Annotated in this window: 93 protein-coding genes, 1 tRNA gene, 1 pseudogene and 3 riboswitches; of the genes and pseudogenes, 39 read left to right on the top strand and 56 right to left on the bottom strand. The window is 62.9% G+C overall.

The window, feature by feature from the left end:
* Positions 1–65: 65 nt before the first annotated feature.
* Together rpsU and BGRAMDRAFT_RS21270 are read right to left on the bottom strand one after the other, a co-directional pair.
* A complete protein-coding gene (gene rpsU / locus BGRAMDRAFT_RS21275; protein ID WP_006050883.1) occupies positions 66–278 on the bottom strand; it encodes a 30S ribosomal protein S21 in 213 nt (70 codons plus the stop codon).
* 361 nt (positions 279–639) lie between these two features.
* Entirely contained in the window at positions 640–1,581 is a 942-nt protein-coding gene (locus BGRAMDRAFT_RS21270; RefSeq protein ID WP_006050882.1) for an aldo/keto reductase, read from the bottom strand.
* A gap of 265 nt (positions 1,582–1,846) precedes the next feature.
* Between BGRAMDRAFT_RS21270 and BGRAMDRAFT_RS21265 the strand changes: the two genes are divergently transcribed.
* The 5 genes from BGRAMDRAFT_RS21265 (at position 1,847) to BGRAMDRAFT_RS21245 (ending at position 8,776) form a co-directional block, all read left to right on the top strand.
* The gene (locus BGRAMDRAFT_RS21265) at positions 1,847–3,019 is read left to right on the top strand and encodes a flagellin (protein WP_006050881.1); all 1,173 of its coding nucleotides are present in this window, start codon (positions 1,847–1,849) and stop codon (positions 3,017–3,019) included.
* A gap of 137 nt (positions 3,020–3,156) precedes the next feature.
* Positions 3,157–4,683, top strand: coding sequence for a flagellar filament capping protein FliD (gene fliD / locus BGRAMDRAFT_RS21260; RefSeq protein WP_006050880.1), 1,527 nt, complete (start codon positions 3,157–3,159; stop codon positions 4,681–4,683).
* Positions 4,684–4,700: 17 nt separating this feature from the next.
* The gene (locus BGRAMDRAFT_RS21255) at positions 4,701–5,000 is read left to right on the top strand and encodes a flagellar protein FliT (RefSeq protein WP_006050879.1); all 300 of its coding nucleotides are present in this window, start codon (positions 4,701–4,703) and stop codon (positions 4,998–5,000) included.
* A gap of 216 nt (positions 5,001–5,216) precedes the next feature.
* Positions 5,217–7,592 (top strand): tetratricopeptide repeat protein, encoded by a 2,376-nt coding sequence (locus BGRAMDRAFT_RS21250; RefSeq protein ID WP_006050878.1) that lies wholly within the window; start codon positions 5,217–5,219, stop codon positions 7,590–7,592.
* Positions 7,593–7,630: 38 nt separating this feature from the next.
* Entirely contained in the window at positions 7,631–8,776 is a 1,146-nt protein-coding gene (locus BGRAMDRAFT_RS21245; RefSeq protein WP_006050877.1) for a DegT/DnrJ/EryC1/StrS family aminotransferase, read from the top strand.
* Between the two features lie 102 nt (positions 8,777–8,878).
* Here BGRAMDRAFT_RS21245 and BGRAMDRAFT_RS21240 read toward each other — a convergent pair whose 3' ends face one another.
* The 4 genes from BGRAMDRAFT_RS21240 to BGRAMDRAFT_RS21225 form a co-directional block, all read right to left on the bottom strand.
* Positions 8,879–9,616 (bottom strand): LbetaH domain-containing protein, encoded by a 738-nt coding sequence (locus BGRAMDRAFT_RS21240; protein ID WP_006050876.1) that lies wholly within the window; start codon positions 9,614–9,616, stop codon positions 8,879–8,881.
* Positions 9,617–9,713: 97 nt separating this feature from the next.
* Positions 9,714–10,376 carry an acetyltransferase gene (locus BGRAMDRAFT_RS21235; RefSeq protein WP_006050875.1) on the bottom strand — a complete coding sequence of 221 codons (663 nt, stop codon included), beginning with the start codon at positions 10,374–10,376 and terminating at the stop codon, positions 9,714–9,716.
* 253 nt (positions 10,377–10,629) lie between these two features.
* Positions 10,630–11,640: a sodium:calcium antiporter gene (locus tag BGRAMDRAFT_RS21230; RefSeq protein WP_006050874.1), complete on the bottom strand. Its 1,011-nt coding sequence runs from the start codon at positions 11,638–11,640 to the stop codon at positions 10,630–10,632.
* A 136-nt stretch (positions 11,641–11,776) separates the two neighbouring features.
* Positions 11,777–11,969: riboswitch (yybP-ykoY riboswitch) on the bottom strand.
* Between the two features lie 154 nt (positions 11,970–12,123).
* On the bottom strand, positions 12,124–12,606 hold the full coding sequence (locus BGRAMDRAFT_RS21225) for an outer membrane protein (protein WP_232292318.1): 483 nt from the start codon (positions 12,604–12,606) through the stop codon (positions 12,124–12,126).
* A 713-nt stretch (positions 12,607–13,319) separates the two neighbouring features.
* Between BGRAMDRAFT_RS21225 and waaC the strand changes: the two genes are divergently transcribed.
* From waaC to BGRAMDRAFT_RS21205, 4 genes are all read left to right on the top strand, one after another.
* The gene (waaC, locus tag BGRAMDRAFT_RS21220) at positions 13,320–14,288 is read left to right on the top strand and encodes a lipopolysaccharide heptosyltransferase I (protein WP_006050872.1); all 969 of its coding nucleotides are present in this window, start codon (positions 13,320–13,322) and stop codon (positions 14,286–14,288) included.
* Positions 14,285–15,409, top strand: a complete 1,125-nt coding sequence (locus BGRAMDRAFT_RS21215) for a glycosyltransferase family 4 protein (protein ID WP_006050871.1) — start codon at positions 14,285–14,287, stop codon at positions 15,407–15,409. The genes waaC and BGRAMDRAFT_RS21215 overlap by 4 nt, the downstream gene beginning before the upstream one ends.
* Positions 15,410–15,486: 77 nt before the next feature.
* Positions 15,487–16,476 carry a glycosyltransferase family 4 protein gene (locus BGRAMDRAFT_RS21210; protein ID WP_006050870.1) on the top strand — a complete coding sequence of 330 codons (990 nt, stop codon included), beginning with the start codon at positions 15,487–15,489 and terminating at the stop codon, positions 16,474–16,476.
* A 181-nt stretch (positions 16,477–16,657) separates the two neighbouring features.
* Positions 16,658–17,968, top strand: coding sequence for an O-antigen ligase family protein (locus tag BGRAMDRAFT_RS21205; protein WP_232292317.1), 1,311 nt, complete (start codon positions 16,658–16,660; stop codon positions 17,966–17,968).
* Between the two features lie 222 nt (positions 17,969–18,190).
* Here BGRAMDRAFT_RS21205 and BGRAMDRAFT_RS21200 read toward each other — a convergent pair.
* Positions 18,191–18,266, bottom strand: a tRNA-Arg gene (locus tag BGRAMDRAFT_RS21200).
* A gap of 310 nt (positions 18,267–18,576) precedes the next feature.
* On the opposite strand from BGRAMDRAFT_RS21200, the gene BGRAMDRAFT_RS21195 reads away from it, so the two are divergent.
* The gene (locus tag BGRAMDRAFT_RS21195) at positions 18,577–19,494 is read left to right on the top strand and encodes a c-type cytochrome (RefSeq protein ID WP_006050868.1); all 918 of its coding nucleotides are present in this window, start codon (positions 18,577–18,579) and stop codon (positions 19,492–19,494) included.
* A 109-nt stretch (positions 19,495–19,603) separates the two neighbouring features.
* Here BGRAMDRAFT_RS21195 and BGRAMDRAFT_RS21190 read toward each other — a convergent pair whose 3' ends face one another.
* Together BGRAMDRAFT_RS21190 and BGRAMDRAFT_RS21185 are read right to left on the bottom strand one after the other, a co-directional pair.
* The gene (locus BGRAMDRAFT_RS21190; protein ID WP_006050867.1) at positions 19,604–20,179 is read right to left on the bottom strand and encodes a hypothetical protein; all 576 of its coding nucleotides are present in this window, start codon (positions 20,177–20,179) and stop codon (positions 19,604–19,606) included.
* A 158-nt stretch (positions 20,180–20,337) separates the two neighbouring features.
* On the bottom strand, positions 20,338–22,443 hold the full coding sequence (locus tag BGRAMDRAFT_RS21185) for a UvrD-helicase domain-containing protein (protein ID WP_006050866.1): 2,106 nt from the start codon (positions 22,441–22,443) through the stop codon (positions 20,338–20,340).
* A 419-nt stretch (positions 22,444–22,862) separates the two neighbouring features.
* Between BGRAMDRAFT_RS21185 and BGRAMDRAFT_RS21175 the strand changes: the two genes are divergently transcribed.
* From BGRAMDRAFT_RS21175 to BGRAMDRAFT_RS21140, 8 genes are all read left to right on the top strand, one after another.
* Positions 22,863–23,912: an oxidoreductase gene (locus BGRAMDRAFT_RS21175; RefSeq protein WP_006050865.1), complete on the top strand. Its 1,050-nt coding sequence runs from the start codon at positions 22,863–22,865 to the stop codon at positions 23,910–23,912.
* A 207-nt stretch (positions 23,913–24,119) separates the two neighbouring features.
* Complete coding sequence (locus tag BGRAMDRAFT_RS21170; RefSeq protein ID WP_006050864.1) at positions 24,120–24,470, top strand: hypothetical protein; 351 nt, start codon at positions 24,120–24,122, stop codon at positions 24,468–24,470.
* Positions 24,471–24,580: 110 nt separating this feature from the next.
* A riboswitch (glycine riboswitch) is annotated at positions 24,581–24,680 on the top strand.
* Positions 24,681–24,736: 56 nt separating this feature from the next.
* Positions 24,737–24,889, top strand: a riboswitch (glycine riboswitch).
* Positions 24,890–24,967: 78 nt separating this feature from the next.
* Complete coding sequence (gene gcvT, locus BGRAMDRAFT_RS21165; protein ID WP_006050863.1) at positions 24,968–26,086, top strand: glycine cleavage system aminomethyltransferase GcvT; 1,119 nt, start codon at positions 24,968–24,970, stop codon at positions 26,084–26,086.
* Positions 26,087–26,157: 71 nt separating this feature from the next.
* Entirely contained in the window at positions 26,158–26,538 is a 381-nt protein-coding gene (gcvH, locus tag BGRAMDRAFT_RS21160; protein ID WP_006050862.1) for a glycine cleavage system protein GcvH, read from the top strand.
* A gap of 70 nt (positions 26,539–26,608) precedes the next feature.
* The gene (gene gcvP, locus BGRAMDRAFT_RS21155) at positions 26,609–29,545 is read left to right on the top strand and encodes an aminomethyl-transferring glycine dehydrogenase (RefSeq protein WP_006050861.1); all 2,937 of its coding nucleotides are present in this window, start codon (positions 26,609–26,611) and stop codon (positions 29,543–29,545) included.
* A gap of 115 nt (positions 29,546–29,660) precedes the next feature.
* Complete coding sequence (locus BGRAMDRAFT_RS21150; protein WP_006050860.1) at positions 29,661–30,791, top strand: alginate lyase family protein; 1,131 nt, start codon at positions 29,661–29,663, stop codon at positions 30,789–30,791.
* Positions 30,792–30,820: 29 nt separating this feature from the next.
* The gene (locus BGRAMDRAFT_RS21145; protein WP_006050859.1) at positions 30,821–32,209 is read left to right on the top strand and encodes an L-serine ammonia-lyase; all 1,389 of its coding nucleotides are present in this window, start codon (positions 30,821–30,823) and stop codon (positions 32,207–32,209) included.
* A gap of 200 nt (positions 32,210–32,409) precedes the next feature.
* Entirely contained in the window at positions 32,410–34,128 is a 1,719-nt protein-coding gene (locus BGRAMDRAFT_RS21140; RefSeq protein ID WP_006050858.1) for a thiamine pyrophosphate-binding protein, read from the top strand.
* An 81-nt stretch (positions 34,129–34,209) separates the two neighbouring features.
* Here the strand turns inward: BGRAMDRAFT_RS21140 and BGRAMDRAFT_RS21135 are convergent, their stop codons facing one another.
* Together BGRAMDRAFT_RS21135 and putA are read right to left on the bottom strand one after the other, a co-directional pair.
* The gene (locus BGRAMDRAFT_RS21135) at positions 34,210–35,358 is read right to left on the bottom strand and encodes a branched-chain amino acid ABC transporter substrate-binding protein (RefSeq protein ID WP_006050857.1); all 1,149 of its coding nucleotides are present in this window, start codon (positions 35,356–35,358) and stop codon (positions 34,210–34,212) included.
* Between the two features lie 168 nt (positions 35,359–35,526).
* Complete coding sequence (gene putA, locus BGRAMDRAFT_RS21130) at positions 35,527–39,474, bottom strand: trifunctional transcriptional regulator/proline dehydrogenase/L-glutamate gamma-semialdehyde dehydrogenase (RefSeq protein ID WP_006050856.1); 3,948 nt, start codon at positions 39,472–39,474, stop codon at positions 35,527–35,529.
* 265 nt (positions 39,475–39,739) lie between these two features.
* On the opposite strand from putA, the gene BGRAMDRAFT_RS35035 reads away from it, so the two are divergent.
* Positions 39,740–39,934, top strand: coding sequence for a hypothetical protein (locus BGRAMDRAFT_RS35035; RefSeq protein ID WP_167450641.1), 195 nt, complete (start codon positions 39,740–39,742; stop codon positions 39,932–39,934).
* Between the two features lie 322 nt (positions 39,935–40,256).
* Here the strand turns inward: BGRAMDRAFT_RS35035 and BGRAMDRAFT_RS21125 are convergent, their stop codons facing one another.
* On the bottom strand, positions 40,257–42,506 hold the full coding sequence (locus tag BGRAMDRAFT_RS21125) for a primosomal protein N' (RefSeq protein WP_006050854.1): 2,250 nt from the start codon (positions 42,504–42,506) through the stop codon (positions 40,257–40,259).
* Between the two features lie 475 nt (positions 42,507–42,981).
* Entirely contained in the window at positions 42,982–44,082 is a 1,101-nt protein-coding gene (hemE, locus tag BGRAMDRAFT_RS21120; protein ID WP_006050853.1) for a uroporphyrinogen decarboxylase, read from the bottom strand.
* 208 nt (positions 44,083–44,290) lie between these two features.
* On the opposite strand from hemE, the gene BGRAMDRAFT_RS21115 reads away from it, so the two are divergent.
* Positions 44,291–45,088 carry a transporter substrate-binding domain-containing protein gene (locus tag BGRAMDRAFT_RS21115; RefSeq protein WP_006050852.1) on the top strand — a complete coding sequence of 266 codons (798 nt, stop codon included), beginning with the start codon at positions 44,291–44,293 and terminating at the stop codon, positions 45,086–45,088.
* Between the two features lie 928 nt (positions 45,089–46,016).
* Here BGRAMDRAFT_RS21115 and BGRAMDRAFT_RS21110 read toward each other — a convergent pair.
* From BGRAMDRAFT_RS21110 to BGRAMDRAFT_RS20985, 26 genes are all read right to left on the bottom strand, one after another.
* The gene (locus BGRAMDRAFT_RS21110) at positions 46,017–47,747 is read right to left on the bottom strand and encodes an AMP-binding protein (RefSeq protein ID WP_006050851.1); all 1,731 of its coding nucleotides are present in this window, start codon (positions 47,745–47,747) and stop codon (positions 46,017–46,019) included.
* A 250-nt stretch (positions 47,748–47,997) separates the two neighbouring features.
* Positions 47,998–48,423: a F0F1 ATP synthase subunit epsilon gene (locus BGRAMDRAFT_RS21105; protein WP_006050850.1), complete on the bottom strand. Its 426-nt coding sequence runs from the start codon at positions 48,421–48,423 to the stop codon at positions 47,998–48,000.
* A 112-nt stretch (positions 48,424–48,535) separates the two neighbouring features.
* On the bottom strand, positions 48,536–49,930 hold the full coding sequence (gene atpD / locus BGRAMDRAFT_RS21100) for a F0F1 ATP synthase subunit beta (RefSeq protein WP_006050849.1): 1,395 nt from the start codon (positions 49,928–49,930) through the stop codon (positions 48,536–48,538).
* Between the two features lie 125 nt (positions 49,931–50,055).
* Positions 50,056–50,940 carry a F0F1 ATP synthase subunit gamma gene (gene atpG, locus BGRAMDRAFT_RS21095; RefSeq protein WP_006050848.1) on the bottom strand — a complete coding sequence of 295 codons (885 nt, stop codon included), beginning with the start codon at positions 50,938–50,940 and terminating at the stop codon, positions 50,056–50,058.
* 139 nt (positions 50,941–51,079) lie between these two features.
* Complete coding sequence (gene atpA, locus BGRAMDRAFT_RS21090; RefSeq protein ID WP_006050847.1) at positions 51,080–52,621, bottom strand: F0F1 ATP synthase subunit alpha; 1,542 nt, start codon at positions 52,619–52,621, stop codon at positions 51,080–51,082.
* 58 nt (positions 52,622–52,679) lie between these two features.
* Positions 52,680–53,219, bottom strand: a complete 540-nt coding sequence (locus BGRAMDRAFT_RS21085) for a F0F1 ATP synthase subunit delta (protein WP_006050846.1) — start codon at positions 53,217–53,219, stop codon at positions 52,680–52,682.
* Between the two features lie 2 nt (positions 53,220–53,221).
* Positions 53,222–53,692, bottom strand: coding sequence for a F0F1 ATP synthase subunit B (locus tag BGRAMDRAFT_RS21080; RefSeq protein WP_006050845.1), 471 nt, complete (start codon positions 53,690–53,692; stop codon positions 53,222–53,224).
* Between the two features lie 135 nt (positions 53,693–53,827).
* Entirely contained in the window at positions 53,828–54,097 is a 270-nt protein-coding gene (gene atpE / locus BGRAMDRAFT_RS21075) for a F0F1 ATP synthase subunit C (RefSeq protein WP_006050844.1), read from the bottom strand.
* Positions 54,098–54,178: 81 nt separating this feature from the next.
* Positions 54,179–55,030, bottom strand: a complete 852-nt coding sequence (atpB, locus tag BGRAMDRAFT_RS21070; RefSeq protein WP_029971217.1) for a F0F1 ATP synthase subunit A — start codon at positions 55,028–55,030, stop codon at positions 54,179–54,181.
* 157 nt (positions 55,031–55,187) lie between these two features.
* Positions 55,188–55,742, bottom strand: a complete 555-nt coding sequence (locus BGRAMDRAFT_RS21065) for an ATP synthase subunit I (RefSeq protein WP_006050842.1) — start codon at positions 55,740–55,742, stop codon at positions 55,188–55,190.
* 485 nt (positions 55,743–56,227) lie between these two features.
* The gene (locus BGRAMDRAFT_RS21060; protein ID WP_006050841.1) at positions 56,228–57,115 is read right to left on the bottom strand and encodes a ParB/RepB/Spo0J family partition protein; all 888 of its coding nucleotides are present in this window, start codon (positions 57,113–57,115) and stop codon (positions 56,228–56,230) included.
* An 18-nt stretch (positions 57,116–57,133) separates the two neighbouring features.
* The gene (locus BGRAMDRAFT_RS21055) at positions 57,134–57,925 is read right to left on the bottom strand and encodes a ParA family protein (RefSeq protein ID WP_006050840.1); all 792 of its coding nucleotides are present in this window, start codon (positions 57,923–57,925) and stop codon (positions 57,134–57,136) included.
* Between the two features lie 65 nt (positions 57,926–57,990).
* Entirely contained in the window at positions 57,991–58,689 is a 699-nt protein-coding gene (gene rsmG / locus BGRAMDRAFT_RS21050; RefSeq protein ID WP_006050839.1) for a 16S rRNA (guanine(527)-N(7))-methyltransferase RsmG, read from the bottom strand.
* Positions 58,686–60,644, bottom strand: coding sequence for a tRNA uridine-5-carboxymethylaminomethyl(34) synthesis enzyme MnmG (mnmG, locus tag BGRAMDRAFT_RS21045; RefSeq protein WP_006050838.1), 1,959 nt, complete (start codon positions 60,642–60,644; stop codon positions 58,686–58,688). Before mnmG ends, rsmG begins: the two co-directional genes overlap by 4 nt.
* Positions 60,645–60,807: 163 nt before the next feature.
* The gene (locus BGRAMDRAFT_RS21040) at positions 60,808–61,560 is read right to left on the bottom strand and encodes an ABC transporter ATP-binding protein (protein WP_006050837.1); all 753 of its coding nucleotides are present in this window, start codon (positions 61,558–61,560) and stop codon (positions 60,808–60,810) included.
* Positions 61,561–61,571: 11 nt separating this feature from the next.
* Complete coding sequence (locus BGRAMDRAFT_RS21035) at positions 61,572–63,356, bottom strand: branched-chain amino acid ABC transporter ATP-binding protein/permease (protein WP_006050836.1); 1,785 nt, start codon at positions 63,354–63,356, stop codon at positions 61,572–61,574.
* Between the two features lie 4 nt (positions 63,357–63,360).
* Entirely contained in the window at positions 63,361–64,416 is a 1,056-nt protein-coding gene (locus BGRAMDRAFT_RS21030) for a branched-chain amino acid ABC transporter permease (RefSeq protein WP_006050835.1), read from the bottom strand.
* A gap of 164 nt (positions 64,417–64,580) precedes the next feature.
* The gene (locus BGRAMDRAFT_RS21025; protein WP_006050834.1) at positions 64,581–65,753 is read right to left on the bottom strand and encodes an ABC transporter substrate-binding protein; all 1,173 of its coding nucleotides are present in this window, start codon (positions 65,751–65,753) and stop codon (positions 64,581–64,583) included.
* Between the two features lie 387 nt (positions 65,754–66,140).
* On the bottom strand, positions 66,141–67,307 hold the full coding sequence (locus BGRAMDRAFT_RS21020) for an ABC transporter substrate-binding protein (protein ID WP_006050833.1): 1,167 nt from the start codon (positions 67,305–67,307) through the stop codon (positions 66,141–66,143).
* A 523-nt stretch (positions 67,308–67,830) separates the two neighbouring features.
* A complete protein-coding gene (locus BGRAMDRAFT_RS21015; protein WP_006050832.1) occupies positions 67,831–68,802 on the bottom strand; it encodes a branched-chain amino acid ABC transporter permease in 972 nt (323 codons plus the stop codon).
* Complete coding sequence (locus tag BGRAMDRAFT_RS21010; RefSeq protein ID WP_006050831.1) at positions 68,802–69,686, bottom strand: branched-chain amino acid ABC transporter permease; 885 nt, start codon at positions 69,684–69,686, stop codon at positions 68,802–68,804. Before BGRAMDRAFT_RS21010 ends, BGRAMDRAFT_RS21015 begins: the two co-directional genes overlap by 1 nt.
* 164 nt (positions 69,687–69,850) lie before the next feature.
* Positions 69,851–71,065: an ABC transporter substrate-binding protein gene (locus BGRAMDRAFT_RS21005; RefSeq protein WP_006050830.1), complete on the bottom strand. Its 1,215-nt coding sequence runs from the start codon at positions 71,063–71,065 to the stop codon at positions 69,851–69,853.
* Positions 71,066–71,118: 53 nt separating this feature from the next.
* A complete protein-coding gene (locus BGRAMDRAFT_RS21000; protein WP_006050829.1) occupies positions 71,119–71,877 on the bottom strand; it encodes an ABC transporter ATP-binding protein in 759 nt (252 codons plus the stop codon).
* The gene (locus BGRAMDRAFT_RS20995) at positions 71,874–72,653 is read right to left on the bottom strand and encodes an ABC transporter ATP-binding protein (protein WP_006050828.1); all 780 of its coding nucleotides are present in this window, start codon (positions 72,651–72,653) and stop codon (positions 71,874–71,876) included. Before BGRAMDRAFT_RS20995 ends, BGRAMDRAFT_RS21000 begins: the two co-directional genes overlap by 4 nt.
* 322 nt (positions 72,654–72,975) lie before the next feature.
* Positions 72,976–74,688 carry a GMC family oxidoreductase gene (locus BGRAMDRAFT_RS20990; protein ID WP_006050827.1) on the bottom strand — a complete coding sequence of 571 codons (1,713 nt, stop codon included), beginning with the start codon at positions 74,686–74,688 and terminating at the stop codon, positions 72,976–72,978.
* A 133-nt stretch (positions 74,689–74,821) separates the two neighbouring features.
* Positions 74,822–76,360: a CoA-acylating methylmalonate-semialdehyde dehydrogenase gene (locus BGRAMDRAFT_RS20985; protein WP_006050826.1), complete on the bottom strand. Its 1,539-nt coding sequence runs from the start codon at positions 76,358–76,360 to the stop codon at positions 74,822–74,824.
* Positions 76,361–76,516: 156 nt separating this feature from the next.
* On the opposite strand from BGRAMDRAFT_RS20985, the gene BGRAMDRAFT_RS20980 reads away from it, so the two are divergent.
* Positions 76,517–77,416, top strand: coding sequence for a LysR family transcriptional regulator (locus BGRAMDRAFT_RS20980; RefSeq protein WP_006050825.1), 900 nt, complete (start codon positions 76,517–76,519; stop codon positions 77,414–77,416).
* Between the two features lie 259 nt (positions 77,417–77,675).
* Positions 77,676–78,215 carry a class IV adenylate cyclase gene (locus BGRAMDRAFT_RS20975; protein ID WP_006050824.1) on the top strand — a complete coding sequence of 180 codons (540 nt, stop codon included), beginning with the start codon at positions 77,676–77,678 and terminating at the stop codon, positions 78,213–78,215.
* Between the two features lie 28 nt (positions 78,216–78,243).
* Here BGRAMDRAFT_RS20975 and BGRAMDRAFT_RS20970 read toward each other — a convergent pair whose 3' ends face one another.
* Entirely contained in the window at positions 78,244–78,735 is a 492-nt protein-coding gene (locus BGRAMDRAFT_RS20970; RefSeq protein WP_006050823.1) for an Lrp/AsnC family transcriptional regulator, read from the bottom strand.
* Positions 78,736–78,927: 192 nt separating this feature from the next.
* Between BGRAMDRAFT_RS20970 and BGRAMDRAFT_RS20965 the strand changes: the two genes are divergently transcribed.
* The gene (locus tag BGRAMDRAFT_RS20965; protein WP_006050822.1) at positions 78,928–79,257 is read left to right on the top strand and encodes a 4a-hydroxytetrahydrobiopterin dehydratase; all 330 of its coding nucleotides are present in this window, start codon (positions 78,928–78,930) and stop codon (positions 79,255–79,257) included.
* A gap of 39 nt (positions 79,258–79,296) precedes the next feature.
* On the opposite strand, the gene BGRAMDRAFT_RS20960 is transcribed toward BGRAMDRAFT_RS20965, so the two are convergent.
* Entirely contained in the window at positions 79,297–79,521 is a 225-nt protein-coding gene (locus BGRAMDRAFT_RS20960; RefSeq protein ID WP_006050821.1) for a DUF3717 domain-containing protein, read from the bottom strand.
* Positions 79,522–79,700: 179 nt separating this feature from the next.
* On the opposite strand from BGRAMDRAFT_RS20960, the gene BGRAMDRAFT_RS20955 reads away from it, so the two are divergent.
* Both BGRAMDRAFT_RS20955 and BGRAMDRAFT_RS20950 read left to right on the top strand, forming a co-directional pair.
* Complete coding sequence (locus BGRAMDRAFT_RS20955; RefSeq protein ID WP_006050820.1) at positions 79,701–80,387, top strand: response regulator; 687 nt, start codon at positions 79,701–79,703, stop codon at positions 80,385–80,387.
* 132 nt (positions 80,388–80,519) lie between these two features.
* Positions 80,520–82,022 carry a sensor histidine kinase gene (locus tag BGRAMDRAFT_RS20950; protein ID WP_006050819.1) on the top strand — a complete coding sequence of 501 codons (1,503 nt, stop codon included), beginning with the start codon at positions 80,520–80,522 and terminating at the stop codon, positions 82,020–82,022.
* 75 nt (positions 82,023–82,097) lie between these two features.
* Here the strand turns inward: BGRAMDRAFT_RS20950 and BGRAMDRAFT_RS20945 are convergent, their stop codons facing one another.
* From BGRAMDRAFT_RS20945 to mnmC, 7 genes are all read right to left on the bottom strand, one after another.
* A complete protein-coding gene (locus BGRAMDRAFT_RS20945) occupies positions 82,098–82,655 on the bottom strand; it encodes an SET domain-containing protein (RefSeq protein WP_006050818.1) in 558 nt (185 codons plus the stop codon).
* Positions 82,656–82,884: 229 nt separating this feature from the next.
* Positions 82,885–83,997, bottom strand: coding sequence for an NADH:flavin oxidoreductase/NADH oxidase (locus BGRAMDRAFT_RS20940; RefSeq protein WP_006050817.1), 1,113 nt, complete (start codon positions 83,995–83,997; stop codon positions 82,885–82,887).
* 97 nt (positions 83,998–84,094) lie between these two features.
* Complete coding sequence (locus BGRAMDRAFT_RS20935; RefSeq protein WP_006050816.1) at positions 84,095–84,808, bottom strand: glutamine amidotransferase; 714 nt, start codon at positions 84,806–84,808, stop codon at positions 84,095–84,097.
* Positions 84,809–84,931: 123 nt separating this feature from the next.
* Complete coding sequence (locus BGRAMDRAFT_RS20930) at positions 84,932–85,570, bottom strand: MarR family winged helix-turn-helix transcriptional regulator (protein WP_006050815.1); 639 nt, start codon at positions 85,568–85,570, stop codon at positions 84,932–84,934.
* Positions 85,571–86,109: 539 nt separating this feature from the next.
* Complete coding sequence (locus BGRAMDRAFT_RS20925) at positions 86,110–87,225, bottom strand: YbdK family carboxylate-amine ligase (protein ID WP_006050814.1); 1,116 nt, start codon at positions 87,223–87,225, stop codon at positions 86,110–86,112.
* A 127-nt stretch (positions 87,226–87,352) separates the two neighbouring features.
* Positions 87,353–88,558, bottom strand: coding sequence for a cation:proton antiporter (locus BGRAMDRAFT_RS20920; RefSeq protein ID WP_006050813.1), 1,206 nt, complete (start codon positions 88,556–88,558; stop codon positions 87,353–87,355).
* A gap of 860 nt (positions 88,559–89,418) precedes the next feature.
* Positions 89,419–91,437, bottom strand: coding sequence for a bifunctional tRNA (5-methylaminomethyl-2-thiouridine)(34)-methyltransferase MnmC2/FAD-dependent 5-carboxymethylaminomethyl-2-thiouridine(34) oxidoreductase MnmC1 (mnmC, locus tag BGRAMDRAFT_RS20915; protein ID WP_006050812.1), 2,019 nt, complete (start codon positions 91,435–91,437; stop codon positions 89,419–89,421).
* A gap of 414 nt (positions 91,438–91,851) precedes the next feature.
* Between mnmC and BGRAMDRAFT_RS20910 the strand changes: the two genes are divergently transcribed.
* The gene (locus BGRAMDRAFT_RS20910) at positions 91,852–92,130 is read left to right on the top strand and encodes an HU family DNA-binding protein (RefSeq protein ID WP_006050811.1); all 279 of its coding nucleotides are present in this window, start codon (positions 91,852–91,854) and stop codon (positions 92,128–92,130) included.
* A gap of 133 nt (positions 92,131–92,263) precedes the next feature.
* Here BGRAMDRAFT_RS20910 and BGRAMDRAFT_RS20905 read toward each other — a convergent pair whose 3' ends face one another.
* The gene (locus BGRAMDRAFT_RS20905; protein ID WP_006050810.1) at positions 92,264–93,628 is read right to left on the bottom strand and encodes a GTP-binding protein; all 1,365 of its coding nucleotides are present in this window, start codon (positions 93,626–93,628) and stop codon (positions 92,264–92,266) included.
* Between the two features lie 143 nt (positions 93,629–93,771).
* The gene (locus BGRAMDRAFT_RS20900; protein ID WP_006050809.1) at positions 93,772–94,218 is read right to left on the bottom strand and encodes a lytic transglycosylase domain-containing protein; all 447 of its coding nucleotides are present in this window, start codon (positions 94,216–94,218) and stop codon (positions 93,772–93,774) included.
* 515 nt (positions 94,219–94,733) lie between these two features.
* Between BGRAMDRAFT_RS20900 and gspD the strand changes: the two genes are divergently transcribed.
* The 3 genes from gspD to gspF are packed head-to-tail and all read left to right on the top strand — an operon-like array spanning position 94,734 to position 99,857.
* The gene (gspD, locus tag BGRAMDRAFT_RS20895; RefSeq protein WP_006050808.1) at positions 94,734–97,079 is read left to right on the top strand and encodes a type II secretion system secretin GspD; all 2,346 of its coding nucleotides are present in this window, start codon (positions 94,734–94,736) and stop codon (positions 97,077–97,079) included.
* On the top strand, positions 97,076–98,635 hold the full coding sequence (gene gspE, locus BGRAMDRAFT_RS20890) for a type II secretion system ATPase GspE (protein ID WP_006050807.1): 1,560 nt from the start codon (positions 97,076–97,078) through the stop codon (positions 98,633–98,635). Before gspD ends, gspE begins: the two co-directional genes overlap by 4 nt.
* Positions 98,636–98,639: 4 nt before the next feature.
* Positions 98,640–99,857, top strand: a complete 1,218-nt coding sequence (gene gspF / locus BGRAMDRAFT_RS20885) for a type II secretion system inner membrane protein GspF (RefSeq protein WP_006050806.1) — start codon at positions 98,640–98,642, stop codon at positions 99,855–99,857.
* Between the two features lie 60 nt (positions 99,858–99,917).
* On the opposite strand, the gene BGRAMDRAFT_RS20880 is transcribed toward gspF, so the two are convergent.
* Entirely contained in the window at positions 99,918–100,331 is a 414-nt protein-coding gene (locus BGRAMDRAFT_RS20880) for a type II secretion system protein N (RefSeq protein WP_006050805.1), read from the bottom strand.
* Positions 100,332–100,488: 157 nt separating this feature from the next.
* On the opposite strand from BGRAMDRAFT_RS20880, the gene gspG reads away from it, so the two are divergent.
* From gspG to BGRAMDRAFT_RS20840, 8 genes are read left to right on the top strand one after another with little or no spacing between them, the layout of a single operon-like run.
* A complete protein-coding gene (gene gspG / locus BGRAMDRAFT_RS20875) occupies positions 100,489–100,953 on the top strand; it encodes a type II secretion system major pseudopilin GspG (RefSeq protein WP_006050804.1) in 465 nt (154 codons plus the stop codon).
* The gene (locus tag BGRAMDRAFT_RS20870; protein ID WP_006050803.1) at positions 100,944–101,483 is read left to right on the top strand and encodes a GspH/FimT family pseudopilin; all 540 of its coding nucleotides are present in this window, start codon (positions 100,944–100,946) and stop codon (positions 101,481–101,483) included. Before gspG ends, BGRAMDRAFT_RS20870 begins: the two co-directional genes overlap by 10 nt.
* A 1-nt stretch (position 101,484) precedes the next feature.
* Entirely contained in the window at positions 101,485–101,925 is a 441-nt protein-coding gene (gene gspI / locus BGRAMDRAFT_RS20865; protein WP_006050802.1) for a type II secretion system minor pseudopilin GspI, read from the top strand.
* On the top strand, positions 101,903–102,604 hold the full coding sequence (locus BGRAMDRAFT_RS20860) for a PulJ/GspJ family protein (RefSeq protein WP_006050801.1): 702 nt from the start codon (positions 101,903–101,905) through the stop codon (positions 102,602–102,604). The genes gspI and BGRAMDRAFT_RS20860 overlap by 23 nt, the downstream gene beginning before the upstream one ends.
* Before the next feature lies 1 nt (position 102,605).
* A complete protein-coding gene (gene gspK, locus BGRAMDRAFT_RS20855; RefSeq protein ID WP_006050800.1) occupies positions 102,606–103,766 on the top strand; it encodes a type II secretion system minor pseudopilin GspK in 1,161 nt (386 codons plus the stop codon).
* Between the two features lie 28 nt (positions 103,767–103,794).
* On the top strand, positions 103,795–105,216 hold the full coding sequence (gene gspL, locus BGRAMDRAFT_RS20850) for a type II secretion system protein GspL (RefSeq protein WP_006050799.1): 1,422 nt from the start codon (positions 103,795–103,797) through the stop codon (positions 105,214–105,216).
* Positions 105,213–105,716, top strand: coding sequence for a type II secretion system protein M (locus BGRAMDRAFT_RS20845; protein WP_006050798.1), 504 nt, complete (start codon positions 105,213–105,215; stop codon positions 105,714–105,716). Before gspL ends, BGRAMDRAFT_RS20845 begins: the two co-directional genes overlap by 4 nt.
* Positions 105,717–105,738: 22 nt before the next feature.
* Positions 105,739–106,518: a type II secretion system protein N gene (locus BGRAMDRAFT_RS20840; protein ID WP_006050797.1), complete on the top strand. Its 780-nt coding sequence runs from the start codon at positions 105,739–105,741 to the stop codon at positions 106,516–106,518.
* Positions 106,519–107,020: 502 nt separating this feature from the next.
* On the opposite strand, the gene BGRAMDRAFT_RS20830 is transcribed toward BGRAMDRAFT_RS20840, so the two are convergent.
* Positions 107,021–108,604, bottom strand: a complete 1,584-nt coding sequence (locus BGRAMDRAFT_RS20830; RefSeq protein ID WP_006050796.1) for an efflux transporter outer membrane subunit — start codon at positions 108,602–108,604, stop codon at positions 107,021–107,023.
* Positions 108,605–108,782: 178 nt separating this feature from the next.
* On the bottom strand, positions 108,783–109,208 hold the full coding sequence (locus BGRAMDRAFT_RS20825) for a hypothetical protein (RefSeq protein ID WP_006050795.1): 426 nt from the start codon (positions 109,206–109,208) through the stop codon (positions 108,783–108,785).
* 217 nt (positions 109,209–109,425) lie between these two features.
* On the opposite strand from BGRAMDRAFT_RS20825, the gene BGRAMDRAFT_RS20820 reads away from it, so the two are divergent.
* Together BGRAMDRAFT_RS20820 and BGRAMDRAFT_RS20815 are read left to right on the top strand one after the other, a co-directional pair.
* Positions 109,426–109,971: a MarR family winged helix-turn-helix transcriptional regulator gene (locus BGRAMDRAFT_RS20820; protein WP_006050794.1), complete on the top strand. Its 546-nt coding sequence runs from the start codon at positions 109,426–109,428 to the stop codon at positions 109,969–109,971.
* Between the two features lie 131 nt (positions 109,972–110,102).
* Positions 110,103–111,701 (top strand): DHA2 family efflux MFS transporter permease subunit, encoded by a 1,599-nt coding sequence (locus tag BGRAMDRAFT_RS20815; protein ID WP_006050793.1) that lies wholly within the window; start codon positions 110,103–110,105, stop codon positions 111,699–111,701.
* Between the two features lie 19 nt (positions 111,702–111,720).
* Here the strand turns inward: BGRAMDRAFT_RS20815 and BGRAMDRAFT_RS20810 are convergent, their stop codons facing one another.
* From BGRAMDRAFT_RS20810 to BGRAMDRAFT_RS20800, 3 genes and pseudogenes are all read right to left on the bottom strand, one after another.
* The gene (locus tag BGRAMDRAFT_RS20810; RefSeq protein WP_006050792.1) at positions 111,721–112,248 is read right to left on the bottom strand and encodes a hypothetical protein; all 528 of its coding nucleotides are present in this window, start codon (positions 112,246–112,248) and stop codon (positions 111,721–111,723) included.
* A 136-nt stretch (positions 112,249–112,384) separates the two neighbouring features.
* Positions 112,385–114,000, bottom strand: a pseudogene (gene gshA / locus BGRAMDRAFT_RS20805) (glutamate--cysteine ligase).
* A 318-nt stretch (positions 114,001–114,318) separates the two neighbouring features.
* A complete protein-coding gene (locus tag BGRAMDRAFT_RS20800; RefSeq protein ID WP_006050789.1) occupies positions 114,319–115,236 on the bottom strand; it encodes a DNA-3-methyladenine glycosylase family protein in 918 nt (305 codons plus the stop codon).
* Positions 115,237–115,343 lie beyond the last annotated feature (107 nt).

Below are 115,343 nucleotides of genomic sequence, written 5' to 3'. Positions count from 1 at the left end.
CAAAACGGCGATGTGGCTTCTTTCGAAGCTCACACCGCCGTTCTGACCGTGCTGAAAAAGCGTGCTTAGTGCAGCTTCTTCGGCAGCATCTGGCTGCGCAGGCGCTTGTGCAGGCGCTTCACAGCAGCAGCCTTCTTGCGCTTACGTGCCGTGGTCGGCTTTTCGTACGATTGGCGCTCACGCAGTTCTGCGATCAGGCCGTTCTTTTCGATTGCGCGACGAAAGCGGCGAATCGCCACTTCGAACGGCTCGTTTTCTTTCAGAAGAATCGTCGTCATGTAATTCCTAACTCAATCACTTGATAGGGGTTAATTGCGTGGCGGGGAAACCGCTCACGCGCCGGCCCTCCGGTCGTTTCGATTCATGGCCAGTAACAGGCAAACGCGGGAAGAACCCGGCCAAACCACGAATGAAACGAGAGGCAAAGCGGCCACGGAGGCCGGAAAAGAGAGGTGTGGAGCTCACCGCGGAACGCGGACAGACGTATTGCAAAGCCGCGCCTGCTGCCGTTTCGCCAAACCTTCCATCAACGAAAAGACGATGACGAAACAGGCAAAGATCTCAATTCACTCCCGATGATATCAGGAAACTGTCCATCGTACCAGGGGTTTAGGGATTACGCCAGGCCGCCGCAACCGTTCAGGCGCTCGCATCGTCCAGTTCCCGGATATCGCTGCCCGTCAGCGTCAGATGAACAGCAGCGACGAGGCTCTCCAGCTGCTGCAGCGACGTCGCGCTCGCAATCGGCGCGGTCACGCTCGGCCGGGCGATCAGCCACGCCAGCGCGACGCTGGCCGGCGTACTGGCGTGCCGCGCCGCGACCCGGTCGAGCGCCCCGAGGATTCGCAGGCCGCGCTCGTTCAGATACTTCTCGACGCGGCTTCCGCGCGCCTTGTCGGCAAGATCTTCCTTCGAACGATATTTCCCGGAGAAAAATCCGCTCGCGAGACTCCAGTACACGACCACGCCGAGCTGATAGGCGAGCGCCACCGGCTCCAGATCGGTCTCATATCCGGCGCGATCGTACAGGTTGTACTCCGGCTGCAACACCTGATATTCCGGCAGCCCATGCTGACGGGACAGCGCCAGCGCCTCCTCCACGCGCGCGCCGCTGTAGTTCGACGCGCCGATCACCCGCACCTTGCCCGCCTCGATCAGCCGCTGATACGCGCCGAGCGTCTCGGCAAGCGGCGTCGCGGTGTCGTCGTCGTGGGAAAAATAGATGTCGATGTAATCGGTCTGCAAGCGCCGCAGCGAATCTTCGACGGCTGCCTGAATGTTCGCGGCCGAGAGCCCCTTGCGTTGCGGATGCTTCGACACTTTGGTCGCGAGCACGATCCTGTCGCGCTTGCCGCTACGCTGAAACCACTTGCCGATGATCGCCTCCGACTCGCCGCCGTGGTTGCCGGGCACCCACGCGGAATACACGTCGGCCGTGTCGATGAAGTCCAGCCCGGCGTCGACGAACGCGTCGAGAATCGAAAACGAAGTCGCTTCGTCGGCGGTCCAGCCGAATACATTGCCGCCGAACATAAGCGGCGCGACTTGCAATTCAGAGTGTCCAATGCGGCGCTTTTGCATGATTTCTCCCGGCTTTATCGCAAGAGAAAAAGAGGATACGCCGCCTTTTCAAATCCCGCAGCGCGCCTGGCGGATCGGCCTCAAACGCTTGTCCGGCGCGGCCCGCGCGCCCGATCAGGCGAGCCAATCGGTGTGCGATTACAGAAAGTTCCTCAAGTTTTTTTTAGGAGGGCCGTCAACCTTCACTGAGGCGGCCAGCAATGAACGAAGCTTCCGCCGATGCCAATATGGCGTATTGGGCTCAGGCTTATTTAGGAGATTTTCCATGCTCGGAATCAATAGCAATATCAACTCGCTGGTTGCACAGCAAAACCTCAGCGGCTCGCAAAGCGCCCTGTCGCAAGCCATCACCCGCCTGTCGTCGGGCAAGCGCATCAACAGCGCGGCTGACGATGCAGCAGGTCTGGCAATTTCGACCCGTATGCAAACCCAGATCAACGGTCTGGGCCAGGGCGTGTCGAACGCGAACGACGGCGTGTCGCTGATTCAGACGGCGTCGAGCGCGCTGTCCTCGCTGACTTCCAGCCTGCAACGTATCCGTACGCTGGCTGTGCAGGCTTCGACCGGCACGATGTCGTCGTCGGACCAGGCAGCGCTGCAGAAGGAAGTTGCGCAGCAAATCCAGGAAGTGAACCGTATCGCGTCGCAAACGACGTACAACGGCACGAACATTCTGGACGGCTCGGCTGGTATCGTCGGCTTCCAGGTTGGCGCGAACGTCGGTCAGACGATCAACCTCGACCTGTCGAAGAGCATGTCGGCCGCTAGCCTCGGCAGCGGTTCGCTGGCAACCGGCCAACTGGCTGGCACGATCAGCAACCTGAACATCGACGCAGCGACGGGCGCAGCAGCAACGTCGACGCCGAGCGCGAACATCATCACGTCGATCAACGTGCTGTCGGACGGTCATGGTGGCTTCAGCTTCACCGACCAGAACGGTTCGGCGATCAGCTCGGCAGCCGCTAGCACGATTTTCTCGGCAGGTGCACAGACGAACGCGACGTTGGGCGCTCCGGTCACGACGCTGACGATGAACACGGCTGCATACGACCAGACGAACGCAGCGCTGGACAAGTCGGTCCTCGCCGCAACGGCACAGATCGGCGCAGTCAACGCGTCGAACACGTCGGTGTCGAAGCTGGACATCAGCACGGTCAGCGGCGCGAACGTGGCAATGGTCGCAATCGACAACGCCTTGACCGCGGTCAGCAACCTGCAAGCAAGTCTCGGTGCAGCACAGAACCGTTTCAGCGCGATTGCAACGTCGCAGCAAGCTGAAGCAACCGACCTGTCGTCGGCACAATCGCAGATCACCGACGCGAACTTCGCGCAGGAAACTGCTAACCTCTCGAAGGCTCAAGTGCTGCAACAAGCTGGTATCTCGGTTCTGGCGCAAGCCAACTCGCAGCCGCAGCAAGTTCTGAAGCTGCTCCAGTAATAGCTTCTGAAGTTTGACCGGACCTCGCGCTTCACCGCGCGTTGTCCGGTTTTTAGCGTTTCGATGGAAGGCTCGCCTTCCATCCAGCATTTCTGTTACGCCCATCACGCATCAACACGGACGCACGGAGCATTTTCATGTCAACGATTACGAGTTCATCGGCGGCGAGCGCGGCATCAGCGACTGTCGCAGCCGACAATGCAGCCCTGCAGCAGGCCATGCAGTCGGTCATCACGGGCGCGACGGGCAATTCGTCGCTGGACGTGTCGACGCTCGTCACGGCTCTCGTAAATTCGAAGACTGCCGGCCAGGTTGCCGCGTTGACGGCGCAACAAAGCTCGGACAACACCCAGATTTCCGCATTCGGCACGCTTTCGGCCGCGCTTGGCGCGCTGGAAACGGGCCTCACTTCGCTGTCCAACGGCGGACTCCAGAATACTTTTACCGCGACCTTGAGCGGCGGCACCGGCATCACCGCGACTGCCACTACGGGCGCGGTCGCCGGCAGCTACAGCGTCGCGGTCTCGCAGGTCGCGGCGTCGCAGGCGCTGTCGTCGTCGGCTTTCACGGCTAGCCAGGCGCTCGGTACGGGCACGCTGTCGCTCTCGCTCGGCAGCAAGTCGTTTGATGTGTCGATCACGAGCAGCAACAACACCGTTGCCGGCATCGCCGCCGCAATCAACAGCGCGACCGGCAACCCGGGCATCACGGCGACTGTCGTGAACGGCACTGACGGCGCCCACCTCGTGCTCGCGTCGAGCACGACCGGCGCGTCCAACACGATCAGCGTGGCGGTCGGCAACCTGAGCGGCGATAACGGCCTGTCGAGCCTCGGCGTGACGTCGACGGCCAGTACGACGGGCGGCCAGTCGACCATCACGTCGGCCAACAACGCGAGCGCGTGGACACAAAGCACGGCTGCACAAGACGCCGAGTTCAAGATCAACGGCATTGCCGCGTCCAGCTCGACCAACTCGGTCACGAGCGCGATCGCAGGCGTGACGCTGAACCTGACGTCGGCCGCGGTGACGACCCCCGCGACCACGCAAACGCTGACGGTTGCCGCGGACACCACCTCGCAGGCCAGCGCGATCAACAACTTCGTGTCGCTCTACAACACGGTCGTGACGACCATGGGCACGCTCGCGCAATACACGCAGGGCGCGACGACGCAGGGTCCGTTGCTCGGCGATTCCACGCTCAACACGATCAAGAACGCGCTTTCGTCGATTGTCGCGAGCGGCGTGAAGAACGGCAGCACGTCGCAGAGCCTCGGCTCGATCGGTATCTCGCTGCAAGCCGACGGCACGTTGCAGGTGGATAGCGCGGCGCTCACCAACGCATTGCAGAACAACTCGTCGACGGTGGCCTCGCTGTTCAATTCGACCAACGGCATCGGCGCGCAGTTGAGCACCAGCATCACCAATTTCACGAAGACAGGCGGCATGATCGACGTGCGGACCACCGCGCTGAACTCCGACCTGAAGAGCATCCAGACACAACAGACGAGCCTGAACGACTACATTGCGCAGCTGACGAGCCAATACTCGGCGCAGTTCACGGCGCTCAACACGTTGATGGCGACGATGAACAACAACTCGCAGTACCTGACGCAACTGTTCGGCGGCACGAATAGCGCCGGCGCACTCGCGACCAACAAGTAACGTCACGGAGAACGCACATGGAGTCCTCTGCCCTGATCGGGAAAGTGCTGGCGCTGACCGGCGAGATCGAGCAAGCGGCCGCGCTGGCCGACTGGCCCGAAGCCGCGCGGCTCGCCGAAATCCGCTCGCCGCTGATCATGTCGCTTGACGCGCAGCAGGTGCAAGGCTCGCTCGACGTGATCCGTTCGATCGTCGCGCGCGACGCAGCGCTTTACGCCAATGCGCAAACCACGCAAGTGGAATTGCAGGCCGAATTCACGGCCGCGATGCGCCGCGCGAGCGCCGTCGACAAGTATCAGAAAACGGCGTTGCTGTAAGCCGATAAGCGGCGCAAAGACGCCTTAACCGTAAGCCAACAACAACTGCGCACCGGAGTAAAGCTGCGCTCGTTGCACCCTCGCCCGCCTTGCGCGGGCGTTTCTTTTTGTGCTCCGTAATCAGGTGAATTGGTGGCCATTTTGCCGTCACTTCCACCCTTCACGGCGCGAATTCGGACTTGATAATCCAACGTACAGCTTCCTCGTGCGAGCATCATGTCCATCCAATTCCAGTTCCCGACGTCCCAGCCTCTCACTCCTGAACAGCAGCGTGCTCAGGACATCGCTCTCGTCATGCAGAGCGCCATCGAGCAATATCACAAGGGTGAGATCGACGACGCGCGCGCGCTGTTCGAAGCCATTCTCGAGGCCATGCCGGAGCATCCGGACGCGAACTACAACCTCGGCGTGATCAAGGTCCAGACGAACCGCGCCGCCGAAGCCGTTCCGCACTTCGAAGTCGCGCTAGGCGTGAGACCGTCCAACGGACAGTATTGGGTCGCCTATATCAATGCGCTGTTCGAAAGCAATCAGTTAGCAGCCGCATGGACCGCGGTGGAGCTGGCACAACAGCAGGGCGTTCAAGGCCCCGCGATGAATAGCCTGATTCATCAGTTGGCGCAGCCGGAAAAGCGGATGGAAATCAAAGTCAATGCGCATCCGGACGCTGTGCAAGACGTCAATCTGGTCATCGGCGAAGCGGCCGAGGAGCCGGCAAAAATCGCGCGCGTACCGTTGAGCGCGGCTCAGCATCGTGCAGCATCGGCCGCGGAGATTCAAAAGCACAACGCGCTGGTGCACAAGGGCAATTTCCCGGAAGCCATCAAGCTCGCTCGCAAGCTGACCGCTCGCTACCCGAAAGACATCCAGTGTTGGCGTGCGCTCTCCATTTCGCTTCACAAGAACAATCAATTCCGCGAAGTACTCGAAGCGTCGCGCAAAGGCGTGGAGCTGGATCCCACTGACATGATTTGCCGGTTACTGCTCGCCGATACATCGCGCCACACCGGCGCGCTGGACGAAGCCGAACGGCACGCACGGCAACTTATCGCCATTGCGCCGGATCACGCAGAGGCACATCGGATTCTCGGCGTCACGCTGGTCGCGCTTGGACGGCGCGCCGAGGCGATTGCGTCATGCATGCGAGCCGCACAGCTTGCACCGCGCTCGGCTTCTGTACACAGTTCGCTGGGCAACGTGTATCTCGGCATCGGCGCTATCGCGGAAGCCGAAGCCGCGCTGCGCACCGCGCTTGAAATCGAGCCTGCCAATAGCAACGCACGCACGAATTTGCTGTTCTGCCTGACGCACAGCAATACGATCAGCAAGGCCGCGTTCCTTAAGGAACACAGGTTATTCGGGGAAATGCACGACGTTCCCGCCATCGTTGCGAGCCGCCGTTACACCAATCGACGTGATCCCGAGCGCAAGCTGCGCATCGCTTTCGTTTCCGGCGACTTTTGCAATCATGCGGCGGCTTACTATCTTCTGCCCGTCGTGCAGCATTTGACCCATGACCCCGAGCTATCGCTTCACTTCTATTACACCTTTGGGGTGAATGACCACCTTACCGAGAAGCTTCGCGCACACGCCGACTCGTGGCACGCGGTGGCCGATCTTGGCGATGCGGCGCTGAGCAAGAAGATTGCCGATGACGGAATCGATATTGTCATTGATCTTTCGGGGCATACGGCGCATTCGCGAATCATTGCACTCGCACACAAGCCCGCGCCTATTCAGGCGTCGTGGATCGGCTATCCAGCCACCACCGGAATGACCGCATTCGATTACTACCTGTCGGATCGCTTCATCACGCCTCCCGCGCAATTCGAGGATCAGTTCGTCGAAAAGCTGGCGCTGTTGCCCGCGATCGCTCCGTTCATGCCGCCGCCGAACTGCCCGCCCGTGAATGCGTTGCCCGCACTTCATAAAGGCTATGTCACGTACGGCAGCTTCAACCGGCTGAACAAGCTGAGTCAGGAAGTTATCGCACTCTGGAGCGTCATTTTGCGCGCCGAGCCGTCCTCGCGAATGGTGATTGGCGCGATCTCGAGCAAGCTGGACGAGCCGACATATCTGGAATGGTTCGCCGCCGAAGGCATCACCGCGGACCGGCTGACGTTTTGCCCGCGCGGGTCGCTGCCTCTTTACATGCAGCAGCACCACCAGGTCGACCTCTGCCTCGATACGTTCCCCTACACGGGCTCGACCACGACGCTCAACGCGCTATGGATGGGAGTCCCAACGATCACGATGCCCGGCATATCGATGCCGAGCCGCGGAGGCGCCTGCTGGCTCGAGCACGTTGGACTCGAACAGTTCATCGTGCGCGACAAGGAAGATTTTGTCCGCAAGAGTCTCGAGTTGACTCGCGATCTGGACGCGCTCAACGAACTTCGAATCGGCATGCGCGAGCGCTGCCTGAACTCCGTTCCATTCCAGCCGGAGAAGGTCGCGGCGGGTCTGTCGATTGCGCTGCGCACCATGTGGAAGCGTTGGTGCGCGGATCAAACGCCTACCGCCTTCGAAGCGACCTTGCCGGCTGACTGGTCCCCGTCGCCTGCTGCGCTTTCGACGGACGCGGTGATCTAACGAGCCGCGCGCTGCACCTACTAGCGAAGAACCCAATCATGAACGCAAGCCTGCCTGCTGAAGCTGTTTCGGCGCTGACAGAAGAAACCATCTTTGTCACGCAACCTTATCTGTCGCCGCTTGACGACTTCATTCCGTATCTTCGCGAGATCTGGGACAGCAAGGTGCTGACTAACGGCGGCCCGTTTCACCAACGGCTCGAGGCGGCGCTCGAGGAGTATCTCGGCGTCGACCACCTTGCGCTGTTTTCGAACGGCACGCTGGGTCTCGTTACTGCATTGCAGGCGCTGCGCATTACGGGCGAGGTGATCACAACGCCCTATTCTTTCGTGGCAACCGCGCATTCGCTGCTCTGGAACGGCATCAAGCCCGTTTTCGTCGACGTCGATCCGCACACGCTGAATATGGATCCGCGAAAGATCGAGGCCGCCATCACGCCGCAGACTACGGCGATCCTGCCGGTGCATTGCTATGGTTATCCTTGCGACACCGAAGCCATTCAGAAGATCGCCGACAACTACAACCTCAAGGTCATCTACGACGCGGCTCACGCATTTGGTGTGCGCACGGGCGGCGGCAGCGTTCTTCGCCACGGCGATCTCTCCGTTCTGAGTTTTCACGCGACGAAGATCTTCAACACATTCGAAGGCGGCGCGATCATTTGCCCGGATGCAAAGACCAAACAGCGGGTCAACCACCTGAAGAACTTCGGCTTCGTCGATGAGACGACGGTGGTCGCGCCCGGCATTAACGGCAAGATGAGCGAAGTCAATGCCGCGTTCGGCCTTCTGCAATTGAAGAATATCGATGAAGCATTAGCCAGTCGACGCGATATCGCTTCCCAGTACTGCGCGCTGCTTTCCGATGTGCCAGGCATCCGTTGCCTGCCGGCCTGCGACAGCCCCATTGCGAATCGCGCTTACTTCCCGATTCTCGTCGAAGACGATTTTCCGTGCAGTCGCGACGCGTTGTTCGAGAGATTGCGTCAGCACAAGATCATCGTGCGCCGCTATTTTTATCCGCTGATCTCGGATTTCCCCATGTATCGCGGTCTCGTCAGCGCCAACCCCGCCAACCTTCCGGTCGCAGCCGATGCGGCGAGGAAAGTGCTGTGTCTGCCGATTTACCCCGGTCTTTCCACTGCGAACGTGGAACGGATCGTCGATATCATCAAGACGTATTAAAGGCAGCACGCTCTCTTGTGAACTCCAGATACAAAAGAGCACTCGACGCGTGACATGCGTCGAGTGCTCTTTGTTTGTGTCAGGAAAGAAGCCCGCTAGTAACTACAAGGTCTGCTGGGACTGTTCACGCACAGTCGCCAGTTCTGCGGCTTTGGCCCGCTGAAGCTCACCGAGTACTTCGAGCGCACGCCCCTCGTCCGCCGTGAGATCGACAACGAACGCGTCGTTATTGTCTTTGATCCACTGCAGCGACATGTCCCACCATGCCAGATCCAGCAAGCGCTCCCGTACTTTTTCCGAAAAGCGGAAACGCACCAGCCGCGCCGGCGAGCCCGCATAGATACCATACGGTTCGCTGCGGAAGTTCGGCGGTATCAGCGAGCGCGCACCGATAACGCATCCGCTTTCGATGACGCTGCCGCCCAGGAATACAGCCTCGTCGCCGATCCACACATCGTTATGAATAACCGTGTCAGCGTATTGCGGCATCATTGCATTGGTGAGACCGTTGCCGTAGATGCTGAACATGGTCGTCGATATGGTCTTCGTTTCATGCTGGGCGTTCAGAATGAACTTGAGCCCCATACCGCCTGCGACGTTCTTTCCAATCACCAGCTTCTGCGCATGGCCGTCGTATCTGGCGACCGAACCCACGCCGAGAACACTGCATCGGCCGATATGAAACACTCCGTCGGTGGCCTCTTCATCCAGCCAGTTCCTGAAGAACTTGTTAGGGATGGTTGAGAAAGCCCCGTCCCGGTAGCCGATCACAATGAAATGCTTCGATAGAGGATGAGTCGGCACGACGCCGATGCTGTCATCCGACGTAACAACGTTCATATAAATCCAGTGCGTGTTGAGGTTTAGTCCACGATGACTTTACTGCCGCATGGAACTGCCGGGCAAGTTGTAGACAGGGTGAACGTAGGGCCTGCATTCACAGATAGCGGGCCCCGGCAACCCTGTCGCGCACCTTCCTGGCGGGACTGCCGTAGACGACCGAATAGGGCTCGACGTCCCTCAGAACGGTGGCTCCCGCGCCAACGATGCTGTGCTCTCCGACGTTGATGCCGTGGCGAAGAACTGCGCCGATGCTAATGGCGGAATACGCACCGATCCGGCAGTTGCCACCCGTTATCGCTCCGGGCGCCAGGCTCGAAAACTCGTCCATCACAGAGTCGTGATCCAGAGACGAGTTCGTGTTCAGAATACAGAACTGGCCTACGCGACAGTCGGGATTAACGACCGCTCCAGCCATCACTACACTGCCCGCCCCGACCGTTGTCCCGTGACCAATCGTTGCCCGCGGATGAATGGCATTCATGAACTGCAGTTGGGGGCAAAGCGCTTCGACCTTCGCCGCCACTTTCGAGCGGACGACGTTGTCGCCGATTGCAATGATGGTGCCTTGCAGATCGTGTTCAGCCACGAGACGGGGAAGATCGGCTTCGCCGCCAAGCACCGGATAGTCGAGCGTCCGTTCACCCACGTTGCGGTATGCGTCGATTAACCCGGCAATGCTGTGTTTTCCTTCCTGCTCGACAATATCGATGACGACTTTTGCATGGCCGCCCGATCCGACGATGACAATGTGGCTCATACCCGCCTCCGCGGACTTGCTCGACTGGTTCCCTGCCGCTTGATGCATCGACAACATGCGCGAAGAATGCGCCGCGCAACGGTGATTTCGTCGGCGGCGCTTGTCGAGACCCATGTCGCAATGGTTTGTGAAATTATGCCGTCGTCGCGCATCGCGCGATTCCGGGAGTTGGCGAGAGAAAAGCCGTTAGATCGATGTATTGGGCGGGAGCATCGCCGCGGCTTGTGATTCGCCGGCGACGTGGCTCGAACGCCTAACGGCTTAGCGTGATCGCCAGATAAGCGGCGTACAGCGCGCCGCAGACCAGCAGCGCCCACACGGGCGCGCCGTGCTCTCGCGCGTTGAGCCGCAGCCAGCCCGCCGCGACCAGCGTGATGACGATGCCCGTCACCACCTCGATGCGCGGCGTCCACGGCGTCAGCAGAATGCCGATAGCCGGCAACAAGGTGCCCTGAAACACCATCGCGCCCGTGATGTTGCCGAACGCCAGAGTGTCCTTGCCGCGGCGAATCCACAGGATGCTGTTGACCTTCTCCGGCAACTCCGTGGCGATCGGAATGATCAGCAGCGACAGCAGCAGCGGCGACACGCCGACCACCACGGACACGCCCCGCACGCCATGGATGAAGCCCTCCGCGCCCCACACGAGCAACCCGACCGCGATCAGCAGTTGGACGGCGATGGTCGCTAGGTTGGTCGGCACGCCGATGCGCGCGAGCATCATCTTGCCGGGCGCTTCCGTGCCGTGGCCTGCATCGACGAGATCGTTCGACGCGCGGAAGGTCGCCACGACATAGGCGACATACACGCCGACGAGCGCGACGCTGAAGAGCGCGCGCACGATGCGCTGCTCATGCGGCACATACATGGCCGCGGCGGCCAGCAGGAACGCAAAGAGGAAATAGTTGAGATCGCGAGTGAAGCCCGAACGCTCCGGCGCGACGCGTCCGCCGACGCCGCGCGAGCGCAGCACGGCGAGCGTCATCAGAAAGGTGGACAGCGTGGACAGCATCAGCGGTGCGCCGAGAATCGCGCCCACGCCGATCTCCTCGTTGACGGCACGATCGCTCGTCCCGCCGACAATCGCTATAAGCGGCACGAGCGTCTCGGGCAACGCGGTGCCGACTGCAGCGAACAACGAGCCGGTCACGCCTTCGGATATCTTAAGCCGCTCGCCGAGATGTTCGAGCGCGTTGGTGAAAAGCTCGGCCGCCACGAGGATGACGACCAGCATGATGGCCAGTTCGATGAGAAGACCGGTCATGCGCGGCTCCGTGCATCGAAGGGATTGACGTGATCGACGTGATGGACCGAAAACGTGCGGCGCGGCAGATCGCGCGACAGCAAGTTGAGCAGAAGACGAGGAGATTGAACAGCGCGGGATTTCACAGCGGCTCCGAGGTCGGACGTAAGACGAACCATGACGCACCGCGACCCGTCCGACCAGAACGAAGCAGTGCGCCAATGGTCTCGCCAAACCGACCCGGTCGAACGCGCCATGACCCGCAGGCCAAGTATGTTGACGCGCTCTCCTTCAGGCGATGCCGCGATGCCGCGATGCGTGAAGGAAGGCTACTCCCCAGTGACCCGGGGATTTTAGCGGGAGTGGGCGGAGCCAACAAGCCTTCGCAAAGAAGCTTGTTGACTGTGTTCGCCGTGAGCCGAGCTTTTACTGCGTGCCAAGTGTGGTGTCTATGCAGCTTGCGCAGCGGTCTGTTTTCTTGCCGCACGCAAGCTCATCGAGTCATTAATTGAAGTGATACTGGACGCCTACCGTGAAGCTATTGTTTGTTCTCTTCGTGCCGTCGTGATGGCTCGAGTCCGTGGTCCATTCGGCGACCGCGCTGACATGCTCCGCGAACTTGTAGTCGACGCCGAGGCCCCAATGGAACCGCGTATCGGGGTCGTCGCCCGTAAAGCCGGCGCGAATGTACGGCATGAACTGGTTAAACGGCATGCCGAATTTGGCGTCGATTCCGGCGTCCTTGAAGGTGGTGGAGCCGTGGTGCAAATCCGCGAAAGCCTCGGCTCCTACCACGAACCGCTGCACGTCGAAGTTGTATCCGGCGGTGAAGCCCGGAAACACCGTGTTATGCGACGCCTTGTTGAATGCGCCCGATGCATCCGAATTATTGACGCCTAGCTTGAAACCAACATAAGGACCGGCGAACTGGCTTGCGCCCGCTTGCGGCGCCGCTTGTGCGCAAGGAAGCTGTGAAAGAAGAACCACCGATGCCGCGAGAATTGATCTGGTTATTTTGTGCATGAATTGCAAATAAAGCTCTTAGTCCGGCGAGTGATCTCGCAATGCCTGTCGCACTGAAATGCGAAAGGATCGGCGTAGGCCGACGCGCAACTATTCCCATATCGATGGGAATTGCATAGGCAGCGCGCGCCGATTCAGCGAATGGATGAGAACGATCTGAAATTTCAGCGAAGAGGTGAGGCGGGGGCTAGGAGGCGTGTGGGTGGGGCAGCGCGTTGGGCGAGTTCGAGTTGTTTTGGCGGTTTGTCGATGGTACTGCGGGACCACGCTTTCGAGCACGACAGCCGGATCTGCTCCGCCTCAGGTCTACGAAACGTCTCTCCACGCACGACCGGAGACTGAGTACGCCAAGGTCCCGTACCCGCTGGGTCCTGTATGATCCTACGCGACTCGCGTGCAACAACCCGGAACCCGGGCGCCCCAGGCAGCCTTCCGATAGCTTGCAAATAGATAGTTGCTCTATTGCTATGTCGAAAATACCGCTGCTACGAACCGCCCTGCCGCCGATCTGAACCAAAGTCGTTTTGATTGCTCCCGGCGTGTGGGAACCCTCGGACCAAGTCCGGGATAATCTAAGCTGGATATCCTGCCGTTGATTTCCCTCAGGTCACTGCACAGCATCGAGGTATAGGTCTCACGGATGCTGAAGTGAAGTCCGCTTGTTGAATGGTAATGGAATGAAACGCATTCTAATAGTGAAAGTCACCTCCTTAGGTGACCTGGTACATGGTCAGCCCGTGGTGGCCGACCTGCATCGCGCCTTTCCTGGCGTCAAGATTGACTGGGCCGCCGATGCGTCCTTCGCCGATGTTCCACGCTGGAATGCGGGCATCGACCGCGTGCTGTGCGCGCCATTGCGGGGCTTCAAGAAAAACCGCTCTGGGGCCGAGCTCAAGGCGATCTTTACATCGATATCTGAACTGCGACGCGAAAAATACGACATCGTTCTCGATCTTCAGGGCGTCTACAAAAGCGCGATAATTTCTTTCCTTGCGCGCTCGCGCCGGCGTCTAGGCTATCGTTCGGCAGACCTCGGCGAGAGCGGCGCCGCCTTTGCTTACACTGGCCGCTTCGCGCCACGTGAAGATCTCAATGCGTGGGACGGCTTGCGCCGCACTGTCGCCGACGCATTCGGCTACGAGGTGAGCGGGGCACCGCGCTTTGACCTGTCAATCCCCAGGTCTGCCGATCCTTCCGTCAAGCCAGAAGAACAGCCGTACGCGATGCTGTTCCATGCCACTTCGAGCGATGTAAAGAAGTGGCCGACGGCTCACTGGGTTGCCATTGGCCGCTCGCTTGTCGAGCGCGGCATTACCCCCCTTCTGCCGTGGGGTTCAGCCCGCGAGGAACAGGAGGCCATCGCAATTGCGAAGGAAGTGAGGGGCTCCCGTATACTGCCGCGGATGTCTATCTTGCAGGTCGCGCAGTACGTCGATGCCGCCACGCTCATCGTCGGGACAGATACCGGCTTCGTGCATCTCGCAAGCGCACTCGGCAAGCCCACGGTCATGATCTTCACTGCAACAGCACGGCGTTATTTTGGCGTCGACGTGCCTGGCGTATCGGTGTCCGTTGGTGACGACGGGCGCCCACCCTCGGTAACGGAAGTCCTGGACGCCATTGCTTCGCTGGAGCCTTTGCCTTGAAGATATTGCTGACCAATTTTCACTATGGGCGCGGCGGAGGTCACGATACGTACATTCTGGCGATTGCCAAGGGGCTTTCCAGGCGGCATCAGATATTTGTGGCTGCGCCCTCGAGTAGCAGGCTATTCGAAAAGGCCAGCAAGCTCGAACACGTGACGACACTGCCGCTTGAATTCCCAGCCAAGCTGAAAGACGCCGGCCGCATGATTTCAGCGTGGCGCGCATTGCGCTCGCTGCTGGAGAAAGAACGCTTTGATGTTGTGCACGTCAACGGCTCCCCAGACCATCGCCTGGTGGTATTCAGCCTGATGTGCTTCAAGGGCCGCAAGCCACGCATTGTATTGACCAAACACAACTCCATCGCCATCAAGAGTGACTTCGTCACGAAGATCAGAGCCCGCGCGACAGATGATGTCATTGCCGTGTCTGATTCGACTGCGAGCCTTGTGCGCGATTCGGTATATCGACACTGCTCGCTTATCACCATCAAGAATGGTGTGGACACCGACGACTTCAAGCCGTCGGACGCGGCCGAGATCGCCGCGGCGCGTAAGTCGCTGCTCGGCGAATCGAAAGCCGACAAACTTGTGCTCGGAACCGTGACAGGCTTCGACTGGTACAAAGGCACGATGGACGTGATCGCCGCAGTGAGCGCGTTGCCGCCATCGCTACGTGAAAAGATTGCAGTCGTGGTTGTCGGAACGGAGCCGAGCGCAGAGCAGTGGCAGGTTATTGATTCGGTGGGTATGCGCAGCCAGCTCGAAGTCGCGGGTTTCGTGGAAGACGTGAAGCCCTATATCCGGGCGTTCGATATCGGCTTCGTCACGTCATATGCGGTGGAGACTGTGTCGTTTGCCTGCCGCGAGATGATGGCGATGGGCAAGCCTGTGATAGTGTCGAGCTACAGCGGTCTGCCGGAGAACGTTCGTGATGGCGTCGACGGCTGGGTCGTCCCGCCGCACGACCCCGATTCGTTAACTCGGGCGCTTAAAGGAATTCTCGAGCGGGGCGATCGCCTGGCGGACATGGGAAAGATGGCGCGAGCAAAGGCAGTCGACGAGTTTTCTCAAGGGCTGTTTGTCGACAGGACGGAGATGGTCTACCGACTAAGCCAGTCGTAATAGGTCCATTTGCAATGGTCGCTGTCGGCCCGACCTGATGCGATCGGTCAAACGGGCTCCAGCCGCTCTTATCTACTATGCCAAAACAGGTTATTCACATATTCAACGGATTCCAGAATCCGCACGGCGGCAGCGAACAGGAGACGCTCAACCTCGCTCACCTGCTTGGCAAGCAAAGCGAAGTGAGACTGTGGTCGACATCGTCGCGCAGTTCGCCCGAACTGAGGGAAAAGTTCGGGATCACCCCTCTCGGCATTGCACCGAGGCACCGCCCGAACGGAGGCACCTATGTCTTCGTCGGAGCACACTGGCGCAACACGGTATGGCCGTATCTCGCCGCAGTGCCACAACGTCTGATCTACGTGTTCAACACGTTCCATCCGAAGATACTGACGCTGACATCGAAGCATCCGCCCTTGCTGCGCTGGCCGAAGACGGAGTACGTGTTCATCTCCGAATTCCAGAAAAAGCTGGTAGGCGTGGATGGCGTGGTGCATCCATCGCCGATTGACATCGACCTGTTCGCGACGGTACCTGGCGTGGCACGCAATCGGCCGGTGATAGGGCGTCTGAGCCGCGACACCAACGACAAGCACAATGAAGAAGACCTGGTGCTGTATCGTGAATGGGCTGCTCAAGGGGTCGGTGTAAGGCTGCAGGGAGCTACTTGTCTGCGCGACGCGCTCGGGGAGAACACAGGTATCGAGCTTCTTCCAGAGGGAGCTACGCCAGCCGCGGATTTTCTGCGCTCTCTCGACGTCTTCTATTACCGGACAGGGTCTCACGTCGAAACGTTCGGCCGGGTCGTGCTCGAGGCAATGGCCTGCGGCCTTCCGGTGGTATGCCATCGGAACGGCGGCTACGCCGATTCGATCCGGCACGGCGAGAACGGCTTTCTCTTCGACACGACCGAACAGGCGCGGCAGATTGTGGGCGCGCTGCTAGCCGATCCGGCACTGCGTACGTCCGTGGGACAGCGCGCCCGGCAAACCGTCGAATCGATGTACTCGAAAGAGGCCCTGGAGCTTCGTGCTGCGTTTTATCGTCAGGCGCCGGGCCAGGACTAGTCAGACCCCGGAATGCACTGTAAATACGGATCATCACTTGCAGGGTCATAGGGAGCGGTCCAGGCTCCGCACCTTTGAGTAAAGCGAGGGGTATCGCATGGACACGGCGCACAACCAGCAGGTAGCGTGCGAGTGCCGTCCAGCGATTGCCATTTCGGCACGGGATGAGAAACGAATGAATATGAAAGCGATGCTGTCAGAAAAGAGTCTCCGGCCCAAAACTGAGTCGTACCAGTTGTTCCTCGCGAGGACGTTTGCACTTGTCACCCTGTGCGCCGTACCCATTTCCACGGCCGGAGTCAATCTCGGTTCCGGCCTGGTACTGCTGTTTGCGCTGCTGTCTCCCGAAGTGTGGAGGGCATGCGGGAAAATCCGCACGTCGCCCACGAGCATCGTCGCGCTGATCCTCTTCGTTGCGCTCGCTCTTAGCATGGCCTATACGTCGGCGAGCAATGACGAGGCTTTCAACTTTCTCCTGAAGTACCGAAAACTGTTGCTGCTGCCCATGCTGTTCCTGGTTTTCTACGGCAGCGACCGATCAAAGTGGTGCCGCGTGGCCATATGGGCGTTGTTCTCGGCGCTAACGCTGACCATGCTGCTCACCTACACGAACTTTTTCGGCTGGACGGCAATCGGACCGCTGCACGGTAACGATCCGATTACGAAGCCCTGGGTCTTCAAGGACCACATATCGGCGGGCCTGATGATGGCGTTTCTGGCCTATCTGTCGATGGCTCTCGCGACAGCTTCGCCTAAAGGCATCGGACAGTGGCTCCTGCGCCTCGTCGCCCTGCTCGCGCTCGTCAACGTGCTGTTCGTGCTACAGGGACGCACCGGGCAGGTCGTAGCGATCGCCTACATGGCAGTTTATGTCGTCGTTCAACTAATGAAGTTCAAGCACCAGGGCAAACGGACGCGCTGGATAACGACCGCCGCGAGCGTCATGCTGTGCATGTGTCTGGTGGTCTATTCCTTCACGGCAAAGAACTCACGCCTTGCCGAAACCCAACAGGAAATCACACAGTTCGAGGTCTACAACAAGAACACGTCGATGGGCGTGCGGCTCGAGTTTTATCAGCGCAGCCTGGAGCTGATCCTGCATCGGCCGATTGCCGGATACGGCGTCGGTAGCGTTCGAACCGAATTCGAACGGCTCGCGAAGAACAGCTCTGGTGGGCGTGCCGCGATGGCGAGCAATCCGCACAACGAGTTTTTCCTGATGGGCGTACAGCTCGGAATGGTGGGAGTGGCCCTGTTCGCCTGGCTCCTGATCGCGATCGCGCGGGAAAGCTTGCGTCTGGACACACTTGCGCGCACGGTCGTCTACGGTTACCTGTTCGCCTTTGTCATTGGCTGTTTCGCGAACTCGTTGCTGCTCAACTTCACAGAAGGCAATCTGTTCATCTTCCTGATCGGCATCCTGCTCGCGAGCGGCCCGCGGCGAGAGGACACGAACGGGCCGGCCGAAAGGACGCCTAAAGCCGCCGACTAGTGTGGTCAAGTTTGGAGGGGCGAAAGGATAATGTGCGTTGAATATGCTGGCTGGCCACAGCCGCGGGTGGGCTTCTGCTGGCCGGGCTGCCGACGCATCTGGCCGAGATGGCGCATGTAGCTATAGCCGATGATGGCGTCAGCGATACCGCAGTTAGCTGCGATTTAGCCTGGAATTCGGAGAGGGAGTAAACAGGTAGATCGTCGTAACCCTCGTGAGGGTTGGTGCGCCCGGCTGGGATCGAACCAGCAACCCCTGCCTTCGGAGGGCAGTACTCTATCCATTGAGCTACGGGCGCTTCGACTTGACAGCGCGGCAACCAGAAGAACGGCTGCGGCGCCAAAGCGAGACCGAAAGGATACCCGGTTTCGGCCATACCGTCCACCGGACGGCCTCCGCGGCCGTTTCTCGCGCCATCCCCGGCAGATTCACGCGCCACCCCAACGCGTCCGCTCCAGTTCGCACGATGCGGGTAAACGCCTGCTGAACAGCGCGCCGCGCCTCTCGCCGCCGTCGAAAGCTTCCGTCTATAATCGTCCGTGGCTGATCAAGAACAAGAAGTTGCCGTCGCGCTGTACCGCTCACATACCCACGGAGACGAGACAAGCATGAGCGAAGCACCACACGGAGCCCCGATTAAAACCCCAGGACAGCTCATCGCCGCGGTCATCGCCGGGTTTGCTGTGCCGATCATCATCATCGTTCTGCTGGCTTACTACGTCGACAATTCGACGCGCACCGGCGCGGGCACCGACAGTCTCTCCGAAGCCGAAGTCACCGCCCGCATCAAACCACTCGCCCAGGTCGACGTTCGCGACGCCAACGCGCCGCGCGTCTACAAGACGGGCGAGGAAGTCTACAAGGCGGTCTGCTCGGCGTGTCACGCGTCGGGTGCGGCGGGCGCGCCGAAATTCACCAACACGGCCGACTGGGCGCCGCGCATCTCGCAGGGCTTCGACACGCTGCTGCATACGGCTCTCGCCGGCAAAGGCGGAATGCCCCCGCGCGGCGGCACGAGTCCCGACGATTACAGCGACTTCGAAATCGCCCGCGCGGTTGCGTACATGGCGAACAACTCAGGCGCGAGCTTCCCTGAACCGGCGCAACCGGCATCAGGTGCCGCGGCGGCGCCCGCTGCGACGGCTGCGGCCGCGGCTTCCGGTGCGGCGGCAGGCGGCGCGTCCGATGCAGGCGCGGCTCAGGCTGCCGCCGCGATGGCCGCGATGGCAAGCGTTCCGCAAACCGCCGCGGCGCCCGCAGCGGGCGCGACGCAAAGCGCTGATGCATCGCAAGCGGGCAAGGCCTTGTATCAGCAGGTTTGCCAGGCATGTCACGCGGCCGGCGTGCTCAACGCACCGAAGTTCGGCGACAAGGAAGCGTGGGCGCCGCGCCTGAAGGAGCCGATGGACACCGTCTACAACTACGCGCTGCACGGCAAGGGCGCGATGCCGCCGAAAGGTGGATCGAGTGCGTCGGATGCGGACGTGAAGGCCGCCGTCGATTACATGGTGAGCAGCGTGAAGTAACGCACCGAACAGCTTCGCAGCTTTTGCCGCGCCACGAAAATCCCTGCACCGCGTGCGCCTACGCGGGCAGGGATTTTTTCATGCCGTGAAGCTGTTCAAAACCAAACGCTCAAGCCTCGGCGTCCGCGGCGGGACGGCTGAACGCCTCGACGAATGCGAGCCTCGGCGCACTGCGCGCATGCCCCGCAAAACGCGCGTGCAACTCGGCGGGCGCGAGCCACGGATAACTCAAGCCTTCCTGCAACGCTTCGAGTAACGCGCCATCGGCATCGGGCACGACGTCCATGCGTGCGATGTGGATATGAAAGCGGCTCACGGCGGGCGTGTCGTCGAAAGTCCATCGATACACGCCGTGCCCCACGCGCAATGCGCCGGCCGCCGGTTCGCGCATCAGCACGAGCCAGGGCAGCGGGTCGATCGCGCCGTCGCGCACCGTCAGCGAGTCGCACACGTAATACGTGCGGCATTGCGTGTAAGTCGCGCCGAAATCGGTGACGAGCGTTTTCGTGATCGCGTCGCGCCCGAGCGTGCGCGCGGGAAACGCGATCGTCGACGTCGCGAGTGAAATGGTGAGCTCGGCATCGGACGCGAATGCGTCGGCCATGCGCTGCGGGCGCGTATTGTCTTTTGCGTCGATGTAGGCTTCGAGCGCGCGAATGTAAGGCGCGTGCGGCGGCAAGGTCATGCGGGCGGTCTCCGGTTGGCATGCTCGAAGGCGCGCGAGCAATGCGTCTAACGCGACCAACTAGCCGCGCCACTGTAGCGCGCGCATCCGCGAAACCAGCCGAAGCACCTTTGCTCAGCGTGGTCTTGCGGACTCACGATAGCAAGCCACGCCGCGCGTCATGGCTTCTGCAACAGCGCCTTCAAGCTCGCGAGCCGGTCTTTCGGCGACATCGGCGCTTCTTCGGGCGTCGGCGGCGGGGCATCGTCGAGCAGCATCTCGGGGATGAACCGCGACGGCTCGCAGACCACCGTCTCTCGCGCGCGCTTGCGCTTCTTGCACCAGTTCAGATGCAGGCTGCGCTGCGCGCGCGTGATCGCCACATACATCAGACGGCGCTCTTCCTCGATGCGCCCGTCGTCGATCGGCTCGTCGTCCGCGCCGCCGCGATGCGGCATGATGCCTTCCTCGACGCCCACCAGAAACACATGCGGATACTCGAGGCCCTTCGACGCGTGCACCGTCGAAAGCCTGACCGCGTCGGGATCTTCTTCGCGGCCTTCCAGCATCGACATCAAAGCGACTGTCTGGATCAGACCGAGCAGATTCTTGCCGGTATCGGCGAGACCGTCGGCCGTGTCGTAACCGGTAGCTTCGCCATTCGCCGACCCAGCCGACCCCGGATCGCCCGGCTCAGCCTTCGTGCCCTTGCGCTTTAACCATTCGATGAACTCGAGCACGTTCTGCCACTTCGCCTGTGCCTGGCGTTCGTCGAATGCATCGTAGAGATACGCTTCGTAGTGGATCGCGTCCATCAACTCGTCGAGCAGCGTGCCGGCCGCATCTTTTTCGGCGCGGTCGGTGAGGCGCTGCATGAAGTCGCAGAACGCGCGCATCGGTTCGATCTGACGCGGCGACAGGCGCGCCTCGATGCCGCCCATATACACGGCCTCGAACAGCGAGACCTTCGCCTGGCCCGCGAACGATCCGAGCGCTTCGAGCGTCGTATTGCCGACGCCACGCCGCGGCGTGGTGATCGCGCGGATGAACGCGGGGTCGTCGTTCGCGTTGGCGATCAGGCGCAGATACGCGCAGATGTCCTTGATCTCGGCCTTATCGAAGAACGACTGACCGCCCGACAGCACATACGGAATCCGCTCGCGGCGCAGCACCTGTTCGAAGATGCGCGCCTGGAAATTGCCGCGATACAGAATCGCGTAATCGCGGAAGTTCGCGCGCCGCTCGAACTTGTGCGCCGACAGACGAAACACGACGGATTCCGCTTCGTGCTCCTCGTCGTTGCACGGCGTGACCGTGATCGAATCGCCCATGCCGTGCTCGGACCACAGCTTCTTTTCGAAGAGCTTCGGATTGTTGGCGATCACATTGTTCGCGGCCGTGAGAATGCGCACCGTCGAACGATAATTCTGCTCGAGCTTGATCACATGCAGCTTCGGAAAATCCTTGCCGAGCTGCGCGAGATTTTCGAGCGTCGCGCCGCGCCAGCCGTAGATCGCCTGGTCGTCGTCGCCGACCGCCGTGAACGCGGCGCGCGGACCGGCGAGCTGCTTCAGCAATTCATACTGGCACGCGTTGGTGTCCTGATACTCGTCGATCAGCAAATAACGCAGCTTGTTTTGCCAACGGTCGCGCACCTGCTCGTTCTTCGCGAAGAGTTCGGCGGGCAGGCGGATCAGATCGTCGAAATCCACCGCCTGATACGCGTGCAGCGTCGCCACATAGTTGCGATAGACGATCGCGGCCTGATGCTCGTCTTCGTTCGCGGCAATCGCCATCGCCTCCTCGGGCATGATCAGGCCGTTCTTCCACAACGAAATGATCGACTGGATCTTGCGGATAAAGCCCTTGTCCGTCGAGCCGACCTGTTCCTGGATCATGCCGAAGCAGTCGTCGGAATCCATGATCGAGAACTGCGGCTTCAGGCCGACGTGCTCGGCTTCCTGCCGCAGAATCTGCACGCCGAGCGAGTGGAACGTGCACACAGTCAACTGATTGACGGGCACCTTGCGGCCTTCCTTGCCGGGCGTCGTGAGCGTCTTGCCCTCGAGCAGCTTGCCCACGCGCTCGCGCATTTCCGCGGCGGCCTTGTTGGTAAAGGTGACGGCCGCGATGTGGCGCGGCTCGAAGCCCTTCGCCTCGATCAGGTGCGCGATCTTCTGCGTGATCACGCGCGTCTTGCCGCTGCCTGCGCCGGCGAGCACGAGACACGGCCCGTCGAGATAACGGACCGCTTCACTTTGAGCGGGATTGAGGCCTGCGGACATCGTCTGTAGATGGGGTGTTGCGGTTGAAATGCGGCTGCGAGGACGCGGCTACGAAACGCGCGGCCCTCGGGGAAACGCGCCGTTAAAAGCGGCGCTCACGGCGCCGCGGCACAGTCTTGCAGCAAGTCGCGAAGCGAGCGGAGTGGCCGCCCGGCGCGCGCTGCGGCATACCCGCCGCGCGTGATCTGAAGCCGGTCGACGCGCCCAGGTTCGCGCGAGAGGAGCGATGCTAACACGGATGAAATCGGCGGATAAATTCGGCCGACGAATCGCATCGGGCACACGGCCGCCATCAGCCAGCGCGAAAATCGCACGCGATCCGCCGACGCTCCGTCGCCGCGCGCCCATGCCACAATGACGGCGTTGCGCGCCGCCGCCGCGGTGGCAAAGCGGCGCGCCGTTTTTGCAGGAAGACACGCATGTCCGCATCGCTGAAAATGGGATTGATGGGTTACGGGTTCGCCGGCGCGACCTTTCATGCGCCGGTGATCGCGCACTGCGGCCGCGCGAGCGTCGCGGCTATCGCCACCGGCAAGCCGGAGACCGCGCTCGCCGACTATCCGCACGCGAAAGTCGTCGCCGACCTCGACGCGCTGCTTGCGCTCGACGACATCGACTGCGTCGTGATCGCCACGCCGAACGACACGCACTTCGACCTCGCGCGCCGCACGCTGGAAGCGGGCAAGCACGTCGTCGTCGACAAACCGGTGACGCTCACCGCCGCAGACGCCCACACGCTCGCCAACATCGCGCTCGCGCGGGGCAAGCTGTTCGTGCCGTTTCACAACCGCCGCTGGGACGGCGATTTTCTGACCGTGCGCGATCTGCTCGCGAGCGCCGAGTTGGGGCGCGTCACGCACTATGAATCGCATTTCGACCGCTTCCGGCCCGAAGTGCGTCAGCGTTGGCGCGAGGAAGCGTCGCGCGGCGGCGGTCTGCTGTTCGACCTCGGGCCGCATCTGATCGACCAGGCGCTCGCGCTGTTCGGCGCACCGCAGACCGTGGCCGCGACCGTGCGCACGCATCGCGATCAGGCCAGCGCACCCGACTACGTGCATATCCAGTTGGGCTACGGCGGATTCGAAGTCGTGCTGCATGCGAGCGCGCTGACGGCGATCGTCGCGCCGCGCTTCGTCATTCACGGCACGCGCGGCAGCTACGTGAAATACGGGCTCGACACGCAAGAGGACCAGTTGAAAGCGGGCCTGCGTCCGGGCGACGAGGGCTTCGCCGCCGGCAACGCGGCAGGCACGCTGCGCGTGCTGGACGGCGATCGCGAAGCGGAGCGCGAAGTGCCGACGCGCAATGGCGATTACGCGGGCTTCTATATCGCGCTCGCCGACGCGATTCAACACGGCGTGAAGTTCCCCGTGAGCCCGCAAGACGCCGTCGATGTGATGACGATCATCGAACTCGCGGCGCGCAGTTCCGACGAAGGCATCCGCTTGCCGTTCGAACGCATTCGTTAAACGCCCATGCCGGCGCGAAGCGAAGAATCTCGCACCTCGCGCCGGCAAACCTCGACAGGCGACAGGCAAGCGACCGGCAGCCGACTGACAAAACCGCAAGCAATATAACGTTACAAATCGGCCGGCCTTTCGGGTCAGCGTGAGCGAGCCGTGATCCGTTGCTACGTCTGTAGCATCGCAAAACGACAACGACTTCACGGAGAGTCCATGCCACGTATCATCCGCGCGCTCGCCGCATGCGCATTGCTGAGTTCCCTCGCCGCCTGTGTGGTCGCGCCGCAGCCCGAACCGGCGCCGCGCCCGAACCCGCAGCAGATTGCCGACAAGCGGCTGCGTCAGGTCGACGGCCGCATCGACAACCTGAGCCGCCGTATCGACAATCGCGTGAATCAGGGCTATTACCCGCCGCCGCAAGGGGGCGAGCTGCATCATCGGCTCGACGTGATTCGGCGTGAAGCGCACGACATGGCCGCGCAGCACGGCGGCGGTCTGTCCGCCGACGAACAGCGCGTGCTCAATGAGGAACTCGACAGCGCGGCGCGCGCGATCGGCGAATGACGGCGAGCCGGCGGAAAACGCCGGCTCCAGCCCGCCCCCAAAGGCGGCGCACCAGCCCTTCGGCGGACACGCCCTTTATTTGACAAGCCTCCGGGCCTCGCGTACATTCGCCGCACGCGTCGGGAGAGCGCGCTGGCTGCTGAATTCGCAGGCCGCGCCGCCGAAGGGGCACACCCGGAAACTCTCAGGCAAAAGGACCGACCGCGTCGAAAAACTCGCGCCCACGTAACAGCCAGGCAATACGCTGGCAAACATCAAGGCGCGGTTCTTCGCACTCTGGAGAGCGGCAGTAGCCGTCTGCGTTGCACACGCCGCGCAGACCCGGCAAGCTGCCCACCGAAGGGGCGCGCGTTCACCGTGGCGAATCCATATCGCCACGGCAGCGCAATCTCTCAGGTATCGAGGACAGAGGGGCCATGCAGCACCACGCTCGCCGCTAAAGGCGCGAGGCGCGGCGCCGCATGGCCTTTTTTGTTTCGCGAGACGCCCGAGGCCCCATGACCGAACTCAAACACACTCCGCTCAACGCCACCCATCGCGCGCTGAATGCCCGCATGGTCGATTTCGGCGGCTGGGACATGCCCGTCAACTACGGCTCGCAGATCGACGAACACCGCGCGGTGCGCACCGACGCGGGCATGTTCGACGTTTCGCACATGTGCGTCGTCGATTTCACCGGCGAGCGCGTGCGTGCGTTCTTCGAATACGCGCTGGCCAACAACGTCGGCAAGCTGCAAATACCGGGCCGCGCGCTCTACTCGTGCATGCTGAACCCCGACGGCGGCGTGATCGACGATCTGATCGTCTATTACTTCGGCGAAGATCATTTCCGCGTGGTCGTCAACGCGGGCACCGCCGACAAAGACATCGCGTGGTTCAATCAACTGAACGAAGGCGGCTTCGGCCTGACGATCATGCCGCGCCGCGATCTCGCGATCGTCGCCGTGCAAGGTCCGAACGCACGTGAGAAGGTCTGGCAGACGGCGCCCTCCATCCGCGCCGCCACTGAGGCGCTGAAGCCCTTCAACGCCGCGCGCATCGAAGCCACGCCGTTCGGCGAACTGACCGTCGCCCGCACCGGCTATACCGGCGAAGACGGCTTCGAGATCATCGTTCCTGCGGACCACGTGGTTGCGCTGTGGAACGCGCTGCAAGCGCAAGGCGTGCGCCCGGCAGGTCTCGGCGCGCGCGACACGCTGCGCCTCGAAGCCGGCATGAATCTGTACGGCCAGGACATGGACGACAACATCTCGCCGCTCGACGCCGGTCTCGCGTGGACCGTCGACCTCGCTTCGCCGCGCGAATTCGTCGGCAAAAGCAGGCTCGAACTGGACGGCTCGAAGGCCGCGTTCGTCGGCCTGATCTTGCGCAAGGAAAACGGCAAGGCCGCAGGCGTGCTGCGCGCGCATCAGAAGGTCGTCACGCCGCACGGCGAAGGCGAAATCACCAGCGGCACTTTTTCTCCGACGATGCAGGAATCGATCGCCTTCGCGCGCGTGCCGCAAGGCGTGCAGCCGGGCGACACGGTTCATGTGCAGATTCGCGACAAATCCGTTCCTGCAAGCGTGGTAAAACTGCCGTTCGTGCGCAACGGCAAAGTGCTCGCGGCGGCCTAAGCCTCCGCAAGCCACCGGCGCGCGCGTCCCTTATCCAGTCACTACCGAATCACACCGCATAGGAGCATCCGATGAGCATCCCGGCCGATCTGAAATACACCGAATCGCACGAATGGGTCCGCACCGAAGCGGACGGCACGCTGACGGTCGGCATTACCGACCATGCGCAGGAAGCGCTCGGCGATATCGTCTTCTTCGAAGTCCAGGAACTGGGCAAGACCGTGACCGCCGGCGACACGGTCGCGGTGATCGAATCGGTGAAAGCCGCGTCGGACATTTACGCGCCGGTCTCGGGCGAAGTGATCGAAGCGAACAGCGCCGTGTCCGACTCGCCGGATTCGGTCAACAGCACGCCGTACGAAAGCTGGCTCTTCAAGATCAAGCCGGCTGCGGACGCCACGCTCGACCGTCTGATCGACGCCGACGCGTACACGAAGTCGATCGGCGCCTGATTCACCTCTCGTCTAACCGTCAGGTGCGGCGCGCCCTTCGCGCAAGGACAGCCGCACCGCCAGGAACACCATGAAGCTCGAACACCCGGATCGTCTGATGAACCGCACTCCTCTCTCGCTTGCCGCGCTCGAAGTGCATGACGCCTTCGCCGAACGGCACATCGGCCCGGATGCGGCCGACCAGCAGGCCATGCTCGAAGCGTTGGGCTTCGCGTCGCGCGCCGCGCTGATAGACGCCGTCATTCCGAAGACGATCCGCCGCACCGAGCCGCTGCCGCTCGGTCCGTTCACGCAACCGAAAAGCGAAGCCGAAGCGCTCGCCGCGTTGCGCGAACTCGCGGACAAAAACCAGGTGTTCCGCTCGTACATCGGGCAGGGTTATTACAACGCGCACACGCCGACGGTGATCCTGCGCAACGTGCTCGAAAATCCCGCGTGGTACACGGCGTACACGCCGTATCAGCCGGAAATCTCGCAAGGCCGACTCGAAGCGCTGCTCAACTTCCAGCAGATGGTGATCGATCTGACAGGGCTCGCGATTTCGAACGCGTCGCTGCTCGACGAAGCCACCGCCGCAGCCGAAGCGATGACGCTGCTGCAACGCGTCGGCAAGCCGAAGTCGAACGTGTTCTATGTCGCCGACGACGTGTTGCCGCAAACCGTCGAAGTGATAAAGACGCGCGCAACCCCGGTCGGCATCGAAGTGAAAGTCGGCCCGGCCGATGAAGCCGCGAACGCGAACGCATTCGGCGTGCTGCTGCAATATCCGGGCGTGAACGGCGACGTGCGCGACTACCGCGCGCTCACCGAAGCGATCCACGCAGCGGGCGGCCACGTGGTGGTCGCCGCCGATCTGCTCGCGCTGACCGTGCTGACGCCGCCGGGCGAATGGGGCGCGGACGTGGCTGTCGGCAACACGCAGCGCTTTGGCGTGCCGGTTGGCTTCGGCGGTCCGCATGCGGCGTATCTCGCCGTGCGCGACGAATTCAAGCGTCAGATGCCGGGCCGTCTCGTCGGCGTGACCGTCGACGCGCAAGGCAATCCCGCGCTGCGTCTCGCGCTGCAAACGCGCGAACAACATATCCGCCGCGAGAAGGCGACGTCGAACGTGTGTACCGCGCAAGCGCTGCTCGCGATCATGGCGAGCATGTACGCGGTTTATCACGGCCCGCGCGGCCTGAAGACCATCGCGTTGCGCGTGAACCGCATCGCCGCATTGCTCGCGGAAGGCGCGAAGCAGCTCGGCTACACGCTCGTCAACGAAACGTTCTTCGACACGCTCACGTTCGACGCGGGCGCGCGCACGCAGGCGCTGCACGACGCGGCCAACGCGAAGCGCATCAACCTGCGCCGCGTGAGCGATACGCAAGTCGGCGTGTCCATCGACGAAACGACGACGCGCGCCGACCTCGCCGATCTGCTCGCGGTGTTCGCACAAGCCGCCGGCGCGCGCGATGTCCCGCAAGTCGACGCGCTCGACTCTGCGCTGACCGCGTCGAACACCGCATCGGTGCCGGCATCGCTCGAACGGACGAGCGCGTACCTCACGCACCACGTGTTCAACCGTCATCATTCGGAAACGGAAATGCTGCGTTATTTGCGCAGCCTGTCGGATAAGGACCTCGCGCTCGACCGTTCGATGATTCCGCTCGGCTCGTGCACGATGAAGCTGAACGCGACCTCGGAAATGCTGCCGGTCACGTGGCCCGAGTTCGGCCAGATTCATCCGTTCGCGCCCGCTGAGCAAACCGTCGGCTACCGCGAAATGATCGATCAGCTCGAAGCGATGCTCGTCGCGGCAACCGGCTATGCAGCCGTGTCGCTGCAGCCGAATGCCGGCTCGCAAGGCGAGTACGCGGGCTTGCTGATCATTCACGCGTATCACGCGTCGCGCGGCGAAGCGCATCGCAATGTCTGCCTGATTCCGGCTTCGGCGCACGGCACGAACCCGGCTTCGGCGCAAATGGCGGGCATGCAGGTCGTGGTGGTTGCGTGCGACGCGCAGGGCAACGTCGACATCGAAGATCTGAAGAAGAAAGCCGATCAGCACGCCGACAAACTCGCGGCGATCATGATTACGTATCCGTCGACGCACGGCGTGTTCGAGGCGAACGTGCGCGAAATCTGCGAGATCGTGCATGCGCGCGGCGGCCAGGTCTATGTGGACGGCGCGAACATGAACGCGATGGTCGGCCTGACGGCGCCCGGTCAATTCGGCGGCGACGTCTCGCACCTGAATCTGCACAAGACGTTCTGCATTCCGCACGGCGGCGGCGGCCCCGGCGTCGGTCCGGTCGCGGTCGGCGCGCATCTCGCGCAGTTCCTGCCGAATCAGATTTCGTCGGGCTATGAGCGCGCGCCGAACGGCATCGGCGCTGTGTCGGGCGCACCGTACGGCTCGGCGTCGATCCTGCCGATCTCGTGGATGTACATCGCGATGATGGGCGCGAAAAACCTGACCGCCGCGACCGAAACCGCGATCCTCAATGCGAACTATGTCGCGAAGAAACTCGCGCCGCATTATCCGGTGCTGTACTCGGGCCCCGGCGGACTCGTCGCACACGAATGCATTCTGGATTTGCGTCCGATCAAGGAAACGAGCGGCATCACCGTCGACGACGTCGCGAAGCGCCTCGCCGACTACGGCTTCCATGCGCCGACCATGAGCTTCCCGGTGCCGGGCACGTTGATGGTCGAGCCGACCGAATCGGAATCGAAGGAAGAGCTCGACCGTTTCATCGAAGCGATGATTGCGATCCGCGAGGAAATTCGCGCGGTGGAAGAAGGCCATTCGGACCGCGAAGATAATCCGCTGAAGCACGCACCGCACACGGCCGCAGTCGTGATCGCCGACGACTGGAAGCACACGTATGCGCGCGAAACCGCGGCGTATCCGCTGCCCACGTTGATCGCGAAGAAGTACTGGCCGCCGGTCGGCCGCGCGGACAACGTGTATGGCGATCGCAACCTGTTCTGCTCCTGCGTGCCGGTCGCCGATTACGAGTAAGCGTTGCCTTCGGCGCGCGTTACCCGTGCTGATAGACGGGCGGCGCGCGCTTCTGTCGCTTCAGGCCGCAAACGGCTAACATCACACACCAAATCAGCCCAACGAGGAGTTTCGCATGGTGCGAAAGGTGCGATTGATGCAAAGCCTGGCCAAAGCGACGCGCATCCATATGCGGCGGCAAGCGGGCGCCATGCTGTTCGCCGGCGCCGCCGTGTTGCTGCCGCTGCGGCACGCGCACGCCGCAATGAATTTTTGCGCGGCGCCCGCGTGGCAAACCAGCGAGCGCACGAACGCCGATCCCGGCGTGAAGGCGTTGGTGAGCAATGTGCAGGCGCATCTGAACGACCGGCCGCACGCGCAGGCCAAGCTGCACACCGAAGGCACGCTGCCGCACGAGGGCATTTACGATCAGAGCGTCGAGGCGGAGAAAGATCTGGACTTGCTGCGCGACGCCGCGCTCGCGTGGCGCGCAACGAGCGACGACCGGTATCTCAAGCTCGTCGATCGCTTGCTGTACGCGTGGGTCACGACTTATCAGCCGAGCTTCAATCCCATCGACGAAACGCATTTCGAAGGGCTGATTCTCGCGTACGACATGACCGCGAGCGCGCTGCCCGTGAAAACGCGCAATGCGTCGATGGCGTTTCTGACGAAGCTCGCGAACGGCTATATCGCGCAGATCGACGAGCAGCCGCGTCCATTGAAAGGCAATTACCGGAACAACTGGCAAAGCCACCGGATCAAACTGATTGCAATGGCCGCTTTCACGCTCGACAACCGCAAGATGATCAACGCTGCGCAGCGTCTCTTTGTCGAGCATGTCGGCGACAACATCGAGCCGGATGGTTCGACCGTCGATTTCGCCGAACGTGATGCGCTGCACTACGTCACTTACGATCTGCAGCCGCTGGTCACGGCCGCTGTTGCGGCGCGCCGCCACAACCGCAACTGGCTGCCGGAGAAGGGCGCGAACGGCGCGTCGCTGCAGGCCGCGCTTAACTGGCTCGCGCCGTATGCGGCCGGCAGCAAGACGCACGAGGAATTCGTGCATTCGAGCGTCGCCTTCGACGCCAAACGTCGCGAAGCCGGCTTGCCCGGCTACTCGGGTCAATGGGACCCGAAGAACGCGACGGAGCTCTTTCATCTGGCGGCGCGTCTCGACGGACGCTATACGCCGATCGCGCTGCAACTTGCAGCAACGCCGCCCGCATGGCTTGCCGTGTGTTTGCCGATGCCGGCGCGCTAAACCAACATTTCATCAGCAGGGAGCAGTCAATGGCAGTCAGTGTGTTCGATCTCTTCAAAATCGGCATCGGTCCGTCGAGCTCGCATACGGTCGGGCCGATGCGCGCGGCGCTGATGTTCGCGCAAGGGCTCGAACGCGACGGGCTCCTTGCGAACACGGCCTCGGTGAAGGTCGATCTGTACGGCTCGCTCGGCGCGACGGGCAAAGGTCACGGCACGGATCGCGGCGTGATGCTCGGTCTGATGGGCGACGCGCCCGACACAGTGAATCCCGACACGATTGCAGAGCGGCTCGAAGCCGTGCGCAGCACGCGCAAGCTGGCATTGCTCGGCACGCATGAAATCCCGTTCGTTCAGAAGGACCACATTTCGTTTTATCGCCAGGCGCTGCCCGAACATCCGAACGGGCTCAAGCTGCGCGCGTTCGACGCGAACGGCGAGACGTTGCGCGAATCGACGTATCTGTCGGTAGGCGGCGGATTCGTTGTGACGGCCGGCGCGCCGAACACGAAAGTGCTGGCTGCCGTCGATCAATTGCCGCACTCGTTTCGCAGCGGCAACGAGTTGCTCGCGCTGTGCGAATCGACCGGTAAAAGCATTGCGCAATTGATGTGGGACAACGAGCGCGTCTGGCATACCGAAGAAGAAACGCGCGCGGGCCTGCTGAAAATCTGGGACGTGATGCAGTCGTGCGTGTCGCGTGGTTGCGGCATCAACAATCCCGACGCGGACGGCAATTTGCCGGGCCCGTTCCAGGTGAAGCGCCGCGCGCCGCAGTTGTATCGCGCGCTGTCGGGCAACCCTGAGCTGGCGTTGCGCGATCCGCTTTCGATGGTCGACTGGATCAACCTGTACGCGATCGCCGTCAACGAGGAAAACGCCGCGGGAGGGCGCGTCGTCACCGCGCCGACCAACGGCGCGGCCGGCATCATCCCGGCCGTGCTGCATTACTACACGCGCTTCATGCCCGGCTCCAACGAGCAGGGCGTGATCGACTTCCTGATGACGGCTGCGGCTATCGGCATTCTGTACAAGCTGAACGCGTCCATTTCCGGCGCCGAAGTCGGGTGTCAGGGCGAAGTGGGCGTCGCGTGCTCGATGGCCGCGGGCGCGCTCGCTGCGGTAATGGGCGGCACGCCGAGGCAGGTCGAAAACGCGGCGGAGATCGGCATGGAGCACAACCTCGGGCTCACGTGCGATCCGGTCGGCGGCATGGTGCAGATTCCGTGCATCGAGCGCAATGCAATGGCATCGGTGAAAGCGGTCAACGCGGCGCGCATGGCGTTGCGCGGCGACGGCAGTCACTACGTGTCGCTCGATTCGGTCATCAAGACCATGCGCGAGACCGGCGCGGATATGAAGACGAAGTACAAGGAAACCTCGCGCGGCGGTTTGGCGGTGAATATCGTCGAGTGTTGATGGGCGATTCGATGATCGCGGCGTATCGAAACGCGGGCTCTTCGGCCCGCGTTTTTGTTTGCGCATTCGCGAGGCCATGTGTGGCGCGTGAGCATGCGTTGCGCTGCGCCGTGACACTGCACGCGCTGTCGGCGTAAGCTGTCGGGGCTCACTTGCACTCACTGCACTCACCGCACTCACTGCCTGGAGGCCCCATCGCAATGTCGCTGCCGAATGCTCCCGTTTCCGATTCTGCCGCCGCTCGAACGACTGGCGCGCGCCTCGTCGTCGATGCGTTGCTCACGCACGGTGTCGAGCGCGTTTTCTGTGTGCCCGGCGAGAGCTTTCTCGCGGTGCTCGACTCACTGCACGACGAGACCACGCGCATTCAGACGATTGTCTGCCGCCATGAAGCGGCGGCCGCGAACATGGCCGAAGCGGTCGGCAAGCTGACTGGCCGGCCAGGCGTCGCGCTCGTCACGCGGGGACCCGGCGCGACGCATGCGTCCATCGGCGTACACACCGCGTTTCAGGACTCCACGCCGATGATTCTGCTGATCGGCCAATGCGCGCGCGAGCATCTCGACCGCGAAGCGTTTCAGGAGATCGACTATCGGCGCATGTTCGGTCAGATGGCGAAATGGGTTGCGCAGATCGACGATCCGAAGCGCATTCCCGAGTATCTGAGTCACGCGTTTCACACGGCGACATCCGGGCGGCCCGGACCTGTCGTGCTGTCCTTGCCCGAAGACGTGCTGAGCGATGCATGCGACGCCGCGCCCGGCGCGCCGGCTTATCAGCGAGTGGCGGCGGCGCCGTCGGCGGCACAGATCGACAGGTTGCGCGAGTTGCTCGAGCGCGCGCAACGGCCAATGGTGATCGCGGGCGGCAGCGGCTGGACGCCCGGCGCATGCGCGGACCTGCAACGCTTCGTCGAGAACTGGCAGTTGCCGGTTGGCCTCGCGTTCCGCTTCCAGGACACGCTCGATAACGAGCATCCGAACTATGCCGGCGATGTCGGGCTCGGCATCAATCCGGCACTCGCGCAGCGTATCCGCGATGCCGATCTGCTGCTCGTGCTCGGGCCGCGACTCGGCGAGGCGACGACGAATGGCTACACGCTGCTCGACATTCCGAAGACCAAGCAGACGCTGGTTCACGTTCATCAGGGCGCGGAAGAGTTGGGACGCGTTTATGCGGCCGATCTGCCGATCGTCTCCGGCATGCCGGAACTGACGGCGGCGCTGGCGGCCTTGAAGCCGTCGGCCGAAACGCTTGCATGGAACGGCGCGGCGGAGGAAGCGCATCGCGCGTATCTGGAGTGGCGCAAGCCTCGCCCGATTCCCGGCGATGTGCAGATGGGCGAAGTCATTCAACAGTTGCGCGCGCATCTTCCTGACGACGCGATCCTGACCAACGGCGCCGGCAATTACGCGACGTGGCTGCATCGGCACTTTTCGTATCGGCACTACCGCTCGCAACTTGCACCGACGAGCGGCGCGATGGGCTACGGCGTGCCCGCGGCGATCGCGGCGAAGTCGCTCTATCCGCAACGCGCGGTCGTCGCGCTGGCCGGCGACGGCTGCTTCATGATGGCCGCGCAGGAACTCGCGACGGCGATGCAATACGACTTGCATGTGCTGTTCATTGTCGTGAACAACGGGCACTTCGGCACGATCCGCATGCATCAGGAACGGCATTATCCGAACCGCGTGCATGGCACCGGGCTCACGAATCCCGACTTCGCGGCATTCGCGCGATCGTTCGGCGCACACGGGGAAACGGTGGAACGTACCGAAGATTTTCTCCCGGCGTTGCAGCGTTCATTGGAAGCGAAGCGCGCGGCGGTAATCGAGATTCGCATGCCGCAGGAAGCGAGTACGCCAGGCGCGACGCTCGAGCAGATTCGGGAGCAGGGGAGGAAGTTGCGCGGGGAATAGAGAGAGGCCCCGCCTGCAACCCATAAAAAAACCCCGCCGAAGCGGGGTTCTCACAACGTCACAGCAAGCTACAAAAGTAGCTTACTTGCCGCCCACGCTTTGCAGCGTCGTCCACTTGCCGTCGACAACCTTGTACAGCGTGATGCCGCCGTTCTTCAGGTCACCCTTCGCATCGTACGAAAGGTTCGACGACGTCACAGCCGGCATCGACGTCTGGGCCAGCACCGGCAGGTACTTCGCCGGATCGGTCGAATTCGCCTTCTTCATCGCGGCGAACATCGCCATTGCGCCGTCGTATGCGTACGGCGAGTACGTTTGCACGTCTTCGTTGAAACGCTTCTTGTACTTCGCGACGTAGTCCTTGCCGCCCGGCATTTCTTCCAGCGGCAGGCCGGCGAGCGATGCCACCGTGCCGTTCGCCGCGTCGCCCGCGATCTTGATGAACGTCGGCGTGTGGACCATTTCGCCGCCCATCAGCGGCGCCTTGATGCCGAGCGCCTTCATCTGCTTGACCATCGGCGCTGCTTGCGAATCGGCGCCGCCGTAATAGATCAGATCCGGGCTGACCGACTTCACCTTGGTCAGGATCGACTTGAAGTCCACGGCCTTGTCGTTCGTGAATTCGCGATCGACGATCGTGCCGCCCGCAGCCTTCGCCGCCTTCTCGAACTGATCGGCGAGACCCTGGCCGTAAGCCGTGCGGTCGTCGATGATCACGATCTTCTTCACGCCCAGCGTCTTGACCGCGAACGCGCCGGCAACCGAACCTTGCTGCGTGTCCGAGGTCATCATGCGGAAGGTGGTCTTGAAGCCTTGCTGCGTGTACTCAGGTGCCGTCGCCATCGCGATTTCGGGAATGCCCGCGTTCGCGTAGATGCGCGATGCCGGGATCGTCGTGCCCGAGTTGAAGTGGCCGAGCATGCCCTTGATGCCGTCGTCCACGAGCTTCTGCGCGACGGTCGTGCCGGTGCGCGGGTCAGCCTGGTCGTCCGCGGCGTCGAGCACGAAGCGAACCTGCTTGCCGCCGATCACCGGCTTCGTCGCGTTCATGTCTTCGACAGCCAGCGTGATGCCGTTCTGGAAGTCCTTGCCGTAGTGCGCCTGCGCGCCCGTCATCGGGCCGGCGAAACCGACCTTCACGTCTTCCGTCGATTGAGCGTTGGCCGTCCCCGCCACCGACATCGCCGCAACCAGCGCTGCGCCTGCCAGCAGTTTCATCTTGTGTTGCATATCTTCTCCTTGGTACCAGGTGTGGATGGAGCGGTTTCCGGGATCGCCGTTACCGCTTCCGTTTTGATGACCGCCCCCAAATCCTGGCGCTTCGCACCAGGCCCCCCGAGGGGGTGCAAGAAAACTTGGGGCGGCCCGGCGTTTTCCTGCGCGATCGATGAGGTTCGCTCAACCGATCGTCATCAAATTCGCATTACCGCCGGCGGCTGCCGTATTCACGCTGACCGAGCGCTCCGTCAACAGACGTTCGAGCGCGTAGTCTTCGTCGCCGTTTTCGAGCGCGCGCGACGCGACGCCTTGCACCGATACGATCGGTCCCGGGCGCTTCGCCACTTCCTTCACGAGCGTGAGCAGTTCGTCGCTATCGCCTTCGAACAGGACCGCGTCGAACGGCGTGTCGGCATTCTTGCGCACGCTCGCATAAGACTTCAGCGACGCCGGCAGTTGCGCGACCAATTGTTCACCAGCGGCGCCTTCGAACAGCGCACGATTTCCCGTAGCCAGCACGGCCGCGAACTGCACGCGCGCGCCGCTTGCGGTCGAAGCGATGCACAGCACCGTGCCGCGTGCGCTGAGGGTGTACGTGTTGCGCTCGCCGGTCGGCCCGGTCAGCACCGCCGTTGCACCGGCCGGCATATGCGACAGATAACCGTCGCAGCGCGCGGCCAGTTGCGGCTCGCGTTCGGCGATCAGCCAGTCGCGCAGCGCCGTCAATGCAGTCAGCGCGGCCGACGGATTGTCGCTGTTTTCCGCGCGTTGCGGTACATCGGCGACGAGCGCCTGCGCGAGCGAGTTCGGCAAACCGGCGGGGCGCTTCGCAAGCAGACGCTGCAAATACAGCGCGCCGCCGGCCTTCGGACCCGTGCCCGACAGACCTTCGCCGCCGAACGGCTGCACGCCGACCACTGCGCCGATCACGTTGCGGTTCACGTAGATGTTGCCGACATGCGCGCGGCCGATCACATGCGCGATGGTTTCGTCGATTCGCGTATGGATGCCGAGCGTCAGGCCGTAGCCGGTTGCGCGGATCTGTTCGAGCAGGGCGTCGAGTTGGCTGCGGCGATAACGCACCACATGCAGCACCGGGCCGAACACTTCGCGCTTCAATTCGTCGATGCTGTCGAGCTCGATCAGCGTCGGCGGGACGAACGTGCCTTGCGCGCAATTTTCCGGCAGCGGCAGTTGTTCGACCTTGCGGCCTTTTTCGCGCATCGCGGCGATGTGCGCGTCGATGCCGCGCTTCGCTTCCACGTCGATCACAGGGCCGACGTCGGTCGACAGCCGGTCCGGATTGCCGACCGTCAGCTCACGCATGGCGCCCGTCAGCATTTCGAGCGTGCGGTCCGCGACGTCGTCCTGCAAGCACAGCACGCGCAGCGCGGAGCAACGTTGGCCGGCCGAATCGAACGACGACTGCATCACGTCCGCCACCACCTGTTCCGCGAGCGCCGACGAATCGACGATCATCGCGTTCTGACCGCCCGTTTCGGCGATCAGCGGAATCGGCTTACCTTCCGGATCGAGGCGGCTCGACAGCGTCTTGTTGATGAGACGCGCGACTTCCGTCGAGCCGGTGAACATCACGGCACGCGTGCGCGCATCGGCGACGAGTGCGGCGCCGACCGTTTCGCCGTCGCCGGGCAGAAGCTGGACGGCGCCCGCAGGCACGCCTGCTTCCCGCAGAATCCGCACGGCTTGCGCGGCGATCAGCGGCGTTTGCTCCGCGGGCTTCGCGAGCACCGTGTTTCCGGCTGCGAGCGCGGCGGCGACCTGGCCCATGAAAATCGCGAGCGGGAAATTCCACGGGCTGATACAGACAACCGGCCCGAGCGGACGATGCGTGTCGTTCGAAAACTCGCTGCGAATCTGCGTCGAGTAGTAGCGCAGGAAGTCAATGGCTTCGCGAATCTCCGACACCGCGTTCGCGAGCGACTTGCCCGCCTCGCGCACGACGAGACCCATCAGCGTATGCATCTGCGCTTCGAGCAGATCGGCGGCGCGCGCGAGGCAATCGGCGCGCGCTTCGACGGGCGTCGCCTGCCAGATCGGCGCGGCGGCGACCGCGTGCGCCAATGCGGCGCTAACGTGTTCGGCGCTCGCTTCGACCACCGTGCCGACCAGATCGCGATGATCCGCGGGATTGCGCACGTCGCGCGCATTGCCCAACGCGATCTGATCGTCGGCGAGCATCGGCGCGGCGCGCCACGGATGATTCGCGCTCGCCAGCAGCGCCGACGACAGCGACGCGAGACGATGCTCATTCGACAGGTCGAGGCCCATCGAATTGAGACGCTCGGGGCCATACAGATTGCGCGGCAGCGGAATTTTCGCGTGCGGCGCGCCGAGCGGGACGATCTTCGACGCCTCTTCGACCGGATCGGCGATCAGGTCATCAATCGCGACGTTTTCATCGGCGATACGATTCACGAACGACGTGTTCGCGCCGTTCTCGAGCAGACGGCGCACAAGATACGCGAGCAGCGTTTCATGCGTGCCGACCGGCGCGTAGACGCGGCACGGACGATTCAGCTTGCCTGCGGAAACCGGGCCCGTCACTTCCTCGTACAGCGGCTCGCCCATGCCGTGCAGGCACTGGAACTCGTACTGGCCGGGATAGTAGTTGTTGCCCGCGAGGTGATAGATCGCCGACAGCGTGTGCGCGTTGTGCGTGGCGAACTGCGGATAGACCGCGTCGGGTGCGCCGAGCAGCTTCTTCGCGCACGCGAGATACGACACATCCGTATAGATTTTGCGCGTGTAGACCGGATAGCCTTCGAGGCCGTCCACTTGTGCGCGCTTGATTTCGGTGTCCCAGTACGCGCCCTTCACGAGGCGCACCATGATCCGGTGACGGCTGCGGCGCGCGAGGTCGACAATGTATTCGATCACGAACGGGCAGCGCTTCTGATACGCCTGCACCACGAAGCCGATGCCGTTCCAGCCGGCCAATTCGGGATCGAAGCACAGCGCTTCGAGCAGATCGAGCGAGATCTCCAGACGGTCGGCTTCTTCCGCGTCGATGTTCAGGCCGATGTCGTAGCGGCGCGCGAGAATCGCGAGCGAACGCACACGCGGCAGCAGCTCGCTCATCGTGCGCTCCTGCTGCGAGCGCGAGTACCGCGGATGCAGCGCCGACAGCTTGATCGAAATGCCCGGCCCTTCGTAGATGCCGCGGCCGCCCGCCGCCTTGCCGATCGCGTGAATCGCCTGCTCGTACGACGCGTAGTAGCGCTGCGCGTCGGCCTCGGTCGTGGCCGCTTCGCCGAGCATGTCGTACGAGTAGCGGAAACCGCGCGCTTCGTACTTGCGGCTGTTCGCCAGTGCTTCGGAAATGTTCTCGCCGGTGACGAACTGCTCGCCCATCAGGCGCATCGCCATGTCGACGCCCTTGCGGATCAGCGGCTCGCCGCCCTTGCCGATCAGACGCGTGAGCGCCGACGACAAGCTCGTCTCGCTGTTGGTCGTCACGAGCTTGCCGGTAATCATCAAGCCCCAAGTCGCGGCGTTGACGAACATCGACGGAGCCTGGCCGACGTGCGATTTCCAGTCGCCCTTGCTGATCTTGTCGCGAATCAGCGCGTCGCGCGTGGCGCGGTCGGGAATGCGCAGCAGTGCTTCGGCGAGGCACATCAGCGCGACGCCTTCCTGGCTCGACAGCGAGAATTCGTGGATCAGTCCTTCGACGCCGCCACCCTTGCTCTTGCCGCGCAGCGTTTCGACGAGCTTGCCGGCGAGCGCCTGCACGTCGCCGGCGAGCTTGGCGGGCAGACGCGCCTGGCCGAGCAGGAACGGCACGCATTCCGGCTCCGGCCGACGGTAAGCCGCGGTGATCGCCGCGCGCAACACCGATTGCGGCTGCACGTTCTGCGCGAACTCCAGGAACGGATGCGCGGCGCCGTCTTCGTCATGCTCGACCGCCGCGCCGTCGCCCATCTCGGCCGAACCGGCCGCGCCCGACAGTTCCGGCGGCAATTGGCCTTGTTCGATCTTTTCGAGGTACGCGAAGATCGCCTGCTTGATCAGCCAGTGCGGAGTGCGTTCGAGGCGCGTAGCGGCATCTCTCAGCCGGGAACGCAGGAGGTCGTCGACCTTGACGCCAAGGGTGGTGCTAGCCATGTTTCCTTCTTCGGAGACCAGACGAAATGCTGGTGAAAGACTAAAAGTTGGCCGAATCGTACCCCTCTCAATAAAAAGGTGCAACCGCTGCGCCGGATTGGTTGCACCCGAGCGAAACCCTTATTCGACGCGGGTTTGCGGGCGGTGGCGCCGCAGCCGGCGAGCGCGGTAAGGATCGGTATTTTCCCTGGCGTCATTTCTTTTGCATCAGCCCTTATCAAACCGGACGGCGCGCCGTTAAAGAAGTCATAGCCGGCGCGACGCGATGGCGCGCCAACAACAACGGCACGGGGTTAAGGACAGCGAAATGGAAAAGTGGCTGGTCGTATTGGGCATCTGGGCGATGTGCGCAACCTGCGCTGTGCTGTTTATTCGCGGCGCCACGGGCGCGTCAGGCAAGCGCGAGCCTGCTGAAGGACGCGCGTCCGCCGGCGACGCGCAGGCTGCATTAAACGATTGAGCGAGCGCTCACTGCGCGGCGCGAGCGCGACGTGCCGGTGAGCGGCCGGCGCCGGAAGGCGAACGTGAAGAAGCGAACACCGTGAGAGCCACCATGCTTTGTTCCAGCGACTACAGATCTTCCGCGCGATACCGGCAACTGGCGGCGCGTGGCGCGCCGGTTTCGTCGCGGGCATCGGCGGTATTGGGGACGCGCACAGCGACGCGTGTCGCCGCTGCGGCTCCGACTCCCGCGGCGAGCTATTCGAATACGGTGCGAGCACGCGCCCGCACGGCGCGCAGCCGGTGTCGATACTGACGGTTGAGTCCGTCGCGCCTTGGGCTCAGATGTCGAGCGGATCGACTTCGAGGCTCCAGCGCAGCACGCCCTTCAAACCGCGCAGCAACGGTTGCCATGCGCGCAGCGTGGCTTGCAGTGCGGCGCGCGACGCGCTCTCGACAAGCAATTGCGCGCGATGCACATGCATCACCTTGACGATGGTGAGCGGCACCGCGTCGTAGACGGTCACGCGCTCGGCCGCCGGAATCCCCGCGAGTTCGGCGGCGGCCTGCTGGAGAAACGCAAGCGCGGCCTCGAGCGTGCGGCCCTCGGCGCGCAGCAGCGCCTGATAGACGAACGGCGGCAAGTGGGCGTCGCGCCGCTCGGCCAGCGTCGAATTGGCGAAGCCGACGTAATCGTGGCGCCCAAGCGCGTGATAAAGCGCGTGACGCGGATAACGCGTCTGCACCAGCACCTCGCCGGGCAAGCCGGCGCGGCCGGCTCGGCCGCTGACCTGCATCAGTTGCGCAAACAGGCGTTCGCTCGCGCGGAAGTCGTGCGAAAAGAGCGCGGTGTCGGCGTTCAGCACGCCGACCAGCGACACGCGCTGAAAGTCGTGCCCCTTCGCGATCATCTGCGTGCCGACGAGGATGTCGACCTCGCCGGCGTGCACATCTGAAAAAAGCGCTTGCGCGCTGCCTTTGCGGCGCGTGCTGTCGGCGTCGATGCGCAGCACGCGCGCCCCCGGCACCGCGCTCGCCAGCGTTTCCTCCACGCGTTGGGTGCCGCGGCCCATCGGCTCGATGTCGACATTGCCGCATTCCGGGCACGAGCGCGGAATGCGCGATTCCCAGCCGCAGTGATGGCAGCGCAGCGCGCGCTCGGGCTTGTGCAAAACGACGTAGGCGCTGCAGCGCGGACAACCGGCGACCCAGCCGCAGGCGTCGCACGCGAGCTGCGGCGCGTAGCCGCGCCGGTTCAGGAATACGAGACTTTGCTCGCCGCGCTCGAGCCGCGCTTTCAGCGCCGCGATCAGCGGCCCCGATAATCCTTCGACGGAAGCGCGTCCGCGCCGGCGTTCCTCTTCGAGATCGATCAGGCGCACGGTGGGCAGAACGGCATCGGCGACTGCGCGGCGCGATAACGTGAGCCGCTTGTAGCGTCCCTGATCGGCCTGCCACCAGCTTTCCAGCGACGGCGTGGCCGACCCGAGCACGACCGGCAAGCCAAGCTGCTTCGCGCGATAAATGGCGAGGTCGCGCGCCGAATAGCGCAGCCCTTCCTGCTGCTTGTAAGCGGGATCGTGCTCCTCATCGACGACGATCACGGCGAGCCGCGGCAGCGACGCGAGCACCGCGAGCCGCGTGCCCAGCACGATGCGCGCGCGGCCTGTGTGCGCCGCGAACCAGTTGCGCGCTCGCTCGCCTTCGGCAAGGCCGCTGTGCAAAGTGACGATCGCCGTGTCGGCCAGCGCCGCGAAGCGGGCGCGGAAAGCCGCCTCGAATTGCGGCGTCAGATTGATTTCCGGCACGAGCACGAGCGCTTGCGCCTCTGCATTCGCGGCGAGGATTTCCGCGAGCGCGCGCAAATAGACTTCCGTCTTGCCGCTGCCGGTCACGCCGTGCAGCAGGAACGGGGCAAAACCGCGTGCGTCGCGGATCGCTTCGACGGCGGCGGCCTGCTCGTCGGTGAGCGTGGGGAGCGTCGGCGGCGGCGTGGCTGTGGATGTCAGGGCCGGCAGGACTGTGGCGGCATCGACAAGCTCAAGTGCAACCCAGCCTTCGGCCTGCCATGCGGCGAGCGTCGCGATGGCTTTGGGGTGCAGCGCGCGGGCGTCGGCGGCAGAGAGAAAGTCGTTGGCGGCGAGCGCCTGCGCGAGACTTCGTAGCGCCGTGGCGCGCGCCGGCAAAGCGTCGGGCAAGGCCAGGCGGCCTTGCGGCGTCAGGCTGTAGCGCCCTTCCGGCGCGAGCAGCCGCGACCAGCGCGACGCGTCGCGCAGCGCCTGCGGCAACGCCGGCAGCGCCACCTCGCCAAGACCGCGCTGGTAGTAGTCGGCGGCAAAGGCAGCAAGCCGGAGCCATTCGGCCGACAGCGGCGGGCATGCGGTGCAGACACCGTTCACCGCGCGCAAACGGTCGGCGGGGACCTCGCTGTGGGCGGTCACTTCGCACACGAGCCCCACTACGTCCCGCTTGCCGAACGGCACGCTCACCAGCGTGCCCGGCACGGCCGCCGTGGACATGTTCCAGCGGTAGTCGAAGAGGGTCGGCAGCGGGTGATCCAGCGCGACGCGAACGAACACGGCAGTAGTCATCGGCCAGCGTGAATTCTGGCGACGGCGAGCCGCGTCGTGGCGCTGCGGTCCGCGCCGGGAATCGCCCGACGATGAGTTGCCCGCCCGAACTTAAAGTAAAACTTCAATTTCGGCGCTAAGTTTTGGATTCGGCTGAACAATTGCTGTCGACCCTGCACGCCTGTGGATAACTTTGTTGAGAACTTCGCTCCAACGGCCCGCAAACCGCGCCGCAGCGGCCTTCTGTGGGATTCCGCACATTTCTCGCGGAAGCCGCGAAACCCTTGCCAGACAAGGCTGAGATCAAATAAGCGGGCAACGCGCAAGGGTTCCGACACGACTAAAGCTTCTACCGCGCCGCAACGTGATCAATGTGTATAAGTCAAGTCTTGACAACTGCGAGAGTGCCTGCTGACGGCCCGCAACCCGCGAACTTTCCCTTAGTTGCAGAGCCCAGCGTGCTGCATCGCAGCAAAAAACGGTAGGAATTGCAACGTCAGGCGGGTGCATGCGCGCCGCTGCGAATCGCGCGGCTGTGGCGATGCACTTCGTCAACGAGTTCGGCGACGTTTTCCGGCGGCGTGAACTGCGAGATGCCGTGGCCGAGGTTGAACACATGCCCCGGATGATTGCCGAAGCTGTCCAGCACGGCCCGCGCTTCCATGCGGATGGCGGCAGGCGGCGCGAACAAAACTGATGGGTCGATATTGCCTTGCAACGCCACCTTGCCGCCGACGCGCTCACGCGCGTTGCGCAGGTTGACCGTCCAGTCGAGGCCGACCGCGTCGACACCGGTCTCGGCGATTTCGTCGAGCCACAGACCGCCGCCCTTCGTGAACGTGATGACCGGCACCTTCTCGCCGTCATGCTCGCGCTTCAACTGATTCACGACCTGCTGGATGTAGTGCAGCGAAAAGCGCTGATACGCGCCGTCCGCGAGCGCTCCGCCCCACGTATCGAAGATCATCACGGCCTGCGCGCCGGCTTCGATCTGCGCGTTCAGATACGCCGCGACCGAGCTGGCGTTGATCTCGAGAATGCGGTGCATGAGATCCGGGCGCGCGTAGAGCATGGACTTGACGGTGCGGAAGTCGGCCGAGCCGCCGCCTTCGACCATGTAGCACGCCAATGTCCACGGACTGCCCGAAAAGCCGATGAGCGGCACGCGTTGACGGCCTTGCGCGTCCGTCAGCGCACGGCGAATCTCGCGCACGGCGTCGGTCACGTAGCGCAGCGTGGCGTCGATGTCCGGCACGGCGAGGCGCGCGACGTCGTCTTCGGTGCGCACCGGCCGCGCGAATGTCGGCCCTTCGCCGGCGACGAACTCGAGGCCGAGGCCCATGGCGTCCGGCACCGTCAGGATGTCGGAGAACAGAATGGCGGCGTCGAGCGGGTAGCGCTCGAGCGGCTGCAGCGTGACTTCCGTTGCGAAGGCCGGGTTTTTCGCGAGCCCGAGAAAGCTGCCTGCGCGAGCTCGCGTGGCGTTGTATTCCGGCAGGTAGCGGCCAGCCTGCCGCATCAACCAGACGGGCGTGTAGTCGGTGGGCTGGCGCAGCAGCGCGCGCAGAAAAGTGTCGTTCAGGAGGTTATGGGCCACGTTGCGTGCGACTGAGGGCAAAGGGGCATTTTACCGGACGACGCCGCCGCATTCCGTCCAATGCGGGCAATAACTGCGGTGCGCGAGTTCAGGCCATTTTCGGCAGAAGGTCGCCCTACTGCAACCTGGCCGAACGGCCGATGTTCAAGGCAAAATTGCCGGGCTATCATCCGACAGCCTTATAACAACGCATAACCAAGGAGACTCAATGAAGAAGGTTGCACTCGCATTGCTCAGCGTCGTGGCGGGCGTACTAATCCACAGTGGCGCGGTTCAGGCGCAAGCGTCCGGCACACCCGCGACAGCTTCGCGGCTTGATGACATTCTCGCTCGCGGCACGCTGCGGGCCTGTACGACCGGCGACTACAAGCCGTATTCGTTCTATAAGACGGACGGCCAGTTCGAAGGCATCGACATCGACATGACGGAGTCGCTTGCCAAGTCGCTCGGCGTCAAGGCGGAGTACGTCAAGACTTCGTGGTCGAACCTGATGAACGACTTCGTCGCCAAGTGCGATATCGGCGTGGGCGGTGTTTCGCCGACGCTCGAGCGGCAAAAGCGCGCGTTCTTCACGCAGGCTTATATGGTCGACGGCAAAACGCCGATCGTCCGTTGCGACGACGTCAACAAGTATCAGACCGTGGCGCAGATCGACCAGCCCGCAACGCGCGTGATCGTGAATCCGGGCGGCACCAACGAACGTTTCGCGAAGCAGTTCTTTTCGCACGCGAACATGACCGTCTATCCGGACAACGTGACGATCTTCAAGCAGATTCTCGCGGGCAAAGCCGATGTGATGGTGACGGACGCGTCCGAGACCCTGTTACAGCAAAAGCTCAATCCCGGCCTGTGCTCGGTGCATCCGGACAAGCCGTTCCAGTACGGCGAAAAGGCGTGGCTGTTGCCGCGCGGCGACGTGGCTTTCCAGCAGTACGTCGACCAATGGCTGCACCTGGCGCGAGCTACGGGCGAATATCAGGCCGTGTCGGATAAGTGGTTGAAGTGAGGTGAGGGTGCGGCCGTGGCGTTTCTTGATGCCCTCTTGATGCGCTCGAGGACGGCGCGCGGCCGCGCGAGTTTCTGTTTCGAACGGCTGCCCGCGTGGTTATGCCTGCACAAAACCCGGGCGGCTTAATGTAACGCGGCGGCGTGAGCTTCGCGCGAGTCGAACGAGACTGAAACCTGGCTGGACCGGTGAACAGACCCTCGTGCGCTTTTGACGCCGACTCCCTTTGCTGCGGCGCATTCATGGTTGCAAGCGTCGCTGCTAAAATTTTGGGCATCGTCCATTGAGTTGTAACAGCGACGGTTCATGATCGGAAAGATGAATCTGCAACCATTTCATGCGGAATCGCCTTAACGATTTATGCGGCGCCATGCTTCACGAATAGCATGAAACAAGCGTATTAAATTGCGCTGTAGTCATCGGTAAAACTTGCTTTTTTAACAGTTCATTTCCGCAATAAATCCCGCAACGCCTTATCTGGCGGGCGTTACAACCTGAAACACTTTGTTACGGCGCTCCTGGATTAATTCGCCCACAATGCCCTCAACGGTTTCAACACGGATGTGGCGGGGTGCGTGGTGTGAGCGGATACGATGCACTTGCCGGTCGGCTTAGGCCGAAGCCCTGTGAAGGGGCATCCCTGCTGGGGCCGTAGTCGACGCAGGGTCGTCGTCTCAGTTGGTTCCTACTTTGGTCTCCTCGCGCTAACCCCGTAGCGTGTGGTTTTTAGCGGGCTCCAGGCCCGCTTTTTTTTCGTCTCGCCAAACGTTTGCGCAGTGCAAGATGGCAGCTTTTACCTGCTAGTTCGCGCTGTTTCGACGATTTGGCCATGTGTGAAATTCGCGGCGTGCAGCATGATTGCGGCGATAAAGAAGGCCGCCCGAGGGCGGCCTTCTTTTTTTTTGCAATGGCTTTGCGTTCGCGCCGTTCAGGCGGTCTTCCCTTGCTCCAGCTTCAGTTCGTCGATCATGCGCTGGCGCATGACGAACTTCTGCACCTTGCCGGTCACGGTCATCGGCAGTTCGTCGACGAAACGAATGTACTTGGGCACCTTGTAATGCGCGATCTGGCCATGACAGAACTGCTGGATTTCCTCTGCCGTCGCCTGTTCGCCTGAACGCAGCACGACCCACGCGCACACTTCCTCGCCGTACTTCGCGTCCGGCACGCCGAATACCTGCACGCTCTGGATCTTCGGATGGCGGAACAGGAACTCCTCGATCTCACGTGGATAGACGTTCTCGCCGCCGCGAATCAGCATGTCCTTCAGACGGCCGACGATGTTGCAATAGCCTTCGGCGTCGAGCGTCGCCAGGTCGCCAGTGTGCATCCAGCCATCCACGATGCTCTCGCGCGTTTTTTCTTCGTCGCCCCAATAGCCCTGCATCACCGAATAGCCGCGCGTACACAGCTCGCCCGTTTCGCCGACCGGTACGATGTTGCCAAGCGGATCGATGATTTTCACCTCCAGGTGAGGCTGGATTCGGCCGACGGTGGTCGTGCGCTTGTCGAGCGGATCGGTGGTCGAGCTCTGGAACGACACAGGGCTCGTCTCCGTCATGCCATAAGCAATCGTGATCTCGCTCAGATGCATCCTCGAGACGACCTTCTTCATCGTCTCGATGGGGCACGGCGAGCCCGCCATGATGCCCGTGCGCAGGCGCGAGAGGTCATACGAGGCAAAATCCGGATGATCGAGTTCCGCGATGAACATGGTCGGCACGCCGTGCAAAGCCGTGCACTGCTCTTCGGTGACGGCCGCGAGCGTCGCCGCCGGGTCGAAAGCCTCGCCCGGAAATACCATGTTCGCGCCCACCGACACGCACGCCAGCACGGCCAGCACCATTCCAAAGCAGTGATAGAGCGGCACCGGGATGCACAGCGCGTCCTGCTCGCTCAGGTTCATGGCCATCGCGATATAACGCGCGTTGTTGACCACGTTGCTATGCGTGAGCGTCGCGCCCTTCGGATTGCCGGTCGTGCCGCTGGTGAACTGGATGTTGATCGCCTCGTGACACGACAGCGTCTCGCCGATTGCATCGAGCCGAGCGACGTCGAGGGTCGCACGCCCCTGCTCGATCAAGTCGGAGAAGCTGAGCATGCCCGGCGTTTCGGTGTCGCACATGCGGATGACGTAGCGCAGTTCCGGCAATCGAGCCGCATGCAGATCGCCGGGCGCATGCGTCGCAAGCTCGGGCGCGAGTTGCTGCAGCATCTCCAGATACATAGACGTCTTGAAGCGCTCCGCCGCGACTATCGCCTTGCAGCCGACCTTGTTCAGCGCGTATTCGAGCTCGGAAAGCCGGTAAGCCGGATTGATGTTGACGAGCACCGCGCCGATGCGCGCCGTCGCGAACTGCGTCAGCAGCCATTCGACGCGATTCGGCGACCAGATGCCAACGCGATCGCCCTTCGCAATGCCCAGCGCGAGCAATCCGGCGGCCAAAATGTCCACTTCGTCGGCGAATTCCTTCCATGTCCACCGAATTCGCTGCTCTCGAAACACCACCGCGGGCCGGTCCGGAAAGCGCCTGACGGTCTCGCGCAAAAACTCGCCGATGGTCGCTTCGCTCAACGGAATGTCTGTCGATCCACGGACGTACGAGAGCCCGTCTTTCGGCTGGATGATTGCGCCTTCGCCTGACACTTGCGTTGCCATGGTGCTGTCTCCGTGAGCAATTCGCCCTATTGAAATGATTTTGAAACCGATTGTGCCACCGGCGCGCGGTCGTCCGGCATCAAGTCTTACCCGCAGCAGGTCCGCTCGTGTCGACGGCTCTTCGTGGCCGGCAGTCGCGCGGGCGGTCACGGACACATAATGTCGATTACCTTTCCGTAAACGTCAAGTCGAGGTCAAAAAAAAGCAGCCACGCGGGCTGCTTTTTCTCTACTTTTCTCAAACGTGCTGCTTAGCCTTGACCGCGCAGCTTGCGCAAACGCTGGATCGCAGCAAGCTGAGCCGTCGCGTACGCCAGTTCCGCTTGCGCGGTTGCGTACTCGAGGTTCGAGCCCGTGTTCTGCAGTGCTTCTTCCGCGCGCTTGCGCGCGTCTTCGGCCTTCGCTTCGTCGAGATCCTTGCCGCGGATTGCGGTGTCGGCGAGAACCGTCACAGCGCCCGGCTGGATTTCGAGAATGCCGCCAGCGACGAACACAAACTCTTCTTCGCCGTTTTCAGCTTCGATGCGCACCGCACCCGGACGAATCCGCGTGATGAGCGGCGTGTGGCCCGGCAGAATGCCGAGTTCACCTGCCTCGCCCGGCAGCGCGACGAACTTCGCCTGGCCCGAGAAGATCTGCTCTTCCGCGCTGACGACGTCTACCTTGATAGTTGCCATAAATGTCGACTCCTGGGTTGAGCGTAGTGAGAGGCACCGGCTTCGCGTGTGGGATGCCCTGAGAGCATCCAATAAGCGCGGACTCCGGCGCCCGCTTCGTTACACCCGACCTTTACTGGATCTTCTTGGCCTTTTCGAAGGCTTCGTCGATCGTGCCGACCATGTAGAAGGCTTGTTCCGGCAGGTGGTCGCACTCGCCTTCAACGATCATCTTGAAGCCGCGGATCGTTTCCTTCAGCGGAACGTACTTGCCCGGCGAGCCCGTGAACACTTCAGCGACGTGGAACGGCTGCGACAGGAAACGCTGGATCTTACGAGCGCGCGCCACGGCGAGCTTGTCTTCCGGCGCCAGTTCGTCCATGCCCAGAATCGCGATAATGTCGCGCAATTCCTTGTAGCGCTGCAGCGTTTGCTGCACGCCGCGCGTGATCGAGTAATGCTCTTCGCCGATCACGTTCGGGTCGATCTGACGCGAGGTCGAATCGAGCGGGTCCACGGCCGGGTAGATACCCAGCGAAGCGATGTCACGCGACAGCACGACCGTTGCGTCCAGGTGGCCGAAAGTCGTAGCCGGCGACGGGTCGGTCAAGTCATCCGCAGGGACGTACACGGCCTGAACCGACGTGATCGAGCCGGTCTTGGTCGACGTAATACGCTCTTGCAGCTTGCCCATTTCTTCAGCCAGCGTCGGCTGATAGCCCACTGCCGACGGCATACGGCCGAGCAGTGCCGACACTTCAGTACCGGCCAGCGTGAAACGGTAGATGTTGTCGACGAAGAACAGCACGTCGAGACCTTCGTCACGGAAGTGCTCAGCCATCGTCAGGCCGGTCAGCGCGACGCGGAGACGGTTGCCCGGCGGCTCGTTCATCTGGCCGTACACCAGCGCGACCTTGTCCAGAACGTTCGAGTCCTTCATTTCATGATAGAAGTCGTTCCCTTCGCGGGTACGCTCGCCAACACCGGCGAACACGGAGTAACCACCGTGTTCCTTGGCGATGTTGTTGATGAGTTCCATCATGTTCACGGTCTTGCCCACGCCGGCGCCACCGAACAGGCCAACCTTACCGCCCTTCGCGAACGGGCAGATCAGGTCGATAACCTTGATGCCGGTTTCGAGCAGTTCGGTCGACGGCGACAGTTCGTCGAACGCCGGAGCCTTCTGGTGAATACCGCGAACCACGTCCGAGTTGATCGGACCGGCTTCGTCGATCGGACGACCCAGCACGTCCATGATCCGGCCCAGCGTCGGCTTGCCGACCGGCACGCTGATCGGATGGCCCGTGTTCTTCACGACCGTGCCGCGGCGCAGACCGTCGGATGCACCCAGACAGATGGTACGGACAACGCCGTCGCCCAGCTGTTGCTGGACTTCGAGGGTCAGTTCCGAACCTTCGAGAATGAGCGCGTCGTAAATCTTCGGCATGTCCGTACGCGGAAATTCCACGTCGATAACGGCGCCGATGCACTGTACGATCTTGCCTTCTACCAAAGCAGTAGTACTCATCGCTTTTCCTTTAGATACTCAATTCTTCACTCGCGCAAAGGCGCTGTTTCGATGGGATCGCCCAGACCGTTGCCCGGACGGTGCGCCACACGGGCGCACACGAAGCGGATTGCCTGACCGGAAGGTCAGACCGCCGCCGCGCCACCGACGATTTCCGACAGTTCTTTCGTGATCGCGGCCTGACGGCTCTTGTTGTACACAAGCTGCAGTTCGTTGATGACCGTCTTCGCGTTGTCCGAAGCGGCCTTCATGGCGACCATGCGGGCCGACTGCTCCGACGCCATGTTTTCCGCGACGGCCTGATAGACCAGCGCCTCGACATAACGCACCAGCAGTTCATCGACCACTGCCTGCGCATCCGGCTCGTAGATGTAGTCCCACTGCGTGGTCGGCGTCGCGCCCTGCTCTTCCTTGCGCTCGAACTGATCCGCCGACAGCGGCAGCAGTTGCTCGATCACCGGCTCCTGCTTCATCGTATTGACGAAGCGCGTGTACGCGAGATACACCGCCGAAACCTTGCCTTCCGAGTACAGATCGAGCTGCACCTTCACCGCGCCGATCAGCTTTTCCAGATGCGGCGTGTCGCCGAGATGCACGACATTCGATACCACCTTCGCGCGCAGACGGTTCAGAAAACCCAGACCCTTGGTGCCGATCGCAGTTGCTTCGATCGTCTTGCCCTGACCTTCGAGTTCCTTGAACTTCTGCAGCGCCGCGCGCAGCACATTGGTGTTCATGCCGCCGCACAGACCTTTGTCGGTCGTGACGAGGATGATGCCCGCCGTCTTCGCGCCTTCGTTCGACACCATGAACGGGTGACGATACTCCGGGTTCGCACGGCTCATGTGTGCAGCAATATCGCGGACCTTGTCGGCGTACGGGCGAGCAGCGCGCATGCGCTCCTGAGCGCGACGCATCTTCGATGCGGCCACCATCTCCATCGCTTTCGTGATCTTGCGCGTGTTTTGCACGCTCTTGATCTTGCCGCGAATTTCCTTCATTCCAGCCATTGCTTGCTCCTTGTCGGCCGGGGTTAGCGCCTGAGCGCTGACCCAGGTCCCATGCAAAGCGATCGAAACAGCGCGGGAGCGTACACATGCGGCCCGCGCCGCTTCAAAGTCCTTTTATGCCTTGCGGATCACTCGCGGATCAATAAGCGCCGGACTTCTTGAAGTCTTTGACGGCCGTGTGCAGCAGGCCTTCGTCGTCCTTCGAGAGTTCCTTGTTGTCTTCAATGCGCTTGACCAGGTCAGCGTGACTCGACTTCAGATATTCGCGCAGGCCCTTTTCGAACGGCAGCACTTGCGACACTTCCAGATCGTCCAGGTAGCCATTGTTCGCGGCGAACAGCGAGATAGCCAGTTCCCACACTTGCAGCGGCTGATATTGCGGCTGCTTCAGCAGTTCGGTCACACGGCGACCACGCTCGAGCTGCTTGCGGGTTGCTTCGTCGAGGTCCGATGCGAACTGTGCGAATGCTGCCAGCTCACGATACTGCGCGAGGTCGGTACGGATACCGCCCGACAGCTTCTTCACGACCTTGGTCTGAGCCGCACCGCCGACGCGCGACACCGACACGCCAGCGTTAATTGCCGGGCGGATACCTGCGTTGAAGAGGTCGGTTTCCAGGAAGATCTGGCCGTCGGTAATCGAGATCACGTTCGTCGGAACGAATGCGGTCACGTCGCCAGCTTGCGTTTCAATGACCGGCAGTGCCGTCAGCGAACCGCTCTTGCCCTTGACTTCCCCGTTGGTGAACTTCTCGACGTAGTCTTCCGACACGCGAGCAGCACGCTCCAGCAGACGCGAGTGCAGATAGAACACGTCGCCCGGATACGCTTCACGGCCCGGCGGACGGCGCAGCAGCAGCGAGATCTGACGGTATGCCCAAGCCTGCTTGGTCAAGTCGTCATAAACGATCAGCGCGTCCTGGCCGCGGTCGCGGAAGTATTCGCCCATCGTGCAGCCGGCGTACGGCGCCAGGTACTGCATGGCAGCCGATTCCGAAGCCGAAGCGGCGACGACGATCGTGTATTCCAGCGCGCCGGTTTCTTCGAGCTTGCGCACCACGTTCATGATCGACGAAGCCTTCTGGCCGATCGCGACGTAGATACAGAAGAGGTTCTTGCCCTTCTGGTTGATGATCGCGTCGACGGCGACTGCGGTCTTGCCGCACTGGCGGTCGCCAATGATCAGCTCGCGCTGGCCACGGCCAACCGGCACCATCGCGTCGATCGACTTCAGGCCGGTTTGGACCGGTTCCGAAACCGACTTACGCCAGATCACGCCCGGAGCGATCTTTTCGATTGCGTCGGTCTTCTTTGCGTTGATCGGGCCTTTGCCGTCGATCGGGTTGCCCAGTGCGTCGACCACGCGGCCGAGCAGTTCCGGACCAACCGGCACTTCCAGAATGCGGCCCGTCGTCTTGACGATGTCGCCTTCGGAGATGTGCTCGTACTCACCCAGAATCACGGCGCCGACCGAGTCACGCTCGAGGTTCAGCGCGAGACCGAAGGTGTTGCCCGGGAATTCGAGCATTTCGCCCTGCATCACTTCCGACAGACCGTGAATACGCACGATACCGTCGGTCACGGAGATCACAGTGCCCTGGTTGCGAACGTCTGCGCTCGCTTCAAGGCCCTGGATCCGGCTCTTGATCAGCTCGCTGATCTCAGAGGGATTGAGTTGCATTATTCGCTCCTGATAGTCAATTCTGTTGCGTGCCAGCCGCTTCAGCGCCGTGGGCGCTTCAGGCCGTCAGAGCCGTTTGCATGCTGGCAAGCCGCGCGCGGACCGAGGTATCGAGCACTTCATCGCCGACCGTTACGCGAACGCCGCCGATCAACGACGAGTCGATCTCGACCGTCGGCTTCAGCTTGCGTTTGAACTTGCGTTCGAGACTTGCGACGAGGTCGTTCAACTGCGCGCCTTCGAGCGGAAATGCGCTGACGATCAGCACATCGGCCGCCCCTTCGCGGGCGTTCTTCAACTCTTCGAACTGCACAGCAATTTCCGGCAGCAATTGCAGACGATGGTTGTCCACCAGCATTTGCACCAGATTCTTCGCTTGCGCGTTGTCCTTGAGCGGCGACTTGACCGCAGCCAGCAGCAGTTCGCTGACCTGGGCGCGGCTTACTTTCGGGCTCGAGGCAATCGACAGCACTTCGGGCAGACGCGCAACCTGTGCCAGCTCCTGCACGAGCGTGGACCAGGCGGCGATGTCACCAGCTTCGGCCACGCCAAACAGCGCTTCTGCGTACGGACGGGCGATGGTTGCAAGTTCGGCCATGATCAGAGCTCGGCTTTCAGTTGATTCAGCAGGTCAGCGTGAGCTGCCTGGTCGACTTCGCGCTTCAGGATCTGTTCAGCGCCCTTCACTGCCAGTGCGGCGACTTCGCCGCGCAGCGTTTCGCGCGCCTTCACGACTTGCTGCTCCGCGTCGGCCTTCGCTTGCGCGATGATGCGAGCGGCTTCAGCTTGTGCTTGAGCCTTGATTTCGTCAGCGACTGCCACAGCGCGCTTTTCTGCGTCAGCAATGCGCTGCTGACCGTCGTTGCGTGCCTGGGCGAGTTCCTGGTCGACGCGCTTGTGAGCGGCTTCGAGTTCCGCCTTGCCCTTCTCAGCGGCAGACAAACCGTCAGCAATCTTCTTCGAGCGCTCGTCGAGGGCGTTGATCAACGGCGGCCACACGAACTTCATCGTGAACCACGCGAGGATCAGGAACACGACCATTTGCGCAAACAGGGTTGCGTTGAGATTCACGGTGTTTCCTTAAACGTTGCTAGTTCGGAAAGTGAAACGGCAAGGCGCTCATCGATTCTGTGCTCGATCAGCGCCCAAGTGCCCGTTCCGCCCTGCGCCTTCAGTTATAGCTCAGGCGCAAACTTCCGAGGAACCTCAGCCTGCCAGCTTGGCCAGCAGCGGGTTCGCGAACGCAAACAGCATTGCCACACCAACGCCAATCAGGAACGCCGCATCGATCAGACCAGCCAGCAGGAACATCTTGGTTTGCAGCGGGTTCATCAGTTCCGGCTGACGAGCACATGCTTCGATGTACTTGCCGCCCATCAGGCCGATACCGATACAGGCGCCGATTGCACCCAGGCCGATGATGATGCCGATACCGATGGCGGTCAGACCCTGGATGTTGGCGATGAAAGCTTGCATGATCACTCCTTTGTGAAAAGTCTTTTAGAACTGGTTGGAACTGGGATTTGAAAAACTACGATTCTTTTAACGACGCGCAGGTTAGTGCGTGTCGTGCGCCTGGCCGATGTACACCAGCGTCAGCATCATGAAAATGAACGCCTGCAGCAGAACGATCAGGATGTGGAAGATTGCCCACACGCTGCCGGCGATCACGTGGCCGATGAAGCCAAGCACCGTCGTGTCCGCGCCGAAGCTCCAGATGCTGCCGAGCAGGGCAATCAGCAGGAACAACAGTTCGCCCGCGTACATGTTGCCGAACAGCCGCATGCCGAGCGAGACCGTCTTCGCGACGAACTCGATGATGTTCAGTGCAAGGTTCGGGATCCACAACACCGGATGCGCGCCGAACGGAGCGGACAGCAGTTCGTGCACGAAGCCGCCTGCTCCCTTGATCTTGAAGTTGTAGTAAATCATCAGCGCGAACACGCCGAGTGCGATGCCGATCGTGCCGTTCAGGTCGGCCGTCGGAACGATGCGGTGATGCGGGATGGCTTCCGACAGACCGAGCCAGCCGATCACGTGGCCCGGCAGGTCGACGGGGATGAAGTCGAGCGAGTTCATCAGCGCGACCCATACGAACACCGTCAGAGCCAGCGGCGCGATGAACGTGCGCGTGCCGTGGATCATCGACTTCGATTGGTCCTCGACCATTTCGACCAGCATTTCGATCGCGCACTGGAAACGGCCCGGCACGCCGGACGTTGCCTTGCGGGCAGCGAGATGCAGAATGATGATGGTGGCCAGACCGCAAACGATCGACCAGAACAGGGTGTCCAGATTCCACACGTGGATGTCGAAAATCGACGTCTGGTGCCCGGTGGAAAAGTTTTGCAAGTGGTGCGCGATGTACTCGGACGGATCCATTGCGCGCGTGCCTTCGCTAGCTGCCATATCGTTAAAGCCACCCAAATTGTCGAAAATCGTCTTGGGCCGTTCCCGCCGCAAAGCTCTATTGCGGGAACGCGCCGGGTGCGGATGGTGTCATATCCGCACGCTCTCGCCGGCGCCACGCGCCGGCTTCAAATCTTTGCAGTTGCCTGTTGCTTCCTCAGCGCCACGCCAAGGCAATCCAGTACGTCTTGAGCGCGATGAGATAAGTCACGAGCAGCGGAACCCAGCGCACCTCGTGATACCAGAAGGCGATGGCTACAAACATCGCGATCGTCGCCCCCATCTTGAGCGCTTCGCCGAGCACCCAGCTCATCACTGTTTCGGCGCCGCTCAGTGTTCTCAGTCGCGCCGCGAACAATGCGCCCGGCACCCAGCAGATCGCTCCCCCCAGGAACGCGGACAGCGCAGCAGCGCCCGGCGGCTTATAGAACAGCCACCACACCAACGTTGCAACCAGGGACAAAACCATTTGCGCTGCCACGACCTTGAAAGGCGTAACGCGCGATGGACGACTCACATTCGGGCCAAACAGCTTTTCTGCTTCGGCCCGCGTGAGCGGAACGATATTGTTATCCTGCTCGGCGTCCCACGATTCTTCGCGCGCGACTTGCTGAGCGGTGGAGGCATTCGACACGGTGCGCTCTTCGCGGTGTTCATCGCGCCCGTTGCCGCGCCCATTTTTTGGCGCTCGATTCGACGCTTTGACCGCCATCGCAGTGTTCCGAAAGTCTCGTTCCGATCAGCGAGCTTTCGCTGCGCTTACGGGGTTGCCGTGCAATTAAATCCGGGCGATTGTAAGCGATAGTTGCAGGCAATTCAAGACTTTAGGCCGTTCAATAAACAGTGCGAAACGACGCTTCGCGATGTGGAAAAGCCTTCATGGCTACGCGCAGCACGTTAAATGTAAGGCTGTCGGGCAGAGGCAAAACGCATGCGCAAACTGGCAAGTTTTCTCACTGTAGATAGGCGCGAAAAACGTTGCAGGGGACGTCTCGAAAATGCAACAACCGATGACGGGCGGTTTACTTGACCGCGCGGCGCGATGCGTTTTTCTTGGCGGCGGAGATAAGCGTTCTGCTCTTGTCTTGCGCCGCCATCTTTGGTCGCCGATGCCGGATTAGTTAGGAATCCAAGAAAATCTGGACGGTGCAGCTAATTTCTCTGCACCGCCCACGATTGATAGCAAACGATTCTGCTCTAAGCCGTAGCATTCCCGCGCAAGCGCACCAGGATGCCTTCCAGCGCATCGAGATCGCCGAAGTCGACCAGAACCTGGCCGCGGCCGCGTCGACCGAGCTTGATCTTCACTGTGGCGGCGAGCAAGTCGGACAGTTCTTCTTCCAGTCGTCGCGTATCCCGGCCGCCGTCCGGGTTCGCGCGTGCCTTCACCGCCGGCGCCGCCTTGGTCGTCGCCGCCACCAGCTTCTCGGTTTCGCGCACCGACATCCGCTTGTTGACGACCTGATTCGCCAGCGTGATCTGCGTCGCGGCATCGACCGCGAGCAACGCGCGCGCGTGCCCCATGTCGAGGTCGCCGGCAAGCAGCATCGTCTGAACGGGCGTGGCAAGGTTCAGCAAACGCAGCAAGTTGGATACGGCGCTGCGCGAGCGGCCAACCGATTCCGCCGCCTGTTCGTGCGTGAAATCGAATTCGTCGAGCAAGCGCTGAATGCCTTGCGCCTCTTCCAGCGGATTCAGATCTTCACGCTGAATGTTCTCGATCAGCGCCATCGCTGCCGCGGCCTGATCGGGCACGTCCTTCACCAGCACGGGCACTTCTTCCAGGCCCGCGAGGCGCGCCGCGCGAAAACGCCGCTCGCCTGCGATGATTTCATACTTGTCCGCCGACACCGGCCGCACGAGGATCGGCTGCATCACTCCCTGCGCGCGGATGCTGGCCGCCAGCTCCTGCAACGCGCCCTCGTCCATGCGCGTGCGCGGCTGATACTTGCCGGCCTGCATTTTCGACAGAGGCAGCACATTCGGCGCACCTTCTATCGCCACCGCCTCCGTGATGTCGGCGCTTCCGCCGAGCAACGCTTCCAGGCCGCGGCCCAATCCCTTCTTTCTTGCTACTGCATTCATCGTGCTTCCTCGATCCGCTTAGGATGCCTGGGGCGCGTCATTCAGTGCGCGCACCCGTTCAATCATTTCCGCGCCGAACTGCACATACGCTTGCGCGCCACGCGACGCCCTGTCGAATACCACGCCCGGCAATCCATAACTCGGCGCTTCGGCGAGACGCACGTTGCGCGGGATCACCGCGTCGAACACCTTGTCGCCGAAATGCTCTTTCAATTGATCCGAGACTTGCTGCTGCAATGTGATGCGCGGGTCGAACATGACGCGCAACAAACCGATCACCTTGAGGTCCCGGTTTAGATTCGCGTGCACCTGTTTGATGGTGTTGACCAGATCGGACAGCCCTTCGAGCGCGAAGTACTCGCACTGCATCGGAATCACCACGCCATGCGCGGCGCACAGGCCATTGAGTGTCAGCAGCGACAAGGCCGGCGGACAGTCGATCAGGATAAAGTCGTACTCGCCTTCGACTGCGGCAAGCGCGGCCTTCAATTGGCGCTCGCGATTCTGCACGCTGACCAACTCGACTTCGGCGCCGGCTAGTTCACGATTGGCGGGCAGCACGTCGTAATCGACGGCTTCCGGGCGCATGCGCGCATCAGCCACCGAGACGCCATCCACCAGCACTTCGTAGACGGTGTTCGCACACGCGGCCTTGTCGATGCCGCTACCCATCGTGGCATTGCCCTGCGGGTCCAGATCGATAAGAAGGACTCGCTGTCCCTGCGCTGCCAGGCTGGCCGCCAGATTGACTGTCGTCGTCGTCTTGCCGACGCCGCCTTTCTGGTTCGCAACGCAGAAGATTTTTGCCATCGTTGGAATGTCCCTTTTGCTGCCTGAAGATGTAGTTACGTGGTCAAACTGATGAGCGGCGAATGTCACTTCGAGGCCTGACGGGCTTCGTCGACGAGAACAGTGACCAGATGGCGCTCGGCGTCGAGAAACGGCACCTGGAGCCGCACCGTTTGCTCCACGTGGGCGCCTGCCGGCAAGCGCTCGATCTCGCCGTCCGGGCGCACGCCCTTCATCGCCAGGATCGCGCCGTGCTCCGCGACGAGATGACGGGCCAGTGTAACGAAATCGGCGAGCTCTGCGAATGCTCGCGAGACGATTACGTCGAACTTTGCCGGCACTTCGGCGCCAGGTTGCAAGGTCTCGACGCGCCCCGTCACCACTGACAGATTGGTGAGCCCCAACTCGGCCTTCGCCTGCGCCTGAAAAGCCGTTTTCTTATGAACGATGTCGTTCACGGTGACGCCGCAATCCGGTAGGACAATCGCCAGCACGATCCCCGGCAAGCCACCGCCGGAACCCACGTCGAGCACGGAGCGCGGATTGCGCAGCGCCAGATGCGGCACGATGGAAAGCGAGTCGAGAATGTGCTGAATCAGCATCTGTCGCGGATCGCGGATCGCCGTCAGGTTATATACAGCGTTCCATTTACCCAGCAAAGCGACGTAGTCGAGCAGCTTGCCAAGTTGAGCGTCGCTCAGGTCGAGGAGACCGAGCTCACGTGTGCCGTCCGTGAGTAGCTGCGCCAACGCTTCCCGGTCGCTGCCCTTCTGCTTCGACGTCATTGCGCCACCGGCGAGCTGTCGGCGCCCGGCTCCGCGGGCTTTGTGGCGCGGCGGCCGAGCCCACGCTTCAGGTGCACCATCAGCAACGAAATGGCTGCGGGCGTGATCCCCGAAATGCGCGATGCCTGACCGATAGTCTCCGGGCGGAATTGCGTCAGCTTCTGGCGCGCTTCGAACGACAGCCCTCTTACTTCCGCGTAGTCCAAGCCTTCCGGCAAGCGCGTGCTCTCGTGCGCCTCGTTCCGTTCGATCTCATCCGCCTGACGGTCGATATAGCCCTGATACTTGATACCGATTTCGATCTGTTCCTTGATCTGAGCGAGCAATACCTCGTCTTCCGCCAAGGTCCCGGGCGCGGCGCAAGCGCCGGCTCGCAACGCGCAAACGCCGTCATAGCTGACGCCGGGCCGACGCAGCAGATCCGCCAGACTGTATTCGTGATCGATAGGCTTGCCGAGCAAGGCCGTCGCTTCGTCGGCGGATAGCGTCTTCGGGTTCACCCACGTTGTCCGCAGCCGCTCTGTTTCACGTGAAACAGCGTCGCGCTTGCGGCTGAACGCGTCCCACCGGACCTCGTCCACCACGCCCAACTCGCGGCCGATTTCCGTCAGCCGCATGTCCGCGTTGTCCTCGCGCAAGCTCAACCGATACTCGGCGCGGCTCGTGAACATGCGATACGGCTCGGAGACGCCGCGCGTGACGAGATCGTCGACCAGCACACCGAGGTACGCCTGATCGCGACGCGGACACCACGCGTCCTTCCCTTGGACGAACAGACCAGCGTTGATGCCAGCCAGCAGCCCTTGAGCCGCAGCCTCCTCATAGCCAGTCGTGCCATTAATCTGGCCCGCGAAAAACAAGCCGCTAATCACCTTGGTTTCCAGCGAAGCCTTCAAGCCGCGCGGATCAAAATAATCGTACTCGATCGCGTAACCCGGTCGCAGAATGTGCGCATGCTCTAAACCACGCATCGATCGCACAAGTTCGAGTTGCACGTCGAACGGCAAGCTGGTCGAAATCCCGTTCGGGTAAAACTCGTTGGTCGTCAGCCCTTCCGGTTCCAGGAAAATCTGATGCGATTCCTTCGACGCGAAGCGGTGAATCTTGTCCTCAATGGACGGGCAGTACCGCGGCCCCACTCCTTCAATGACGCCCGTGTACATCGGCGAGCGATCCAATCCACCGCGGATGATGTCGTGCGTACGCTCGTTGGTATGCGTCACCCAGCACGGCACTTGCCGCGGATGCTGCTCGGCCCGACCGAGAAACGAAAATACTGGCACCGGATCGAGGTCGCCCGGTTGCTCTTCCAGTTGCGAGAAATCTATCGTGCGACCGTCAATCCGCGGCGGCGTCCCCGTTTTGAGACGTCCTTGCGGGAGCTTGAGCTCCTTCAAACGCGCCGACAGCGAGACGGCCGCCGGATCGCCCGCCCGGCCGCCCGTGTAATTGTTCAACCCAACGTGGATTTTGCCGTCGAGGAAAGTCCCCGCCGTGAGCACGACGGCGCGCGAGCGGAAGCGGATTCCCACCTGCGTAACCGCACCGACGACGCGATCGCCTTCGACCATCAGATCGTCGACAGCCTGCTGGAAAAGCCACAAGTTCGGCTGGTTTTCCAAACGATGACGAATCGCCTGCTTGTAAAGCAGTCGGTCGGCTTGGGCGCGCGTAGCGCGCACAGCCGGGCCCTTGGACGAGTTGAGAATGCGGAACTGGATTCCGCCCTCGTCCGTGGCGGCCGCCATGGCGCCGCCGAGCGCGTCGACTTCCTTGACCAGATGACCCTTGCCAATGCCGCCGATCGACGGATTGCAGCTCATCTGCCCAAGCGTTTCGATGTTGTGCGTGAGCAGCAAGGTTTTATTGCCCATGCGCGCGGAGGCCAAAGCGGCCTCGGTGCCGGCGTGGCCTCCACCGACAACGATTACGTCAAATTCTGTGGGAAAAAGCATCGCGGATCTCACGCCAGATCGTCGCGTGAGCCTTCAAGAGAAAAGTATTGGGCGAATTATAACGGGTTCGGTTTCGGCCCGAATTCGGCCGGATGGCCTAAGACAAAAAAAAGCGGCGTGTTTCACGTGAAACACGCCGCTTAAGAACTCTCGAAAAGAACGCTCAGGCTGCCTTTTTGGCCAGCCCCAGATAAGTCTCGATAACCCGCGGATTCTGCGCCAATTCAGCCGCCGCCCCTTCCAGCGCCAACTCGCCGGTTTCGAGCACATAGCCGTAGTCAGAAATTTGCAGCGCAGCGCGCGCGTTCTGCTCGATCAGAAGCGTCGCCACTCCCGTCTGGCGCAGCGCGCTGATGATGTGAAAAATCTCCTTCACGATCAACGGTGCAAGACCCAGACTCGGCTCATCCAGCATCAGCAAGTCCGGTTTGCCCATCAGCGCGCGCCCTACGGCGAGCATCTGCCGCTCACCGCCGGACAACGTCCCTGCCGCCTGCTTGCGGCGCTCCTTCAGGCGCGGGAAGAGTTCAAAGACCGGTTCGATTTGATCCAGGAAGTTACGCTCGCCCGCCCGCTTGCGCCGGTAAGCGCCCAGAACGAGGTTGTCCTCGACGGTCATCGACGCGAAAAGCTCGCGCTTCTCCGGCACCAGACACATGCCGCGAGCCACGCGCTTCTCAACCGGCACCGCGCTGACGTCCTCGCCCTGGTAGACAACCGCACCCTTAGCGTGCCCCGTAGGCGGCAAGGCGCCCATGATCGCGTTCAGCAACGTCGATTTGCCCGCGCCGTTCGGCCCGATCACCGACACGATCTGGCCGGCCCGTACCTTGATCGCCGCGCCGTGCAGTGCCTCGACTTTGCCGTAGCGCACGGAAAGACCGTTCACATCGAGAATCGGTGCCGCTGCATTCATGTCGTTCTCCATTACTCCACCCCGCCGAGGTACGCCTCGAGCACAGCCGGGTCCTGCTGCACTTCCTGCGGCAGACCTTCGGCGATACGCGTGCCGAATTCCATCACGACTAGCCGGTCGGTCAGATTCATCACAAAGTCCATGTCGTGCTCGACCAGCAGCACACTCATCCCTTCCGCCTTCAGCCGGCGAAGCAAGTCCGCCAACTGCAACTTTTCCTGATATCGCAAGCCGGCCGCCGGCTCGTCGAGCAGGAGCAATGTCGGATCGCAGCACAGTGCGCGCGCGATTTCGAGAATCCGTTGCTGCCCGAGCGCGAGACTTCCGGCTTCGTCGTACATGTGCTGCTCGAGTCCGACGCGCCGGATCTGACGAGCCGCCTCGGCCATCAACCGCGCTTCTTCGACGCCATTCAGGCGCACGACGCTTCGCCAGACACCCGCATGCCCCCGCAAATGCGCGCCAATTGCGACGTTCTCGAGCACAGTCATGCCCGGCAGCAGCTTGACGTGCTGAAACGTGCGGCCGATTCCCCGCTTGACGATTTCACGTGAACTGAGCGAGTCGATCCGCTCGCCGCGGAACGAGATTTCGCCGCTCGTCGCTTGCAGCACGCCCGTCACCAGGTTGAACGTGGTCGATTTGCCGGCGCCGTTCGGGCCGATCAAGCCGATGATCTGCCCTGCTTTTACTTCAAAGCTGACGTCGTTCACCGCAACCAGACCGCCGAACTGCTTGCGCGCCTTGTTCACCGTCAACAGGCTTTCGCCGGCCGTCGGCTTGCTGCGCTGCGGCAACGGATCCGCGTGATCCGGCAGATGCGCGCGCGGCCCACGCGGGAAGAAACGCGCGACGAAAGGCCAGACGCCCTGCCGCGCGTATTGCAGCAACAGCACCATCAGAATGCCGAAGACGATCACCTCGAAGTTGCCGTTCTCGCCGAGCAACTTCGGCAGCAGCGTTTGCAAATAGTCCTGCAATACCGTGAGGATGGCCGCGCCGAGCACCGCCCCCCACACATGCGACACCCCGCCCACCACCGCCATGAACAGGAATTCGATGCCGTGATTCAGTCCGAACGGCGTCGGATTCACCGCCCGCTGCAAATGCGCGTACAGAAAACCGGACACGGAAGCCAGCACCGCCGCGTAGACGAAAATGACGACGCGCATCCACGCCGTATTCACGCCCATTGCTTCGGCCATCATGCCGCCGCCGCGCAGCGCGCGGATCGCCCGTCCAGGCCGGCTGTTAAGCAGGTTTTGAACAGAAACTACGGCACCGAGCACGACCAGCCAGATCAGGTAATAGATATGGCGGCCAGACTCAAGGTCGATGCCGAAAACGTTCAGCACCGGAATACCGTTGATGCCGTCGTACTTGCCCAGCATCTCCAGATTGCCGAACAGGTAAAACAGCGAGAGTCCCCATGCGATCGTGCCGAGCGGCAGAAAGTGGCCGGACAGGCGCATCGTCACGAGACCCAGAATCAGCGCGATCAACGCCGTCACCAACACGCCGGCGATTAGCGCGAGCCACGGCGAGACGCCGAAGCGCGTGGTCAGGTACGCCGTCGCATAGGCGCCGATGCCGACAAACGCCGCCTGCCCGAAACTCGTCATCCCGCCGATGCCCGTCAGCAGCACGAGCCCGATCGCCACGATCGAATAGAGGCCGATGTAATTAAGCAGCGTCACCCAGTATTCGGGAACGTGAATCGGCCGCGGCAACACCGGCAACGCGAACAGCACGACGAGGAACAGCCAGAAGAACTTGTTTTTCATGATCCGTTTCATCGCGTCACTCCTCTTCCTCTTCGGCGTGCGGGCTGGCGAGACTGCGCCAGAGCAGCACCGGGATGATCAGCGTGAACACGATCACTTCCTTGTAGGCGCTCGCCCAGAACGACGAGTACGACTCCAGCAGACCGACGAGGATCGAGCCGGCCGCCGCCAGCGGATAGCTGACGAGCCCGCCGATAATCGCCCCCACGAAGCCCTTCAGGCCGATCAGGAAGCCCGAGTCGTAGTAGATGGTGGTCAACGGCGCGACGAGAATGCCGCACAGCGCGCCAAGGCCCGCGGCGAGCGTGAACGCGAGCCGCCCTGCTTGCGTCGTGCCGATGCCGACGAGCCGCGCGCCGAGCCGGTTCACGGATGTCGCGCGCAATGCCTTGCCGGAGATCGAGCGGTCAAAGTACAGATACAGTGCGCCGATCAGCACGACCGCCGTGCCGACCACCCACAGGCTTTGTCCTGAAATCGACAGGCTGCCCAGGTTGAACGTCGCGTCCGAAAACGCGGTGGTGCGCGAGCCTTCCGCGCCGAACATCACGAGACCGAGGCCCACCATCGCGAAATGCACCGCCACTGCGACGATCAGCAGCAACAGCGTGGTCGCCTCGGCGATCGGCTCATACGCGAGCCGGTAAACAAACGGTCCCATCGGAATCACGATCAGGAGCGTCAACGCGATCTGCGCGATCATCGGCAGAGGGTGAAGGAAAACACCTTGCGTCAGCGCATAAACCGCAACCGGAAACAGCAGATACTTGCCGACCAGTACGGCCAGCGTGCGCGCCGCATGCCGGCGCCGTTCCGCGTGCCGCACGAATCCCACTACTTCGACGACGAAGCATGCCGCGCCCATCGCCATCAGCAGCCAGCAGGTGGCCGGAAACTTTTGGGTTTGCAACGCGGCGAGCGTGAGCGCGCCATACGAAACAAACTCGCCCTGCGGGATGAAGATCACCCGCGTCACGGAGAACACCAGCACCAGCGCGAGCGCGAGCAACGCGTAAATGGCGCCCGTCGTGATGCCGTCCTGCGCGAGGATCGCCGCAATTGATAGATCCATACTTCCTCGTCCTGAAGCGTCGAAATCGAAACTGGAAAAAGACGACCGCCGCGCCGGAGCACGGCGCGGCGGTCGGTGCCATTGTCATCGAACAGAATGGCAGTGCGGCGTCATGTGCCGCACTTCACGAGAGGCGCGTACCGCTTTCTATGAGTCGCTTTGTATTAGTCGTTCTGCAGCTTCCACTTGCCGTCGACGATCTCGACGATCACGCGTGCGCGCTTGTCGAGGCCGTTGTGGTCAGTCGTGGTCGTGTTCATGATGCCGTGCGAGACCGGCAGTTCCTTGATGCTTTCCAGCGCGCCGCGCAGTGCCACGCGGAATGCTTCGGTGCCCGGTTGAGCCGTCTTCAAAGCCTCCGGAATCGCACGTTGCAGCATCTGGCCGGCGTCCCATGCATGACCGCCGAAGGTCGCGACCGAACCCGCGCCGTAGGCTTTCTCGTACGCCGCCTTATAGGCCAGCGACGACTTCTTCACCGGATTCGACTCCGGCAATTGATCGGCGACGAGGATCGGACCGGCCGGCAGAATTTCGCCTTCGCAGTCCTTGGCGCACACGCGCAGGAAGTCGTTATTCGCGACGCCGTGCGTCTGATAAATCTTGCCCTTGTAGCCGCGCTCCTTAAGCGTCTTGGCCGGCAGCGCAGCCGGCGTGCCGGAGCCTGCGATCAGGACCGCGTCGGGATTCGCACCCATCGTCTTGAGCACCTGGCCCGTCACCGAAGCGTCGGTACGGTTGAAGCGCTCGTTCGTCACGATCTTCAGGTTGTGCGCAGCGGCTGCGGTTGTGAACACCTTGTTCCAGCTATCGCCGTAGGCATCCGCGAAGCCGATGAAGCCGACCGTCTTCACGCCGTGATGCTCCATGTACTCGGCAATGGCGTCGGCCATCAGGCTGTCGTTCTGCGGCGGTTTGAAGGCCCATGCGCGCTTCGCGTCCATCGGCGAGATGATCGCAGCGGAAGCCGCGAGCGAAATGACCGGCGTCTTGCCTTCTGATGCGGGATCGAGCATGGCCAGCGAATTCGGCGTGACGGTTGAGCCGATGATCGCGTCGACGTGATCTTCGTCGATCAGCTTGCGCGTGTTCTGCACGGCCTTGCCCGTATCGGACGCGTCATCGAGGATGATGTACTGCACCGTCTTGCCGCCGATCTCTTTCGGCAGCAACGCAATCGTGTTTTTCTCAGGAATCCCGAGCGATGCAGCCGGCCCCGTGGTCGACAGCGTCACGCCGATCTTCACCTGAGCGAACGCCGCGCCTGCACCGCACATCAATGCCATCGCGATGCCAGTCCGTACCCATTGCTTTGTCTTTGTCTTTGTCATTGCCATTGCAAGTCTCCAACGCTCCGAAGTGCGTATCTGTGATCCGACTCGTGGGTCGGGTGTCTGAATCTAGTTATAGGGTCCGGCTGTGCCAAGCATGGTTTTCCCTGCTCAACGAGATAGCCTTCGCCGCTTGTAGGTCACTCCCTGCTGCTGCGATTCCTGAAATGTCGTTTCCGAACTGGCGTGCACAAAACACTAACATGTTAGTAGTATTGCGTCGTGTCGCGCCGACGGTCAATAGACTGCAACCCAAATGCGGGTTTGTCCTGAAGCCGCACAACCACACTCGCGGCGTCGATACAGCGCTGCAAAAAGCAACCGAGGCAATAAAAAAGACGCGTCAACTGCACGCGTCTTTTTGTATGAGGTCGACTATTGCTTCGCCCTTGCTCAGTCGCCGGACAACTTCCACTTGCCGCCGACAATCTGCACCATCACGCGCGCCCGCTGATCGAGACCGGCATGGTCGTTCGCGCTCATGTTGAAGATGCCATGCGATGCAGGCAGATCTTTCGTGCCTTCGAGCGCGGCGCGCAGCGCTTCGCGGAACGCCGGCGTGCCGGGCTGCCCTTTCTTCAGCGCGAGAGGAATCGCGCGTTGCAGCAGCAGACCCGCGTCCCATGCGTGACCGCCGAAAGTCGACACCGAGCCCGCGCCATATGCGCCTTCGTACGCGCGCTTGTAGGCGAGCGCGCTCTTCTTCACCGGATTCGAATCGGGCAGTTGCTCCGCGACGAGCAGCGGGCCAGCCGGCAGATATGTACCCTCGCAGTCCTTGCCGCACACGCGCAGGAAGTCGTTATTCGCGACGCCGTGCGTCTGGTAGTACTTGCCCTTGTAACCACGCTCCCTGAGCGTTTTCTGCGGCAGCGCTGCGGGTGTGCCCGCGCCTGCGATCAGCACCGCGTCCGGGTTCTGCGACATGATCTTCAGCACCTGGCCCGTGACCGACGCGTCGTTGCGCGCGAAGCGTTCGTTCGCCACGACCTTGATCTTCGCGAGGTCGGCGGCCTTGCTGAATTCCTTGAACCAGCTCTCGCCGTAGCCGTCCGAGAAGCCGATGAACGCGACCGTCTTCACGCCCTGGTTGGACATGTGCTGCGCGATCGCGGTGGCCATCAGGATGTCGTTTTGCGGCGTCTTGAAGACCCACGCGCGCTTTGCGTCCATTGGCTCGACGATGCTTGCGGCAGCAGCCAGAGAGATAACCGGCGTGGTGTTTTCCGCGGCGACGTCCATCATGGCGAGCGAATTCGGCACGACGGTCGAGCCGATCATCGCGTCGACGTGATCTTCGCTGGTGAGCTTGCGGGCGTTCTTGACGGCTTGCGTGGAATCCGTCGCGTCGTCGAGCACGATGTAATCGATCTTCTGCCCGGCCACTTCCTTGGGCAGCAACGCGATGGTGTTTTTCTCCGGGATGCCGAGCGATGCGGCCGGGCCGGTTGCCGAGACAGTGACGCCGATTTTCACGTCCGCGAATACAGGGCCGCTCCATGCAGCCGAAACTCCGGTGGCGACCAATGCCGCGCTGATCCAACGCAATGCCGACTTCATCCCGCTCCTCTGTGCCCCGTTAAAACAATTCAAATTAAATTCGTGAATTAAATCCCGACCCAGCGGTCGGTGAATGAGGAGTGTAGCGGAGGCGAGCCGCACGCCGCAAGCGTTTTGACGGGCTGTGGCGTGGCAAATGAGCGAATCGTCGGCGACATAAAACGGTCACCGAGTTAGCAAAAGATTTGAATGGCGCTATTTGGAAAACAAAAATAAAAAGCGCTGTTGGATATCAATCCAACAGCGCTTTCGTGTGGGCACTTAGTGCCTCATGTCTCCTCGTTCTCCACCTGCAAATTCGTGGTGCATCAGAACTGCATGAAGGTTAAACGAGCACCCCCCATGCCACAACTAGCAATTACCCTAGTGGTGCAGTGCGGCACTAAATTGGGGCGCGTTTAAGCGCCGTTGCCGCAGGATACGTGAATAAGGGCTCAAGCGGTATCGACCGGTCATACTGCAAAGCAGCGCAATTAGATCGGACGCCGAAGTAATTCGATGCACTGCAACCGGACTGCACCGCTCAGGCGCGCAACGGACGAACGCGCGCGATGATCTCGCCCACGATCCCGCGCCGGAACGCGAGCACGCAGGCGATAAAGATCACGCCCGTCACGATCGTCACCGATTCGCCCAATGAGCGGAACCATTCGACGCCCGTCGTCGAAGCGAGCGCGCTGCCGATGTCGCCCAGCCGATCTTCAAGAGCCACGATCAGCGCCGCGCCGAGCAGCGGCCCGAACAGCGTGCCCATGCCGCCGACGAGCGTCATCAGCACGACGAGGCCCGACATCGTCCAATACGCATCGCTCAAAGTTTCGAAGCCTTGCACCACGACCTTCAGCGACCCTGCGAGTCCCGCAAGCCCCGCCGAGAGAATGAAGGCCAGCAACTTGAAGCGGTCGGTATCGTAGCCGAGCGACACGGCGCGCGGCTCGTTTTCCTTGATCGCGACGAGCACCTGACCGAACGGCGAATGCACGATCCGCACGATCAGCAGGAACGCGAGCACCATGATCGCCAGCACGACAAAGTACAGCGCGACGTCGGACGAAAGATCCAGCACGCCGAAAAGCTTGCCGCGCGGCACGCCTTGCAGACCGTCCTCGCCATGTGTGAACGGCGCTTGCAGGAACACGAAGTAGACCATTTGTGCGAGCGCGAGCGTCACCATCGCAAAGTAAATGCCCTGGCGGCGAATCGCGAAGATGCCGACGACAAACCCCAGCAGCGTCGCGCAAGCAGTGCCCGCAAGCACGCCGAGCTCGGGCGAAAAGCCGAGCGTCTGCATCGCATAACCGGTGACGTAACCTGCCGACGCGAGAAACATCGCGTGGCCGAACGACAGCAGCCCCGTGTATCCGATCAGCAGATTGAACGCGGCGGCGAAGAGCGCGAAGCACATCACCTTCATCACGAAGAGCGGATAGATGCCGAGCACGGGCACCGCGAGGAGCGCGAGCAGCAGCAGACCGTAGAGCAGTTTTCTCTGCATCATTTTTCCTTGCCGAAGAGACCCGCCGGACGCACCAGCAACACGAGCGCCATGATGACGAACACCACGGTCGCCGACGCCTCCGGATAGAACACGCGCGTCAGTCCTTCGATCACGCCGAGCATGAGGCCCGTGAGAATCGAGCCCATGATGGAACCCATTCCGCCGATCACCACGACCGCGAACACGGTGATGATCATCGGCTGGCCCATCAGCGGCGACACCTGGATGACGGGCGCGGCGAGCACGCCGGCAAACGCGGCGAGCGCGACGCCGAAGCCGTAGGTGAGCGTGATCATCAGCGGCACGTTGATGCCGAACGCCTCGACGAGCTTGGGGTTCTCCGTGCCCGCGCGCAGATAGGCGCCAAGCCGTGTCTTCTCGATCACGAACCACGTCGCGAAGCAGACGATGAGCGACGCCACGACGACCCACGCGCGATAATTCGGCAGGAACATGAAGCCGAGGTTGGTCGCGCCCGACAACGCCGATGGCACGTCGTAAGGCTGACCGGACGAGCCGTAGATGGAGCGGAACACGCCTTCCACGACGAGCGTCAGCCCGAACGTGAGCAACAGCCCGTACAGATGATCGAGCTTGTACAGCCAGCGCAGCATCGAGCGTTCTATCAGTACGCCGAACAGGCCGACGAGCAGCGGCGCGATGATCAGCATCGGCCAGTACGGCACGCCGAAGTACGAGAAACCCATCCACGCGAGCATCGCGCCGAGCATGAACAACGCGCCGTGCGCGAAGTTGATCACGTTCAGCAGGCCGAAGATCACCGCAAGGCCCAGACTCAGAATTGCGTAGAACGAGCCGTTCACGAGTCCGAGCAGCAACTGGCTCAGCATCGCGGGAAGCGGAATGCCAAAGATGTCCATTGAAGCCTTCACCTATCGTCAAGGCGAGATCGGTTGCGCACGATCGGGCCGGCACGCGAAGCGCGCATCACGCCGGCCGCGCGCGGCATATGAAGCGAAGCGAAGCGAACGGCTGACTGCCCACGCGGACAGCCAGCCGTCACAGTCAGGCCGTCAATCCGCGCTTATTTCCACAGCGCGCAGCGCGTTTCCGACTTCGTCGTGAACGCCTGCTCGCCCGGAATCGTCGCGGTGATCTTGTAGTAGTCCCACGGCTCTTTCGACTCAGCCGGCGTCTTCACCTGCATCAGGTACATGTCGTGGATCATGCTGCCGTCCTGACGGATGTAGCCCTTCGCATAGAAGTCGTCGATCTTCGTCTTCTTCAGTTGCGCCATGACTTTCTCGGAGTCGGTCGAGCCGACTGCCTGCACCGCTTTCAGGTAATTCATCGTCGCCGAATAGTCGGCGGCCTGCAGGCTCGACGGCATCTTGCGCATCTTGTCGAAGTAACGCTGCGCCCACTTGCGCGTGTTCGCGTCCTTGTTCCAGTACCAGCTATCGGTCAGCACGAGACCTTGTGTTGTTTCAAGACCGAGACTGTGCACGTCGTTGATGAACATCAGCAGCGCGGCGAGCTTCATGCTCTTCGTAATGCCGAATTCCTTCGCGGCCTTGATCGAGTTGATCGTGTCGCCGCCCGCATTGGCGAGACCGAGAACCTGCGCCTTCGACGACTGTGCCTGCAACAGGAACGACGAGAAATCCGACGCCGACAACGGATGACGCACCGCGCCCAGCACCTGGCCGCCGGTCGCCTTCACCACGTCCGACGTGTTCTTTTCAAGCGCTTTGCCGAACGCATAGTCGGCCGTCAGGAAGTACCACGACTTGCCGCCCTGCTTCACGACCGCTGAGCCGGTGCCTTTTGCGAGCGCCGTCGTGTCGTACGCATAGTGAATCGTGTACGGCGTGCATTGCTCGTTGGTCAGCGTGTCCGCGCCCGCGCCGATGCTGATGTACACCTTGTGCTTTTCACCGGCGACGGTGTTCATCGACAGGCCGGTTGCCGAGTTCGTGCCGCCGATCAGCAGATCGAGTCCCTCGCGATCCATCCATTCGCGTGCGCGCGATGCCGCGATGTCCGCCTTGTTCTGGTGATCCGCATACAGCACGGTGATCGGCTTGCCGTTGACCTTGCCGCCGAAATCGGCAACCGCCATGCGGATCGCCTCGAGGCCGCCCTGGCCGTCGATGTCCGCGTAAAGCCCCGACATGTCGGTGATGAAACCGATCTTCACTGCGTCGTCAGCCGCTTGCGCGCTACTCATCGTGATAGCGGCGCCGGCGGCGACCGCGAAACAAACTGAGGCAAGCCGCGCGAGTGGGTTCTTTTTCATTCGTGTCTCCTGGTTCTTCGCTTGTGGTTATCAGAGGCAGTTGGGCGCGCTCTCTACACGCCCAGCAAATCGTGCAGCACCGGCATCTTGCTTTCGAGTTCACTTGCCCCGAAGTGTTCGACGATCGTACCGTGCTCCATCACATAGAAGCGATCGGCAAGTGGCGCGGCAAAGCGGAAATTCTGTTCGACCATCACGATCGTGTAGCCGCGCGCCTTCAACGTGACGATCATGCGCGCGAGCGCCTGCACGATGACAGGCGCGAGCCCTTCGGAAATCTCGTCGAGCAGCAGCAGGCTCGCGCCGGTGCGCAGTATGCGCGCAACCGCGAGCATCTGCTGTTCGCCGCCTGAGAGCCGCGTGCCCTGGCTCATGCGGCGTTCCTGCAGATTCGGGAACATCGAATAGATTTCCTCGAGCGACATCATGTGCGCCTTGTCGCCGACAGGCGGCGGCAACAACAGATTTTCCTCGCACGAGAGGCTCGAAAAAATGCCGCGCTCTTCGGGACAATAGCCAATGCCGCAATGCGCGATGCGATGCGTGGGCAGATTGATCGTTTCACGTCCGCCGATGCGGATCGAGCCCGTGCGCCGACCCGTGAGTCCCATGATCGCGCGCAATGTCGTGGTGCGCCCCGCCCCGTTGCGTCCGAGCAGCGTGACAACCTCGCCGCGGTCCACGGTCAGATCGACGCCATGCAGGATGTGCGACTCGCCATACCAGGCCTGCAATCCCGTGATTTCGAGCGCGGGCGCGCCAGCGGCCTTGCCGCTCACCTCGAGGCTTTCGCGCTCGGCAATTGTGTTCATGCGTGGGCTCCGGCGAGCGCCGCGTCGGCGCTGCCCATATAGGCTTGCATCACGAGCGGATTCTTCGACACGTCGGCATACGTGCCCTCGGCGAGCACTTCGCCTCGTTGCAGCACGGTGATCGTGTCGGAGATGCCGGCAATCACGTTCATGTTGTGTTCGACCATCAGAATCGTGCGGCCGCTCGATACTTTCTTGATTAATGCCGTCACGCGATCGACGTCCTCGTGGCCCATGCCTTGCGTCGGCTCGTCGAGCAGCATGAGTTCGGGTTCCATCGCGAGCGTGGTGGCGATTTCCAGCGCGCGCTTGCGGCCGTATGAGAGTTCGACGGTCAGTACATCGGCGAAATCGGTCAGGCCCACTTGCGTGAGCAGGTCCATCGCCCGGTCGTCGAGTTGGCGCAGCGTGCGCTCGCTTTTCCAGAAATGAAAAGCCGTGCCGAGCGAGCGCTGCAAACCGATGCGCACATTCTGCAATGCCGTCAGATGCGGAAACACAGCGGAAATCTGGAACGAACGAATGATGCCGCGCCGCGCGATTTGCGCCGGCCGCTCTTTCGTAATGTCGACGCCGTTAAAGACGATCTGGCCGGCTGTCGGTTCGAGGAACTTGGTGAGCAGGTTGAAGCAGGTGGTCTTGCCTGCTCCATTGGGGCCGATCAGCGCATGGATCGAGCCACGGCGCACGCGCAGGTTCACGCCGTTCACGGCAATGAAGCCTTTGAACTCACGGGTGAGGCCGCGCGTTTCGAGAATCGTATCGCCGAGAATCATGTTCCCTTCCATACGGAGTTAGGCGAAGCACTACGAGCTTTCGCGCGAAGCCTTGCGCGACTTTTAATTTGGACGGCGGCACCCCGTGCACGCTCGTTGGCGTGCTGCACCAATCCGGACGGTAATCCCTGGGGCAACACGCAGCATGGCTGCCATTGTCGCGCCAATGATGCAGCGCATTCATTGGGATTTGCACTTAGTGGATGATGCGTGTGCGACCGCGCACGGCAGTCTCTCATTGGAGACAGGCGGCGTGTGGATGCACGCGACTGTGCTTGGAATGCGCGGCACGCATGGCGCGTGCCGCGATGCGAGATGTGTGTCAGGCTGCGGTCATCGAGACTGCCTTGCCTGCCTGCGCGGTCACGCTGCCGGCCACGCGCGCGCGGCGATCCTCGCGGATCATGTCGCTTGCGCGCTCCGCGATCATCAACGTAGGCGAGTTCGTGTTGCCCGATGTGATGGTAGGCATGACCGATGCGTCGACCACGCGCAGCCCATCCACCCCGATAACTCGTAGCCTGTTGTCGACGACCGCAGCGGGATCGTCGGTCGTGCCCATGCGGCATGTGCCGACAGGATGGAAGATCGTGGTGCCCACAAGCCCTGCCGCACGTTGCAGTTCTTCCTCGCTCTGATACTCGATACCCGGCAAGATTTCCCGCGGCTGGTAACGCGCGAGCGCAGGCGCGGCAGCAATGCGGCGCGTGAGACGCAACGCGTTCGCCGCCACATGGCGGTCATAATCCGTCGACAGATAGTTGGGCGCGATCAACGGCGGCGCCGACGAGTCCGCCGATTCGATATGAATGCTGCCGCGCGAAGTCGGCCGCAACTGACACACGGATGCCGTGAATGCATTGAACCGGTGCAGCGGTTCGCCGAAGCGATCGAGTGAAAGCGGCTGCACGTGATATTCGAGGTCGGGCCGCGCGAGCGAGCGATCGTCGGGATCGGACTTCGCGAACGCGCCCAGTTGCGACGGCGACATCGACATGGGGCCGCTTTGAAACAGCGCGTACTGCACGCCGATCATCAGCTTGCCCCACCAATGGGCGGACGCCGTGTTCAACGTGCGCACGCCGTCGACCTGATAAGCCATGCGCAGTTGCAAATGGTCCTGCAAGTTTTCGCCGACACCGCGCAGATCGTTGACGACTTCGATACCGAGGTTGTGCAGACGCGCGCCGTTACCAATGCCGGATAGCTCGAGCAATTGCGGCGAGTTCACCGCGCCCGAACTCAGTATGACTTCGCAGCGCGCTTTGGCCACGTAGTCGATCTCGTTGCCGCGATATTCGACGCCCGTGCAACGGCGTCCTTCGAATATGACGCGCTGCGTATGCGCGCCGGTGATGATCGTGAGATTCGGCCGCCTCATCGCGGGGCGCAAGAACGCTTTCGAAGCATTCCAGCGAATGCCGCGCTTCTGGTTGACGTCGAAGTAGCCGACTCCCGTGTTGTCGCCGCGATTGAAGTCGTCGGTGGCGGGAATGCCGGTTTCCTGCGCGGCCTTCGCGAACTCCTCGAGTATTTTCCATTTGAGGCGTTGCTTCTCGACGCGCCACGGACCGCCCGCGCCATGCGATTCGCTCGCACCCGCGTAGTGGTCCTCGCTGCGTTTGAAGACGGGCAGCACGGCGTCCCACGACCACGACGCGTCGTTGGTCACGCGTGCCCATTCGTCGTAATCCTCGCGCTGGCCGCGCATATAGATCATGCCGTTGATCGACGAACTGCCGCCGAGCACGCGGCCGCGCGGATACGAGAGCGCGCGGCCGTTTAGCCCCGGCTCGGCCTGCGTTTTATAAAGCCAGTCAGTGCGAGGATTGCCGATGCAGTAGAGATAGCCGACCGGAACATGAATCCAGTGATAGTCGTCCTTGCCGCCCGCTTCGAGCAACAGGACCTGCACGTCCGGATCTTCGGTCAGGCGATTGGCGAGCACGCAGCCCGCCGTCCCGGCGCCAACGATGATGTAGTCGAATTCGCCTTCGAGACGCCGCCCCGAAGACGCAGCTTGCGCGTGGCTCATCGTTCAGTCTCCTAATCATTTTTTGCCGACGGCTTCACGCCCGGCTTTATCGACACCTTCGGCGCGCGTCACGAGAAACGCGCGACGCACGCCGAAGGCCACAACCGTGAACCGCTTCCAACTACGTCGCGAACTACTTCGCGACCGGCATGGTGAACTCCGCGCCCTTCGCGATGCTGTCGGGCCAGCGCTGCATGATGCTCTTGTAGCGCGTGTAAAACCGCACGCCTTCCTCGCCGTACGCGTGATGATCGCCGAACAGCGACTTCTTCCAGCCGCCGAACGAATGCCACGCCATCGGCACGGGAATCGGCACGTTGATGCCGACCATGCCGATCTGGATCTGCCGCGAGAACGCGCGCGCGATGCCGCCGTCCGACGTGAACAACGACACGCCGTTGGCAAACTCATTCGCGTTGATCAGTTCCACCGCCGACGCGAAATCGGGCACGCGCACCACGCACAGCACCGGCCCGAAAATTTCCTCGCGATAGATCTTCATATCGGTCGACACATTGTCGAACAACGTGCCGCCGAGGAAGAAGCCTTTCTCGTGACCATCGACCTGATGACCGCGGCCATCGACGACGAGCTTCGCGCCTGCCGCGACGCCGGCTTCGATATAGCCGAGCACTTTCTCGCGATGCGCGGCCGTCACCAACGGTCCCATTTCGGCGGCCGCTTCCATGCCGTTCAGAATCTTCAGGCTCTTCACGCGAGGCGTGAGCCGCTCGACCAGCTCATCCGCGATATGGCCGACTGCCACCGCGACCGAGATTGCCATGCAGCGCTCGCCGGCCGAACCGTAGGCCGCGCCGATCAACGCGTCGACGGCCTGATCGAGGTCGGCGTCCGGCATCACGACGAGGTGATTCTTGGCACCGCCCAACGCCTGCACGCGCTTGCCGTGCCGCGTGCCTTCGCTGTGGATGTACTCGGCGATCGGCGTCGAGCCGACAAACGACACCGCGCTCACATCGGGATGCACGAGCAGCGCGTCGACCGCGACCTTGTCGCCGTGAACGACGTTGAACACGCCATCGGGCAAACCGGCCTCTTTGAGCAATTCGGCGATACGGTTCGATGCCGACGGATCGCGCTCCGACGGCTTCAGCACGAACGTATTGCCGCAGGCGATCGCGACGGGGAACATCCAGCACGGCACCATCATCGGAAAATTGAATGGCGTGATGCCGGCGACCACGCCGAGCGGCTGGCGCAGATTCCAGTTGTCGATGCCGCCGCCGATCTGGTCAGTGAAGTCCGTCTTCAACAGATTCGGAATGCCGCAGGCGAACTCGACCACTTCGATGCCGCGCATCACTTCGCCCTTCGCATCGGAAAACACCTTGCCGTGCTCACGCGTGATGAGTTCCGCGAGTTCGTCGTGATGGCGGTCGAGCAGTTCCTTGAACTTGAACAGCACGCGCGCGCGTTTGATCGGCGCCGTCTCGCTCCATGCGGGAAACGCGGCGTAGGCGGCGGCGACGGCCGCATCGACTTCGGCGACGCTACCGAGCGGCACGCGCGCGCTCACTTCGCCGAGCGCGGGATTGAAGACGTCGGCGAAACGGCCGCTCGTTCCGTCAATGGCCTTGCCGTTGATGAAATGCGTCAGCGCCCGCACGCCCGCGGCGCTGCGGACGGTTTCGTCCTGATATGTCTCGCTCATGTTCTGTCCTCTCGGTTGGGGACCATCGTTCGCGATGGTTTGCTGCCTATCTTCCGCCACAAAACGGCGTACTGGAATACGAGGTTACGGCGCTTGGTCGCGTGAAATCCAATGAGTAATGCTCAACTGCGCTATAAGCCGCGTTAATATCAGTGGATGGATCTCACTCTGCTACGCGCGTTCGTCACTGTGGCACGCGAGGGCAATCTCACGCGTGCCGCCGTGCAACTGCATCTCACGCAGCCGGCTGTCAGTCTGCAAATCAAGCATTTGCAGGAGACGCTCGGCGTCGCGCTGTTCACGCGGACCTCGCACGGGCTCTCGCTTACGCGCGACGGCCAGGCGCTGCTGCCGCACGCCGAACGCGCATTGGCTGCGGCAAGCGACGTGCAGCGCGCCGCGCAATCGCTGCGTCAGGAAGTGCGCGGACGCTTGCGCATCGGCACGATCCTCGATCCGGAGTTCCTGCGGCTCGGCGGCTTTCTGAAGCAACTGGTGGAGACGTGGCCGCACATCGAGACGGCTTTGCGGCACGGCATGTCGGGCTGGGTGCTCGACCAGGTTCGCGCAGGCGAGCTGGACGTCGGCTACTACATCGGCGTGCCGTCCGACGACGATACACGCGACGGTTCCGCGTTCCATACACTGACGCTCACGCACTTCCAGTACCGCGTGCTCGCGCCGGCCGGCTGGAAAGACCGCGTCAAAGGCGCGCGCGACTGGCGTTCGCTCGCCGCGTTTCCGTGGATCTGGACGCCGCCCGCGTCGGCGCATAACCGGCTGCTGTCCCGAGCGTTCGGCGAGGCGGGCGTCAAGCCGGTGAAGGTGGCCGAAGTGGACCAGGAGCCGTCGATGCTCGATCTCGTCAAGTCGGGCGTGGGCCTCACGCTCGCGCGCGACGCGATTGCGATCGCCGAGGCTCACGCGCATGCGCTGACCATCGTCGAAGGCATTACGGTGCCGACGCAACTGAGCTTTATCACGCTGGCCGAGCGCAAGGACGAGCCTGCGATAGCCGCCGCGTTGAAGCTGATCGAACTGCAGTGGACGACGTGAAAACCGCCTGAACTTGGGTCCGGTATTGGACCGCCGCGATATGAGCGGTTCTCATGACAGCGCGCGGGCACTCCCGCAAAGTAATCGAGTCCGACTGAAACCGCGGCGTCACGGAGTTTTTGTTAGATTGACGGTTCGCGCATGCGCCGGCCCTTCGTGCTGTCCCTGCTTTCCCGTTCCGACCGACTCTGTCTTCCCGGCAGCTTCGCCCCACTCACGACGAAGCCGCTTACCACCCTATTCCCGACAGGAGCCTGACATGGCACGCAACATCGAAATCAAAGCCCGCGCCCAGCATTTCGAACAGCTGCGCGAACGCGCGGCGCAGCTTGCGCCGGACGCGCCGCTGATCTTCCGCCAGCAGGATTTCTTCTACGACGTGCCGCGCGGACGTCTGAAGCTGCGCCAGTTCGACGACGGCACGCCCGCCGAACTGATCTTCTACCGGCGCGACGACCGCGACGGTCCGAAGGCGTCGTACTACACACGCAGTCCCGTGACGAACCCCGAAGCGATGCACTCGCTGCTTGCCACGGCGCTGACCACGCGCGGCATCGTCACCAAGGAACGGCATGTGTATCTGGCGGGGCGCACGCGCATTCATCTGGACCGCGTCGATGGCCTCGGCGATTTCGTCGAGCTGGAAGTGGTCCTCGCGCAAGACGATAACGAGGAAGACGGTCACGCGGAAGCGCATGCGATGTTCGCGAGTCTCGGCGTGCCGGAATCGGATCTGGTGGCGGTGGCTTATGTCGATCTGCTGACGAGCCCCGGCGGCGAGCCGAAGCAGGCCGCATAAAACGCGCGTATCGCCGCTCGAGCGCGGCTCACGCCGCAGCCGTTCCCGGCGACAGATGCGCAAGCGGCAACGGCCCGTTGCGCTTGAACGTCGTGAGCACGATGTTCGAGCGCACGCTGTCCACGCCGGGCACGCGCATCAGCTTTTTCATCACGAACGTGGACAGGTAATTCAGGTCGGGCGCGACGATGCGCAGCAGATAGTCGGCGTCGCCCACCACCGCGTGACATTCCAGCACTTCGGGCAACGCGTCGATCTGCTGCTGAAACTGCTCGATGATCGAATCGCCGTGATGCTTGAGCTTGAGGCTCGTAAAGGCCGTCACGCCCAGGCCGAGCTTTTCCGGCCGCAGCACGACGCGATAGCCGTCCACCACGCCGATCTGTTCCAGCCGCTGCAAGCGCCGCCCGATCTGCGACGGCGACAGCGGCACTTGCTCGGCAAGCTGCTGATGAGTCGCGCGGCCGAAGCGCTGAAGCACGTCCAGCAGCGCGAGGTCGAAGTGGTCGAGGTCTAGCATGGTGCAATTCCGCATTAAATAGCCGTTCAATGCGGGATTATTGCATGTGATCCCGACGATACGCCCAACGCCCGCTCATCCGACGGGCCGCTGCATGCCGCCGCCCCACCTCTCAGCGAGCCCGCCGCATCCGTGGAAAAATAAACGAAAGCGTCGGCATGGCGACGCAAACCGAGCACACGAGGTGACCCGATGATCCACAAACTGAGTTCCGAAGAACGCACCGCCGAACTCGCCCGCTTGCACGGCTGGCAACCCGCGACCGACCGCGATGCGATCCAGCGGCAGTTCGAGTTCGCCGATTTCAACGAAGCCTTCGGCTTCATGACGCGTGTCGCAATCAAAGCGCAGGAAATGGATCACCATCCCGAATGGTTCAACGTGTACAACAAGGTGCAGATCACGCTGTCGACGCATGAAGCAAATGGACTGACGAAGCGCGATATCGAACTGGCGCACTTTATCGAGACGATCACGGCACACACGCGCAACGCGGCCAACACGCAGAATTCGTCGTACTGAAAGGCCTTTGCAGGCAACCGCGGACGAAAACCTTCAGTTCTACAGGCTATTTTTAAGGCGCACGTAAGAATCCCACGCCTGGCGTGCATTGGCGTCCAAACGATCCCGCGATAGCGTGTTCCGACGCTGTACAATCAGGAGCGCATACGGCTTGGAGAGCGCGCTTGCCTCCTTGCACAGAACGAGTTCGTCTCCGCTCGAAGGTGAGCGGGCGCGCCAGAAGTTGATCGCGGCTTCGAGTTCCTGAATGCTGATCTCGGACATGGCTTCGATTACCCGGAGGGCGCGAGCGCGCTGCTCGATGACTGCGTGGTTGACTGCTTGGTGGCTTGGGCCGATCCGGCATGAGCACACACCGCGGTCCGCGTAGCAGATGTGTAAAGCAGGCGCCCCGGCGAACCGCTTGCCCGAACGCCTAAACCCATTGTAATTGAGCGAGATCCATGCGACTCCTTCTGATCGAAGATGACCGCCCCATCGCACGCGGCATCCAAAGCAGCCTCGAACAAGCCGGCTTCACCGTCGACATGGTCCACGACGGCATTTTCGCCGAACAGGCTCTCACCCAAAACCGTCACGAACTGGTGATTCTCGACCTCGGCTTGCCGGGCATCGACGGCATGACGCTGCTCGCGCGTTTCCGTCAGAGCAATCGCCATACGCCAGTGATCATCCTCACCGCGCGCGACGAACTGAACGACCGCGTCCAGGGCCTGAATTCCGGCGCGGACGACTACATGCTCAAGCCGTTCGAGCCGACCGAGCTCGAAGCGCGCATTCGCGCGGTGATGCGCCGCAGCGGTCCGCACGGCGACATGCCGCGTCCGGAAGTGTCGCTGGGCGGCGTGCGTCTGTCGGGCGTCGATCGGCGCATTTTCAACGACGACAAGCCCCTCGAACTGTCGCCGCGCGAATTCGCCGTGCTCGAAATGCTGCTGCTGCGCCACGGCCGCGTGGTCAGCAAAGCGCAACTGCAAGACCACCTCACGCATTTCGGCGGCGATCTCGGCGACACCGCGATCGAAGTCTATGTGCACCGCGTGCGCAAAAAGCTCGAGAGCTGCCGCGTCGAAATCGTTACGGTGCGCGGTTTCGGTTACCTGTTGCAGGAAATCCGTCAGGCCGCATAATCGTCGTGAAGGCCGCCACTCTGTCGCGGCCTGACGGCGCCGGGCCGGCGCGGCGCACTGCGTGCGCGAGTCGCCGGCATCCGGTGAAACTTCATGGCGCCTCGCGCCTGCCCTCTTCCCACGCGTTCGATCATGCCCCAGCCGGCCGCCAATAGTCTGCGCCGCACGCTGCTGCGGCGCCTAGCTGCTCCGCTTTCGCTGCTCGCGCTGATGAGCGGCCTGATCGCCTATTGGCTCGCGTGGCAGTACACGCAGCACGTGGTCGATCGCTCGCTTGCGGACCTCGCGACAGCCATCTCGAAGCAGATTCAGATTGCGGGCCCCGAAGCGCCCATTACCGTGCCGCCGCTCGCGCAAGCGATGTTTTCCGATCCCGTCGAGCATCTCGTCTATCGGATCAGCGATGGCGAAACCGAAATTGCCGGCGATGAAACGCTGCCGCTGCAAGGCACCAGCGTTCGGCGCATGCATTACGCGTATGTGTTCGAAACGCAGCATCAGGGCGTGACGGTGCGCGTCGCGCAGGTGAGGGTCGATCAGCCGGTGGGCAATCCGATCGTCGTCGAGGTCGGGCAGCCGGTGCATCACCGCTTCCGCATCGCCGCGGAATTTCTCGTGGCGATCATGATGCCGCTGTTGCTGCTGCTGCTCGCGGGCTGGGTGATCGTATGGCGAGTGGTGAATCAGCAGCTCAATCCGCTGACCGATCTCGCGGACTCGTTGAACCGGCAGACGCACACGTCGCTCGAACCGGTCGACGAGACCTATGTGCCCGTCGAAATCCGGCCGCTGACCGGCGCCGTCAATGCGCTGCTCGGCCGTCTCAAGACCGCGCTCGACGGCCAGCGCAAATTCATCGCCGATGCCGCGCATCAACTGCGCACGCCGCTCACGGCCGTCAAGCTGCACGCAGAGCAAGCGGCTGTCGCGCGCGATCCGCAACAGACGCTCGCCGCCGTGCGCGAGTTGCGTGCGGCCGCCGATCGCGCGGTGCGTCTGTCGAATCAGTTGCTGTCTCTCGCGCGCGCGGAACCGGCCGAGCAGGCCGCGCGCTTCGTCAATGTCGATATGGCCGCGCTCGCGTTCGATACCGGCGCGGAATGGGTGCCGCGCGCGTTGGCTTCGCACATCGACCTCGGTTTTCAGCGGCTCGACGATCCGGCCAACGATCATCCGTTGATCGCGCGCGGCAATCCGGTGCTGCTGCACGAAGTGATCGCGAATCTGCTGGATAACGCGCTGAAGTACGTGCCGCCTTCGCGCTTCGACGGTGGGCGCATTACGGTCACGGTGTCGCAAACCGTGATCGACGACGTGCGCATGGCCGAGATCGTCGTCGAAGACAATGGCGCGGGCGTGCCTCACACGCAGCAAGCCGACCTGTTCAAGCGGTTTTTCCGCGGCGACGGTCAGAGCGATGACGGCGTGGACGGCGGCGCCGGTCTCGGTCTCGCGATCGTTCACGACATCATGGCGCTGCATCACGGCAGCGTGCATTACGAAGACGCGCCCGAAGGCGGAGCGCGTTTCATCGTGCGTATTCCGGTCGTGGAAACGGCGCGGCCGGCACACGCTAACGACGACGCGCAAGACCACGAAAAAAAACCGGCGCACTCGGCGCCGGTCGATCTGTAGCGGTAACTTAGGTCTTCGCGCTGCGCGGGCGTCATTCACACGACGAACCGCGCAGCTCGCGCGCTGCTTCTCGCGTTACTTCTTCCTGGCCTTCTTCGCCGGGCTGGCCGACTTGGCAGACTTAACGGACTTTGCGGTTTTCGCAGCCTTGGCCGGCTTCGCCGCTTTAGCCGCGGCCTTGTCCTTCTCGGTCGGCGCGAGCATCGTGCCGCGGCATTTGCGCGAGCCGCAGCGGCATTCGTATTCCTTCTTGAGCTTCTTCGTCTGACGTGCGTCGATCACGAGACCGTAATCGTAGAAGATCTCCTCGCCCTCGGCGATGTCGCGCAGCGCATGCACGTACACGTGACCGTCGATCTCTTCCGCTTCGCAGTTCGGCGCGCACGAGTGGTTGATCCAGCGTGCGCTGTTGCCGCTCACCTTGCCGTCGATCACCTTGCCGCTATCGAGCGCAAAGTAGAACGTGTGATTCGGTTCGTCAGGATTATGCGGATGACGGCGCAACGCTTCTTTCCAGGAAATCCGCTCGCCCTTGTATTCGATTAGCCGCTCGCCGGCCGCAATCGGTTCGAGCGCAAACACGCCTTTGCCGTGCACACCGGAACGACGCACGGCGATCCTGCGTGAACTCATTGAATGAATCCTTGTGAAGAACTGGGGATGAAGTCCGGCAGCCGTCGGAAAAGCTCGCGTCTGACGCGCTGATTTTTTCTGGCGCTCATAGCAAACGCGGCGCCCTGCGAGCGCCGCGTCGACCTGCGACGCTTACGCGCCACAACCGGCATCCTACACGCTGAAGATGGCTTCGTTCAACCGTCAAAAACGTGGACCTCATGCGATCGTGCGTCACGCATGAGCCGCCTCATCTTTGTCCGAATGAAATCTCGCCGAACAGCGCCTTCTGATCGCGCGGTTGCGAGCGCCAGTACTGCGGCGGCGCTTCGACCGTCGCGCCGAGTTGCGCAGCGGCGTGCCACGGCCAGCGCGGGTTGTATAGCAGCGCACGAGCCAGCGCGATCAGATCGGCGTCGCCCTGTTCGATCAGTTGCTCCGCGTGAAACGGATCGGTGATGAGTCCGACGCCGATGGTCGTGAGCCCCGTCGCCTGTTTGACGGCCTTGGCGAACGGAATCTGATAGCCCGGCTCGAGCGGAATCTTCTGCAACGGCGAGACGCCGCCGGACGATACGTCGATCCAGTCGCAACCGCGCTTCTTCAACTCGTGTGCGAACGCGATGGTGTCTTCCAGCGACCAGCCGCCTTCGACCCAATCCGTTGCGGACACACGCACGCCGACCGGTTTGTCGGCGGGAAAAGACGCGCGCACGATGTCGAAGATCTCGAGCGGAAAACGCATGCGGTTTTCGAGCGAACCGCCGTAGTCGTCATCCCGTTGATTGGCGAGCGGCGAAAGAAACTGATGCAGCAAATAGCCGTGTGCGGCATGCACTTCGAGTGCGTCGATGCCGAGACGCGCGGCGCGCCGCGCGGACGCCGCAAACGCTTCGCGGATGCGATTCAGGCCAGGTGTGTCGAGCGCGAGCGGCGGCTCTTCGCCCGCTTTGTGCGGCAACGCCGACGGCGCATGCGGCAACCAGCCGCCCTGCGAGACCGGAATCAGCTGGCCGCCTTCCCACGGCGCATGACTCGACGCCTTGCGCCCGGCATGCGACAACTGCATCGTCACGTTGATGTGCGAGTGCTTGCGGATCGCGGCGAGCACGGGCGTGAGCGCGGCTTCGGTCGCGTCGTCCCACAAGCCCAGATCGCCCGGCGTGATGCGGCCGTCCGGTTCGACAGCCGTCGCCTCGATGCACAACATGCCGGCGCCGGACAACGCGAGACTGCCGAGGTGAATCATGTGCCACGCGGTGGCTTCGCCCCGTTCGGCGGAATACTGGCACATCGGCGACACGACGATGCGATTCGGAAGCGTCACGCTACGCAGCGTGAGTGGAGAAAATAGCGCGCTCATGGATCACCGCCCAGTAGAAAACCGAGAGCGAACGAGGATAGCACCGCGAGTCATTTGCTGCAGGCAGGCCACTTGTGGCCGCCGCTGAAGCGCTCGCTCAGGGCTGCGCCTGTACCTGATCGAGCCATTCGCCGAACATACGGCAAGCAGCCGCCTCCAGAGCTGGGCCGAATTGCGCGGTCTCGGCGCGCAATTGACGCGCGTCGATTCCATGCTCCACGAGTTCGCCCGCATTGCCGATCAGCCAGGGCTCGAAGCGATCCGTGCGGATCTCGGGATGACATTGCAACGCGAGCACATGGCTGCCCCACGTGAACGCCTGGTTTTCACACGCGCTCGTGGATGCGAGACGCGTCGCGTTCGCGGGAAGGTCGAAGGTATCGCCATGCCAATGCAGCATGGACGTATGCGCGCCATCCAGATGACGCACCGGCGATGCGCGGCCGGCCTCCGTCAGCGTGAGCGGTTCCCAGCCGAGCTCCGTATGGCCCGCGGGATACACTCGCGCGCCGAGCGCACGCGCGATCAGTTGCGCGCCGAGACAAATGCCGAGTGTGGGAAGCCCTGCTTCGATGCGTTTTTCGATCATCGAAAGCAGCGGCACGAGCGTGGGATAGCGCGCGTCGTCGGTGGCGCTGATCGGGCCGCCGAGCACCACCATCAACGATGACGTGACCGGGTTCGGCGCCTCGATGCGGGCAAAGCCGACGTCGAGATAACGCACGGGCCGCCCGCGTTCGCCGAGCACGAGTTCGAGACTGCCCAGATCCTCGAAGTGCACGTGGCGAATGGCCAGAACTTCCTGATTCATCAGCCTGTCACCTTCAGATTGACTGCGGACTGCCGCTGCGCGGCACCGAAAAAGCCGGCAGGCGGCAAACGCCGCCTGCTGTTGCCGGTTGCAGTGTAGCGGATTGGCAGCGAAGCAGCCGCCTTACTGGGCGAAGATCTTCCAGGTCTTTTTCTGCGTGGCGACGTCGGCGGTTTCATGCACGGCGCAATCCAGACGCAGATCCGTATCCGCCATGTTCAGATCGAGCAGCGCGCAATGATGCGGCGTTTTCTTCGGATTCTTGCTCGGCTCGAAATGCGTGCAGCTCAGGCACATGCGGTGCGGCGGAATGTTGCCCTGCGCTTCCAGTTGATGAACCGTCTTGAGCAGCGTGCGATAGAACAGGGCCTGCTCGTCGTCGCGCAACGTGCCCACAGCCTTGGCCAGAAAGTCAGGCCATTGCGCGGCGCGCTTCGCAGCCGTGCGGCCGCGAGTGGTCAGACGAACGGCGAGCGCGCGGCCGTCATCGAGAGCGCGGCGCTTTTCGACCAGTCCCTTGGTCTCGAGCGTACTGACCGCGTCGCTGGTGGTCGCGGCGGTCAGTGCCGTTTCGCGCGCGATTTCCCCGAGCCGCATCGGCCCCTTTCGTTGCATCAGCAAAACCAGGATTTCGCCCTGCGTGGGCGTGAGGCCAGCGCCTTCCGCCCATTCCCAAGCCTGGCTTCGCATCGCCGTGCTCAGTCGCAAGAGGCTGTGGGTGACTCGCCCGGTTGCCTGTTCTCCGTATACGCCTTCGCTCATAATCTTCGATTGGTTTATTTACAGCTTTTGTGCGGTGCCGGCCGTTGTTGCCGGGAACGCCCGTAGCCTGTGTGGGGTAGCCCCGCCCAAAACAGGACGAGACGGTCTCTAACTATCTCAAAAATTCACCGCCTTGCAAGCCGAAGCGGTTAAGACGACATTCTATGCGAGAGCGGCGAATCGTACAGCTAAGTTATCCAATGCAATCTGTGGATAACCGTGGGACAACATCAGGGATGACATGTGCGCCGATTCTTGATAAGCACCCGCGTCCACTTGTGAGTCCTTAAGTTGTCCTCGTTTACCGCCGGCCACGCACTGCTCACCGGCCTACTTATGGTTTACGCAGCGCCTTGACTTTGCAGGGAATTATTCAGTTGTCCACAGTCGGCGGCGATGCTTGTTAACTACTACTACGTTTGTATACGTACTTATTGGAAAAACCTTAAGGGCCCCGAACTGGAAAATTTTAACGACGAAAAAAAACCCGCGCAGGCGGGTTTTCTTACTGTTGAACACAAGCGACACCGTTCGGCCGATCACGCTCGCCACTTCAGACACTGTTGCCGGACAGCCTCATGCAGCGACTTTTCCTGTTCGACGACGCCTCTTAGCCACGTTGCATCGTTGATCTGACCGCGCGCAATCGCGCCGATCTCGGCAAGCGCATGGCCCGAGCCCAACGCGTCGCCGTGCGGCGCGATGAGATCGAGCGTCTCGAGAATGTCTTCCGAAATCGTCTTGCGCTCGCCTGTCTGCGGATTGATGCAGGTTCCGGCAAGACCGAAACGGCATGCCTCGAAGCGGTTGAACGTGTAGACGAGGTAGTCGTCTTCGTGCGGCGTGATCGGCTTGTCGAGCAGCAGATGGCGCGCAAGCGTCTGGATGTAGCAGGCAATCGCCGCGGCGCGATCGACGGAAAGCGGCGTATCCATCACGCGTACTTCGATGGTGCCGAAGCCCGGCTTCGGCCGGATGTCCCAGTAAAAATCCTTCATGCTGTTGACCACGCCCGTATGGACCATCTTCGAGAAATATTCCTCGAAGCTGTCCCACGTCAGCACGAACGGCGCGCGGCCCGATAGCGGAAACGCGAACACGGAATTCAGGCGTGCCGAATGAAAGCCGGTGTCCACGCCCTGCACGAACGGCGACGATGCGGACAACGCAATGAAATGCGGAATGAAGCGCGACATGGAATGCAGCAGGAACAGCGCGCTGTCCGGATCGGGGCAGCCGATGTGCACATGCTGGCCGAATACGGTGAACTGCTTCGCGAGATAGCCGTACAGCTCGGAAAGGTACTGAAAGCGCGGCGTATCCACGATCTGCCGCTCGCTCCATTGCTGGAAAGCATGCGTGCCGCCGCCGCACAGGCCGACGTTCAGATGATCGGCTGCGGAAACGAGCGTGTCGCGAATCTTGCGCAGATCGGCGAGCGCCTGTTCGTGGTTCGTGCAAATGCCGGTGGACAGCTCGATCATGCTCTCGGTGATTTCCGGCGTGATGTTGCCGGGGATCTTTTGATCCTTGACGAGGCGCAGCAGATCGGAGCCGGCTTTGGTCAGATCATAGTCGTGCGTATTGACGATCTGCATCTCGAGTTCGACACCGAAAGTGAACGGCTTCGAATCGATGAAGGGTTCGAGTGACATGGCGTCCCCTGAGTGAGGTCGGCCGGACGGTTGTCGTAAGCCCGGCCGTTTCTTGAAGCGAATAAATTTGAATAACGTGTGGCTTGCAGCGCGGAGCGCTCACGGTCGCTTACGAGCGCTTAACCGCTTACTCTTCGCGCCGCTCGGCGACCAGCGCGAGGCTGCGATAAACGAGCCACGGCCCGAGAATCTGCAGCACGACAATCGAACACATCATGATCGCCCGCAATTGCGGATCGAAATTCGGATACAGGTTGTACGTATCGTCGACGAGCAGATAAGCCAGCGCCGACATCGGCGAGAGCGACAAACCGAGCGCCATGCCCTGTTTCCAGTCCAGACCGCTCGGCTTTGCAAACGCAAGCACGCCGACGAGTTTCGCGACGAGACGCGCAACAATCAGGCCCAGCGCCGCAACGCCGCCGAGCGCAATGTCTTTCCATTCAAACGAAGTGAGCGTCAGCACGAACAGAATCACCGTGAGAAGCCAGCCGGCCGTGCCGAAATGCCGCGGCCACAACTGCGGCCGAGCCTCCAGATTCTTCACGATGATGCCGGCGGCGAGCAGCGCGAGAATGGTCGACAGCTTGAACAGATGCGCGACCGCGATGGCCACCAGAATCAGGCCGAATAGCGCAACGAACGAATGCTCGTCCTGCATGTTCAGCCGGCGATAAAAGAACGTGCAGGTGCGCGCGAGCAGATAGGCGAGCACGAGCGAGCCGACCAGCAGATAAAGCGGCTGCAGAATGGTCGCGAAAACATTGCCATACGCTTCCTGATGCAGCCAGCTCGACACGAGCTTTTCGATCACGACCGCATACATGCTGTTCAACGCGGTCAGCGTCAAAAGACGCTGCGTGACCTGACCTTCGGCGCGAAGCTCGGTCTTGAGCTGAATCACCATGGCCGGCGAAGTCGCCATCGCGATGGCGGCCAGCACGGTTGCAACCATCAGCGGCACGTTCAGAAACAGCAGCACGGGCAAAACGAGGGCGAAAGTCAAAGTGGCTTCCGCGACGCTCGACATCACGAGCCACGGATTACGACGGATCCAGCGCAGATCGAGCCGGCTGCCGAGTTCGAACAGCAGCAAGCCGAGCGCAACGTCGAGCAAGGGCCGCGCGGCTCTCGCCGATTCGGCATCGATCACGCCCGAGCCGGCCGCGCCGGCAATCAGACCGATGACCGCATAGCCCGAAATACGCGGCAAGCGCCACGCGCGATAGCACAACTCGCCGCACAAGCCCGCGGCGAGCAAGGCGAGACCAGCCCAAAAAATGGCGTCGGGTGAAAGCGGCCAGGCTGGAAAAAATGAAAACGCCGAATTCATCGTTATGGGTTCTCCTTTGCAGCAACGGCAGATCACATGAACCAGCATGAGCCGGCGCGAACACCGGCGAGCGGGTGGGCGCAAGACGCGGGCCACTGTCGCAATCGCTTCGCGTGATCCGCGTTGCGGGTTTTCAACGATCGGATGATTCGAACGCGCCGCAGTCGCAGGGAGCTCGGCGCATTCAGGGGTGCGGCCGTAGCAACCGGCTCGGCACGGTGAAAGAACGCCGTCGACGTTGAATCAGATTCTGATTGAACGGGACCGTTCCATTGCAGCGGGTACCGCAGGAGGCCAGGCACCACGCGGAAAAGAACGGCGATTGTGCCATAGCTTTTTTAGCTTCGACCGAAAAGACACGAACATGCAGGCAAAACGGTAAGAAAGTACTTCATCTTCGCGAGATGTGGAAAAAGCGACCGTTTTGAAGCTCGCGACGCCTGGATTGCTGGCTTGTTCCAGTACCCGTCGATGGAGTCTGCACCATCTACGTGTGCTTTTCAGGACAGCCGCTAGCACACGGGTTGAATGCGTCGCCCGATCTGTGCGGTGGCGCACGGTCCAGCTCGGGCCTTGCTGTTTACGTGTTTACTGTATGTATACGTAGTAGCAGTTAACAAGCAGCCCGCTTTTCTGTGGATAACCCCGGTTTACCGAAGCGAATCAGCGGATTGCAGACTTCATAACCGGATGCACAGCATGTGCGGCGACGCCGGGTAGTCGCGGGTAACTTTCGGCGAAATTCGACGGCGCTCGAGTTACCCCGTTTACGTCCACAACGGTTCCACATGAGTTGCGCTAGTAAACAACGTGGTTATCCACAATTTGCGGTGGATAACCGCGCTGCGCACCGCCAAGAGTTAACTGATGACGCCGCCTTGCCGCAAAGTGCGCAGCAGGAAGCGCGCAGGGTCGATGTCTTCGGCGAGATCGCGTTCGAGCGGCAACGGCTCGCCTTCGATCTGCGACGCGATCAGTTCCGCGCCAAGCGCCGCCCACACGAGACCGCGCGAGCCGTAGGCAAAGGCGCTGTAGAGACCGTCGACGCGCGGCAGATCGAGCGGCCACGCACCGCGCAGGCGTTGCGCGTTGTGTGCGGCGAGCGCTTCGTCGGCGAGGTTGCCGATCATCGGCATGCGGTCGCTTGTCACGCAGCGGAATGCGACGCGGCCGGTCAGCGCATGACCCGATGCCGCGGCATCGCCGCGCCCGACAACGCTCACGAACGCGGGCAGCATCTGCGCGACGCGCTCGATGTTTTCCAGATGACCGGCAGGACGAAGCGACGTTTGAGCGTCGTCGAGTTCGTAAGTCGCGCCCGTCAGCGTGACGCCGCCGGGCAGCGGTATCGCATAACCTTCGCCAATCACCGGCAACTCCAGCGACGGCGCCGCGCCCGGCGGCAGCAAAGTGAGCTGGCCGCGGATGCTGCGAGTCGGCGCGTGACGCAAACCGGCAATGCGCGCCGCGTCGTGAGCGTTGGCGACGATCACGACCGGCGCACGCGCGAGCACGTCGCCGGCCGCGTCGAATACCAGCCACTGATCGCCCGAGCGCTCGAGACGCGCGGCTTCGACGCCGAAGCGCCGCTCGAGCAAATCACCGGCGGCGGCGCATTGCGCGGCGCAAAGCGAGGCCGGGTCGATCCAGCCGCCGTGCGGGAAGAACCAGCCGCCGCGCGCGAGCGGTGTACCGGCGAGTTTTTGCGCGTCGTCGGCGGAGACCGGCGTGACGAATTCCGGCGGATAGCGCAGCGCGGCGATGGCTTCGCTCATCGCGTGGGCTTCGTCGGCGTTTTCGGCGATTTGCAGCAGACCCGAGCCGCCGCGCAGCGGCGCGTGGCCGAGCCGTTCGAGCGCCGTCCAGCGTCTTAGCGCGTATAAAAAGCCGGCGCGCGTGACGCGCGACGCGACGCTGTCGTCGCGCGAGATCATCGGGTGGAATACGCCGGCCGGATTGCCCGACGCGTCTTGCGCGACCGACGCATGCCGCTCCAGCAAAGTCACGCGCCAGCCGCGCGCGGCGAGCCGCTCGACCATCGCGCATCCCGCGAGACCGCCGCCGATCACGACCGCATGCCGTTCGCGAGGCGTGAGCGGTCCGAGCGATCCGAGCGCTCCGAGTGGTCCGAGTGGCGAGGGCGGCTCATGACGGCGCACGCGCCAGCGAGGCGCGAAGCGGCCGACCAGCATCGCGCGCTTCCAGCCGAAACCTTCGACCTTCCGATACTCGAAGCCGCATTGAGTCAGCGCCCGCTTGATGTCGCCGGCGCTCGTGTAAGTGGCGAAGGTCGCGCCGTCGTCCGCGAGCCGCGCAAGCGACTTGAAGATGGCGAGCGTCCAAAGCTCCGGATTTTTGGCCGGCGAGAAGCCGTCGAGGTAAAACGCGTCCGCGCGCAGCCTGAGATTCGGCAAGCTCTGCTCTGCGTCGCCGAAAACGAGTGTGAGAACCACGCGCCCGTCCTCGAATTCCAGCCGATGCGTGCCCGGCACGAGCATCGGCCAGTCGTTCGCGAGCGTGTCGGCGAGCGCGGCAATCGACGGATCGGCAATGGTCGCGGCGTACGCGCGGCGCAGATCGGCGAGCGCGAACGGATGCTTTTCCGTCGAGACGAAATGGAGCCGCTCGCAACGCGACGGGTCGGCGCGCCAGGCGGCCCACGTCGTGAGGAAGTTGATGCCCATGCCGAAGCCCGTCTCCAGCACCGTGAAAATGCGCCGGCCTTGCCAGCGCTCGGGCAGCGCATTGCCGCGCAAGAAAACATGGTCGGCCTGCTCGAGACCGCCGACGGCGCTGTGATAGATGTCGTCGTAGAGAGGCGAAAAAGGCGTGCCGTTGTCCCGGAACGAGAGGACGGCTGGGATCAGCGGATCGGTCATGCGCGACGCAAAGTGAGGCCCCAACAAGCGGGTCCAACGTTACCGCCAGCGCGCGCGGCTCGCCGGGCGGCGAAATAGACGCGCCGAGCGTTGGCAAAAACCAACGTCAAAGCCCCGTCCACACTGGGTTTCGGGCTTCTCAGCGAGGCCGGATCAGCAAAAAGTGCCGTTTCCTTGCTGTATCTGTTCCAAAACCGCGTAATTCTTCGAAACCCTTGTCCTGATTGGGTTTGCGCTGCGCTATCATAGCAAGCGCCGCGAAGGGAGCGGCAGCACGGCCGACGGACACTCGCTGTCCGGCGCTTTTGATCTGGAGGGGCTCCGGAGCCGTAGCTGCTCGACGGCGCGGCGCGCGCACGTATAATCGGCGCGTTCGCGCTGTTCGTGTCAACCTAAACTCAGAAAGGAACCTTAATGAACAAACAGGAACTGATCGACGCTGTCGCAGGACAGACGGGCGCCAGCAAGGCTCAAACCGGTGAAACGCTGGACACGTTGCTTGAAGTGATCAAGAAGTCTGTGTCGAAGGGCGACGCGGTCCAGTTGATCGGCTTCGGCAGCTTTGGTTCGGGCAAGCGCGCAGCGCGTACAGGTCGCAACCCGAAGACGGGCGAAACCATCAAGATTCCGGCCGCAAAGACCGTCAAGTTCACGGCAGGCAAGGCGTTCAAAGACGCAGTCAACAAGCGCTAAGCAGATTACTGCCAGGCAGTTGACACCCGCCAACGGCGGGTTTTTTTTCGTCTTTTGCGTTTGGAGGGGGCGCGCCGCGGCGGGAGTTTGCGGCGCGCGTGGTTGCTACTGTCGACGCAGTTGAAAGAGCCGCTTAGTCGTGGCGATGTGCTGTTCCGCCGTGGCCGTGGCCATCGTGATCATGGTCGTCGTGGCCGTGATCATGATCATGATGATGACCGTGATCATGTCCGTCATGATCATGATCGTCGTCGAAGTCCCACGCCGGAAACGGATCGGCGAACTGTTGCCAGCCTTGCGGTCCCACTGCGTACTCGTCGTCGGTCAGCAGGCACGCGTCGAACTTCGCCGACCACAGCGCCGCGTCGATGCCGACGCCGATCATGGCCAATTCCTGGCGACGGTCGCCAGTGCTGACATCGTCCGGCGCGCCATACCAGTCGGCGGCAATTTCGGCGGCTAGCTCGTCATCGGCATCGGGCCATTCGCTGCGGTCCTGAGCCGCCCACCACATGCCTGCGGGACCGTGCCGGCAAGCGCCGCCCGCCTGCGACAGCGAACCGGCGATGTCGTTACGCGTCGCGAGCCAGAAGAAACCCTTGCTGCGCAAGACGCCCTTCCACTCCTCGTGCAGCAACGCCCACAGCCGCTCCGGATGGAATGGACGGCGCGCGCGATAAACGAAGCTGCCAATGCCGAACTCGTCGGCTTCGCTGCGATGGCCGTGGCCGCGTTCGTCTACGTGCTTCTCGGTCTGGTTGAGCAACGCGATCGCGCCGGGAGCGTTCGCCGTCTCGTCGAAATCGAAGCGGTCGGTGTTCACGATCTGTTCGAGCGGCACGGCGCCGAAGCGGCTCACCACTTGCACCGCGCGCGGGTTGATGCGCGCGAGGATGCGTTGCAGGCGCGTCAGCTCGTCGGCGGTCACGAGGTCGGCCTTGTTCACGACCAGCACGTCGCAGAACTCGACCTGCTCGATCAGCAGTTCCACGAGAGTCCGGTCGTCTTCGTCGCTCGCGGCGATGCCGCGTTCGGCGAGCGCATCCGCGGAGCCGTAGTCGTGCAGAAAACTGGCTGCGTCGACCACCGTGACCATCGTGTCGAGCCGCGCGAGCTCGGCGAGCGGCGCGCCGTCATCGTCATCGTCGGCGAAGGCAAAAGTCTCGGCGATCGGCATGGGTTCCGCCACACCGGCCGACTCGATCAGTATCGCGTCGAAGCGCTTTTCGGCAGCCAGCCGTTTCACCTGGGCGGGCAGATCGTCGCGCAGCGTGCAGCAGACACAGCCGTTCGATAGTTCGACCAGGTTTTCTTCGCTAGGCGACAGCGCGGCCGGATCGCGCACGAGCGTCGCGTCGATCTTGACGGCGGCGAGATCGTCGACGATCGCGGCGACGCGCAAGCCGGCGCGATTCGCGAGGATGTGATTCAGGAGCGTGGTCTTGCCGGCGCCCAGAAAACCGGAGAGCACGGTGACGGGCAGTGGCGGCTGGTTCATCGCAGTACGAAAATCGGGAGGATTGGAAGGCGTGCCGGGCGCCGCATTGCTGCGCGAGTCTAGCCGCGGTCCAGCGGACGCTCGAGCGCCGGCGGCAGCACGAAGCCGCATTGTGCATCAAATCGGAAACGGCGAGCGGTCGATCAGCGTGACGCCGGCATCAGGTTCCACTTGCGTAGAATTGCGGCGATCTGTTGAGCGTACTTGTCGCGCAGTGCGGGCGTCTCGGAGTGATAAGCGCCGATGGCTTGCCATGTATTGCCGTACTTGTTCATCTGCCGGCGCAGATGCCACGCGGCGATGTACACGTTCTTGCAGGGCTCCATCAGCGTGCCTTGCGAGATCCCGTATTGCGCGAGCGTGGGCAGATGAATCGAGTTGATCTGCATTACGCCGTAGTCGGTCGAGCCGTTTGCATTTTTGTGCTGCGCGTCCGGACGGTTATGCGACTCCTGCCAGGCGATCGCACGCAGAATCAGCGGGTTCACTTTCTGATATTTCGCGGCTTCGTCGAAGCAATCGGCGCGTGCCGTCCCGGCCGAAGCCAAGATGGTAATTCCTGCCAGAAAGGTGACGAAGCTTCGTTTCATCGGTCAAGACGACTGGGGCAGACCGCAAGGGTAAGGGATCGTAAGGGCTCGTATCAGCCATTGTTCAGCCGGGACTAGCCGGTAAGCGCAATCTGGCCGGGGCATTGACGGAAGATGCGGGAAAACCCGTGTTCGCAACGGCGATCCGACGGCTTTAACGGCTCGTATGATACCGGCAGGCCGTGACCCGTCAAGTTGGCTAACAGACATAAGAGCGCGGAAACACTAGGTTTTCTTGCCGCTTTCAGTCCGCAGTGCTTTCGCTTTCAAGGCCCGCCGAGCGGGCCCGAACGTTTAGGGAAACTCACTGAGGCTTTCCTTTTGTGACAAATCCGACATGAAAAACTGTTACTGTTCCTTCTTTTCGGACATCGGATGGCCAGCATTTTAGGGCGGCTTTCGCCCACCTGGCCCGCCGGCAGACCGACCGGCGGTTTGCTCCCCTGTCCGCGCTGCATGACCGCCGGCGGCCTGCGCTGCCGGCATCGACATTACATTCCATGAGAAGAAATCGTATGGCTTTGCGTCGCGTCGCAACGGCGTTGTTGTTGGCTGGCTTGATCACTGCGCAGACCGCACAGGCGCAGGTGACATTGAACTTCGTCAACGCCGATATCGACCAGGTCGCGAAGGCGATCGGCGCGGCGACCGGCAAGACAATCATCGTCGACCCACGAGTCAAAGGTCAGTTGAATCTCGTGTCGGAAAACGCGGTGCCCGAGGATCAGGCGCTGAAGACGTTGCAATCCGCGTTGCGCATGCAGGGCTTCGCGCTCGTCCAGGATCACGGCGTACTGAAAGTCGTGCCCGAGGCCGACGCCAAACTGCAAGGCGTGCCGACCTACGTTGGCAATTCGCCGAGCGCGCGCGGCGACCAGGTGGTCACGCAAGTGTTCGTGCTGAAGAACGAATCGGCGAATAACCTGTTGCCGGTGCTGCGTCCGCTGATCTCGCCGAACAATACCGTGGCCGCTTATCCGGCCAACAACACGATCGTCGTCACCGACTACGCGGACAACGTGCGCCGTATCGCGCAGATCATCGCCGGTGTGGATACGGCGGCCGGTCAGTCGGTGTCCGTCGTACAACTGAAGAATGCAAACGCGCTCGACATTGCCACGCAACTGAACAAGATGCTGGACCCGGGCGCGATCGGCAGCACGGACGCCACGCTGAAAGTGTCGATCACGGCGGACCCGCGCACGAACTCGCTGCTGATCCGCGCGTCGAACGGCGCGCGTCTGGCCGCCGCGAGAACGCTCGCGCGCGAACTCGACGCGCCGACCAGCATGCCGGGCAACATGCACGTGGTACCGCTGCGCAACGCCGAGGCAACCAAGCTCGCGAAGACCTTGCGCGGCATGCTCGGCAAGGGCGGCGAAGGCGGCTCGGCGGGCGGCGGCAACGACGCCAACGCGTTCAACCAGAATGGCGGCGGTGGCGGAATTGGCGGCAACAATTCGACGGGCACTTCGGGCACGCCGCCGCTGCCCTCGGGCGGACTGAACAACAGTTCGTTGTCCTCGCCGATGGGTGGCGGCGGCGGCGCGGGCGGCTACGGCGCGAACGGCGGCGGTCAATCCGGCGGCCTGCTTGGCGGCGACAAGGACAAGAACGAGGACAATCAGCCGGGCGGCATGATCCAGGCGGACTCGGCGACGAACTCGCTGATCATCACAGCGTCGGAGCCGGTTTACCGCAATCTGCGCGCGGTGATCGACCAGCTCGACGCGCGCCGCGCGCAGGTCTACATCGAGGCGCTCATCGTCGAGCTGAACTCGAACACGAGCGGCAACCTCGGCATTCAATGGCAGGTCGCGAACAACTCGATTTTTGCCGGCACGAACCTCGCCACGGGTTCGAGCAACAGCATCATCAACCTGACGGCGGCTGCTGCGGCGGCGGGCGCAGCGGGCGCGACCGGCGGTCTCGCCAACGCGCTCGGCTCAGGTGTTCAGCAGGGCTTGAACGTCGGCTGGATTCACAACATGTTCGGCGTGCAGGGACTCGGCGCGTTGCTTCAGGCGCTGTCGCAGACCGCGGACGCCAACGTGCTGTCCACGCCTAACCTGATCACGCTCGACAACGAGGAAGCGAAGATCGTCGTCGGTACGAACATACCGATTCAGACCGGTTCGTATTCGAATCTGACGAGCGGCAACGCGAGTTCGGCGTTCAACACGTACGACCGCGTGGATGTCGGCCTGACGCTGCACGTCAAACCGCAAATCACCGACGGCGGCATCCTCAAGCTTCAGCTTTACACTGAAGATTCCGCCATCGTGAACGGCACGACCAACGCGACGACCAACCCGGCCGGCCCGCAGTTCACCAAGCGCTCGATCCAGTCGACCGTGCTCGCCGACAACGGCGAAATCATCGTGCTCGGCGGCCTGATGCAGGACAACTACCAGGTCAGCAACAGCAAGGTGCCACTGCTTGGCGACATCCCGTGGATCGGTCAGTTGTTCCGTTCCGAGCAGAAGAACCGCAACAAGACGAACCTGATGGTGTTCCTGCGTCCGGTCATCATCGGCGATCGCGATACCGCGCAGGCTGTCACGTCGAATCGCTACGACTATATTCAAGGTGTGCAGGGCGCGTATCGTCAGGACAACAATCTGATGAAGGACAACGACGATCCGGTGGTTCCGCCGAAGCCCGTCGGCCCGAGCCAGGGCGGTTCGACGTTGAACCTGTTCGACCTCGACCAGATGCGCCGTCAGCAGATGCAGCCGCCGCAGCAGCAAACTCAGCCGGGCTCGGCCGCGCCGACAACGCCGCCCGCCACGAACGGCGCTGTGCAAAGTAATCCGGTGCCGGTCGCACCGTCCACCGTATCGCCAGGAGCCAAGCCGTGAGTACGCCGTCCATGCCGCCGTCAGCCTCAACGTCGCCGGCATCGTCGCGAGCCGCCGAGATTGCCTCGGCGGCGATGACAGAGCAAGCGGACCACGCCGAACGCGCGGCGCCGTCGGCGATTGCCGCGCGGCTCGTGCCCTACGGCTTCGCGCGCAGCGGCCAGATTCTGGTCGCGCATCAGCACGCCGACAGCCTCGAAGTCTGGATCAGCGAGCGCACCAGCGAGGCCGCGCTCGCCGAAGTCGCACGCAACTTCGGCGCGGTGTCGGTGGTGCGTCTTCCCGCCGACGAACTCGCGCAAGCGATCAACCAGGCCTACGCGCGCCAGGACGGCAGCGCGGCTCAGGTGGTCGGCGAAGTGGAAGGCGAAGTCGACCTCTCGCGACTGATGCAGGACATTCCCGAAGTGGAAGACCTGCTGGAATCGGAAGACGACGCGCCGATCATCCGCATGATCAACGCGCTGCTCACGCAGGCCGCGCGCGAGCACGCGTCGGATATTCACATCGAGCCGTTCGAGACTTCTTCTGTGGTGCGTTTTCGCGTCGACGGCACGCTGCGCGATGTCGTGCGTCCGAAAAAAGCGCTGCATGGCGCGCTGATTTCGCGGATCAAGATCATGGCGCAGCTCGACATTGCCGAGAAACGTCTGCCGCAAGATGGCCGCATCACGCTGCGCGTGGGCGGTCGTCCGGTCGACGTGCGGGTGTCCACGCTGCCGACAGGTCACGGCGAGCGCGCCGTGCTGCGTCTGCTGGAAAAAGACGCGTCGCGCCTGAATCTCGAAGCGCTCGGCATGGGCGCGGACACGCTCGTCAAGTTCGACAAGCTGATCGGCCGGCCGCACGGCATCGTGCTCGTGACGGGCCCGACGGGCTCGGGCAAGACGACCACGCTGTATGCGTCGATGTCGCGGCTCGAAACCGCGACCACCAACATCATGACGGTCGAAGACCCGATCGAATACGACCTGTCGGGCATCGGCCAGACGCAGGTGAACGAGCGGATCGGCATGACCTTCGCGCGCGCGCTGCGCTCGATTCTGCGGCAGGACCCGGACATCATCATGATCGGTGAAATCCGCGACCTCGAAACCGCGCAGATCGCCGTGCAGGCTTCGCTCACCGGCCACCTCGTGCTGGCGACGCTGCATACCAACGACGCCGCCTCCGCCGTCACGCGTCTGACCGACATGGGCGTCGAGCCGTATCTGCTGGCGTCGTCGTTGCTCGGTGTGCTGGCGCAGCGGCTCGTGCGGCGGCTGTGCCCGGTATGCCGCGAAAAGCGTGTCGAGGAAGACGGGCGCGTGCATTGGCATCCGGTCGGCTGCGACAAGTGCGGTCAATCGGGCTATGCGGGCCGGCGCGGCGTGTATGAACTGCTGCTTATCGACGACGAAATCCGCGCGCTGATTCACCGCAATGCATCGGACGCCGAAATTCTCACGGCCGGCCGCGCGCAAGGCATGCGCACACTGCGCGAGGACGCGGATCGCTGGCTCGCTTCCGGGCTGACGTCGCTTGAAGAAGTGATTCGCGTGACGGGCGGAGCTTAAGCGCATGCCGGCATTTCGTTTCGAAGCGATCGACGCGGCGGGCAAGGCGCAAAAAGGCGTGCTCGACGCGGACAGCGCGCGCGGCGCGCGCACCAATCTGCGTTCGCAAGGACTCACGCCGCTCGTCGTCGAGCCGGCCGCCACGCGCACGCGCGGCGAGCGCAATCAGCGTCTTTCATTGGGACGGCGGCTGTCGCAGCGCGAGCAGGCCATTCTCACGCGGCAACTGGCGAGCCTGCTGATTGCCGGCTTGCCGCTCGACGAAGCGCTCGCCGTTTTGACGGAGCAATCGGAGCGCGACTACATCCGCGAATTGATGGCGGCGATTCGCGCCGAGGTGCTCGGCGGCCATTCGCTCGCGAATGCGCTCACGCAGCATCCGAAAGACTTTCCGGAGATCTATCGCGCGCTGGTCGCGGCCGGCGAACATACCGGCAAGCTCGGCCTGGTGTTATCGCGGCTCGCGGACTACATCGAGCAACGCAACGCGCTTAAGCAGAAGATCGTGCTGGCGTTCACTTACCCGACGATCGTCACGATCATCGCGTTCGGCATCGTCACGTTTTTGCTGAGCTATGTGGTGCCGCAGGTGGTCAACGTGTTCGCGAGCACCAAGCAGCAACTGCCCTTCCTCACGATCATGATGATGGCGCTCTCCGGCTTCGTGCGGAACTGGTGGTGGGCCGTGCTGATCGCGGTCGCGGTGCTGTTCTATGTGGTGCGTTCGACGCTCAGACAAGCCGGCCCGCGCTTCGCGTTCGACCGGTGGCTGCTCACCGCGCCGCTCCTCGGCAAACTCGTGCGCGGCTACAACACCGTGCGCTTCGCGAGCACGCTCGGCATTCTGACGGCGGCCGGCGTGCCGATTCTGCGTGCGCTGCAAGCCGCCGCTGAAACGCTCAGCAACACCGCGATGCGCGGCAACATCGACGATGCGATCGTGCGTGTGCGCGAAGGCACGTCGCTGTCACGCGCGCTCGGCAATACGAAGACGTTCCCGCCGGTGCTGGTTCACCTGATCCGTTCCGGCGAAGCGACCGGCGACGTCACGACGATGCTCGACCGTGCCGCCGACGGCGAAGCGCGCGAGCTCGAGCGCCGCACGATGTTCCTGACGAGTCTGCTGGAGCCGCTGCTGATTCTGGCGATGGGCGGCGTGGTGCTGGTGATCGTACTGGCGGTGATGCTGCCGATCATCGAGTTGAATAATCTGGTGCAGTGAGGCGTGGAATGCCGCGGCGCGATTGCACAGCGGCGTGATGGCTGAACCTGGCGACCAAGCTTAACGCACGTAGATAGTAGGACCCGCGGCGTTCGCCGGCAGGAATACTTCGGAATGCGCGCCATTGCGGTCGATCACGATGGAGCGGGCGCGGACTTCGGAGAGTTTGGCGCCTTGCATCAGCGTGCTGCCGAGCGACACCGCACGCGGCGGCTCGCCACCCACGCTGACGATGGCCGCGGCGCCTTGGGTCAGCGCGAGAATGCCGAACAGATGCACGTCCTGGTTGACCGTGCGCGTGAGCTGTCCGCCGAACAGCGTGGCGGCCTGATCGGTCGAGACCTGCGCGTGCGCGGCGGCTGCGGGCACCGGCGCACCGGACATCGCGGTGAGTGTGATGGTCCAGTAGGTCAGCGTCGCGCAGAACACGGCGAAGAGCGCGAGCGACAGAAGGCGGATTTGGAGTGCGTTCATGCGCACATTGTACGGACTATTGTGAAAATTGCGTTGGGTTGAAACCCTTCAACTGCATGACATTAAAATGACCGGCCGGGCGCGTTCAATGGCACCGCGAGTGCCAGAGCACCGAGTCCGCCCAGTCGATAATTCACCTGAAAAGAGGTAGCAAGCTATGCAACTGTCGACCATTCGCCGCACAGCAATTGCGGGTTCGCGCAGCCGTCGTCAACGCGGCTTTACGCTGATCGAAATCATGGTCGTGATCGCGATTCTCGGCATCCTGGCCGCGTTGATCGTGCCGAAAATCATGAGCCGTCCCGACGAAGCGCGGCGCGTCGCCGCGAAGCAGGACATCGGCACCGTGATGCAGGCGCTCAAGCTTTATCGTTTGGACAACGGCCGTTATCCGACGCAGGAGCAAGGTCTGCGCGCGCTGATCGAAAAGCCCGCGACGGACCCCGTGCCGAACAACTGGAAAGACGGCGGCTATCTGGAACGTTTGCCGAATGATCCGTGGGGCAACGGCTATCAATATCTGAACCCCGGCGTGCACGGCGAAATCGACGTCTTCAGCTACGGCGCGGACGGCAAGGCAGGCGGCGAAGGCAATGACGCCGACGTGGGCTCGTGGCAATAGACGATAGCAACGCACGTGTCGCAACGAACCCGCCGCCCCGCGCGGCGGGCGCGGCGTTGCGCGCGCGCGGCCTGCGCCGGCATCAGGCGGGTTTCACGCTGCTGGAAATGATGGTGGTGCTGGTGATTGCAGGCTTGCTGGTCTCACTGACCGCGTTGACGATGACGCGCAATCCGCGCACCGACCTGAACGAGGAAGCACAGCGTCTCGCGCTGCTGTTCGAATCGGCCGGCGACGAAGCGCAGGTGCGCGCGCGTCCGATCGCGTGGCAACCGTTCGACGGCGGCTTTCGTTTCGACTTGCGCACCGAGGACGGCTGGCGTCCGCTGCGCGACGATCTGCTCAAGCCGCGTCAGTGGGAAGGCGGCGTGAGCGGCGTGACGATCGACTATCCGGGCTCGAATTCGAAGGCGAATCGCGTCGTGTTCGGCACCGAGGCGATCGACGTGCCCGTGCGCGTCACGCTGTTTTCCGCCGCGGGCAGCGCGACGATCGTCGGCACCGGCAATGGCCGCTACGAGGTGCACTGACATGCGCCATCGCAGCAGCAGCAGTAGCAGAAGCAGCAGCAGCAGCACGGCGGCTCGCCGGGCCGTCCACCGCGAGCGCGGTTTCACGATGATCGAAGTGCTGGTCGCGCTCGCGATCATCGCCGTCGCGCTTGCCGCATCGCTGCGCGCGGTCGGCTCACTCGCGACCGGCGAGGCCGATCTTCATCGGCGCTTGCTGGCCGGCTGGAGCGCGGATAACACGCTCGCGCAATTGCGCCTCACGCATGCATGGCCGAATGTCGGCTCGACGAGTTTCGATTGCTCGCAAGGAAATTTGCAGTTGATCTGTACCGAGCAAGTGTCGGCGACGCCGAATCCGGTGTTTCGTCGCGTGGAAGTGATGGTGACGATGCCCGGGCGCTCCGGCAATCTCGCCCAGATGGTCACGGTGGTCGCGAATGAAACGAATCGTTCGCTCTGAGCGCCGCCGCGAGCGCACCGGCCGCCGCCGCTCTCGCGCGGGCGTGCATGGCTTCACGCTGATCGAACTGCTCGTCGCGATCGCGATCATGGCGGTGATCGCGGTGCTGTCGTGGCGCGGGCTCGACCAGATCATCCGCGGCCGGCAGACCATTACGAACGCGATGGAAGACGAGCGCGTGTTCGCGCAACTGTTCGACCAGATGCGCATCGACGCGCGTCAGGCCGCTTCCGACGACGAATCCGGTCAGCCGGCGGTGTCGCTCCTCGGCGGCGCATTGCAGATCGTGCGGCAGATGAGCTTGCCCGGCTCCGCGCCGCGCTTGCAGGTCGTGCGTTACCGCGTCACCGAAGGCCGCGTGATCCGCTATGCGTCTCCGCCGCTTGCCAGCGTCGGCGATCTGCGCGCGGCGTCGCGCGGCAGCGAAGGCGAAGGCTGGTCGGCCGTGCCGTTGATGGGCGGCGTCGGCGCAATTTCGGCGCGGCTCTATGTGCCGCGCGTCGGCTGGACCACGCAGATGAAGGACGTGCAAGGCGCGATCACCGAGGCCGACAACAATCTCAAGGTGCCGCAGCTTGGCAATGCTCCGCTGCCGCGCTCCGTGACGGGGCTCGAAGTGAGCGTGGGCGCGAAGTCGCTCGCACGGCCCATCACGCGCGTTTTTTTGATTGGGGAATGAGATGAGATTGTTCTCCTTCAGCGCGGGACGCTCGACGGGTTCTTTGTGTGTAACGCGCGGCTCGCGTAACGCACGGCACACCCATTCCACCCATCAGCGCGGCGCGGCCATCATCAGCGCGTTGCTCGTCGTTGCGCTCTCGGCGATTCTCGTCTCCGGCATGTTGTGGCGTCAGCAAGTGCAGATCCGCCGGATCGAGAACCAGCGTCTGCTCGCGCAGGCGCAATGGGTTGCGCGCGGCGCGCTCGACTGGACGCGTCTGATTCTTCGCTCCGAAGGCGATACGTCCGCGGGCATCACCTATCTCGGTGGCGTGTGGGGCGTGCCCATCGCGAAGACGCGGCTTTCCGACTTCCTCGGTCAGATCGGCGAGGTGCGCGCGCAGCAAGGCGCCGCGACTTACCTGTCGGGTTCGATCGAAGACGCTCAGGCCAAATTCAATCTGCGCAATCTGGTCGCGAGCCCGGCGCCCGGCGTCATGCAACTCGACGTGGAGCAGATCGGCGCGTATCAGCGGCTGCTGGTTTCGCTCGGCGTGAACAGCCAGCTCGCGAAGAACACCGCGGTCCAGGTGCGCGCGAGCCTGATGCAATCGGCGACGCGCTTTCAGACCGTCACATCGACGTCCGGCACGCCGTCGACGCCGGCGATCCAGGGCGGCGCCGCAGGTGGGGCAACAGGCGGCGGCTTCACGGACAAACCGGGCATCGAAGACGGCGAGGACAGCGCCGCGCACGCGCCGCTGCAAATGACGAGCGTCGATTCGCTGCTCGACATTCCCGGCTACACGCCGGAGATGGTCGCGCGCTTGCGGCCCTTCGTGACTGTGCTGCCGACCGTGTCGGCGATCAACATGAACACGGCGCCCGCCGAAGTGATTGCGGCCGTTGTGCCGGGCATGAATCTGTCTTCCGCGCAGGCGTTCGTCGCCCGGCGGCAGACCGTGTTTTTCCATAATGCCGGCGACGTGACGCTCGCGTTGCGCGGCGCGGGCGTTCAGCAGACTTCGATCGATCCAAACCAGTTCGACGTCAACACGAACTACTTTCTGATTCATGGCCGCGTGCAGCACGAGCGCGCCGAAGTGGACCGCACGACGCTCGTCTATCGCGATGCTTTGACTCACACTACGCGTATCGTGCGGGTGCAAGACCAACTATGAACAACGCCTTTCCCAGAGAGAGTGGCCTTTGAGCACGCTGATCGTCTTATTGCCGCCGCGTGATCCGGCGGTGCCGTCGCAGGAATGGCAGTTGCCGGACTTGCCGTTCGTGCTGCTCGACAAGTCGGGACGCACGCAGCGCGCCGGGCGTTCGGCGCTTGCGCTGTTGCCGCGCGCGACGTCGACGGTGCTGATGGTCGCCGCGCGCGACCTCCTGATGATGCCCGCCACGCTGCCGCCGCTGCGCGGTCCGAAGCTGCGCCAGGCGCTGCCGAACATCGTCGAGGATCAGCTGATCCAGGACCCGCAAACCTGCCATATCGCCGTGGACCCGCAACCGGCGGCGGGCGGACGGCAAGTGCTGGCGATCATCGACCGAGGGTGGTTCCGCTTTATCTACGAAGCGTTTTCCGCTGCTGGGCACCGCAGTCTGCGTGCGGTGCCGGTTACACGCTGTCTGCCGGAGGCGCGGTTATCCGCAGCGCCGGTCGACGTTGCCGAAACGGTGAGCGCGGCCGAGCCAGCATTGGCGGGCGCCGACGCTTCGCCACGCCGCGATGCCGCGCCGGTGGCAAGCGCGACTGATGCATTGTCCGACGCTGCAACTGGAGCCATGCCGATGGTCGCGGCGGTGCTCGGCGCAGTCGTTCAAACCGCGCCGGCACTGCTGCTGGAAGGCGCGGTGGAAACCGGCACGCCGCGCGTCGAACTGGCGATTGCGCGCGGCGCGCAAGGCGAAGGGCTCGCGGTGCCGGCGAACGCGGTCAACGCGACGCTCGCCGCGCTCGCCGGCGCGATGCCCGTGTCGCTCTATATGCTCACCGAAGTGCCTGGCAACGAGCCGAGTCTCGGCGCAAGCAGCCCGGCGCGGCTTGCCGCGCATGTGCACGGCGCGAGTCCGCTGCCGTTCGAGCAGCTCGCGCGGCGCGCGCTCGCGTGCCGCTTCGATCTGTGCCAGTTCGAATTCGCGTCGCAGCCGTGGCGGCTCGACCGCGCGACGCTGCGCCGCCTGCGCCTGCCCGTGCTGCTCGCGGTCGGCGCGCTGCTGGTCGCGATCATCGGCGCGAATGTGCAGTGGCTGATGCTGTCGCGCCAGCGCGACGCGATCAACACGCAGATGACCGAACTGCTGCTCAACGCGTTCCCGAAGACGACGGTCGTGCTCGATGCGCCCGATCAGATGTCGCGTCAGTTGCAGCAGTTGCGTGTGGCGGCGGGCGAGCTTTCTCCGGACGATTTCCTCTCCATCGCCGATCGTCTCGCGCGCGCGCTGCCGCCCGTGCCCGTCAACGGCATTGCCGCGCTCGATTATCACGACCGGCGGCTCGACGTGACCTTCAAGCCGGAGGTGAAGCTCGATCCCGATTTCGCCGCGCGCCTCGCGCGCAACGGACTGAATGGCGCGATCGACAGCAATACCGGCAAGTGGACCATCAGGAACGGACAATGAAAGCTCAACTCGCGCAAACTTGGGCAGGCTTCTGGGAGCAGCGGACCGACCGCGAAAAGGGTCTGCTGACGTGGGGCGGCGGCGTGCTCGCGGTGGTGATCGCGTGGTCGGTGCTGTGGGCGCCGGCGCAGGAGGGGCGCGCGCGTCTGCGTCAATCGCTGCCCACCTTGCAGCGCCAACTCGCGCAGATGACGGCGCAAGCCAACGAAGCGCGTCAGCTTTCCGGCGCCGCTCAGGGCGTGGCGCCGACCGGCGGCGCGCTGAAGGACGCGCTGTCCGCGTCGCTTGCCGATCATGGCCTCGCGGCCACGCAGGTTCAGGTGATCGGCAACGCGGTGCAGGTGCAGATGAAGAACGCGTCGTTTCCCGTGTGGACGGGTTGGGTCGACGACGTGCGCCGCCAGTTCAAAGTGCAGGTCGCCGAAGCGCACGTGACCGCGCTGAAAGAAGACGGCCAGGTGGACGTGACGGCGTCGCTGCAGCCATCGACGGCGAAATGAGCGCGCTGCCACGGGATCTCGCATGACTTACTGGATGCGGCGCCTGCGCGCCGCGCTGCCCTGGCTCGTGGTCGCGGTGTTTTCCAGCGCGGCAGTGATGCTCGCGATGTTGCCGGCCGCGTGGATCACGCCGCAATTCGCCCGTCAGAGCGGCGGGCACGTGAACCTCGTCGACCCGGCCGGTTCGCTGTGGCACGGCTCCGCCACGCTGATGCTCGCCGCGGGCTCCGATATGAGCGCCGCGACGCTGCTGCCTGGACGCATCGAATGGCGCACGGCTTTCTGGCCGCTCTTCACGGGCCGCGTGCGCATGACCATGCGGCAGAGCGAGGCAATGCCGGAGCCGATCACCGTCGACGCCACGCCGCGCAGCGCGAATGTGACGCCCGGCGCGATCGCGGTGCCGGCTTCGCTGCTGAGCGGTCTCGGCGCGCCGTTCAATACGCTGGATCTACAGGGCGACGTGCGGCTCTCGTGGTCCGACTGGCGCAGTTTCAACCGTCAGGCGTTCGGCCAGTTGACGGTCGCGCTGAACGACGTGAGTTCGCGTGTCTCGCCGGTGAAGCCGCTCGGCTCGTATCAGTTGGTGTTTCAGGCGGAAGGGGCGTCGTCGACGCTCGAGCTGCGGACCGTCAAGGGGCCGCTGATGCTGAACGGACGTGGGGTCGTGTCGCCGGCTTCGACGTCGTTTCATGGCACGGCGACATCGGCGCCCGAGGCACGCGACAATCTCGCGGGACTGTTGAACCTGCTCGGACGACCGAGCGGACCGGATACGGTTGCGTTGTCGTTCGTGCATTGAGGTGGGTGGGTGGCGCGGGTGGTGATAGACCGCGCCGTTCGGTGCTTTTGAAGTCGCGGCAAAAGGGGATGCGGTCGTCGCGTTGCTGCCGCTCGCGCGTTAGTTTGACGCGCGGACGCGCAGCGCGTTTTGAGCTAGTGGCAAAACGAGATTGTCGAGGATGTCTCTCACACCTCGAGCTGGACCCGCAGATGCGTCGCGTGGATGCTGCAACGCGCGGAGCGGCGCCTTCGAGCTAGCGGCAAACCAAACTGGTCAACGTTGTCGCTCGCACATCGAGTTCGACGGGCGGATGCGCGGCGCGGGTGCTGAGAAAGCCGCCGAGCGGCGTTTTAAGCTGGCGGCAAAACGAGCGGCTGAACGTTGCCGCTCGCATGTCGAGTTGAACCCGCGGCGGCTCGTACAGCGCTAGATGCAAAAAAGGCATGACGGGTTTTGTTGGCCCGTTATGCCTCTTTCCCATTTGAACGCCGCTGTATCGCGCGGCGCCCCGCTCGCCCGCCTATTTGCTTTGCGCTTGCATCTGCGCGGACGTCGCCGTCTGCGCAACTCCTCCCTGCGCGACAGGCGTCGCCGCCGCCGCCGACGCCGGCTCCGGCGCCGCCACCCCACCCGTTTCCCGGTTCATCTGCGATACATCCCAGCCGCCGCCCAGCGCTTTCACCAGCCCGACCGACGACACCATCCGCTGCCCCGCGATGGTTTGCAGCTTCTGCTCGGCCGTGAACGCCGTGGTCTGCGCGGTCAGCACGTTGACATAACCGACCGTGCCCGCCTTGTATTCGTTCGTCACGATGGCAAGCGCCTGGCGCGCCGACTCCACCGCCTGCTGCTGCACCACGATTTCCCGTTCGAGGATGCGCTGGGACGCGAGATTGTCTTCGACGTCCTGAAACGCCGTCAGCACCGTCTGACGATAGGTGGCGACGTTCTGGTCATAGGCGGCGCGCGCTGCTTCGGTTTGGGCGCGGCGCAGGCCCGCGTCGAAGAGCGTCGCCGCGAGTTGCGGGCCGACCGTCCAGAAGCGCGACGGCGCCGTCAGCAATTGCGAGAACACCGAGCTTTCGAAACCGCCGCTCGCCGACAGCGTCAGCGACGGAAAGAACGCGGCGATGGCGATGCCGATCTGCTCGTTGGCCGCCGCAGCCTTGCGCTCGGCGGAAGCGATGTCCGGCCGCCGCTCCAGCAGCGCGGACGGCATTTGCGCGGGCACGGCGGGCGGCGTGGCGGTGAGCGGCATCGGCGGGATCGAGAAGGTGGAGGCCGGTTCGCCGACGAGCACCGCGATCGCGTGTTCGTCCTGCGCGCGCTGCACGCCGTTGTCGATCGCGGATGCCTGCGCCGATTGCAGTTGCGTTTGCGCCTGGATCACGTCCGAACGCGCGGCCACGCCCGCGGCGTACTGGTTCTGCGTGAGTTGCAGCGAGCGCTGATAGGCGGCGACGGTTTCGTCCAGCAGTTTCTGATTTGCGTCGAGCGCGCGCAGCGCGAAATACGTCTGCGCAAGCGTGGCCTGCGCGGACAGCCGCGCGTTCGCCAGATCGGCGGCGGCGCCTTGCTGGCCGGCCTTCTGCGCATTCACCGAGCGGCCCACGGAGCCCCACAGGTCGGGCTCCCAGCTAGCGTCGAGTTGCAGGTCATAGCTGTTGCTGACGCCTGAGCGGCTGACGCTCGTCGATCGCGTACTCGACGAAGCACCGCTGCCCGAGCGCGTCGCGCCCGCCGACAAACCGAGGGTCGGGAAGTATGCCGCGCGCGCCTCGCCGACCAGCGCGCGAGCCTGCCGATAGGCGGCCGCAAATTGCGCGATGGTCTGATTGGCGGCGTTCAGCTTGTCTTCGAGCGCATCGAGTTGCGGGTCCTGGTAGATCGTCCACCACGCGCCGCGGTCCTCGTGATCCGCCGGTTGCGCGACTTTCCAGCCGCGCGCGGCTTCCTTGTATGAAGCCGGAATCTCGGCGGCGGGGCGCTGGTAGTCGGGGCCGACCGCGCAGGCTGCGACGAGGCCCGCGGCGGCCAGCGCGACGGCGAGGGTCAGGACGCGAGGCGCATAGGTCCGCGCGGACGAGGTTCGGTCAGACTGCATGCATTTTTCCTTCTGGACGCCACGACGCCGCCAATGACGGACGGCGCCGGCCTACGATGTGCCGGCATGTTAGCGTATGAGCCCGCTGGGCGCGGGAAACAGAAAGGTTAATGCGGGCAGCGACGAAGGTGTGTTACTGACGGTGTCGCGAAGGTTACGCGCCGTTACTGGCTGCCGTTCAAACGCGGGCGTCGGTGCGCGAATCGACCCGCGATTCCGTCGATGTCGTCTTGCGCGCGAGCTTGCCGGCTGCGGCCCGGCACGGTGCTTCGCCGCGCGACTGGCAGGCGCTTGCCGCGCCGTGGGCGATGACAGGTGCCGCGCTCTTAACGCCTGACACGCTTGCCGCGTTCGCGAGCGCCGCCGCGCTGTCCACCGACACCGCCTTCGCACCTTTGATGTCCGCGATGCCCTTCAAACCCTTGCGCGCCCGACGATGCTCGAACCACGCCAACACCGCGACTCCCACCGATCCGCCGGGCAGCACGAACAGCACGGCGAACAACGCGAGCTTCCACCAGCGATGCGGGCCCTGGAAGCTGTGCAAAGCGGAATCGGTCAGAGAGCGGCTGAGGCCGCCGAGGGTATTTTTCAGGTACAGCATGGGAGGGACATCCTTGGGTCACGCCGGCCTGGCGGCGGACAAAAAAAGCGGTCAGAACATAGTCTCGGGTGGCGCGGATCGCGTAACTCGTTGCTTAATATAATATTGACTATGCAAGTAAATTTCAAGATACTGTGCGCGATGCGCGGCCGCGTTGTTGTTTTTCGGTGTCGCGCGTGTCCAGAATGTGCGTCTGCTGCAATGTCCCTGTACCCAAATGACTGACGGCCCCTACAAAGCGGACGAGATCCGGCTCGATACGAGTCTCGGCTACTACCTGTCGAAAGCGCGCAACGTGCTGGTCGAGCGCACCGACCGCGCGGTCAAGCCGCTGGGGCTGACGGCGCAGCAGATCGGCGTGATCCTGTTGCTCGCTGCCGGGCGCGCGAACACGCCGTTCGAGTTGTCGCGCGTGATGTCCTATGACAGCGGCTCGATGACCCGTCTGCTGGACCGCCTTGAAAAGAAAGGCTTTTTGCAGCGCACGCGTAGCGACGCCGATCGTCGGATGGTCAAGCTGGAGTTGACGCCGCAAGGGCATGAAGCGGCGCAGCAGTTGCCCGGCATCGGCGCGGCCGTGCTGAACCAGCAGTTGCGCGGCTTCTCGGACGCGGACCTCGCGACGCTGATCGAGCTGCTTAGCCGTTTCATCGCCAACGGTATCGACCCGGGGACGAGCGCAGGCTGCGGCTTGTGTGCGGAGGCTGAGCCGCCCGGCGACGCAACGGCCGACGATTCATCGCCGGAGAAGGGCGAGCATTAACCGCAGAGCGCCTTCTAGGGGCGCAGTTGTAAAACAATATCTGTCTGGGCAGAGTGTGATGCAGCATGCAAATGCCCAGAGAAACGCGACAAGCCAGGCACGACACACTTCCGCGCTGAGGAGAACAACACATGGCCGCTACGGCTTCCAACGCTGACGAACCCGCAGCTCAACCTGCACACCAGCCCGCCACCCCGCCCGCGGCCGAGCCGGCGCCGCTCAAAGGCGGCGCGCTCGCGCTCCTGACCGTCGGGCTCGCGCTCGGCACGTTCATGGAAGTGCTGGACACGTCGATTGCCAACGTCGCCGTGCCGACCATCTCCGGCAGCCTCGGCGTGGCGACCAGTCAGGGCACGTGGGTGATCTCGTCGTATTCGGTGGCCTCGGCGATTGCGGTTCCGTTGACGGGCTGGCTCGCGCGGCGCGTCGGCGAAGTGCGGCTCTTCACGCTGTCCGTTCTGCTCTTCACGATCGCCTCAGCGCTGTGCGGCTTCGCGCACAACTTCGAGTCGCTGATCTTGTTCCGGCTCGTGCAAGGGCTTGTGTCCGGCCCGATGGTCCCGCTGTCGCAAACCATTCTGATGCGCTCGTATCCGCCCGAGAAACGCGGGCTCGCGTTGGGGTTGTGGGCGATGACCGTGATTTGCGCGCCGATCTTCGGCCCGGTGATGGGCGGCTACATCACGGACAACTACACCTGGCCGTGGATCTTCTACATCAACGTGCCGATCGGCCTTTTCTCCGCGGCCTGCGCGTTCGTGCTGTTGCGCGGGCGCGAGACCAAAACCACGCAGCAGCGTATCGACGCGATCGGCCTCTCGCTGCTCGTGATCGGCGTGGCGTGTCTCCAGATGGTGCTCGACCTCGGCAAGGATCGCGACTGGTTCAACTCCACGTTCATCGTGACGCTCGCGGTGATCGCGGTGATTTCGATTGCGTTCATGCTCGTCTGGGAGATGACCGAGAAAGAGCCGGTCGTCGATTTATCGCTCTTTAAGGACCGCAATTTCGCGCTCGGCGTGCTGATCATCTCGTTCGGCTTCATGGCGTTCTTCGGCTCGGTGGTGATTTTTCCGCTGTGGCTGCAAACGGTGATGGGTTACACGGCGGGCCTCGCCGGTCTCGCCACCGCGCCGGTCGGCATCCTCGCGCTGTTCCTCTCGCCGATGATCGGCAAGAACATGCACCGGCTGAATCTGCGGGTGATCGCGAGCTTCGCGTTCATCGTGTTTGCGTTCGTGTCGTTCTGGAACTCGACCTTCACGCTCGACGTGCCGTTCAATCACGTGATCTGGCCGCGCCTCGTGCAAGGCATCGGCGTGGCCTGCTTCTTCGTGCCGATGACGACCATCACGCTCTCGAGCGTGTCGGACGATCGGCTCGCGAGCGCCTCGGGCTTATCGAACTTTTTCCGGACCTTGTCCGGCGCAATCGGCACCGCCATCAGCACGACGTATTGGGAGAACGACACGATTCGCCATCACGCGATGCTGGTCGATAACGTCAACGTCTACACGGCGAACACGAACGCGTACACGAGTGCGCTGGCCGGCGCCGGCCTTTCCGGCGACAGCATCACGGCGCAGCTCAACCAGGTGGTGACCGCGCAGGCCTATATGCTGGCCACCAACGACTTCTTCCGCATTTCGTGCGCGGGCTTCCTCGTGCTTGCCGTGCTCGTGTGGATCACGAAGCCGCGCAAAGGCGTCGGTCCGTCGATGGGGCATTGAGCGGCGCGCAACGCGGCGCTCACTGACTCACGGCTTCGCCAGTGGATGGCGTGACCGACTGTCCTTGCTGCATATCGGGATGCAGGGCGGGATGCGCTGCGGCGGACGCGGGCTGCGCCGGCTTGGCATCGGTTCCCTGTGTGCCTGCTGGCGTGCCGCGCACATATTGCTTGAAGTCCGCGCCCGCTTCCCACGGGTTCGGCTTGCAGCCGAGCGAGCCGTCACAATGCGCGGCGAAGCCGATCGTCGCGGTGCCGTCCGGATTCTGCGTGCGGGTGATCTGGTAGGCGAGCGCGCGCTTGCCGCCGTCGGGGCCGGCGGTCTGGATCAGCGTGCTGGTCGCGGCTTCGATCTTGTACTTCGAGTTATTCGCGACCCACGTTTGCGCGCGCTGCCACCAGAGGTCGCACTCGGCCTTGCTCGAACAGGTCAGCGGCGTGGTGGCGATCTGCATGACGTCGGGATCGACTTGTCCCTGCGTAGAGCATGCGGTCGCGGCAACGGCAGCTGCGGTAACGCACAGTACGGACAACAGACGTTGCTTCATCACGTTGATCCTCCCTCTTGTTAGCGTGTCCTATCAGTTTGGACCGCGTCGTGTAGAGGGTGTTTCCTTCAGATCAGAGAAACGTGCAAATGCGTGGACAATTTACCGATGCGTGCCGATGCGGCAGCCGCTTCGCTCACACGCTGAAGCGGTTCAACGTATAAGCCCGATAAGCGGCGACGAACGCATCGAACGAGCCCACTTCTTCCCGCTCGAGTTTCGCCTGCTCGTCCAGCGATTGCGTGGCCAGCTCCTCAAACTCCTTTGCCACGTCTGCAGGCAGCGGACGCGCGCGGAAGTGCGCCGCATGCGCTTCGCTCTGTTCAAGACCGAATTCGAGGAAGCTCTGCTGCTTCTCGCGCATGGTCTGCAATACGCGTGCGGACGGCGTCAGCGACGCATCCGCCAGCTTCGCGCGCTGAACCGCAACCGAGCGCGCATGCGCGTCGCCGCCGTTGAGCGCGTCGAGCGCGGCGGCGGCCGCTTCGATCTTGACGAACAGTTCGTCGGCCCATTCAGTCATCGCGATGGTCTGCCCGTCGCGCGTGAGTTCCAGGCCAGGCTTGCGCCCTTCGGTCGTCACGCGCGCGAAGTTCTGGTTCGCCTCGCAATACGCGGGCGGCGGCAGCGGCGCGCGTCGTCGAGCGCACACACGAGCAGATAGGCGTCGAGAAAGCGCGACGTTTCGAGCGAAATACCGACCGGCTCGAAAGGATCGATGTCCATGCAGCGCACTTCGACGTATTGCACGCCGCGCGCGGCGAGCGCATGCAGCGGCCGTTCGCCGGGATACGTGACGCGCTTCGGACGGATCGTCGAATAAAACTCGTTTTCGATCTGCAATACGTTGGTGTTGATCTGCACCCACTCGCCGTCGCGCTGCGTGCCGATTGCCTCGTACGCAGGATACGGCTGGCTAACCGCCTTCGCGAGCGCGTCGAGATAACCGGGCAGCGTGTCGTAGTCGGCGTGCAGCGCGGCTTGCGCGGTGGTGTTCGAGTAGCCGAGATCGCTCATGCGCAGGCTGGTCGCATACGGGCGATACAACGTGTCGGCGTCGAAGGTTTCGAGCGTATGTTTGCGCTCGCGCAAGAAGCGGCGGTCGAGCGCGGGCGACGCGCCGAACAGGTACATCAGCAGCCAGTTCGTGCGGCGGAAATTGCGGATCAGCGCGAGGTAACGGTCGGACTGAAAATCGACCGCGTTCGCGGTGGATTGCTGCTCCGCGTGCAGGAGCCGCCACACTTCTTCGTTCAGCGAATAGTTGTAGTGAATGCCCGCGATGCATTGCATCGTGCGCCCGTAGCGTAGCGCGAGGCCGATGCGGTACACGTACTTCAGCTTGCCGATGTTCGACGAGCCGTAATCCGCGATCGGAATGCCTTCATCGGTGTCGGGCAGCAGGCCCGGCATCGAGTTATTCCACAGAATCTCGTCGCCGAGGTTCGCGTAGACGAAACGATGCAGCGTGTCGAGCTTCTCGAGCGTGAGCGCGACGTCGTGCTCGGCGGGCGTGATCAGTTCGATTAGCGCTTCGGAATAGTCGGTGGTCAGCGAAGGATGCGTAAGCGCCGAACCGAGCGCGCGCGGATGCGGCGTCAACGCGAGCTGGCCCTCGTGCGTCACGCGCAGGCTTTCTCTTTCGATGCCGCGCAGGCCGCGTAGCAGCGCGTCGCGCTGCGGCCCTGAAGTCAGCACGGACAGGCGGTGCAGGAACGCGTCGGTCGTGCGGGATGAGGTCGTGTTTGGCATTGATGCGAGTCGGGCGTTGTCGGCCGCCATGTGCCGCCTGGCTGCTCGCGGGCAGCATGTTGCGGTTGACAACGTTCGGCGGAATTTTCAGTAGCGGGCACTTTAACATCTCGCCACCGCGCCTGCTTGAGGCCGCTTCGGCGGGCGATTGCAGGCCGCCGGGGCGTCTGTTGGCCGGTCTGTTTTCACGCCGGATTCGCGGATTTGGCCACACGGATTCCAGGTTATTGCGGCCATTGCAGCCGCGTTTTTTTAGTGAGCGTGGCGACACGGCATGGCGTGTCGCCACCTTCGCCTTAGACGGCTAGCTCGCGAGCACTAACCGCCGCGCGCGGCCCCGGCCCGATCCGCCACCTCGTTCCACAGATGCATCGCCGCATAAGCGCGCCACGGGCGCCAAGCGTCGGTGCGCGTGCGCTGCTGCGTGGGCCGCACGAGCGACGGGTCGCGCGCGCAGATCGACTGCATCAGCACGAGATCCCACGCGGGCCAGGCGTCGGGGTCGCGCCACGCGCGCATCGCGACATACTCGACCGTCCAGGGGCCGATGCCCGGCAGCGCGAGCAAGGCCGCGCGCAGTTCGCTTGCGTCCGCCGTGGCGCTGTCGAGCGGCACATCGCCCGTCGCGACCGCGTGCGCGAAGCCTTGCAGCGCGGCCACGCGCTTGCCCGGCATGCCGATTTGCGCGAGGTCGACGGCTGCCAGCGCTTCGGGCGTCGGAAAACGCCACGCCGTGTTGTCATGCGGATGCCCGTCGATACGCTCGCCCGCCCGCTGCACCAATCGTCCGATGATAGTGGTCGCCCCCTTCACGCTGATTTGCTGGCCGACAATCGCGCGCACCACCAGTTCGAAGCCCGACCACGCGCCCGGCACGCGCAAGCCGGGCGCGGCGTCGATCAGCGGCGCAAGCCAGGGGTCCGCGGCGAGCGCGGCGCCGATCTTCTTCGGATCGGCGCGCAGATCGAACATCTTTGCAATCGGCGCGGCGAGCGCGTCGGCGTGACGGCTCACCGGGCCTTCGATGCTCGCCACCAGACAGCGCTTGCGCGGATGCTCGCGCACGCTGAGCGTGCCGCTGTCGCCGGCCCATTCGATCGCGCGGCGATACGCGCCGTCTTCGACGGTCTCGACGCCGGGCGTCGCGCGTCCGCTGAAAAAGCGCAGCAGGCGCCGCCAGTCGAACGGCGCTTTGTACGGGAGTTCAAGAGTTGCAGCGTCGTCGAGCGTGCTCACGCGGCGTGGTCCAGTTTGGTGGCGAGGGGTTGAACAGGCGTCGTTTCGGGGCGGGCGGTTTCGTCGGCGGAAACGCGGTGCGCGTGCTGCGCCTCGTGTCGAGCAGC

This window comes from Paraburkholderia graminis C4D1M (assembly GCF_000172415.1).
GTDB lineage: Bacteria > Pseudomonadota > Gammaproteobacteria > Burkholderiales > Burkholderiaceae > Paraburkholderia > Paraburkholderia graminis.
Note: the sequence above shows the minus strand (reverse complement) of the source record. Positions and strands in the feature narration are given on the sequence as shown.

Bases quoted from the DNA above. Each gene is read 5' to 3' on its own strand.
- rpsU (WP_006050883.1), bottom strand. From the start codon at position 278: ATGACGACGATTCTTCTGAAAGAAAACGAGCCGTTCGAAGTGGCGATT.
- BGRAMDRAFT_RS21270 (WP_006050882.1), bottom strand. From the start codon at position 1,581: ATGCAAAAGCGCCGCATTGGACACTCTGAATTGCAAGTCGCGCCGCTT.
- BGRAMDRAFT_RS21265 (WP_006050881.1), top strand. From the start codon at position 1,847: ATGCTCGGAATCAATAGCAATATCAACTCGCTGGTTGCACAGCAAAAC.
- fliD (WP_006050880.1), top strand. From the start codon at position 3,157: ATGTCAACGATTACGAGTTCATCGGCGGCGAGCGCGGCATCAGCGACT.
- BGRAMDRAFT_RS21255 (WP_006050879.1), top strand. From the start codon at position 4,701: ATGGAGTCCTCTGCCCTGATCGGGAAAGTGCTGGCGCTGACCGGCGAG.
- BGRAMDRAFT_RS21250 (WP_006050878.1), top strand. From the start codon at position 5,217: ATGTCCATCCAATTCCAGTTCCCGACGTCCCAGCCTCTCACTCCTGAA.
- BGRAMDRAFT_RS21245 (WP_006050877.1), top strand. From the start codon at position 7,631: ATGAACGCAAGCCTGCCTGCTGAAGCTGTTTCGGCGCTGACAGAAGAA.
- BGRAMDRAFT_RS21240 (WP_006050876.1), bottom strand. From the start codon at position 9,616: ATGAACGTTGTTACGTCGGATGACAGCATCGGCGTCGTGCCGACTCAT.
- BGRAMDRAFT_RS21235 (WP_006050875.1), bottom strand. From the start codon at position 10,376: ATGAGCCACATTGTCATCGTCGGATCGGGCGGCCATGCAAAAGTCGTC.
- BGRAMDRAFT_RS21230 (WP_006050874.1), bottom strand. From the start codon at position 11,640: ATGACCGGTCTTCTCATCGAACTGGCCATCATGCTGGTCGTCATCCTC.
- waaC (WP_006050872.1), top strand. From the start codon at position 13,320: ATGAAACGCATTCTAATAGTGAAAGTCACCTCCTTAGGTGACCTGGTA.
- BGRAMDRAFT_RS21210 (WP_006050870.1), top strand. From the start codon at position 15,487: ATGCCAAAACAGGTTATTCACATATTCAACGGATTCCAGAATCCGCAC.
- BGRAMDRAFT_RS21205 (WP_232292317.1), top strand. From the start codon at position 16,658: ATGAAAGCGATGCTGTCAGAAAAGAGTCTCCGGCCCAAAACTGAGTCG.
- BGRAMDRAFT_RS21195 (WP_006050868.1), top strand. From the start codon at position 18,577: ATGAGCGAAGCACCACACGGAGCCCCGATTAAAACCCCAGGACAGCTC.
- BGRAMDRAFT_RS21190 (WP_006050867.1), bottom strand. From the start codon at position 20,179: ATGACCTTGCCGCCGCACGCGCCTTACATTCGCGCGCTCGAAGCCTAC.
- BGRAMDRAFT_RS21185 (WP_006050866.1), bottom strand. From the start codon at position 22,443: ATGTCCGCAGGCCTCAATCCCGCTCAAAGTGAAGCGGTCCGTTATCTC.
- BGRAMDRAFT_RS21175 (WP_006050865.1), top strand. From the start codon at position 22,863: ATGTCCGCATCGCTGAAAATGGGATTGATGGGTTACGGGTTCGCCGGC.
- BGRAMDRAFT_RS21170 (WP_006050864.1), top strand. From the start codon at position 24,120: ATGCCACGTATCATCCGCGCGCTCGCCGCATGCGCATTGCTGAGTTCC.
- gcvT (WP_006050863.1), top strand. From the start codon at position 24,968: ATGACCGAACTCAAACACACTCCGCTCAACGCCACCCATCGCGCGCTG.
- gcvH (WP_006050862.1), top strand. From the start codon at position 26,158: ATGAGCATCCCGGCCGATCTGAAATACACCGAATCGCACGAATGGGTC.
- gcvP (WP_006050861.1), top strand. From the start codon at position 26,609: ATGAAGCTCGAACACCCGGATCGTCTGATGAACCGCACTCCTCTCTCG.
- BGRAMDRAFT_RS21150 (WP_006050860.1), top strand. From the start codon at position 29,661: ATGGTGCGAAAGGTGCGATTGATGCAAAGCCTGGCCAAAGCGACGCGC.
- BGRAMDRAFT_RS21145 (WP_006050859.1), top strand. From the start codon at position 30,821: ATGGCAGTCAGTGTGTTCGATCTCTTCAAAATCGGCATCGGTCCGTCG.
- BGRAMDRAFT_RS21140 (WP_006050858.1), top strand. From the start codon at position 32,410: ATGTCGCTGCCGAATGCTCCCGTTTCCGATTCTGCCGCCGCTCGAACG.
- BGRAMDRAFT_RS21135 (WP_006050857.1), bottom strand. From the start codon at position 35,358: ATGCAACACAAGATGAAACTGCTGGCAGGCGCAGCGCTGGTTGCGGCG.
- putA (WP_006050856.1), bottom strand. From the start codon at position 39,474: ATGGCTAGCACCACCCTTGGCGTCAAGGTCGACGACCTCCTGCGTTCC.
- BGRAMDRAFT_RS35035 (WP_167450641.1), top strand. From the start codon at position 39,740: ATGGCGCGCCAACAACAACGGCACGGGGTTAAGGACAGCGAAATGGAA.
- BGRAMDRAFT_RS21125 (WP_006050854.1), bottom strand. From the start codon at position 42,506: ATGACTACTGCCGTGTTCGTTCGCGTCGCGCTGGATCACCCGCTGCCG.
- BGRAMDRAFT_RS21115 (WP_006050852.1), top strand. From the start codon at position 44,291: ATGAAGAAGGTTGCACTCGCATTGCTCAGCGTCGTGGCGGGCGTACTA.
- BGRAMDRAFT_RS21110 (WP_006050851.1), bottom strand. From the start codon at position 47,747: ATGGCAACGCAAGTGTCAGGCGAAGGCGCAATCATCCAGCCGAAAGAC.
- BGRAMDRAFT_RS21105 (WP_006050850.1), bottom strand. From the start codon at position 48,423: ATGGCAACTATCAAGGTAGACGTCGTCAGCGCGGAAGAGCAGATCTTC.
- atpD (WP_006050849.1), bottom strand. From the start codon at position 49,930: ATGAGTACTACTGCTTTGGTAGAAGGCAAGATCGTACAGTGCATCGGC.
- atpG (WP_006050848.1), bottom strand. From the start codon at position 50,940: ATGGCTGGAATGAAGGAAATTCGCGGCAAGATCAAGAGCGTGCAAAAC.
- atpA (WP_006050847.1), bottom strand. From the start codon at position 52,621: ATGCAACTCAATCCCTCTGAGATCAGCGAGCTGATCAAGAGCCGGATC.
- BGRAMDRAFT_RS21085 (WP_006050846.1), bottom strand. From the start codon at position 53,219: ATGGCCGAACTTGCAACCATCGCCCGTCCGTACGCAGAAGCGCTGTTT.
- atpE (WP_006050844.1), bottom strand. From the start codon at position 54,097: ATGCAAGCTTTCATCGCCAACATCCAGGGTCTGACCGCCATCGGTATC.
- atpB (WP_029971217.1), bottom strand. From the start codon at position 55,030: ATGGCAGCTAGCGAAGGCACGCGCGCAATGGATCCGTCCGAGTACATC.
- BGRAMDRAFT_RS21065 (WP_006050842.1), bottom strand. From the start codon at position 55,742: ATGGCGGTCAAAGCGTCGAATCGAGCGCCAAAAAATGGGCGCGGCAAC.
- BGRAMDRAFT_RS21060 (WP_006050841.1), bottom strand. From the start codon at position 57,115: ATGAATGCAGTAGCAAGAAAGAAGGGATTGGGCCGCGGCCTGGAAGCG.
- BGRAMDRAFT_RS21055 (WP_006050840.1), bottom strand. From the start codon at position 57,925: ATGGCAAAAATCTTCTGCGTTGCGAACCAGAAAGGCGGCGTCGGCAAG.
- rsmG (WP_006050839.1), bottom strand. From the start codon at position 58,689: ATGACGTCGAAGCAGAAGGGCAGCGACCGGGAAGCGTTGGCGCAGCTA.
- mnmG (WP_006050838.1), bottom strand. From the start codon at position 60,644: ATGCTTTTTCCCACAGAATTTGACGTAATCGTTGTCGGTGGAGGCCAC.
- BGRAMDRAFT_RS21040 (WP_006050837.1), bottom strand. From the start codon at position 61,560: ATGAATGCAGCGGCACCGATTCTCGATGTGAACGGTCTTTCCGTGCGC.
- BGRAMDRAFT_RS21035 (WP_006050836.1), bottom strand. From the start codon at position 63,356: ATGAAACGGATCATGAAAAACAAGTTCTTCTGGCTGTTCCTCGTCGTG.
- BGRAMDRAFT_RS21030 (WP_006050835.1), bottom strand. From the start codon at position 64,416: ATGGATCTATCAATTGCGGCGATCCTCGCGCAGGACGGCATCACGACG.
- BGRAMDRAFT_RS21025 (WP_006050834.1), bottom strand. From the start codon at position 65,753: ATGGCAATGACAAAGACAAAGACAAAGCAATGGGTACGGACTGGCATC.
- BGRAMDRAFT_RS21020 (WP_006050833.1), bottom strand. From the start codon at position 67,307: ATGAAGTCGGCATTGCGTTGGATCAGCGCGGCATTGGTCGCCACCGGA.
- BGRAMDRAFT_RS21015 (WP_006050832.1), bottom strand. From the start codon at position 68,802: ATGCAGAGAAAACTGCTCTACGGTCTGCTGCTGCTCGCGCTCCTCGCG.
- BGRAMDRAFT_RS21010 (WP_006050831.1), bottom strand. From the start codon at position 69,686: ATGGACATCTTTGGCATTCCGCTTCCCGCGATGCTGAGCCAGTTGCTG.
- BGRAMDRAFT_RS21005 (WP_006050830.1), bottom strand. From the start codon at position 71,065: ATGAAAAAGAACCCACTCGCGCGGCTTGCCTCAGTTTGTTTCGCGGTC.
- BGRAMDRAFT_RS21000 (WP_006050829.1), bottom strand. From the start codon at position 71,877: ATGAACACAATTGCCGAGCGCGAAAGCCTCGAGGTGAGCGGCAAGGCC.
- BGRAMDRAFT_RS20995 (WP_006050828.1), bottom strand. From the start codon at position 72,653: ATGATTCTCGGCGATACGATTCTCGAAACGCGCGGCCTCACCCGTGAG.
- BGRAMDRAFT_RS20990 (WP_006050827.1), bottom strand. From the start codon at position 74,688: ATGAGCCACGCGCAAGCTGCGTCTTCGGGGCGGCGTCTCGAAGGCGAA.
- BGRAMDRAFT_RS20985 (WP_006050826.1), bottom strand. From the start codon at position 76,360: ATGAGCGAGACATATCAGGACGAAACCGTCCGCAGCGCCGCGGGCGTG.
- BGRAMDRAFT_RS20980 (WP_006050825.1), top strand. From the start codon at position 76,517: ATGGATCTCACTCTGCTACGCGCGTTCGTCACTGTGGCACGCGAGGGC.
- BGRAMDRAFT_RS20975 (WP_006050824.1), top strand. From the start codon at position 77,676: ATGGCACGCAACATCGAAATCAAAGCCCGCGCCCAGCATTTCGAACAG.
- BGRAMDRAFT_RS20970 (WP_006050823.1), bottom strand. From the start codon at position 78,735: ATGCTAGACCTCGACCACTTCGACCTCGCGCTGCTGGACGTGCTTCAG.
- BGRAMDRAFT_RS20965 (WP_006050822.1), top strand. From the start codon at position 78,928: ATGATCCACAAACTGAGTTCCGAAGAACGCACCGCCGAACTCGCCCGC.
- BGRAMDRAFT_RS20960 (WP_006050821.1), bottom strand. From the start codon at position 79,521: ATGTCCGAGATCAGCATTCAGGAACTCGAAGCCGCGATCAACTTCTGG.
- BGRAMDRAFT_RS20955 (WP_006050820.1), top strand. From the start codon at position 79,701: ATGCGACTCCTTCTGATCGAAGATGACCGCCCCATCGCACGCGGCATC.
- BGRAMDRAFT_RS20950 (WP_006050819.1), top strand. From the start codon at position 80,520: ATGCCCCAGCCGGCCGCCAATAGTCTGCGCCGCACGCTGCTGCGGCGC.
- BGRAMDRAFT_RS20945 (WP_006050818.1), bottom strand. From the start codon at position 82,655: ATGAGTTCACGCAGGATCGCCGTGCGTCGTTCCGGTGTGCACGGCAAA.
- BGRAMDRAFT_RS20940 (WP_006050817.1), bottom strand. From the start codon at position 83,997: ATGAGCGCGCTATTTTCTCCACTCACGCTGCGTAGCGTGACGCTTCCG.
- BGRAMDRAFT_RS20935 (WP_006050816.1), bottom strand. From the start codon at position 84,808: ATGAATCAGGAAGTTCTGGCCATTCGCCACGTGCACTTCGAGGATCTG.
- BGRAMDRAFT_RS20930 (WP_006050815.1), bottom strand. From the start codon at position 85,570: ATGAGCGAAGGCGTATACGGAGAACAGGCAACCGGGCGAGTCACCCAC.
- BGRAMDRAFT_RS20925 (WP_006050814.1), bottom strand. From the start codon at position 87,225: ATGTCACTCGAACCCTTCATCGATTCGAAGCCGTTCACTTTCGGTGTC.
- BGRAMDRAFT_RS20920 (WP_006050813.1), bottom strand. From the start codon at position 88,558: ATGAATTCGGCGTTTTCATTTTTTCCAGCCTGGCCGCTTTCACCCGAC.
- mnmC (WP_006050812.1), bottom strand. From the start codon at position 91,437: ATGACCGATCCGCTGATCCCAGCCGTCCTCTCGTTCCGGGACAACGGC.
- BGRAMDRAFT_RS20910 (WP_006050811.1), top strand. From the start codon at position 91,852: ATGAACAAACAGGAACTGATCGACGCTGTCGCAGGACAGACGGGCGCC.
- BGRAMDRAFT_RS20905 (WP_006050810.1), bottom strand. From the start codon at position 93,628: ATGAACCAGCCGCCACTGCCCGTCACCGTGCTCTCCGGTTTTCTGGGC.
- BGRAMDRAFT_RS20900 (WP_006050809.1), bottom strand. From the start codon at position 94,218: ATGAAACGAAGCTTCGTCACCTTTCTGGCAGGAATTACCATCTTGGCT.
- gspD (WP_006050808.1), top strand. From the start codon at position 94,734: ATGGCTTTGCGTCGCGTCGCAACGGCGTTGTTGTTGGCTGGCTTGATC.
- gspF (WP_006050806.1), top strand. From the start codon at position 98,640: ATGCCGGCATTTCGTTTCGAAGCGATCGACGCGGCGGGCAAGGCGCAA.
- BGRAMDRAFT_RS20880 (WP_006050805.1), bottom strand. From the start codon at position 100,331: ATGAACGCACTCCAAATCCGCCTTCTGTCGCTCGCGCTCTTCGCCGTG.
- gspG (WP_006050804.1), top strand. From the start codon at position 100,489: ATGCAACTGTCGACCATTCGCCGCACAGCAATTGCGGGTTCGCGCAGC.
- gspI (WP_006050802.1), top strand. From the start codon at position 101,485: ATGCGCCATCGCAGCAGCAGCAGTAGCAGAAGCAGCAGCAGCAGCACG.
- BGRAMDRAFT_RS20860 (WP_006050801.1), top strand. From the start codon at position 101,903: ATGAAACGAATCGTTCGCTCTGAGCGCCGCCGCGAGCGCACCGGCCGC.
- gspK (WP_006050800.1), top strand. From the start codon at position 102,606: ATGAGATTGTTCTCCTTCAGCGCGGGACGCTCGACGGGTTCTTTGTGT.
- BGRAMDRAFT_RS20845 (WP_006050798.1), top strand. From the start codon at position 105,213: ATGAAAGCTCAACTCGCGCAAACTTGGGCAGGCTTCTGGGAGCAGCGG.
- BGRAMDRAFT_RS20840 (WP_006050797.1), top strand. From the start codon at position 105,739: ATGACTTACTGGATGCGGCGCCTGCGCGCCGCGCTGCCCTGGCTCGTG.
- BGRAMDRAFT_RS20830 (WP_006050796.1), bottom strand. From the start codon at position 108,604: ATGCAGTCTGACCGAACCTCGTCCGCGCGGACCTATGCGCCTCGCGTC.
- BGRAMDRAFT_RS20825 (WP_006050795.1), bottom strand. From the start codon at position 109,208: ATGCTGTACCTGAAAAATACCCTCGGCGGCCTCAGCCGCTCTCTGACC.
- BGRAMDRAFT_RS20820 (WP_006050794.1), top strand. From the start codon at position 109,426: ATGACTGACGGCCCCTACAAAGCGGACGAGATCCGGCTCGATACGAGT.
- BGRAMDRAFT_RS20815 (WP_006050793.1), top strand. From the start codon at position 110,103: ATGGCCGCTACGGCTTCCAACGCTGACGAACCCGCAGCTCAACCTGCA.
- BGRAMDRAFT_RS20810 (WP_006050792.1), bottom strand. From the start codon at position 112,248: ATGAAGCAACGTCTGTTGTCCGTACTGTGCGTTACCGCAGCTGCCGTT.